Genomic DNA, 115,343 nt, shown 5'->3' with positions numbered 1-115,343 from the left:
ACGCCGACGAATCCGAGTTGTTCCTTGGCGAACTGGAAGGTCAGAGCGACCCCGAGACCAAACGCAAAATCATCGGAAAGCTGTTCATCGACGTGTTCCAGAAACACGCTGATACCATCGACGGCGCCGAATTCCTGGCGCAGGGCACTCTCTATCCCGATGTGATCGAATCGGTGTCGTTCTCGGGCGGGCCTTCCGTAACGATCAAGTCCCACCACAACGTGGGTGGCCTGCCGGAAAAGATGGGCTTGAAACTGGTCGAACCGCTGCGCGAATTGTTCAAGGACGAAGTCCGTGCCTTGGGTCGCGAGCTTGGTCTGCCGCAGAGCTTCATCGGGCGCCACCCCTTCCCCGGGCCGGGTCTGGCCATTCGCTGCCCCGGCGAGATCACCCGCGAAAAGCTGGAGATTCTGCGCGAGGCCGACGCGATCTACATCGATCAGATCCGCAAACACGGGCTTTATGATGACATCTGGCAGGCTTTCGTTGCCATCCTTCCCGTCCGCACCGTCGGCGTGATGGGCGACGGGCGCACCTATGACTATGCCTGTGCGCTGCGGGCCGTCACCTCGGTCGATGGGATGACCGCGGATTATTACCCGTTCAGCCATGAGTTCCTTGGCGAAACGGCAACCCGGATCATCAACGAGGTCAAGGGCATCAACCGATGCACATATGACATCACCTCGAAACCGCCCGGAACCATCGAGTGGGAATGATCCGGCAAACCGCAACGGCGTTCGACGCCAAAACGACCCGATCCCGGGAAATCTGCCCTAGTCGTGCCTGAAAAAGCCGGGCACGGCCTTGAACCTGACGCTTCATAAGCGTTTCAATGATTCAACGAATTCAATCTTATTGATCGCGTAGCGAAAGCCCCGATACCGAGGCCGTGACCGCGCGGCCAGGCCGGGGTGCGGTACGTGAATCAGACACAAAAAAACACATTCAAAGCCGCCTTGTGGATGACCGGAGCCATCGCGTCCTTCTCCTCGATGGCGGTTGCCGGTCGCGAATTGAGCCTCGTGCACGACACCTTCGAGATCATGATGTATCGAAGCCTCGTCGGGTTTCTTGTTGTCGCCCTCGTACTCACGGCCACAGGCGGTTGGATTCAGGTTTCCACGCAACGCCTGGGGTTGCACGCCCTGCGAAACACCCTGCATTTCACAGGGCAGAATCTTTGGTTCTATGCGGTCGCTGTTGCGCCTTTGGCGCAGGTATTCGCGCTGGAATTCACACAGCCGCTTTGGGTGATCCTGCTGTCGCCGCTGCTGCTGAACGAACGTCTGACGCCTCTCAAAGTAACGGCAGCACTTATCGGTTTTGCTGGCGTTCTGATTGTCACGCGCCCAGGCAGTGCGCCTTTGAGCCCTGGCCTTGCTACCGCAGCCGCGTCTGCGATTTTCTTCGCATTTACAACGATTACAACAAAAAACCTCACTCGTTTTGCCAGCATCGGGTGCATCGTTTTCTGGCTTACTTCCATGCAGGCGGTGCTTGGGGCCATCGCAGCCGGTTTTGATGGGCAGATTGCCTTGCCCACGGCGCAAACCGCTCCGTTTTTGGTTCTGGTCGGTCTGGCGGGGCTGCTGGCACATTTCTGCATTACAAACGCGCTGGCGATCGCCCCGGCGACAGTTGTGATCCCATTTGATTTTGCGAGGCTTCCCACCATCGCTGTGGTCGGAATGATCCTGTACCACGAACCCATTGACCATTGGGTTCTGATCGGTGCGGCGATCATCTTTTCAGGAATATTCCTGAATATCTGGTCTGAAAGCCGTAACAGTTTAGCAACAGTTGAAAACAGTAGTCGCAATACGTAACGCACCGTCACCAGTTGACCTTAAAGTAACCAAAAAGAGAGTATCGCTCATCATACACGGGATAGGCGTTCGTAACACTCAGCCAAACGCCATTGAAACCCGCCTGAGATTGTTAGGGAGGACAGAATGAAAAAAACACTACTCGCGACCTGCGCTTTGTGCGTTGGAGCGACGGCAGGATACGCAGGCGGCCTTGATCGAAGCGGTCAGGGCATCAACCTGATCTTCGAAGAAGGGTCAGCAGTCCAGTTTCGGTTGGGATACACCAACCCCAGCGTAACGGGCACCATGCCTGCTTTGGCTGGACCAAACATCGGGCAGCCGGTCGATTCCGGAGAAGTTGCGAACGACTTTTTCACACCGCATCTGGGTTATAAAACGTCACTGACCGAAAAGCTCGATTTCGCGATCATGTATGACCAGCCCTTTGGGGCCGACATTGAATACGCAAACACCTACCCTCTTTCGATCAACCCTATTCCGGGTGGTCGTACCGATGTTTTGAGGGCTACAGCAGACACGGACGCCATTACGGCATTGCTGCGTTACAAATTCGATGGCGGGTTCAGCGCAATCGGCGGTATTCGAGCACAGCGTGTGAAGGCTTCTGTCACCGTCCCGCTTGCAGCAGGGTACCAGGTTGACACCGATGCCGACACTGCATTCGGCTACGTTATCGGGGTCGCATGGGAGAAACCGGAAATCGCAGCACGTGTGTCACTGACATACAACTCCAAGATCAGCCACGATCTATCGCAAACAGAATCTCTGAACCCACCACCGTTCCCTCCGATTCCACCCGGGACCGTGGCCACCTTCAACACAAACAGCGAAATTGAGACGCCCCAGTCGATCAACCTGGACTTCCAGACGGGCGTCGCGCCTAAAACGCTGTTGTTTGGTTCTGTTCGTTGGGTCGACTGGCCACAGCTGGTGTACAACCCGCCAAACTACCCGCCGACCAGCAACCTTGTTGACTACGACGATGCGACCTTCACCTATTCGTTGGGCTTGGGGTATCAATTCTCGGAAGAGTTCAGCGGTGCTGTAACACTAGGCTATGAGTCTTCTCAGGGTACTCCTGTATCCAACCTCGGCCCGACTGACGGGTTCTGGAGCATTGGTCTGGGCGGAACATATTCGTTGGAGAATGCCAAAATTTCCGGTGGCGTACGCTACACTGACATCGGTGATGCAACGGCAGATGGCGCCTTTGGGCAAACAGCCACCTTCAGCGGCAACAGCGCCTGGAGTGTTGGGTTTCAGATCACTTACGCTCTGAACTAAATCCAAGGTGTTTTCATCTTAGGCTCCGCTATTTCAGCGGGGCCTTTTTTATGCGCAGGTTTCGGGTCGTATATCTGTCGAATGAATGAAATTGTGCGGCCATGAACACGCAAAAACACCTTTCTCGGCGCGCCTGGGTCGAGCTTCTTCTTCTGGCCGTCATCTGGGGCGCATCCTTTGTAGCCATCCGGATCGCTCTGGACTCCATTCCCGTTATGACATCGGTTCTGCACCGCACGTTCTGGGCGATGCTGGTGCTGTGGCTGGTGGCATGGGGCAAGGGGCTTTCGCTGCCCCGCTCTCTGCGCATCTGGGGCGCATTTCTGATCATGGGATTGCTGAACAATGTCATCCCGTTCAGCTTGATGGCATGGGGTCAGCTTTACATCGATTCTGGTCTTACGGCCATTCTGAACGCGACCACGGCCGTCTTTGGCGTTCTGGTTGCGGCGCTGTTTTTCAAGGATGAGCGTTTGACACAAGCCCGGGTTATCGGAGTCGTTTTGGGTTTTCTCGGTGTCTCGATCACCATCGGAATACAGACCTTCACGTCTTTCAGCCTGCAAAACACAGCGCAGCTTGCCGTGTTGGCCGGAACGCTGTCGTATGCTTTTGCGGCGGCTTGGGCGCGGTATCATCTGTCTGACCTTCATCCCGTCGTTGCGGCCGCTGGCATGCTGACCGGCTCGACCCTGCTGATCCTGCCGCTGGCGCTGATGACGGACGGGGTGCCAACACTTGCCCTGCCCGCGATCACCTGGGCTGCGATTGGCTATTACGCCATTGTGGCAACAGCGGGGGCATATCTTTTGTACTATCGAGTCCTGGCAATGGCGGGCAGCGGCAACCTGATGCTGGTCACGCTTGTCATCCCTCCTGTCGCCATCGTGCTTGGCGCAATTCTGCGGAACGAAGCGCTGCCGCCGAATGCCTATTTCGGCTTTGTCATACTTGCCATGGGTCTTTTGGTATTGAACCGAGCTGGCCGCCGTGATTGACGCCGTGCGCTGCCCGATTTAGCAAAGGCAAAAAAGGGACAGCACAAGATGATCTATAACTCAGCCGAAGACTGGCGCACGGCAAGCCGCAAGAAGGTGCTGTTCTTTGGTATGTCCGGTCTGGGCAAGACTTATGTCTCGAACATTCTTCGGGACTCAGGCAACTGGTTTCACTACTCGATCGACTATCGCATCGGCACCCGGTACATGGGCGAGTACATCACCGACAATGCGAAGGCCGAGGCGATGAAAGTCCCGTTCTTGCGTGACCTGCTCCTGTCGGATTCCATTTACATCGGCTCGAATATCTCGTTCGCGAACCTGACTCCGGTCGCAGCCTATCTGGGCAAACCGGGCAACCCTGCCCTTGGCGGATTGGAGATGCCGGAATACCGCCGCAGGCAGGAACAGTTTCGGCTGGCCGAAATACACGCCCTGCTGGATACCGAGTATTTCATCGACCGGGCCGAGCGTTTGTACAAATACCCCCATTTCATCTGCGACACCGGTGGATCGATCTGCGAATGGGTAGACCCCGAAGATCCGAACGATCGGGTACTCTCCGAGCTGTCGCAACACACCCTGATGATCTGGCTGAAGGGGGATGAGGAACACACGGCAGAGCTTGTACGCCGTTTTGACAAAGCCCCAAAGCCGATGTCCTATCAGGCGGAATTCCTGACCAAGGCCTGGACAGATTATCTGGACCTGCAAGGCTGTTCGGAAGCGGATGTTGATCCCGATGATTTCGTCCGTTGGACCTATGCACAGGCCTTGGCGCACCGCCAGCCGCGTTACGAGGCCATGGCGACCAACTGGGGCGTGACGATTGCCGCCAACGACATCGGAAAAATCCGCGATGCCGCCGATTTCGATGAGTTGATCGAACACACTCTTGAGACCACGCGCAATAACGCCTAACTACCAGTTTTCACTGATCTCTTAGAAGCCTGACACATGCCCATCAAAATTCCATCGGAACTGCCTGCTTTTGACGTCCTGACCAAAGAGGGCGTCATGGTCATGGACGAAGATCAGGCAATGCGTCAGGACATCCGCCCGCTGCGCATCGGATTGCTGAACCTGATGCCCAAGAAAATCCAGACCGAAAACCAGTTCGCGCGCCTGATCGGGGCAACCCCGTTGCAGATCGATCTGTCTTTGATCCGCATGACCGAACACCGGACCAAGAACACCGCCGCCGAGCATATGTCCGAATTCTATCGCCCGTTTCAGGAGATCAAGGATCAGAAATTCGACGGCCTGATCATCACTGGTGCCCCGATCGAACATCTGGAATTTCGGGATGTCACCTATTGGGACGAGATCAGCGAGATTTTCGACTGGACGCAAACCAACGTACATTCCACCTTTGGTGTGTGCTGGGGCGGGATGGCGATGATCAACCATTTTCACGCTGTCAAAAAGCACATGCTGGACGCAAAAGCCTTTGGGTGTTTCCGGCATCGCAACCTGGACCCGGCGTCTCCGTTTCTGCGCGGTTTCTCGGATGACTGCGTCGTTCCGGTCAGCCGATGGACGGAAATGAAACAGGATGAAATCGATCGCGCACCCGGGCTGAGGACCCTGTTGGGCAGCGACGATGTCGGCCCCTGTCTGGTCGAAGATCCCGGCCATCGTGCGCTGTATATCTTCAATCACTTCGAATACGACAGTGACACGCTGAAACAGGAATATGATCGGGACGTCAGCAACGGCACGCCTATCAACGTGCCGATAAACTACTACCCAGATGATGATCCAACCAAAACGCCGCAGAACCGGTGGCGCAGTCATGCACATCTGCTGTACGGTAACTGGATCAACGAAATCTATCAGACCACGCCTTTCGACATAACGAAAATTGGCCACTAAAGTCCTGATATCACTTGGCTTGGCCGTTCTGGGCCTTGTCATACTGACAACCTGGCGCAGCGCCCGGAACGAAGCGCTGGCCGAGGCGGCTTTCCCCCCCGAGGGTCGGATTCTGGATGTGGGCGGCATCGCCGTGCACGCCGTGGTCATGGGGGACGGCCCTGATGTCGTTCTGATCCACGGTTCCAGCGGGAACACGCGCGACATGACCTTTGCGCTGGCCCCCATTCTGGCCAAGTCATACCGCGTGATCGTTTTTGACCGACCGGGCCTGGGCTATTCCGAAAGCTTCAATCCGGATGGCGAAACCATCATTGAACAGGCGGATATCCTGCAACGGGCGGCGGCTCAGCTTGGTGCGGAAAAACCCATCGTGGCCGGGCAGAGCTATGGCGGATCGGTCTCGCTGGCCTGGGCCGTGACCCGACCCGAGAATATCTCGGCTCTGGTTCTGATCGCCCCGGCCGCCATCCCATGGGAAACGCCCTTGGATGGGTTCAACCGACTTGCGTCAACCACGGCGGGCAATGTGCTGGCCTTGCCCTTGATCAGCTCTTTCGTGCCCGAATGGTACGTCACACAGGCGTTGGACAAAGTTTTTGCACCGCAAACGGCGCCCGAAGGCTATGCGGAACATTTCGGGCCCGGGCTGACGATCCGGCGTGGCTCGATCCATGCAAACGCCAAGCAGCGCGCCAACCTGCTGGACGAAATTACCCGTCTGCAACCCAGATATGGCGAGATCTCCGTTCCGACGGAAATCATCCACGGAACGGCCGACGACACCGTTGGTCTTGAATGGCATTCTGAACGCCTGATCGAACAGATCCCCGGGGCCGAATTGATCGAGCTACCGGGTGTCGGTCACATGCCACAGGTGGTCGCGGCGCCCGAGGTTGCCGCCGCGATTGATCGCGCGGCGCAGCGCGCGGGTTTGCGTTAACCCACGCTCTAATCCATAGTCAGATATGGATTTTATCGCGAGGTGACATATGGCCCGGTCAGGAAAAGGCTCTATCGAGAAGTATTTTCAGAAAGACGCGCCCAAATCTGTACGGGAAGAGATTCAAAACGCGAAAAAGGGCGATATTCTGAACCCGACCTACCCGTATTCCGAAAAAATGAAGACCAAGGATTATGATGAGCAGATGGACCTGCTTCAGATTGAATTGGTCAAAATGCAATCCTGGGTCAAGGAAACCGACCAGCGGGTTGCCATCATTTTCGAAGGCCGCGATGCCGCCGGCAAAGGTGGCACCATCAAACGGTTTCGCGAAAACCTGAACCCGCGCGGCGCGCGCAACGTTGCGCTGGCCAAACCATCAGACGCCGAACGCAGCCAATGGTATTTTCAGCGCTACATCCCGCATCTGCCCGCCGCAGGAGAGATCGTGTTCTTTGATCGCAGCTGGTACAATCGAGGTGTCGTCGAGAACGTCTTTGGCTTCTGCACTCAGGAACAGCGTGAGAGGTTCTTCCGTCAGGTCCTGCCGCTTGAAACGGGCCTGGTGAATGACGGCATCCATTTGTTCAAGTTCTGGCTCAATGTCGGGCGCGCAGAACAACTGAACCGTTTTCTGGCGCGCGAAAACGACCCTTTGAAGCATTGGAAGCTCAGCGCGATCGACGTCGCAGGGCTGAACAAATGGGATGAATACACGCAGTCGATCTCGGAAACCCTGACCCGGTCGCATTCTGATGCCTGCCCGTGGACGATTGTGCGTTCTGACGACAAGAAACGCGCGCGGCTTGCGGCCATCCGAACGGTTCTGCATGCCTTGGACTATGATGAGAAGGACGAGAAGAGTATCGGCGAGATTGATGCCCGTATCTGCGGTGGCCCGGATATGTGGGAGGCGTAAATTGTCTCCCCGCCCTGCCCCGTCGATGCCTTCACGATCATGTATTGGACGACAAAGCGTCGGTGGTCTATGTCCTTGTCTTCCAACACGCAATCAATGCAACTGAGGCCGGGATGACGAAACGCGGTTATCACCACGGAAACCTGAAGCAAGCCCTGATCGAGGCTGCCTTGTCCCTGATCGAAGACAAGGGCCCGACCGGTTTCACGCTGTCCGAGGCGGCCAAAACGGCCGGTGTCACGCCTGCCGCCGTCTACCGTCATTTTCAAGGGCGCGAGGACCTGATTGCCGAAGCCGCACGGCAGGGGTTTGAGATGTTCGCAGACCTGATGCAATACGCCTATGACGAGGGACAGCCTTCAGCCCTTGCCGCTTTTGAAGCAACGGGGCGTGCGTATCTGGCTTTTGCGCGCAAAAATCCCGGGCATTACATCGCCATGTTCGAAAGCGGGATTTCCCTGAACCGGACACCCGAATTGTCCTTGGCCGCCAATCGGGCGAAGGCCGTTCTTGAAAAAGCGGCCGCGGACCTGTCCCAGCATATTCCGCCTGACAAGCGCCCGCCCGCATCGATGTTCAGCGCCCATATCTGGGCGATGAGCCACGGCGTCGTCGAGCTGTACGCCCGAAATACCGGCGCAACTTCGCCTTTTCCTCCCGAAGATTTACTGGAAAGCGGTATCGGCATCTACCTGCGCGGTCTGGGTCTGATCCCTCAGGACGAGTGACGCGGTCAGAACGAACGGCTGCCCTGAGGCATACTCAAGCCCGATGTCACGTTGATCAGATCCATCTCACCCATCCCCTTGATATCAACGCACCCCAGATCCGAGACCTGAAACTCGTCAATCAAGGCATATTTCATCTCTTCCGGGGCCACGATGTTCATGGGGTTGGCAAAGACCTGCAACCGGGACGCGATGTTTACGGCAGGGCCAAACACGTCATAGACATATTTCTGAATGCCCACGACCGATCCAACCGCCGCACCCATCCCCAATCCGATCCGGGCCTGCCACTTATGCGGATGGCTTTCGTTGCGGCGTTCGAGATAGCGCAGGAACCTTACCGCGCAATGCGCCACGGCGGTCGCATGATCCGGTGTTGGATCGGGCATGCCTGACACGGCCAGATAAGCATCACCGATCGTTTTGATCCGTTCACACCCGAATTGTTCCACGATCCGGTCGAAAGCCGTGAAGATGTCGTTCAGTTCACTCAAGGTGACCGTCGGGTCGGTCTTGGCCGCAAAATCCGTGAACCCGACAAAATCCAGCATCACCACCGAAACCTGCTGATACAGCTGCGGTGTGACAACGCCGAACGTCTTGAATTCTTCATACACGGCTCGGGGCATCAGGTTCAGCAACAGGCGTTCCACTCTTTCCTTTTCGCGCTCAAGCTCTCGGGTGTTGCGCTCGACCATGGTGGAATAGCTGTCGATCATGCTTTCCAATTCGCGAATGCGAGTGATGTTCTGACATTCCACAATCAGCACCTGCTCGGACAAGCCATTGGCCAGTGAGACAGCGACTGCAAAGATCAAGGTCCTGCGTTTCGGCTTTATCTGCAATTCGACCGAGTACCGAAGGCCGGACTGCTTTACATCCTCCAGTTCCTTGGGGTCGAGATCCGGCAGAACGTCGCTTAAGGTGCTGCCCTTTTCAGGAGTGCCGAACCATTCTGTGAAAGGCCCGTTGTGAAACACGAATTGCAGGTCGGATGCGCGCACCACGGCGACGCCGACTCCGATCGCGCGTAGCAATTGCTCGTTTATCGCCAGAATGCTCATGCCGCGTTCCGGGTGACTATGATCGAACGTTTGCCTTCGATTGCGGTCAGCGCAGTTTTGATGTCTCCGTCGGACATGCCATGCTGACTTAGCGCGTCGCCAAACAGCTCGGCCATGACGTCAAACTCATTGTGCGAAATGTTCAGATGCCGATGAACTGCTTCGATCCTGTCATCACTGAAAGATGCGGGCCCACCAATCAAGGACGAGACGAACTTGGTTTGATGGTCGATCAAGCGCGGCATATCAATGTCTTCGAAATGATGGCCGATCTCATCCGAATCCAGCGCCATTTCATAGAAGGTCATCACGACCCGGCTGATCGTTTTGAAACCGCCATATTTCTCATAAAGTGTCTGTGCCACACGAATACCCGCGCGTTACCAATCAATAACCCCACAACTTTATATCAAATCGATATTTTTGTTAACGCTTATGATTTTCTGGCCCAGACGGGTCAAAAAACCGTCTTGCTGAAAAGGAAAATCTGCCAGAGCACCGCTGAGGCCGAAGGGGATCTTTCATACGTTCTTTGGGTATGGGAAATGAAGGAAAGGCAACACCATCAGCGGGATTATCTTTTGACTGATCTTGAAGCACTCTGATGGGCTGGGCCGGATCAGCTTTGAACGCAAGCCAGCCCGCCCTTCTGGAAGAAAATTTCCTCTGGTCCCCCAAAATCCGCCGTTCAAAGAGAATTTGGTTTCAAAACAGCGTGTCCTCATGTTCACATGCAGGAAAACGGCACAACAATCGAAAGGACCCAAAGTGCAGGAACATGGATATGCGTCCGGGCGACTGAATCTTCCTTTTGTCGGAATATCGACCTTCGCAAAATCTCCATATGTCGAGAACTGGGACAGAATCGAGGCTGACGTTTGCGTGCTCGGCGCGCCGTTCGACTTTGGAACCCAATGGCGCCCCGGCGCGCGTTTTGGTCCTCGGGCCGTGCGAGAGGCATCGACCCTTTTCAGTTTTGGCCATGCCGGCGCCTATGATCATGAGGATGACGCGACCTATCTGGACAGTTCGGTTCGGATCGTCGACCTGGGCGATGCGGATATTGTCCACACCAAGACCGAGACGAGCCACAAGAACATAGCCTTTGGCGTGCAGAAAATTCTCGAGGCCGGGGCACTTCCGCTGGTGATTGGCGGTGATCACTCGGTCAACATCCCCTGCATTTCCGCATTTGAAAGCCACTGCGCTGAAAACGGCCCGATCCATGTTGTTCAAATCGATGCGCATTTGGACTTTGTGGATGAACGTCACGGCGTCACCAACGGGCACGGAAATCCCATGCGCCGCGCGATCGAGAAAGACTATGTTTCAGGGATGACCCAGCTGGGCATTCGAAACGTATCGTCCACCGCCAAGGAAGGGTATGACGACGCGCGTGCGCGCGGATCGGACATCCTGTCCGTGCGGCAGGTTCGCAGATTGGGAACAGAGGCTGTTCTTGACCGCATTCCCGAAGGCAAACGGTACTATGTAACGATCGATATCGATGCGTTCTGTCCCTCGATCGCGCCAGGAACCGGCACTCCGAGCCACGGAGGGTTCTTGTACTATGACGTTCTGGAAATCCTTCAGGGACTGGCGAAAAGGGGCGACGTGGTGGGCATCGATCTGGTCGAGGTGGCCCCCGCCTACGACCCCACTGAAAGCACTCAGATTCTGGCGGCACAGCTGCTGTTGAATTTTCTGGGTTTCATTTTTCACGAACGTGCCCGACGCGCGTAAAAGCGGGTGGAGCAGAAGCTCCACCCCAAACCTCAGGCGTCGATAATGTTGTGTCCCGGCCCGTAGGGGAAGCCTGTGATGTTTTCGGCTCCGTCTTCGCCCACAACCAGAATATCGTGTTCCCTGTAACCGCCTGCACCGGGCTGGCCTTCGGGGATCCACAGCATCGGCTCGATCGAGACCACCATGCCGGGTTCCAGCACTGTGTCGATGTCTTCACGGAGTTCCAAACCGGCTTCGCGACCATAGTAGTGGCTCAGAACACCAAACGAGTGCCCATAGCCGAAGGAACGATATTGAAGCAGGCCTTCGTCGGCAAAAAACCGGTTGATCTCGGCGGTGATACCGGAACAGGTGGCACCGGGTTTGATCAAGCTCAGGCCAAGTTCATGCGCGGCCACATTGGCCTGCCACAGGCGCAGACTGTCGGCATCCGGCTCGCCCAGGAACAGGGTCCGCTCCAAGGCGGTGTAATAGCCCGAGATCATCGGAAAGGTGTTCAGCGAAAGTATATCGCCTTTTTGCAACGCGCGTTTGGTGACCGGGTTATGCGCGCCGTCGGTGTTCAAACCCGATTGAAACCAAACCCATGTGTCACGGTATTCAGCATCCGGATAGGCTCGCGCGATTTCCACTTCCATCGCGTCTCGACCAGCCATCGCGATTTCGATTTCGGTTGCTCCTTCGCGGATTGCGGCATGGATCGCAGCACCACCCACATCAGCCGTGCGCGCTCCTCCCTTGATCAATTCGATTTCTTCAGCGGATTTGATCATCCGCGCGGCCATGGTGTCGGCCGCGATGTCAACCAATTCTGGCTCGCCCAGCATGTTCAGCGCCGTGTCCCGCGCTGCAAGCGTCATGTGGTCGCCTTCGATGCCGATCCGCTTTGCATTCCCGATCAGGCTCGCAACTGCCCGCCAGTAGTTGTCGCGTTTCCAGTCAGTATAAATCACGTTGTCTTCAACCGACCGGCGCCAGGGTTGCCCGGCATCAATATTGGCCGAAACGGTGGTGCAGTTGTCTTGGGTTACAACACAGCCATAAGGGCGCCCGAACGCACAGTATAGAAAGCCCGAATAATAGGCGATATTCTGCATCGATGTCAGCAGCACCACCGGGATATCCCGCTTGGCCATAATCGCGCGCAGCTTGCCAAGACGGCGGTCATACTCAGATTTGCTGAAAGGCAACGGGGCTTTGTCGCCATTGTGGCAGGTGAAGAACTGAGGGCGGTTAGAAATGTCAGTCATCCTTGGTCTCTCATCTATGCCGGGCGTGCATCTCCCGGCCACATGTCCCGGCGTTCAGGACAGGCGGTCTCGGGGTCCGAGAGCCGATCACCTCCGTAGTCGCCGCGACGCCATCGCGGCAGAGATGAACAGGTGAACCGTTAGATCAGACGGTTTGCTGCGTCAAGCGGGCGAAAGACCTCGCAGACGCTCCGACCGGCGTCGCAACAGTTCGACCGTCGTCAGCAGGGCAATGGACAGGACCACGAGGATTGTCGCAACCGCCAGAATGGTTGGACTGATCTGTTCCCGCAGGCCGGTGAACATCTGCCACGGCAACGTCTTTTGCGATGAGGATCCCACAAACAAGACCACGACCACTTCGTCGAACGATGTGATGAAGGCAAACAGGCCGCCCGAGATTACGCCCGGCAATATCAACGGCATCTGTATCTTGAAGAAGGTCCGCACCGGCCCTGCGCCCATATTGGCTGCCGCCCGCGTCAGAGATCGATCAAAGCCCACCAGTGTTGCCGTCACGGTAATGATCACAAAGGGAATACCCAGCACTGCGTGGGCCAGGATAACTTTCAGATAGCCTACGAAGTTCTTGTTCATGCCCAGTGTTCCTTCGAGGAAACGCCCGATATCACTGTAGAAAAAGAACATACCCGTCGCCGAGATGATCAGCGGAACAATCATCGGCGAAATCAGAATTCCCATGATCGCACGGCGTCCGGGAACGTGAGACTGGCTGAGCCCGATCGCGGCCAGCGTTCCCAACGTTACCGAGATAACCGTCGCAATCGGCGCGATGATCAGCGAGTTCTTGAAGCTGCGCTGCCATTCGTTGTTGGTGAAGAAATCTCGGTAATGCTTCAGCGAATAGCCTTCGGGATCAAGCCGCAGCATTTCGGGCGTGAAGGTAAAGAAATCCTGCGCGTTGAAAGACAACGGCAACACCACCAGAATCGGCGTGATCAGGAACACGAAGATCGCACCACAGATCACGCGAAACAGGTAGTGATAGAAAACCTGCTGTGCCGTGAGATACGGCAGCAGCTTGCGCCGATACCGCCCCTCGTACAACCAATAGATAAACCAGGCGAAAAACCAGCCGCCGAGCAGCCCCAATACACCGCCCATCAGACCGGCCATTATGAAACCTATGACGCCGAACCCGATGATATTGATCCAGCGTGCGAGGTTTTCGTTCTTCACGATATTTATGTAGACCCAGGCCAGCCCCGCGATCAGGACGGCCCCGCCCAGTATGCCCAGAAGGACCGAACCATTTCCGGCCCCGACGAAAATGCCGGCAAATGCCCCGGCAAGTGCGACACTGGGCAAAACCATGGACATGGGTTTGCGGGATATCGGTGTCAGTGCTGCCATCTTGATTATCCCAACTTCACGTTATCGATGCCCACGATCTTGTCGTAGACCCAGTAGAGCAACAGCACGACCGCCAGAAGGATCGTACCCAAGGCCGCGGCCAGCCCCCAGTTCAGTGAGGACGAGATGTGATAGGCAATCCGGTTCGAGATGAAGACACCCTTTGTGCCGCCCACGATCTCGGGCGTGATGTAGTATCCAATCGCCAGAATGAACACGAGGATCGAACCGGCACCGATTCCGGGCACGGATTGCGGGAAGTAGATGCGCCAGAACGTCGTCCAGTTCGTTGCACCCATGGATTTGGCCGCGCGTGTATAAGACGGCGGAATGGTCTGCATCACCGAATACATGGGCAGGATCATGAAGGGCAGCAGGATATGGGTCATCGCGACGATAGTGCCGATCTGGTTGTTGATTATGATAAGGCGAGCATCATCTGCGACCAGCCCCAGCCAAACGAGGGTATCGTTAATAACCCCCTGTTGCTGCAACATGACCTTCCAAGCGGAGGTTCGCACCAGAAGGGACGTCCAGAAGGGCAAAAGGACCAGTATCATCAACAGGTTAGATACCCGCATAGGCAGCGTCGCCAACAGATAACTGACAGGGTAAGCAAGCAGGATACAAGCACCCGTAATCACGAGCGACATGAACAGAGTACGTCCAAAAAGCTTTATCAGGATTTGCTTGTCTTCGGGTTGAGCCTGCGCGCCTTCCGGGGTTCTGCGCATGTCGACGGCATTCAGGAAGTAACCATTAGTAATCACAGGTGAGTGGGTCTTGATCACCCGCCAGGTTTGCGGATCTCCCCATCCGTCATGAATCTCGATCAATGCTTCCTTGAACGGCCCATCCGTTTCAGGATCCAGTTTTTTGATCTGGCGCCCAGACCTGCGGAACATCGAAGACATGCCAGTCTCTTCGTAGTTCAAACGCGAACCGAGCCTTGTGTGTTCTTTGTTGTCAATCGCGACGATCATGTCGCGGACAAAGGCCTCGTAAACATCCTCGCCCGGCAACTCACCCGACTGTTCGTCCCAGTTGTTCAGGGCTTCGACGGTCAAGGGAAGTGTGTCGGACACGATGCTGTTTTCAACGGACCGAAACAACATCGATGCAATGGGAACGATGAATGAAAACAGGACAAAAAGAAGAAGCGGCGCAATCAACATCAACGCCCGGAGCTTCTGCCTGCGTAGAGAGCGCGCCAGCGACTGCTTGAGCGGTGTTCCATCAGCGGCCAGCATGGGGCCCGCGTTTTGGGTGGCGTCAGTCATTGTTGTCCCTTGGCTTTTCCTGGGTCAGGGGCAGTTTCCCGCCCCTGACAGTGTCACCAATTCAAAACCGGCTTATTGCGCCAGCCACGCCTGGAATTTGGCGTCGATGTCGTCACGGTAATCCGCCCAGAACTCGTAATTGTACAGGAACGTGTTCTTGGCGTTTTCCGGATCGGTTGGCATATGGGGCGCCATATCGATACCCAGTTCGGCATGCTCACCCACCAGCGGAGCCGACGATGCACGGGCCGGGCCGTACGAGATGTACTTGGCCTGATCCGCCAGACGCTGGGTGTCGGTCGCAAAGCGGAGGTAATCCAGCGCGCGTTGCTTACGCTCTTCGCTCAGACCGGCGGGAATGATCCAGCCGTCAATATCGAACACCTGCGCATCCCACAGCATGGCGACGGGCTGGTTCTGCTCCTCGATCACGCTGAACAGACGACCGTTATAGGTCGAGCCCATGATGACCTCGCCGTCGGCCAGCAGCTGGGGTGTGTCCGCACCGGCGGACCACCAAACAACACTGTCTTTGATGGTGTCCAACTTGGCCAGAGCCTGATCCTGACCTTCCGGAGTGGCCAGAACGTCATAAACTTCGTCCTTGGGAACGCCGTCGCAGATCAGTGCCCATTCCATGTTGTTGATGGGGCGTTTCTCCAGCGAACGTTTGCCCGGATAGGTTTCCAGATCGAAGACGGCGCAGACGTCCGTCGGCGGCGTGTCACCAACCAAATCGGTGCGGTATCCGAACGTGGTCGAATACACGATGCTCGGGATGTAGCAATCGCTGACGATCAGATCACCGAAGTCTTCAGATGCCGGCGTGCCATCGGGCGCCGGGGCCAGCATCGCGTCATGGTCGATTTCCATCGCCAGACCTTCGTCGCACAAGCGGATCGCGTCAGACGCCACGACATCGACCACATCCCAGGTGATGTTCCCCGCTTCGTTCATCGCGCGCAGCTTGGCCACCGCCTCGTTCGAGCTGTCATCGTTTAGAATGGTGACGCCGGTCTTTTCCGAATAGGGCTCGTGATACGCCTTCAACTGCGATTTGGAATAGGCCCCGCCCCAGGAAACGATGGTCATTTCCTCGGCCGAAACACCACCCGCCGCAATGGCGACGGCGGCCGTTGTCAGAAGGGTTTTGGTTGCTTTCATGTGTAAATAACTCCCAGTTAGTCCCGTTTATATGTGTGGTCAGCTGATGCACGGGCCTTCATCAGCCGGTCCCTCTGATAGAGCTGTGCTTGTTTCGCGCAGCTTGGTCTATGCGTCGAGCGCACGACAATCCTGGGCCAGCCAGCCGATCTCGATCTCCTGACCGGGGGTCAGGCGGACGGCATCTGGCGCGTTCCGGGTCTTGACGATGAACTCATCATTTCCTGCAACGGACATGCGGAAACGGAATACGTCACCCATGTAGATGAATTCTTTGACAGTCGCTTTCAGCGTATGAGCATCGGCGTGCAAGCGATCCTTGTTGAATTCCACCCGCTCAGGCCGGATTGACACCTTTGTCCTTTCGCCCGGATTGTGAACGTTGATCGGAACCGCGTCGATCTCAGACCCATCGTCCAGCTGGACAAGGCACGTGTCGCCATCAATCGATTTAACGACACCTTCCAAAGTGTTGTTTTCCCCGATGAATTGGGCAACAAAGCTGTTTTCGGGTTCTTCATAAAGCTGATCAGGCGGTGCAAGCTGCTGAATGCGGCCGTCGTCGAACACGGCCACACGATCCGACATCGTCAATGCTTCGGTCTGGTCGTGGGTCACATAAACCGTGGTGATTCCCAATTCGTGCGCAAGACGTGTGATTTCGAACTGCATATGCTCGCGCAGCTGCTTGTCCAGTGCGCCCAGTGGTTCATCCATCAACACCAGTTCGGGTTCGAAAACCAAGGCGCGCGCCAAGGCTATTCGTTGTTGCTGACCGCCAGACAACTGAGCCGGGCGCCGGCCTCCAAACGCCCCCATCTGAACCATGTCCAGGGCACGTTGTACCTTTTCATCCCGTTCAGACTTGCCCAACTTGCGGACTTCCAAAGGGAACGAGAGGTTTTCGGCCACTGTCATGTGGGGAAACAGGGCATAGTTCTGGAAGACCATGCCAATCCCACGCTTGTGTGGAGGGATATTGTTGATGGGCTTCCCATCAAGAAGGATTTCGCCATGAGTGGCGGTTTCGAATCCGGCAAGCATCATCAGGCAGGTTGTCTTTCCAGACCCGGACGGCCCGAGCATGGTTAGGAATTCGCCTTTTGGCATTGCAAGGTTGAGATCTTTGACGACGAGATTCTCGCCATCATAAGATTTTTGTACGCGTTGAAATTCAACAAACGCGGCATCGGTATTTGTGTCGGTCACAAGACCCCCTGTTGCGTCAAATGATTATCCGAGTGTTGCGGATTTCATTGATCTGTAGTCAGCAGTTAAGACCATGCAGTGGGCACTTGGCAACAATAGATGACGCTTTTGCGAATTTTCATGTCATTTCTGCTGTTTCAATCAGCAAGATTGAGGCGGCACATATGCCATGCAAGGCTTTGATTACTTGAAAGAACTGGCTTACCGATCCGCTTGCGAATCTCAGGAATCGCTTCAATCGTGCGCAGGTTGGTACAGCTGAGGAAAACGGCCTCGACCGATGGATCAGATCCCAGTTTCGTCGCGGCCTCGATCACCGACTGCACAGAAATCCGAGCAACCTTTGCCTCTTCGGCCTGCCCGAATGTCCCGAAAACATCCATGGTTATCCCGTTTTCCGAAAACGCGGCACGCAGCGGTACGTTGACCTCTTCGATGTAAGGCGACAGCAACGCAAACCTAGACACCCCAAGATCCGCGGCGCAGGCCGTGGCCGCGCGCAAAGGGTTCGTAACCTCTTTTGTATTGCACGACTGTTTGACAAGTTCCTCCACACGTTTTGAACCAATGACGGAACTTGCGGACGTGCAGCCATAACCCACCACCTCGAAAGGACGCGCGCTGGGCAGCAACCCTGCCGCCGCCGGCAGGGCCTCTTCCATCTCGGCCAGACTTTCTGGTGTCACTTCAATGCCGCTGGGTATCCGTGTTACATACAACGGGTTTTTCCGGTCCGAGAAAATCTTGCCGAACTCCGGCTCAATCGTCTCGTCGACCTGAAGAACAATCAATCCAAGCGGCGGGGCTTGCGGGTCGTCCTCGTCAAGCGTGTATGGCACGTAGGTCATAGCTGGATCATCTCCGGCCCGATACGCGGGCTGATAAAGCGCGGAACATCGTCTGTTACGACGATGTTTTCTTCGTGAACCAAGATCTTGCCACCAACGGCAATGCCCGGCTCCAAGGTCAGCACCATGCCCGGCTCAAGAACGGTCTGGTCCGTCGGGATGAGCGACGGCCATTCGGTCAGCGACATTCCCAACCCATGCCCCAACCGACCGGCATCTGTGCCTTCGGACGCCTTGGTCAGCACCGTGTTCATGGCATGAAACAACTCTGCTGCGGTGGCGCCGTGGCGCGCGATTTCGAATGCAGCATCCGACGCCTCAATCAGCCTGGCGTAAGCAGATTTCACGTCCGGACTTGCCGGGCCGACAGACCAATTGCGGTCAAAGTCACTGAAATAGCCATCCCAGACCAAGCCGGTGTCAAGCATCAGTACATCGCCAGCCTTCAAGGGGGACGACGACGCCGGAGAAATCACGTCAGAGTAACCGCCCTGCTCTGCCCCACCTGCGAGATACGGCACCCAGTCCGCGCCCTCTTCCAGACAGAGTATCTGGAAACCGCGAAATACTTCATCCAAAGGCGCGCCGACCCGAGCAACCTCGGGAACCCGTGCGAAGGCCCGACCGGCTATGGCGCATGCGGTTTCGATTTTAGCTATTTCCGCCTCGGATTTGACCATGCGAAGTTGGCGCAAAATACCGTGATCTCCGGTGATGTGGCGCGAACCGAGCCTGTTTCGCAGGCGTTCAATATCCGACATGGGCATACGCGCGTGCGTCTCGTGACCATCGGGCATTCCGATACGGCCTTTGGGGGGTGTCAATTCCGTCAGGGTGTCCGTCAAAAGCGAGACGCCGTCATCCTGAAGATCGGGTGAGCTCCACGTTCGAATGTCATCGATCCAGGTTTGCCCCATCAACGAGGCGCCGATCGAGGGGATGACTGCAACCGGTTTACCAACCGCAGGCAGGATCAGGAACCAAGGACGGGTCGGGCTTTCCCAGAATCTGGTCAGGTATCCGGTAAAGTAACGCACGTCGGTTTCCGTGGTCAGCAGCAGCGCCGACAGGCCAGCGGCATTCATCATCACCTGTGCGCGTTCGGTGCGCGCTGAGAATTCTGCTGGCTCGAACCCTCTCATCCGGCGACCTCAGAAATGGGGCGCCGCATGCAGCCTGAAACGTGGAAATGACACCGCTTGAATGGCCCGATGCTTCGGCCCGTTCGGTGCGGATTGATATCGGTTTTCATGCAGCCCCCCTGAATTTTCGTTCGTTGACGTGAGCGGATCGGTAGGGTTCTGTCAACCAAAGTCTTTTGTTGACCGGAGGCGCCAATGACCCACTCTGATCCAGCCTTCAGCCGGGCGGAATATGATCGCCGTCTTGCCAAGACCCGAAAGGCGATGGCGGCAAAGGGAATTGACTGCCTTTTTGTCGAAGACCCTTCGAACATTGGATGGCTCACCGGGTATGAGGGCTGGTCTTTTTACGTTCACCAAGGTGCCTTGATCTTTCTTGACGCGGACCCGATCTGGTGGGGGCGCCGGCAGGATGCAAACGGTGCGCTGCGCACGGTGTGGATGGGGGACGATCGGGTTTTTGGATACGCGGATCACTTCGTGCAGTCGACCACACGACATCCAATGCAGGATCTGGCCAAACTTATTGCGGACTGCGGACACAGCCAAAGCCGCATTGGGGTGGAACTTGACAATTATTACTATTCGGCCAAAGCCCATATTACTCTGACGACGGAACTGCCCGGGGCAACCCTGATCGATGCAACGGCCTTGGTCAACTGGCAACGGGTCGTGAAATCTGACGAAGAAATCGCCCTGATGCGCAAGGCGGCCCGGATTTCAGAGTTTGTGACTGACGGCGTGCTTGAGCGCGTTGAACCCGGCCTGCGCAAGAACGAGCTGGTCGCACAGATTTACCATGACGCGATAACGGGCGTCGGTGATGACTGGGGGGATTACGCAGCCATCGTCCCACTTTTACCGTCAGGGTCAGACGCCGCCGCGCCGCATCTGACATGGAATGGAGATGTGTTCAAATCGGGCGAATGCACCTTCTTCGAGCTCTCCGGCTGCTACCGCCGATATCATGCTCCGTTCTGCCGGTCGGTATTTCTGGGTCAACCGCCTGATTATCTCAAAAGGGCTGAGGCGGCCTTGGTTGAAGGGTTGGAAGCGGGTCTGGAGGCTGCGCGCCCCGGCAATCGCGCAAAAGATATTGCCAAAGCGCTGGCGGCGCCTCTCGAACGTGCGGGGATCGAACGCGGCGCCCGCTGTGGTTATCCTGTCGGCCTCAGCTATCCTCCGGACTGGGGCGAACGCACGATCTCGCTGCGGGAAGAAGACAATACGATCCTCGAATCTGGCATGACATTTCACTTCATGCCCGGGCTCTGGATGGATGATTGGGGGCTTGCGATCACCGAATCCATCCTGATCACTGAAAACGGCCCCGCAGAGTGTCTGTGCAAACGACCACGCAAAGTATGCGTCAAGCCCTGAGTGGTGCACGAACGATCCTAGGCCCGCGCCTGATCAAACACGTATCTGTTCAAGCAACCAGTCACGAAACAATGCGGCCGCCGGATTGCTGGCGTCAGCTGAAAGATAATACCCTTCGTTGCAGTCGACAGTGCTGTCATGTGCGCTTTCGACAAGACCGGTTATCATCGCATGTTTCGCCAGGAACTCGCTGATCAGGGCCACCCCGCTGCCATGAACCGCCAATTGAAGCGCCATGCCGAAGGTATCGACGAAAACGGCAGGCTGCCGCTGCACGCCCTGCTTGTCGAACCACGTCTTCCATCCGCTTGACGTGCCGACTGCCTCTATCAGGGGAAGGTCAAACGGATCCCCTGCAAGCGTCGGCGCCTTGAGAGCGACAAGCCTGTCAGGCCGCAAACGTTCGCCCCCCCTGCCCACTTGTTTTTCCGATCCGAACCTGACCTGAACGTCAGCTTGCGACGCGTTAAAATCGTCAGGCCAGATTGCGCTGAGCAGCCGCACGCTGATCTCTGGATTGCGGGTGGTGAAGTCCGCGAGGTTTGGGGCGATGACCCATTGCGCGACGCTGACAGATGTGGCCACTGTCAGGACATCTCCTGGTGCGCTAGCGTCGGCCCTTCCGGCGGCGGCGGCAAGCGCCTCAAGCGCACTGCCGACTTCGGGCAGCAGTTTCCGCCCTGCATCCGTCAGGGCCAGACTGCGCGGATGCCTTATGAAAAGCGCTGTCCCCAGACGCATCTCAAGGGATTTCACCTGCTGACTGACTGCCGATTGGGTCAGGCCGATTTCCTCGGCCGCTGCGGTAAAACTCAGGGTCCGGGCCGCCGCCTCGAAGGATCGGAACCAGGTCAGGGGGGGAAGTGATTTTGCCATTGATCAAGTTAGCCATTAATCTTTTTAATGCGAAAGCACATAATTCAATCATTTGTCAAAACCCATACCCGTTTCTACCTTCTCCCAGCGCGACAGGAGAGGTGTGATGAAGCCGGAAATACGCAAGATTGTTACCTACGACGAGGAAGTTCTTGTCGAGGGATTTCGCCCTGCGGAAATCCCATGGCGCATGTTCGCCGTGGCCGCAGTGATTACCAATCCCTGGGCGGGTCGATATGTCGAAGACCTTAAACCGGAAATCCACGCATATGGCCCCATACTGGGAAAGATGATGACGGACCGCATGATCGCGTTGGCCGGCAGTGGCGACGCAATCGAAGCCTATGGAAAGGCAGCCGTCGTCGGATTGAATGGCGAGGTCGAGCACGCCTCGGGCATTATTCATACCCTTCGGTTCGGCAATCACTACCGGCAGGCGGTCAGCGCGAAATCCTATCTGGCTTTCACAAACACGCGCGGCCCCGCAAATGCGCCGATCATGGTGCCATTGATGGACAAAAACGATGCCGGGCGGCGGTCTCACTACTTGACCGTTCAATTCTCGATCCCGGACGCACCGCGCGACGACGAAATTGTGGTGGTACTGGGGGCGGCAACATCGGGCAGACCACATCACCGTATCGGCGACCGGTATCAGGATCTCAAGGATTTGGGTCATGACGTGGACAACCCGGCCGCGGTCTGAAATCGGCGGGCTGGCCGCCATCCAGGCAGGCAAAGGTCCGGACATCCTGTTGCTGCACGGGGTTGGCCTGCGGGCCGAAGCCTGGGGTGCGCAGTTGGACGGTTTGGCGTCTGTAGCTCGACTGACAGCGCCGGACATGCCCGGTCACGGAGAAAGCCCACTGAGTTTTTTCGGCACGGAACTGTCGGAATACAGTGATGCTGCACACAACGTGCTTCGCGATCTGAACGGGCCCGTCCTTGTTGTTGGCCACTCGATGGGCGCAATGATCGCATTAGACCTTGCCACCAAGGCGCCCGACCGGATTTGCGGCGTCGTGGCAATGAATACCGTTTTTGAACGCGGCGCAAAGGCCGCGCTGGCGGTTCAGGAACGAGCGGCGGGGCTGGATGGGGAAACACCGGTTGATCCAACCAGCACGCTGCGCCGGTGGTTTGGTGACATCGGTTCGCCTGAACGTGATGCCTGCCGCGAATGGCTGACGGCAATGGATCCGGCTGCTTACAAGCTGGCCTATTCGGTTTTTGCCCAAAGCCGAACTCCGCGGCGCGACGCGCTGGAGAAACTCGCCTGCCCCGCGCTGTTCATAACCGGCAGTCAGGAGCCGAACTCCACCCCAGACATGTCGCATAAAATGGCCGAAGTCACCCCGAACGGCCGCGCGCTGATCATCGATGGGGCGGCCCATATGATGCCGATGACCCATGCAAATCAGGTCAACGCCGCCATTTCCAGCTTTCAAAGCGAGGTGCAATCATGACCGAACTTGATCCCCGCGACCTTCGGCGGGCATTCGGCAAATTCATGACCGGCGTGACCGTCGTTACCACGCGCAGCGCCTCTGGCATGGCCCTGGGCTTCACGGCAAACTCCTTCACTTCGGTTTCGCTCGACCCGCCGCTGTTGATCGTCTGCCCCGGCAAGAACTTGTCTTCATACGGCGAATTCTCGACCTGCACCCATTTCACGGTGAGTGTTCTGGCCGAGGGGCAAGAGGATGTATCCAATATCTTCGCCGGCTTCAAAGGTGACCGGTTCGCCAAAACCGACCATGATCTCGACGCGCAAGAGATCCCTTTGATCAACGGCGCGGTCGCAACATTTTCCTGCCGGACCCACCAAGTGATCGAGGCAGGAGACCATTGCGTTCTGATCGGACAAGTCGAAGCCTATTCCCACAACGACCACCCGGCGCTGGGCTACGCGAACGGGCAGTACTTCAGCCTTGGCCTGGAACGCGGCGCACTTGAACCGACGGGGCGCAGGATCGTCTGTGGCGCAATCATCGAACACGTAGGCCGCGTGCTGCTTGAGAAAACGGATGCCGGTTTCAGGCCGCCGCAGGTCACATTGTCCGACCGGCGACAGTTGCGCGACAGCCTGTGGCAGGATCTGCATGATCGTGGCATCGACGCACGTCTTGGCGTCGTCTACTCGGTCTATGACGATGCCACAGCGCATCATGTCTACATATTGGGCAATGCGCCGGAACTTCCCAAACACGGCAAGCTTGAGGCCGTCGCGATTGAAGACCTGGCAACCCTTTCCTACACCACGACGCCAATCACCACCATGATTTCCCGTTTCGCGCTGGAAAGCCGGACCCGCGACTTCTCACTGTATCTGGGCAGTGCGCAGCTAGGCGACGTGCACAGCTTTTCTGAAAGGACCTGATGGATGGAGTTTTCCCTTTTTGCACACATGGAACGGCTGAGCCCCGATCAACCCCATGAGAAGCTGTATGAAGAGTTCATCGCGCTGTGTAAAATGGCCGATGAGGCGGGAATGCGTGCCGTCTGGACCGGCGAGCACCACGGGATGGACTTTACGATCGCGCCCAACCCTTTGATGTCTTTGGTGGATATCGCACATCACACCAAGAACGTACGGCTTGGCACGGGTACAGTTGTTGCACCGTTCTGGCATCCGATCAAACTGGCGGGCGAAACGGCTGCGGCAGACCTGATGACAGGCGGCCGTATCGAGCTGGGCATCGCCCGCGGCGCCTATTCGTATGAATATGAACGGATGATGCCGGGAATGGATGCATGGGATGCTGGCCAGCGCATGCGAGAAATCGCGCCACTTTTGCCCCGGCTGTGGGAGGGTGACTGTGCCCATGATGGAGAATATTTCAAATTCCCTGCCACCACCTCGGCCCCCAAACCCGTGCAACCCGGCGGGCCGCCCATCTGGATCGCGGCGCGGGATCCGAACAGTCATGAATTCGGTGTGCAGAACGGCTTTAACATTCAGGTCACACCGCTCTGGCAGGGCATGCATGAGATTGAAACGCTGATGGGCCGCTTTGAAGATGCATGCGCAAACCATGAGGGGCCGCGCCCCAAGATCATGCTGCTGCATCACACTTACGTTGGCAGCGACGATGATGATCTGGGTCAGGCCGCTCGGGAATTGTCGCGCTTCTACAACTACTTCGGGGCCTGGTTTCAAAACAAGCGGCCGGTCCGGCAGGGCTTGATCCAGACGTTGACGGACAAAGAGATGGCGGCCAACACGATGATGGCACCGGAAAACCTGGCGCGCGATCTGACTGTCGGAACCCCGGATGGGGTCACGGAACGTCTGAAACGTTATGAAGATCTGGGCTATGATGAGTATTCGTTCTGGATAGACAGCGGTATGAGTTTCGAACGCAAACGCGCATCGCTGGCCCGTTTCATCGACGACGTCATGCCAAAGTTTCAGTGAGGATCGATGATGCATCAGAAACCACATTTCCAGCTTTACATCGACGGCGCGTGGACCGAAGGGGCGCGCGGGCAAGTGATGCATTCGCAAAACCCGGCGACGGGCCAAGACTGGTCCAGTTTCGCCTGTGCCGCATCCGAAGACGTTGACCGCGCCGTGTCCGCCGCGCGACGGTCACTTGATGATCCCGCGTGGCGCGACATGACGCAAACCGCACGCGGTAAACTGTTGTTCAAACTTGCCCAGCTGATCGAGGAAAACGCCGGACACCTGGGCCAGCTTGAGACCACAGACAGCGGCAAACTGCTTGCCGAAACCGCAAGCCAAACAGCCTATGTCGGTGACTATTATCGATATTATGCGGGGCTTGCGGACAAGATCGAAGGGGCGGTACTTCCGATCGACAAACCGGACATGCACGTCTTTACCAAACGCGAACCGATTGGCGTGGTGGTCGCAATCGTCCCCTGGAACGCTCAGATGTTCCTGACCGCGACCAAGCTTGGCCCCGCGATAGCGGCAGGCTGTTCGGTCGTGCTGAAGGCCTCTGAAATTGCACCCGCTCCGATGCTGGAGTTCGCACGGCTGATCGATGAAGCCGGCTTTCCGCCCGGTGTCGTCTCTGTCATCACGGGGGATGCCGAAAACTGCGCCATCCCGCTTACGCGTCACCCGGACGTGGACCGGATCGCATTCACCGGCGGCCCGGAAACAGCGCGCCATGTCGTGCGCAATTCGGCTGAGAACTTTGCGGTGACTACTTTGGAACTGGGCGGGAAATCCCCGATCATCGTTTTTGATGATGCCAATCTGGATGGCGCGGCCAATGGTTTGATTGCGGGAAACTTCGGCGCCTCGGGTCAAAGCTGCGTGGCCGGCTCGCGCGGGTTGATACATCGCCCGATACTGGATGCGCTTGTTGACAAGATCGAACAGAAGATGAAGGGCGTCGCAATCGGCGACCCATTGGAAGCGGCCACCCATATTGGCCCGCTTTGCACCACAGCTCAGGTGGACAGAATTCAGGCGACTTTGGCGAAAGCCACAGAACAAGGCGCACGCATCCGCTTCGGGGGAAACCCTCTGGACCGGCCGGGCAACTTCATGGCCCCTACGCTGGTGGAATGTTCGAGTCCAGAGACCGAGACGCTGAAGGTCGAAATGTTCGGCCCCGTGATGTCTCTGCTGCCATTCGATACGGAAGAAGAAGCGATCGCATTGGCCAACGACTCGCAGTTCGGGCTTGGATCCGGCGTTTTCACTGAAAATGTCGCCCGCGCCCATCGGGTTTCATCCCGCCTGAAATCGGGAATTTGTTGGATCAACACGTATCGCGCAGTGTCCCCGATCGCTCCGTTTGGAGGCTACAATCAATCCGGCTATGGCAGAGAAGCCGGGATCGAGGCCATTCACGATTACACAAGGACCAAAACCGTCTGGCTGAATACGTCGGAACAGCCAATGTCGAACCCGTTCGTCATGCGGTAGCCAGCACGGGGCGCTTTCGACACCCGAGGAACTGCCGGAGCATCGTTTCATCGCATCGCTGGCGCGGGCCCTGGCATCATCCCCAGTGCGCCAGATATATCGCTCGACGCCGAGGTCTTGCTGTCTGATCAGGCACTCTTCCGTGCTGGTCGGTATCCGGAGCAGGCGCTGCGGATAGGTGTGATACTGAGCGCAAACGGCAGCCAGACGCTCATCCCATTGGAGCAGCACTTCTTCCTTCGCGTCGGAAACATAGCGCAGGACCGTTTCCGCCATCCTCGTCGCGGCGTGCGCCTGTAGGCCCGAGGGCCATTCTCTGAAAGTCGAGTGCCATCGTTAAACCCTTTTGAGACAGAAAGAAAAAGGCCCCGCTAGGGACCTGATATCGGGTTCGCGATTGGTAAGTGGCGGAGAGACAGGGATTCGAACCCTGGAGACGGTTTCCCGCCTACACACTTTCCAGGCGTGCGCCTTCGACCACTCGGCCACCTCTCCGTGCCGGCGATATTTGGACGAATGCTGTCGGATTTGCAAGGCCTCAATTCGACGAATTCAGGGGAATAGCGCAATTTAATCAATGCGCCCACCGAGGGGTGATCAACGGTCAACACGTGCCGCGTTTGGGCCACTCATGTCTCATCACTGGCATCCAGGTCCATATCCGCCTCGGTCAAATCCGCCGGAGCCTCTGCGACTTTGCGTGGCTCATCCTGCACAGAAACAGAAGGCTCCTGCTTGCTCGGGTTAGATGCCCGCAGGGTTTCGGGATTTCGCAACCAGACATCACGTTGTGCGAACGGGATCTCGATCCCTGCTTCCGAGAATCTGCGGTTGATTTCATGGTTCATGTCAGATTTTACCGACAGAGCCCAATTCACATCCCGCAGGATCGCCCGTATTTCGAAGTCCAAGGAATCTGCGCCGAACCCCTGGAACACAACGCTTGGCGCCGGGTTGGCCAAAACCATCGGATGGTTGTTGGCGATTTCGCCCAGAATGGTTTCGACCTGGCGCGTGTCAGTTCCGTATGCAACACCCACCGGAACGATCACCCGCCCGATCGTGTTGCCGCGGGTATAGTTTGTTACAACACCGCTGATCAGGTCAGAGTTCGGAACGATAACATCCGTCCTGTCGAACGTCTCGACCCGGGTCGAACGAACGGAAATGTCCTTAACATATCCCATCATGCCATTCACATCGATCCAATCCCCCTTGGAAATCGGACGCTCGACCAAAAGGATGATGCCAGAAACGAAGTTCGACACGATTGTCTGCAAACCAAAGCCGATGCCAACAGACAGCGCGCCAGCGACGATCGCCAGCGATGACAGATCAAATCCGGCCACCATGATTGCGACCAACGCGGCAAGGAATATGCCAACGTATCCCGAACCCGCGACAATCGCGTTTTGGCCACCCGGATCGATGTTGGTTTTCGGCAGAAGCGAATTGCGCAGCCCGCTTTGCAACAGACGCGTCAGCGTATAACCGATTGCAAACACGGCAACAAAGGTCAGAAAGTTGCTGGGCGAAATTGTGACGCCACCGATATCAAAACCAAGCAGCAGGCGCGACCATGCTTCCAGCAGATCGGTTTCCCGCGCACCCCAATAGATCGCCAGAATGGGAAGCGCCAAGATGGCCAATGCAAACCCGACCAGTACGGAAAAAAGCGAATCCCCCGCGGCTTCGCCCTGCCCGGTGACCCAGCCGTAAATCTGACTGATGAACCGTTGCAGGATGACCAAGGCCCCGATCAGTACCAATGTCTTGACGGCAGGAAACACGATGGCTTCGGCCGCATTGGTGTATCCGAAAATCGCCAGCAAGGGAGACACGATGCCCAAAAGGAACAAAGCCCGGCGCAGGAATTCGACCAATTGGCTGAACCCCGCGGAACGGGTCGAGGCAACCTGATCCGGTGGCCCGTCCGTTGTTCGAATCTGGCGTATCCGCAACAACAACAAAGCCGTTGCGACAATGACCGGGAAACTGACCACGGCGCGAGTCGCGTCGGAGATGTTTTCGATCCGTTCGAACAGCAACGCCAATTCGTGCAGAACCAGCATCAGGGCGAGCAGATCGATATACACGCGCAGTTCGGTGATGCGCGCAGCGGACAGACGTTTGAACCCTTGCGACGCGCCGATCACGTATACCTGGCGACCAATCCAGTCATAGAAAAATACGATCGCTGCCCAATACGGAATATTCTGAAGCAAAAGGCTGCCCCGCAGACCCGGAACCCCGGTGAGACTGATCGCCGTAACCACGGCCACCACACCGATCCATGGCAACAGAATTCGCAGCAGTGAGATTACGAACGACCAGACTCCCGTCCCGGCCCCGCCGAGCAACCTCAGGTAGTCGCCTCCAAGTTCGGACCACCGTTTTCCAAAGATCAGCAGCACGGCTGAAATGATCAGAAGTATGAAGATTGCGAGACCACGAGCGCGAATTTGCTCGCGCACGACATCTGAACGCAAGTTCGTGATCGTTTCATTTGCCAGGCTTTGAACGGCCTCTTTGACATCCACCCATGCCGGTCCCCAATGCGCCGGGTTGATCGGTGACGGGCCCTGTTCGAAGAACTCTTTTTTCTGCCGCGCGCGAATGATCCGATCAATTTCGCTGATCAGCCCGTTCGCACGGCTATACGCCTCTTCGGATATGATGCGCGGCACACGCAGACTGTTGAGCTGATCCTCAAGATGCGTGCGAAGCTTGGCTATGTCTTCAGGCTCGGTCGTGTCCCCTTCGGGTTTGGGGCCCAACGCTTTTAACTGGCTTTCCAGCGTCGTTATGCGGTCGGTATTTGCCCCACGAGCCCGATTGAAGTCTTCCCTGTAACCACTTATTTCCGAGCGCAAATTCTCTAGCGCGGCGTCAGAGGCGCGGTTCGCCTCGATAACGGCTTCGGCGCGGTTCGCGGTTTTCACCCAACCTTGGTAATATTCACTTTGCCGATCCGTCAGCTGCGCGACAGCGCTATTCGAAAAGCCGACTAAGCACAGGAATAGCAGGGTCAGAAACAGGCGGACCCGTCCAAGCATCACACGTCCTCGAAAACGCCGGGAATGCTACGCGGTGCCTCAGTCATCCAATCCGGAACCGGAAGCTCTTTTTCACGCAGGAACTCGGGGTTGAACAGCTTGGATTGATACCTTGTGCCATAATCGCACAGGATAGTCACAATGGTATGACCCGGTCCCATTTCCTTGGCCAGGCGCACCGCCCCTGCCATGTTGATTGCGGTCGACCCGCCCATGACCAGGCCTTCTTCGCGCAGAAGATCAAAGATGTAGGGCAGCGCTTCGTTATCGGTGATCTGATAAGAAAAATCCGGCGTGAACCCTTCCAGGTTTTTGGTGATACGCACCTGCCCGATACCTTCGGCGATCGACCCACCTTCCATCGCGATATCGCCTGTCGTGTAATACGAATACAGGCCAGCCCCCATGGGATCGGCAAGACCGATCTTGACGCCCTTGGGTTGCAAAACCTGGGCAACGCCTGCCAATGTCCCACCCGAACCGACTGCGCTGACGAACCCGTCAACCTTGCCGTCTGTCTGCTCCCAGATCTCGGGCCCCGTGGTTTCCACATGTGCCTGGCGATTCGCCACATTGTCGAACTGGTTGGCCCAGATTGCGCCATTGGGTTCTGTCTGCGCCAGTTCCTCGGCCAGACGGCGGGAATAGTGCACGAAATTGTTGGGGTTGCGATACGGGGCCGCGGGTACCTGAACCAACTGTGCGCCCGCCAGACGCAGCATATCCTTCTTCTCTTCCGATTGGGTCTCGGGGATAACGATAACCGTTTTGAACCCCATCGACGCACCGACCAGGGCCAGGCCAATACCGGTGTTGCCAGCGGTGCCTTCCACGATGGTGCCGCCCGGTTTCAGATCCCCACGCGCGATGGCATCTTTGATGATAAAAAGAGCTGCACGATCCTTTACCGACTGCCCAGGGTTCATGAACTCGGCTTTGCCAAGAATCTCGCATCCAGTTTCTTCGCTGATGCGGCGCAGCCGGATCAACGGTGTTTTTCCTACTGCGTCAGCAAGATCTCGTGCAATGCGCATGGTCGCCTCTTGTCATTTGGTATCTTCGAAGATTTACAGGCGCACTGCCGGGACCACAAGCGCGATAGTCACGCGCGCAAACGATCCCGATGGCGGGCCAGCCAGTAAGCCAGAGACACCAGCTGCAAATCCTTGAAAAGATGACGGTCTGTCATATCGATGAACTCGTCGAACGGCAGTATCCGACTGCGAATATCTTCGCCTTCTATATCAAGACCGCCGGTGATGGTTGTCTGGGTCAAGTTGCCAAGCCCGACATAGAGATACATGAAACCCGTCGACGACCCGCTGGAGGAATACGCCCCGCCCGCATATTCCAGCCTGTCAAATTGAACTCCGGCTTCCTCCATGGCTTCGCGATGTGCCGTCTGTTCCGGCGTTTCGCCGGGGTCGATCATCCCGGCAACCGCTTCCCAAAGCCAGGGCTCTGGATCATCGATCAAAAACACCGGCGGTCTGAACTGCTCGACCAAAAGCACGGTGTCGCGGATCGGGTCATAGGGCAGAACGGACACGGCGCTGCCCTGCATCAAACCGCCCCGGTGCAGCACCGGACCCATGCTGCCGTCATGCTGCCGGTGCTGAAGGTCTATTTCCTCCATCCCGAAATAGTCGACGTAAACGCGTTCGTGCCGGTGCACGATTACGTCTTGGGCTATGTTCCGTGGATCGCCGGTTCGCCGTTGCCTGGCCATGATCTTTGCCCAGGCACGGGTTTGAATGGCACGGACGCTGCGCGCCATGGTTTTGGGATCGACTTTGCCGAAATAGGCCATTTCTTCTTCGGCGGCGAGCGCCGTAACCTCGCCCAATTTGTCCGCCCAGCCCTGCAACGACCACAACTCACCGGGTTGCCACGCGCCCGGGGTCGGGAAAAAGACCTGCGCCTGTGCTTCGCCCCCGTCCTCCAGAATGACCGTCAACGATTTCAGGTCATAGTCGAAGGATCCTTCGTAATAAGCCAGTCTGGCCAGATCATCGGAGGACAGGCCCTGCACCAGCAGACCTTCGACAGCGGCGCCCTTGGCGGACAGGATCATCGGGAAATCCTGCCCCTGAACCGCGTGAACCGCGTGATCGCACAGCTTGGCAGCGTGAAACGTTATTTCGCTCAGCGGACGACCCAGGACACGCTGCAACAGCGGCAGATACCGCAACGTTCCATAGAAAAACAAATCAGACAAATTCAATCTCACTTGTGACGAAACGATTCAGCGCCATTTGCGACTGGCCTGTTCCGTGGCCAGACCGGCGACAACGGCGCCTATTGCAAGCGTAACCAGAATTTCGGGATAGATCAGCTGCTTGCCATAATCGATACCGATCGAAAAAATCGCCATCACAGCTTCGAACGGGCCGCCATATCGATTGCGCATTGCAAGGTCGAACATGCGGTAGCACCCCTGCACGAACAGTGCCCAGAAAATCAGCGAAGCAACGCCGGTCAGGCCGTTGTTTATGCCCGCGGTCCAACCACGCCCAGCGCGCTTGCCCATGATTTTCCAACCACAGATCGCACCAAGAGCCATGTTCACATAGGTGAAGTAGCCATAGTCCTTACCCTCTTCGCCGTTTTCGATAACCATGCCTGAAACAAGAAAGGCCAGCACGACGAGACAAACAGCGGCGACGAGACGCGAGGCAGTGGGCATGTGACGGTCCGTGAGTTAACTTGATTTTGCTATTGTGATCTGTGTCACATCGCAATTGCCCGTGTCAAAGGCCGCGCCGCACGCAGTCAAATAATAATTCCACATGCGGCGGAAACGCTCATCAAACCCCATGTCCGAGATCTGATCCCATTTGTCGTTGAACGTTTCATACCAACGGCGCAGAGTCAGATCATAGCTTTTCCCGAATTCCTTCGAATGCACGACTTTCAACCCGGCCTGATCGATCTGCTGACGCAGGATGGTCGGCGACGGAAGCATCCCGCCGGGAAAGATATATTTCTGAATGAAATCAACGCCGTTCTTGTAAAAATCCCAGCGGTGATCACCCACCGTGATGATTTGCAAGGTTGCCTGGGCACCGGGCTTCAACCTCTCACGAACGGTTTCGAAATAGACCGGCCAGTATTTCTGACCCACGGCCTCGAACATTTCGATCGAAGCGATGCCGTCATAGACCCCGCGTTCGTCCCGATAGTCTTGCAGCTTGAATTCAACCCGATCTGATAGACCAGCTTTTTCAATACGTTCCTTGGCGTACTTGAATTGCTCCTCACTGATGGTCAGGCCGGTGACACGCAAACCTCGTTCCTTTGCGGCATATTCCGCGAAGCCGCCCCAGCCACATCCGATCTCCAGTACATGGTCACCCGGTTTGGCACCCATCTCATCCACAAGACTTGCGTATTTGGCGATCTGGGCCTTCTCGAGGCTTTCCTGCCCAGACTCAAAAATCGCGCTGGAATAGGTCATCGTGTCATCCAGCCAAGAACTGTAAAAGTCGTTACCCAGATCGTAGTGATACGAGATATTCTTCTTGGCTTGGGCCCTGTTGTTTCTGTGCAGCCAGAACCGCAGCCGTTCATAGGCCTGAACAAGAAACTGACCCGTAAACCCGTCATAAACGGTCTCGGTTCCAAGATGCACAAGATCCATGAAAGATCGCAGATCGGGTGTACTCCAATGTCCGTCCAGATACGCATCGGAGAAACCCAGTTCTCCTTCGCGGATCAGGCGCGCAAAGACATCGTCGTCGTGAATATCGACCTGTGCCACCGGCCCGGCCTTTGCGCCTTCTGCGCGAAACGTGCGACCGTCGGGTAGTCTGATATCAAGACGCCCGGTTTCCATCCGGTTCAACATTTTAAAGACCTGGGTGAAATATCTGGGCAGGTCTTTTTGCCCTTCGGTCGTCGTCAGGATCATCCGCTCTCCCCTCTGCGGTACGCCCACAAAGCTAGGCGGCGAAATTGTTTCTGGCAAGTTTTCAGTTCCTTAGTGGGGTTTTCGGCTTTCATATGCGCGTAACGCGCGGGTCCGCCCTTCGGGCAATTCGACTATGGGTTTGGGGTAATCCGCATCCGGACGCAGCCCCCATGAACGCGGGACGGCATCAAAATACGACAAAGCGGATTGACTGGGTTCGGTGTAACCTTCAGCGATCCAGCGACGCGTAAAATTCCCGTCAGGATCGAATTTTTCGGCTTGCGTCTGGGGATTGAAAATCCGAAAAAACGGGGATGCATCGGGCCCAGATCCAGCAACCCACTGCCAGCCCATGGCATTGCAGGCCGGATCCCAGTCGATCAGGCAATCCTCGAACCATGTCATCCCTATTTTCCAATGAGTCATCAGGTGCTTGGTCAGATAGCTTGCGACAATCATCCTCGCCCGGTTGTGCATTCGACCCGTCACATACATTTGCCGCAGCCCGGCATCGACAACAGGTATTCCAGTTCTGGCCTGCCGCCACGCAGTGACTTCGGGATGGTCCGGATCAGTATTCCAGGGAAAACTGTCCCATTCCGGCTTCCAGTTGGAAGCCACCAGTTGGGGCGTGTGATACATCAGGTGATAGGCAAACTCGCGCCAGACGAGTTGACGTAGATAGGCATCGGCACCGGGTGTACCGGTCAATGCGGCCCTTTGGACCATATGCCAGACTGTACGCGGTCCAATTTCACCCAAAGACAGGTATTCCGACAGGTTGGACGTTCCGTCCTGATCCAACCTGTCCCGGTTGTTGGAATAGTGAGAAATTCGCTCAAGAAACGCCTCTAGATGATCCAGAGCGGCCTGTTCGCCGGGTTTTACATGAGGGCGAACGACGGCCGCGCCCCTGTTCATGGCATTCCCCATCTGCCAATCGCTCAATTTGTCAGAAGCGGGCCACGACACCGGGGCCTGCAAATCGGCAACCCGCGCATTGGGAAATTGTACATCCCGCCCCTGAACCGCACGCCACATGGGTGTGTAGACCCTGAATGGATGCCCCGACTTGGTGGCGACGGTCCAGGGTTCGAAAAGAAGATGCCCGGCAAATGACTTTGCCGTCACTCCTCCTTTTGTAAGCACAGACTTGATCTTCCTGTCACGTTCGATTGAGGCCGGATCGTAAGCGCGGGACCAGAAGACGGAGGTTGCGCCGGTCTCGGCCACAACCTGCTGCACCTGTTCAAGCGCGTCGCCGCGTCGAAAAATAAGTCGGCTGCCCATATCGGCCAGTGACGCTTTGAAAGCCTCCAACCCCAAGCCCAACCGCCACTTCGGCCCGGCCCCCATCTGTTCGACCAGATGGTCATGAATAAACAAAGGTATGACCGGACGGCCACTTTCGGCCGCCGCAGTCAACGCGGGGTGGTCCGACAGACGCAAGTCCTGTCGAAACCACAAAATGATCGGAGCCTGCTGTTGCTTCACAATACGCCCTTGAGGTTTTTTGATTTCTACGCACCCTCAAGAGTAGTGGATCACAAAACGCGCTCAAGAGCCTCCAATAGCTGATCAACTTCCTGCTTCGTGGTGTAATGGGTGAAGCTGACCCTCAAAACACCCTGCGCCGGGTCGACGCCCATCGCCTGCAAGGGGCGCACCGCATAGAAGTCTCCGCCACCCGCCATGACACCGTATTGCGCCAGTTCCGCCGCAACCGGTTCAGCCGGACGGTTCAACGAAAGCGCGACGGTGGGCGCGCGCCGGCTGGCATCGGAAGGACCGATCAGGCGCACAGCGTTTCGATCCTTTACCGCATCCAGAACCGGTTGCAGCAACGACACTTCGTGTGATCGCATCAGATCGTGGACAAATACGCCCTGTTCCGCCGCGCCCGTCTCGGGCCCGCCATGGTGGGCGCAAAGCAGCTCAACATAATCCACCATGCCTGCACTGGCCGCAATCTGCGCGTGATCGGGGCCAGCCGGGGTGAACCGCTTGTAAAGGACGTCACCGTTGAAATAATGCGCCTGGTTGGGCAACAGCTCACCCAATGTGCGGCGGATGACCATGCACCCCTGATGCGGGCCATAGGTCTTGTAGGCAGAAAACAAATAGATATCCGGCCCCAGATCACCAACATTCGGAAATCCGTGCGGAGCGTAGGATACGCCGTCAACGCAGACAAACGCACCCGCCGCATGCGCAATAGCAGTGATCTCGGTGACCGGATTGATCTCGCCAACGACATTTGAGCAATGCGGGAAACAGACCAGACGCACTTTTTCGTCCAGCATGTTTTCCAAATCCTGAGGGTTCAGCGACCCGGTTTCGGGGTCGATCTGCCATTCCCTCACCTCTATCCCGGCCTCGACCAGACGACGCCATGGGCCAGAGTTGGCTTCGTGATCCTGATTGGTCACGACGATCGCCTCGCCGGGCTTCATCCATTGCCGGAACGCCTGCGCCACGATATAGGTGTTCTGGGTGGTTGAAGGGCCAAAACTCAACTCATCCGTGTCGACTCCTAGAATTGCAGCCATACGCGCACGCGCCTCGTCCATTTCGGCGCCCGCAAGGCGGCTGGCCTCATATGGGGCGTAAGGCTGAACCTTGCGCTGCGTGTAGAACCGCGTCAGCCGGTCGATTACTGGTTTGCAGGTGTAAGACCCACCTGCATTTTCGAAGAACGCCTGCCCTTGCAGGCTGGGTTCTGAAAAGGCCGGAAACTGCGCCCGAACGAAATCGATATCCAGAGATTTCATGCCTCATTGCTCCTTAGTTGTGCAGTCAGATCAATGAGATGCCCGCGCATGTTTCCGGACATCTCAGAAATCATGGCAGGTCTTCCAGCCCAGCCTGTGCTTGGGCCTTTGGCCGACGAAACACGGGGCAGCCCTTCGTCTTGGAAGGACAGCGATACTTAGACAGGGCCGTTCACAACCGTCAAGCGAAAGCAAAACAAAAAAGCCCCGGCTCGATGCCGGGGCTTTGAAAGCTTGCGGAATTGTCAGGCGACTCCTTTGGCTTCAACCCTGAACCTTGGTATAGGTCCCCTCGCCCGCGAGAATTCCGCGGAAGCCGCCGGGCTCATCAAGCCCAAAGACGATCAGGGGCAGATTGTTGTCGCGTGCCAGCGCGATGGCCGAAGCATCCATGACCCGCAACCGTTTGGCCAGCACGTCATCATAGGTCACGGTATCATAGCGTACGGCGTCAGCGTGTTCCGCTGGGTCTTTGTCATATACGCCATCCACTCCGTTCTTGCCCATGAAGATCGCCTCGCACGCCATTTCGTTGGCGCGCAGGGTGGCTGCGGTGTCTGTCGTGAAATACGGGTTGCCAGTACCGGCGGCGAAGATACAGACCCTCTTCTTCTCGAGGTGTCGAACAGCCCGGCGGCGGATATAGGGTTCGCACACCTCGTCCATGCGAATGGCCGATATCACGCGGGTGAACACTCCGATCTCTTCCAGTGCGGATTGCATCCCCAGCGCGTTCATCACCGTGGCCAACATGCCCATATAATCCGCCGTTGTCCGTTCCATGCCCTGGGCTGAACCGCTCAGGCCGCGAAAAATGTTTCCACCGCCGATGACCATGCAAATCTCAACGCCCAGATCGTGAACCGATTTCACTTCTTGCGCGATGCGTTGAACTGTTGGTGGGTGCAAGCCGAATCCCTGATCCCCCATCAATGCTTCGCCTGAGATTTTCAACATGACCCGATTGTACTTTGTTTTCGGGGTCTCGGCTGTTTCAGAAGAAGGGGAAAGGCTCATGTTGCGCTCCGGGCTGGCACGGGGTTAATTTCCGGCGCAAAATGAAGCAAAAGCTCCGCAGGTTCAATGCGGTTGGTGAGGATAGAGGCAACCGCGCATGACCCGGCGATCAACAGACCTGCTTTTTCGGCAACTGCCGCCTGTTCCGGACGACAAGCCGGTTCTGATCGCGGGGCCCACGGCGTCCGGGAAATCAGCACTGGCGCTGGAGATCGCCGAACGCCATGGCGGGGTTATCGTCAATGCGGATGCGAGCCAGGTTTATGACTGCTGGCGCGTCATCTCGGCCCGGCCGTCCGCCCAGGAAGAAGCCCGCGCGCCGCATCTGTTGTACGGGCACGTCGCCTATGATCAGGATTATTCTACCGGCCATTGGCTGCGAGAGGTCCTGCCTCTGTTAACGGGGCACCAGCGCCCGATCATTGTCGGTGGGACCGGATTGTATTTCTCGGCCCTGACCGAAGGCATGGCCCAAATTCCTGCGACGCCACCCGAAGTTCGGGCCGAGGCCGATCAGATGCCCATGGTAGACCTTCTGGAGGGGGTCGATGCAGACACGCTTGCAAAGCTGGACATACACAACCGTGCCCGCGTGCAACGCGCATGGGAGGTGCAGCGCGCCACAGGTCGCAGCCTGTTGTCGTGGCAAGCCGAAACGCCCCCACCGGCACTTCCGCTGAACGAGACCCTGCCGATCGTTTTTGACGTTGATAAAGCATGGCTGCTGAACAGGATAGAACGCCGCTTTGACCAGATGCTGGAACAGGGCGCGATCGAGGAAGTGCGTGCCATGCAGGACCGGTTCGATCCCACCCTTCCGTCCTGCAAGGCCATAGGCGTGCCGGAACTCAGGGCATATCTGGACGGCGCGATGACTTTGGATCAGGCGCGAGAGCGCGCAACCATAGCGACGCGGCAATTCGCCAAGCGTCAGCGCACCTGGTTTCGCGCCCGAATGAAGGCCTGGAATCACGTCGATCCCACTAGGTGATACCCAGCACGTCTGACATTGCACAAGCAAGATGCCCCGCCAGCTCTCGAAGCTTACGAGAACTTAATGATTTACTGCGGTTTCCCTTAACAAACCGGGAAAACAATGGGGAAACCGGCATCGTTTTGGGCTGCTGGAAGAAATGCGTCTTCACGACTTCAACGGATCGCGAATGTCGTTTTTGTACTACTTATGACGATTTCGAACATTGACCTTATCAGAAATCTGGTGCCGAATAACGACATGGGGATGAACAGAGTCCAAGAAACAAAATCCTTCACTCTGGCGACCGTAAGAAACCGGGTCGCGTAGAGCCATAATCAATCAACAAAATCAGTGTCACAGGGAGACATCCATGACGAATACCGTATCCACCGAAGACAAGGTGCACTGGGCGGCAGCGATGCACGCTCAGGAATACCGCGACGGCAAGCTAAGCCGAAGGGAATTCATGACGCGCGCAACCAGTCTTGGGGTTACTGCCGCAGCGGCCTATGGCATGATCGGATTGCCGACACCTGCTTTGGCCGAAACAGCAAAGCAGGAAGGCGGCACGCTGCGTGTGCAGCAGGAAGTCCGCGCCCTCAAAGATCCCAGAACCTATGACTGGTCGCAGATCGCAAACGTGACGCGCGGCACGCTGGAATATCTGGTCGAGTACAACTCGGACGGATCGTTCCGTGGCATGCTGCTGGAAAGCTGGGAAGTCAACGATGACGCAACCGAATACACTCTGAATGTCCGTCCGGGCGTCAAGTGGAACAACGGCGACGATTTCACGGCTGACGACGTTGCCCGCAACATTGCGCGCTGGTGCGACAAGAGCTCGGAAACCAACTCGATGGCGGGCCGCTTTGCAACCCTGATCGACGCGGATACCGGTCAGGCCGGTGAGGGTGTCATCGAAGTCGTCGACGCAACCACGGTCAAACTGAACCTGCCAAAGCCGGATATCACCCTTATTCCGGGCATGGCCGACTATCCCGGCGCGATTGTTCATAGCTCGTTCAGCGAGACTGACCTGCTGAACAATGTTGGAACCGGCCCCTATCTGATGGACGAACTTGAGGTTGGCGTAAAAGCCGTTCTGGTTCGCAACCCGGATCACACCTGGTGGGGTGAAGAAGTGTACGGCCGCCCTGCTCTGGACCGTATCGAGTACATCGACTACGGAACCGACCCTTCTGCCTGGTTGGCGGCGCTGGAATCCGACGAAGTCGACATGCTGTATGAATCGGTGGGTGAATTCATCGACGTGATGGACGGGCTTGGCTATGTGAAGTCAGAAGTGGTAACCGCCGCGACCATCGTTATTCGTCCCAACCAGCTGGCCGAGATCGACGGGCAAAAGCCTTATGCGGACAAACGTGTCCGGCAGGCCCTTCAGATGGCCGTAGACAATTCTGTTTGTCTGGAACTGGGCTATGGCGGTCGCGGAGCGCCGGCGGAAAACCATCACGTAGCACCGTTGCATCCGGAATATGCCGAGCTTCCACCGCAAAAGGTTGATCCCGCGGCAGCCAAGGCGCTGATGGACGAAGCCGGTTTTGGAGATTTCGAGCACGAGATCATCTCGATCGACGATGACTGGCGCCGCAACACCACAGATGCCGTTGCCGCGCAGCTGCGCGATGCCGGAATCAAGGTCAAGCGGACCGTTCTGCCGGGCAATACCTTCTGGAATGACTGGGCCAAGTACCCGTTCAGCTCGACCAACTGGAACCCGCGTCCGTTGGGTGTTCAGATTTGGGCGCTTGCTTATCGTACGGGCGAAGCCTGGAACGAGTTCGGCTATGCGAGCCCCGAGTTTGACGCCATTCTGGAAGAGGCGCTGGCCATTGCCGACGCGGACAAGCGTCGCGAAGTCATGGCGCGTGGCGAAGCACTGCTTCAGGAAGATGGGGTTACTATTCAGCCCTATTGGCGCTCGCTCTATCGCCACATGAAAGAGGGTCTTGTTGGAACCGACATGCATGTGACCTTCGAACACCATCACTACAAGTGGGGCTGGGCTGCCTAAGCACTGCAATCCACACACGAGGGGCGCCTGACACGGGCGCCCCTTTCCAGCCGCAGACTTGCCGACGCGGGGTCGGACGTCCGAGGCCAGAAAATGGTCCAATGATCTGCGGAATACCTGAACAACAGGGGCCACCATGGGACTATTCATCCTACGACGGTTCGGAGTGATGCTGCTTACGGCATTATGTCTGACATTCGTCGTCTTTTTCCTGACCAACCTATACCCGAACCTTGAAAAGCTGGCGAAAACGCAGGGCAACCAGCGTATGTCCGATGAGCAGGTCGAAGCCTGGTTGGAAAACCGCGGTTACTTGCAACCGACACTCGTTAAATACGGCCAATGGTTGGGCGTGATGCCCGGGTTCCAGAATACACTGGAAGATGGCCAGTTCGTGGGAACCTGCACAAGACCCGGTTCGACTGCAGAGGACACGGCAAGATATTGTGGTGTTCTTCAGGGCGATTGGGGATACTCAACCGTTTTCAAGGAAGAAGTCGGAACCATCGTTGGCAAGCGCTTGGGCAACACAGGTTACCTGATGTTCTGGGTTTTGGTCCTGATGGTGCCATCTGCACTGATCGTTGGTGTACTGGCCGGGATGCGAGAGGGATCAGCCCTGGATCGATCATTGTCGACCTTCTCAATCATCACGACAGCGACACCGGAATACGTATCGGGCGTTATCTTCATCGCGATCTTCACCTCGTCCACCGTGGGGCTGAAATGGTTCAAGGGAACCGCGACGCAAGCGATGGAGAACCCGACATTCGAGAACTTCTTCCTGCCGGTTCTTACCATTGCGCTGTACGGTATGGGCTATATCGCCCGGATGACCCGCGCTTCGATGACCGAAGTGATGACGGCGCAATACATCCGGACTGCACGGCTGAAGGGTGTCTCGTTCCCGAACATCGTCATGAAACACGCCTTGCGCAACGCGTTGATCGCGCCGTTCACGGTTATCATGCTGCAGTTCCCATGGCTGCTGAACGGCGTGGTGATTGTTGAAACCCTGTTCAACTACAAGGGTTTCGGCTGGGCGCTGGTTCAGGCCGCTGGCAACAACGACATTCAGCTTCTGCTGGCGATCTCGGTCGTGTCGGTCTTCGTGGTTCTGATAACGCAGCTGATCTCGGATATCGGCTACGTTTACCTCAACCCGCGCATTCGCATTTCATAAGGAGGGTGAGATTATGGAACCACTAACCTGGACCGGCTCTATCGCCTTCCTGAACCCACTGCTGATGATCGCACTGGCAGCACTTTTCCTGTCGATCCTGGTCTGGATCATCGCCAGTATCTTTTTGCCTGAACAGCAGATTGTCGTGAACCCGGATGGATCCGTCAGTTCTGGCGGCGGTGTCCGTGGATTGATCCAGCTTGCGCTGCACTACAGTTTCCTTGCCAGCGTGGGATTGGCCGTGGCTTATCTGGTGCTGGGCATCCTGATGGGCACTGGCGCAGGGATCATCGGCGCAATTTCTCAGCAATTCCTGCCTGTATGGGTCGCGCTGATCATCATGTTCGCCATGTCCATCGCCTTCAAACGACGGTTGGGGTTGTACGGCAAACTGTATGACAGTCCCATCGGAATGATCGGCTTTGGCCTTGTGATGTTCTGGGTCTTTACTGGCATCTTCGGCGCTCTTGATCTGATCGTGACCCATGACCCGCTGACACAGATCTCTGGCATGAAGAACAAAGTGCCGGGAACGCCTCTGCCAAATCTGGAGGACGGCGAGTATGCCTGGTATCTTCTGGGCGGTGACAATCTGGCGCGTGACGTATTCAGCCGGATGGTCAAGGGGGCCTGGGTTGTGGTGCAAATTGCACCGCTGGCAACGATGTTCGCCTTCATGGTCGGCATTACGCTGGGGCTTCCCGCCGGTTACTATGGGGGCCGTTTTGATACATTCCTGTCCTTCCTCGCCAACCTGATCCTCGCATTCCCGGTGATCCTGCTGTTCTACCTGCTGGTGACACCGGAGATCGTGGCGACCGGGGTGCCGAACTACATGGCGGCCGTGCTGTTCGTGTTCCCGATCCTGTTCATCGGCGTATTGCTGAATTCACGCTATTACACACGCCCGAATTTCCGTACGCCGTTGCTGATCGGTGTTCTGGGTGTTGCGATCTGGCTGTATCTGTCGCTGATTTCGACCGGTGGCTACATCATCAACACCGACGCCTACCGGATCTGGGGCCTGCCGACCTATCTGGACCTGTTCGATATCCCCGGCGGTATTCTGGTGGTGTTCGTCTCGGTGGTCTTCGTCAACTCGCCCACGGTCTTCCGTATCGTGCGCGGCCTGGCGCTGGATATCAAAACCCGAGATTACGTGGCTGCAGCCCAGACACGCGGCGAGGGGCCGTGGTACATCATGCTTTGGGAAATCCTGCCCAACGCACGCGGCCCCCTGATCGTCGATTTCTGTCTGCGCATCGGTTACACCACCATTCTTCTGGGGACTTTGGGCTTCTTCGGACTGGGCCTTCCGCCGGAAAGCCCGGACTGGGGATCCACGATCAACGAGGGGCGCAAGCTGCTGTCGATCTACCTGCACCCTGCCCTTCCTCCTGCCTTTGCACTGCTGTCGCTGGTTCTTGGTCTGAACCTGCTGGCTGACGGTCTTCGCGAGGAAAGCCTGAAGGACTGATGTGATCGAGGCCGGGGGGCCAGCCCCCCGGACCCCCCGGGATATTTTTGGCCAGATGAAGGGGATCCCCGCATTTGGTGAGGAGTAAGCAAAATGAGCAAAATGGCGGATTATGACGGCCCGATCCTGGAGATCGACAAGCTGTCCATCTCATTCTTTACCCGCCTGCGGGAAATCCCCGCCGTTATGGATTTCTCGGTCAGCGTAGAGCCCGGTGAAGCCGTGGGGCTGGTTGGTGAATCCGGTTGTGGCAAATCAACCGTGGCACTGGGCGTTATGCAGGATCTTGGCAAGAACGGTCGCATCGTCGGAGGCACGATAAAGTTCAAGGGCCGCGATCTGGCAGAGATGTCGGCCGAAGAACTGCGCGACATTCGCGGCAATGAAATCGCGATGATCTATCAGGAGCCGATGGCATCGCTGAATCCGGCGATGAAGATCGGCAAACAATTGATGGAAGTGCCGATGATCCACGAGGGGGTAAGTCAGGAAGAGGCTTATTCCCGTGCGCTGGAAGTGGTGACGGACGTTCGCCTGCCAGACCCCGAACGGATGTTGAATTCGTTTCCGCACCAACTGTCGGGTGGTCAGCAGCAGCGGATCGTGATTGCGATGGCGCTGATGTCGAAACCGGCGCTGTTGATCCTGGACGAGCCGACAACGGCTTTGGACGTGACCGTCGAGGCCGCCGTGGTTGAACTGGTCAAGGATCTGGGCAAGAAATACGGCACCTCGATGTTGTTCATCTCGCACAATCTCGGGCTGGTTCTGGAAACCTGCGACCGTCTGTGCGTGATGTATTCGGGTGAAGCGGTCGAGCGTGGCTCGATCAAGGATGTGTTCGACGAGATGCAGCACCCTTATACACAGGCGCTGTTCCGTTCGATCCCGCTGCCGGGGGCTGACAAGAACACGCGTCCGCTGGTGGCTATTCCGGGGAACTTCCCATTGCCCCACGAGCGGCCTCCGGGTTGCAACTTCGGACCGCGCTGCGACTATTTCGAAGAGGGGCGCTGTGACGCGAAGGAAATCCTGATGGAGGCCGTTCCTGGAAATGACCGGCACCACACCCGCTGCCTTAAATTCCAGGAAATCGACTGGAACGCCCCACTTGCGCTGGCCGATCAGAAAGAAAAGGGTGAGATTGGCCGAACGGTTCTGAAAATGGACAACCTCAAGAAATATTACGAGGTTGCGGCAAATGCCTTGTTTGGCGGCGGTGAGAAGAAGGTTGTGAAGGCCAACGAAACGCTCAGCTTCGAGGCGCACGAATCCGAGACACTGGCCATCGTGGGGGAATCCGGCTGCGGCAAGTCCACCTTCGCCAAGGTGCTTATGGGATTGGAGACGGCCACAGACGGGCAGATCCTGCTGGACAACCGCAACATCGAACAGGTGCCCATCGAAGAACGCGATGCCAAGACGATCGGCGAAGTTCAGATGGTTTTCCAGAACCCGTTCGACACGCTGAATCCGTCGATGACCGTTGGCCGTCAGATCATCCGGGCGCTTGAAATCTTTGGTGTCGGAAACTCTGAAGCCGAGCGCAAGAAGCGGATGCTGGAATTGCTTGATCTGGTGAAGCTGCCGCGCGCCTTTGCAGACAGGATGCCGCGGCAGCTGTCCGGTGGTCAGAAACAGCGCGTGGGTATCGCGCGCGCCTTTGCCGGCGATGCACGTATCGTTGTGGCGGACGAACCCGTCTCGGCGCTGGATGTGTCGGTTCAGGCTGCCGTGACGGATCTGTTGATGGAGATACAGCGACAGCACAAGACCACGCTGCTGTTCATCAGCCACGATCTGTCCATCGTGCGTTACCTCAGTGACCGGGTCATGGTGATGTATCTGGGCCATGTTGTGGAATTGGGCACCACGGATCAGGTCTTTGCCCCGCCCTATCACCCCTATACCGAGGCGCTGCTGAGCGCGGTTCCGATTGCGGATACCTCGATCGAAAAGCAGCATATCGTTCTGGAAGGCGATATTCCCTCGGCCATGAACCCGCCACCAGGCTGTCCGTTCCAGACGCGTTGCCGATGGAAATCCGAGGTGCCTGACGGTCGGTGCGAATCCCACGTGCCGCCGGTGCAGACGCTGGCGGATGGGCACCAGATCAAATGCCACCTGGCCGAAGATATTCTGGCCCGGATGGAGCCGGTGATCAAAGTCGCGGCGGAGTAAACCCGTTTCTGAACCATGGAAAGGGCCGGTCAGGACCGGCCCTTTCTATTGGCGCCGCGGTTCGTGGGGAGACAGGCGGCGCTTGGGAGTGGCGTGAGTGGCGACCCCGGTAATTCGTCAGCCGGTCATGACGTTGTTGCCGAAATGCATGAATTCCTGGTTCATTCCTGCAATGCCACCGGCTTCAAGCAGAAGGCTGGCACTGTCGAGCATCTTGTAGCTCTGCTGAGCTTTCACCCAGTCGTCGGCAGATTGTAGAGTGGTCAGCGTGTAGGATGTGACCTCATTCAGGTAATGTGTGGGGATGATCACCTTGGGCTGGAGCTTGGATACGATGTCGTTGCCCTGATCGAAGCTGAGGATATGTTCCGAGCCATCAACCGGCAGCGTCAGAACATCCACCCGACCGATCGCGTCCCAGAACTCCTGTGGCGGGTTGTGGCGGTTGTCGCCCCAGATCAGCGTTCGAATGCCGCCGGTCTCGACCAGATAGACGACCATATCCATGTGGCCCACGTTGTTCGGCGGGCAGGCTTCCACACCGAACTCGGCCAGCGCATTGGTCCAGTCATACCATCCGGGCGCGACACAGGCGTGCTTGTCGGCAAAACCGGTGATCTTGATGTCTGCAAACTCGAACTTGCCCGCCATGCGATCCAGCACCATGGTCGAACTTGGGCGTTCAATCGCATCGTGATCAAAATGGGCATGGGTCGACAGGGTGATATCCACCGGGATTTGCGGGAATTCGTTGCGGAACCAAAGCCCCCAAGCGCCCGACGGATCATCGCGCCAGGGATCAAACAGCACTGTTGCGCCATTGGGCGAGGTGATCTTGATCGCACAATGACCATAATAGTCGATGCCAACCGTCCCGGTGCTGGCCTGACCCGTTGCGCCTTGCAGATCTATCACGTGGTTGTTGTTGCCCGGCTGTAGCCACGCCTGAGACTGCGCCTGAGCCGGTCTTGCGTCCAGTACGGAAGCAGTCGCACCGACACCGGCAGCCCCCGCCGCCATAAAGAACGACCGGCGAGACAGCCCCGGCGCCAGGTCATCCTTGTCCCCGTTCAGGATGGTTGGTTTCAGATCTTTGCGATCCATTTTTGTGTACCTCTCTGTTGGACATATGCAGGTTTTCCGCACGTCCCAACCAAAGGTAACAAGCCAAGGCACCTTGGCTCAGACCGAAAAAATGGGGGCGGATTATGGGGGAAAACCCCATATTCCGTGTTCACGAAATCGAGAGCAAATGACTGCGCAGGTTCTTGCTGCGCCCTTCAAGGCCCAGCTTGCGGCGGATGTTGTTGCGGTGAAAATCGATTGTCGATGTTTCTCGGGACAGGGCCTTGGCGATGTCCTTGGTTGTTTTTCCAAACATGACCATCTGCGCAATCTCGATCTCGGTCGGGGTCATTGCTGCAAACGCATCCGTCAGTTTGTCCGACAATGAAGACGTGATCTCGTTCAGGTTCTTCTCGGCCAACTCTAGATAGACATACTGCGCTTCGTCCCCGGAAAGCTGCATTCGAACCTTTTCCAGATAGGGCAAAACTCGGCCGCGCACCTGTTCGACAATTTCGTGATCGCGGTTTTTGCGTTCGTCATCCAGACTGGACAGCAGGACGCGCAGCGCCGTGTTGGTTTCCTGCAATTCACGGGTGCGATCCGCGACACGGGTTTCAAGCTGCGCCAGTGTTTCGTTGAGCTTCTCTTCCAGCGCGCGGCGCAGGTAAACCTCTTGCAACAAAGCCAAATCCGACTCGACCATGCGTGCGAACTGCGCCAACCCTTCGCGGAACAACAAGGCACGCCGGTTCTGCTTTCGATCCAGAACACAAATCGTTCCGAACACCGATCCATCGGGCCATTTCAGCGGCAGGCCGATGTAAAATGACATTCCATGTTCCAGATCGTCATTGTCGGCCCAATCCGGATCGCAGGCTGCATCCTCAACCACCAGTTCTCCGTCCCGTTGCAATACGCCCTGACAATAAAGTTTGGGATTCAACTGGAAACTCAAACCAACCGGATACGGGTTTTCGGGATGATCCGAGGTGATCAGCACCGCGTGATCCGGTGCGTCGGTTTTCATGATCAGGCTTGCGGGCACATCCGCCAATTCCGCGACCAGATCAACCAGTTGCTGCCAGTTAATTAGCGTTTCTTGCGGGATCTCAGGGTGGTCAACAGGCATCAGGCGGCCTCACCAGTTGCTGGACGATACCCTTTCAGGTTAGTTGGACTGGTTGCGTCGGATCAAGAACCGGACGTTCTGCGTCGCGGCATAGGGTTTAACCGCCCCAGATAACCTTCACGTAGTTCTGGGTTTCCTTGTATGGCGGTATGCCGCCATGCTTTTCTACCGCTTTTGGGCCAGCATTGTAGGCGGCCAAAGCCAGTGGCCAGGATTTGAACTTGCGATACTGCCAGGACAGGTATCTGGCCCCACCTTCGAGATTCTGCTTGGGGTCATGCGGGTTGACCCCCAAAAGCTCGGCGGTCTGAGGCATCAATTGCGCCAATCCCAGAGCACCCTTGTGAGACTTCGCGTGCGGGTTCCATCCGCTTTCCTGCTGAACAAGGCGCAGGAACAAGTCTTCGGGAATGTTGTGAAGGCGGGCAGCCTGTTTCGCCAGATCCAGATACTGGCCGCGATACTTGCCAGTATATCGCTTGCCGGTATGCGTACGGGATGTCTTGGGTTTCAACCGCGCGGAGTCGCGATACTGCGTCGCCGCACGGGAATCCAGAATCTTCGACTGCTTGAGGAAGATATCTTTGCGGCTTTTGGTAGACAGAGTTTGCGCCTGCACAGGCAAAACGGCCAGCACAAGGCAGACAACAGAAAACCCAGCAACCCAAGAACGCATCAATGCCTATCCTGCTCGATAAGAAACCAGTCGGATTATAGGTATTCCCACGAAAAATGAAAGCTTGGTAAAGACCAAAGTAAGACTCTTGCCCAACACTGTTGTATCTACTGTTTTCATCCATGATGCAGGCCGTATAGGGTCTCACGAAACAAGTCGCGCCAGATTCGGCGCACATACGCGAAAACAGAACGAGGAATTACATGGCGGGTTCAGTCAACAAGGTCATTCTGGTCGGAAATCTGGGTCGTGATCCCGAAGTGCGGACATTCCAGAACGGCGGAAAAGTATGCAATCTACGCATTGCCACGTCAGAGACCTGGAAAGACCGCAACACGGGCGAACGCCGCGAACGCACGGAATGGCACTCGGTCGCCATATTCAACGAAGGTCTGGTCCGTGTGGCCGAGCAATACCTGCGCAAGGGCTCTAAAGTCTATGTCGAAGGGCAGCTTCAGACCCGCAAGTGGCAGGACCAGTCTGGCCAGGACCGGTATTCTACTGAAGTTGTCCTGCAGGGCTTTGGCTCAACCCTCGTGATGCTGGATGTGCGCGGCGAAGGCAGCGGCGGCGGCGGCGGTGGTTACGGCGGCGGCCAGGCCGGTGGCAGCGGGTACGGAGACCCTTACGGCGGTCCGTCCAGTTCCCCGGCACCGGCATCGGGTGGCATCGACGACGACGAGATTCCGTTCTAGGAAATTCGGAGACACGACATGACATGGTCCTTTTCTCTCGGCCGATTGCTCGGGTCCGAACTGAGGGTCCATGTCACGTTTTTCCTGCTTCTGACCTGGGTGGGCTTTGCGGCCTATTCTGCCGGTGGCCTGCCGGCCGCCATAGACAACCTGTTGTTTGTTCTGGCCTTGTTTGCCTGTGTGGTCGCGCATGAATTCGGTCATGCCCTCATGGCGCGGCGCTTTGGAATCAAGACCCCAGACATAACACTGTTGCCGATCGGCGGGTTGGCCCGTCTTGAAAGGATACCGGAAAAACCGATGCAAGAAGTGCTTGTGGCACTTGCAGGTCCGGCGGTGAACATCGTGATCTGGGTCATACTGGTCGCCTTCGGAGCAGGAGTGCCGATCGAGACGCTTTCCCAGATCGATTCACCGGGTATCGGGTTTCTGAACAGGCTGGCCTACATCAACCTGCTGCTGGCCGTATTCAACATGATCCCGGCCTTCCCCATGGACGGAGGGCGCGTTTTCCGCGCCCTTCTGTGCCTGCGCATGGATCGCGTCAAAGCAACACGCGTGGCTGCTGTCGGAGGTCAGATCGTTGCGGTGGGTCTGGGGTTTTTGGGGCTGAGTTCAGGCAACCCGTTTCTGGTGCTCATCGCCGTGTTCGTGTTCATCGCCGCCAACGCCGAAAGCCAGGAAGTCGCCCTGCGATCCGCAGCGCGCCGGGTTCTGGCGCGGGACGCGATGATCACGGAATTTCACGCGCTTTCCCCCGAAGATACGCTGAGTACCGCGGCGCAAGCCGTGATCCACACCACTCAACACGAATTCCCTGTATTGGACTCAAGCCAGGCCCTGCTGGGATTCGTCACGCGTGAACGGCTGTTTGCTGCGCTGGCAAGTGACCAACCCAGATCTGCGCCCGCCACGTCGATCATGGACGCGGCGGTCCCCGCAGTTTCGCTTACCACCGGTCTCGAGACCGTTCTGGAGCACTTGCACAACGGCGCTCCGGCCATCGCTGTGGTCACTCGGGGTGGTCGCATGATGGGTTACATCACGCGCGAGAACATCGGTGAACTGATGGTCATTCAGGGGCGCTAGGCTTTTAGGTCAAGCCGTGGCAAGCGCATCCGACAGGACCGAAAGAACCGCATCTTTCGGCACATCTGAGGTCACGAACGCCTCTCCGATCCCACGCGCCAGAATAAACCGAAGCTGGCCATCCACGACTTTCTTGTCCTGTCCCATAAGATCCACCAGCGCCTCGGCGCTTGGCAATTCGCCCGGAATATCGGCCAGATCCGTCTTCATCCCCATCGCACGCAAATGCGCGCGCACCCGGCTTGGGTCCTCTTGCGAACACAAACCCAGCCGAGACGACAACTCAAACGCCAGCGCGCAGCCAATTGCCACACCTTCGCCATGCAGAAGGCGGTCAGAATACCCTGTTGCAGCTTCCAGGGCGTGGCAGAACGTGTGACCCAGATTGAGAAGAGCCCTGTCACCTTGTTCGGTTTCATCCCGCGCGACGATGTCGGCCTTCATTTGCACCGAGCGCGTCACCGCATGCACACGGGCCGCCATGTCACCCGAGGAAACGCTTGGCCCGTGCGCCTCGAGCCAATCAAAGAACTTTGCATCGCCAAGCAATCCGTATTTCACGACCTCGCCATAGCCCGACAAGAAGTCTCTTTGGGTCATGGTCCCCAGAACAGAGGTATCCGCCAGAACCAGCGAGGGTTGATGAAACGCGCCGATCAGGTTTTTGCCCTGTGGTGCGTTGATCCCGGTCTTTCCACCGACCGAACTGTCCACTTGCGCCAGCAATGACGTTGGAATCTGCACAAAGCGAACACCGCGCCGCAAAACCGCCGCTGCAAAGCCTGCCAGATCTCCGATGACGCCGCCCCCCAAGGCTACGACGACATCCCGGCGTTCGACTTTTTCTGCAAGCAGCCACTCGACGGCGCGCTCGAAATGCGGCCAGCTTTTGGTTGCCTCTCCGGCGGGCAGCGCCAGTGCGGTCATCTCGATCCCCGCGGCATTCAGCCCGGCGCGCAGCGCCTCAAGATGCAGACCGGCCACGTTTTCATCCGTCAGAACCGCGACTTTTGGCCGGGCTAGAAGTGGTGATATCCAGCCCCCTGCCCGCGTCAGAAGATCCGGACCGATTTCAACATCATAGGATCGGTCACCCAGGTCCACATGTACTGTTTGGTGCATTTATTTGAGTTCCAAAACATCAGGGCGCGCCAACAGAGCGTCGACAACGCGGCCAACCATATTTTCGATCGAGGTCTCGCCATCCGAATCCACTGTCAAATCGGCCCGAGCATAAACCGGCACGCGGGCCTCGTAGAGGGATTTCAGCGTCGCATAGGGATCGGCGGTGCGCAGCAGAGGACGGGTGTCTTTGTGGCGCACACGGTTCCACAGAACATTCAGATCCGCGCGCAGCCAGACGGCAGCACCCTTTTCGGCGATGATGCGACGATTTTCCGGCTGGAGAAACGCCCCCCCACCCGTTGAAAGAATGCCTTTTTGTTCATCCAGCAAGCGCCCGATGACCTGCGATTCCTTGGTGCGAAAGAAAGGTTCGCCGTCACGCTCAAAGATTTCAGGAATGGTCATGTTGGCGGCTGATTCGATCTCGGCATCGCTGTCCAGAAACGGAACACCCAGACGTGCGGCCAACGCGCGACCCACCGCTGTCTTGCCAGCCCCCATCATACCCACCAGAACCACGGTTTTGTGCAGATCAAAACCACCCTGTGTGTCTGTCGAATGTGTGTTATGCTTAATTTCGCTCATTTAAACGTGAATGACGTGATCTTGGAAAAAATGCCAGTTATAACTTGGCCAAAATCAAAAATTGAGGCAGCGTGGGGCCATGGGCCGACTGATCAAATTCCTGATATATGTTCTTTGCCTGGTGTTCATTGGGCTCGTCGCCTACGCCTATGTTGGCCCATTCTTTGGCGCGGATTTTTCTGCGCCTCAAAGTGAAATCCGCGAACCGGTCGTATTGGATGTCAACTAAACAGGCGTTGTTGGCGGTCTTTCTGGCGGGATCGGCACATGCGCAAACCCCGTTATCAGCGATCGAATGGCTTGCGGATCCGCCAGAAAACCTGCCCGGAACCGTATTGCTGGAACCGCCGGTGGCACAGAACGGCGGATTGCCCGAAATTGAGGTCACGCCGCTTGAAGCGTTGTCGCAACCTTTGGGCTTGGTCGCATCATCCGTCACCGGGTTGCCCGTGGATTTGTGGCAAGGCAGCGATGCGAACCGGCTGGCAGAGCTGATCGCGAAGACGCCCGTTCGCGACAACCCGACCATGCAACGCCTGTTGTTTACATTGCTTCTGTCGGAAACCCGCGCACCGGCGGGCCCTGATGCGCAAGAGATTATGCTGCTGGCGCGGCTGGACCGTCTGATGCAACTGGGTGCGGCTGATCCCGTGCAATCGCTGGTTCAACTGGCTGGGCCGACCGATACACAGGATCGGTTTCAGCGTTGGTTTGACGCAACGCTGCTGACCGGTGATGAGGATCGCAGCTGCACCGCCCTTATCGCCGATCCGCACCTGTCAAAGGACTACGCCGCGCAAGTGTTCTGTAAAGCCCGACGCGGAGATTGGGCATCGGCCGCGTTGACGCTTGAGGCAGCGCATGCCCTGAACATCCTGCCGCCGGCAGAGCTGGCGGTTCTGGATCGTTTTCTAAGCCCTGAACTCTATGAAGGCGCGGCTTATCTGCCCCAACCTGAAAACCCGGATCCATTGAGTTTCCGACTGTTCGAAGCGATCGGAGAACGGCTTCCTTCCGCCTCGTTGCCACGCGCTTTCGCCAACGCGGATCTTCGGGATGTGGCCGGATGGAAAGCGCAGATCGAAGCCGCCGAACGGCTTACACGCATTGGCGCTTTGACGCCCAATCAATTGCTTGGACTTTATACCGAAAGGTCCCCGGCAGCGTCCGGCGCAGTTTGGGACAGGGTCGCGGCCATCCAACGATTTGAAAGCGCGTTGGACACGCGAAACGCTGAAGCCATTGGAAAAACATTGCCGACGGTCTGGCAGCAGATGCGCAGCGTCGGGCTTGAAGTGCCCTTCGCCGAATTGTTCGCCGAGCGTCTGTCAAAGGTTTCGCTGTCGGTGCCGGCGACTGAAAACCTGCGCTGGCGCATTCTGATGCTGTCTGGCCTGTACGAACAGGCTGCACAATCAGCGCCGGACAACTCGATCGATACCCTGTTTCTTGCGGCGCTGGCGCAGGGTGATCCGGGGCGGGCGGTTTCTCCTTCTCCGTTGGCCGACGCTGTTTCTCAGGGGTTTGCATGGGCAGCACCCGTACCCAACGACATCGACGCCTTGCTGGACAATGGTCAACTTGGTGAAGCCATACTGGAAGCCATGCAGTTGTTTGCGCATGGTGCACGGGGCAATCTGGTGGATCTGACCGCAGCAATCGCAACCTTCCGACGCGTGGGCCTGGAAGACACCGCGCGGCGTGCCGCGCTGAGCCTGTTGATCCTGCAAGAGCGCTGAAGATGGCTATTCCGGCGACAAATGAGCTATGGATTTCGACCTTTCTACAGGCCCAGGCAGCGGAACTTGGCGCGGCGACAAATACCTTGCTGGCCTATGGCCGCGATCTGAAAGACTTTGCATCCTGGTTGCAGCACAGGGGATCCGGATTCGATCAGGCAGATCGTGATCAGATCGAGGCCTATCTGATCGACTGCCAGGCACAGGGCTTGTCACGTTCCACCCGCGCGCGGCGATTGTCGGCGATAAAACAGCTGTACCGCTTTGCATTCGAGGAAGGCTGGAGCGAGACGAACCCCGCCATCCAGATCAAAGGTCCGGGGCGGCAGAAGCGACTGCCCAAAACGCTGGACGTGCCCGAAGTCGACCGTCTTCTGGCAGCCGCCCGACAAACCGGGCGCAGCAAGGGCGATCGCATACGCAATACCTGTTTGATGGAAGTTCTGTACGCCACCGGGATGCGTGTGACCGAACTTGTGTCCCTGCCCGTTTCCTCGGCCCGTGGCGATCCCCGTATGTTGCTGGTGATGGGCAAAGGCGGCAAGGAACGCATGGTACCCCTGTCCCCGCCGGCGCGGGATGCTTTGGCTGCCTGGTTGACCGTGCGGGACGAAGCCGAAGACCAGACCGTCGAGAAAGGCGATCAAAGATCCCGTTTTCTGTTTCCGTCGCGCGGCAAATCCGGCCACCTGACGCGGCACAGGTTCTTTCTGCTGGTCAAGGAACTGGCCGTTCAGGGTGGCGTTTCACCCGAGAAAGTCACCCCGCATACCCTGCGCCACGCCTTTGCCACGCATCTGCTGGCCAACGGCGCGGATCTGCGTTCGATCCAGACCTTGTTGGGTCATGCCGACGTTGCAACGACCGAGATTTATACTCATGTTCTGGATGAACGGCTGTCGGAACTGGTGTTGCAACACCACCCGCTGAGCAAAGACCCTGACGAAGACCGGGGCTAAGCCCTTGATCCAGCAGCGCGGCAACCCCATAACGGATGCGTCACCCTAACCCACCAAGGACCAATGGAACCCTCATCTTCTCTGATCGACAGCACATTCTGGATTACGTCAGGCGCGATCCTCTTGTTGCTCGTTTTGTCCGGCTTTTTCTCGGGTTCGGAAACGGCGCTTACAGCTTCGTCTCGCGGAAAACTGCGGGCGCAGGCCGACAAGGGATCACGGGGCGCAAAAAAGGCGCTGGAAATCACCGATGACAATGAACGCCTGATCGGCTCGGTTCTTCTGGGCAACAACCTTGTCAACATCCTGGCGGCCTCGCTGGCGACGGCCTTGTTCACCCGTATATTCGGCGAAAGCGGTGTGGCGTTGGCGACCCTGGTCATGACTTTGCTGGTGCTGATCTTTGCCGAAGTGCTGCCCAAGACCTACGCCATCACCAATTCCGAAAAGGCCGCAGCGGCTGTTGCCCCGATCATCAGCGTCGTCGTGACGGTGTTTTCGCCCATTGTGGCGGCGGTGCGGCTGCTGGTGCGCGGTGTGTTGCGCCTGTTCGGCGTGCAGATCGATCCCGACAGCAACATTCTTGCTGTACGCGAAGAGATTGCCGGCGCCTTGCAACTTGGTCATTCCGAAGGCGTGGTCGAAAAGGAAGACCGCGACCGCATCTTGGGTGCGCTGGATCTGGGCGACCGGACGGTGGAAGAGATCATGCTGCACCGATCGAATATCGAGATGATCGACGCCAATGCCGCCCCAGAGGAAATCCTGAAACAATGTCTGCAAAGCCCCCACACCCGTCTGCCTGTGTTCCGGGACGAGCCGGAAAACATCGTGGGTGTTGTCCACGCCAAGGACCTCTTTCGCGCCATGTATGCGCAGGCAGGCAGCAGCGACGGCGGGACCGACCGTTTGGCAAGCTTTGACATCGGAAAGGTGGCAAACAACCCTTACTTTGTGCCCGAAACCACGACGCTGGACGACCAGATGCGGGAATTCCTGCGCATGCACAGCCATTTTGCATTGGTTGTGGATGAGTATGGGTCACTGCGAGGCCTGATCACGCTTGAAGACATTCTTGAAGAAATCGTGGGCGAGATCGCCGATGAGTTCGACATAGACGAAGAGGTGCCGGTAATGCGCACCGAAGATGGCCAGTATCTGGTTGAAGGATCCATGACGATCCGGGATGCCAACAGGGCGCTGGACTGGTCTCTGCCGGATGACGAGGCGAACACGCTGGCCGGTCTGGTGATTCACGAGGCCCAGATGATCCCTGACGTCGGTCAGGTGTTTTCGTTCCACGGTTTCCGGTTCGAGGTCACGGCGCGTGAAGGCAACCGTATCACGGGACTGAAAGTGCGCCCCCTGTAGCGCCTGCGATTTTTCTGAAATGTTCCGCGCGTTGCCCAAGTGCCTGCCGTCAACTGAACGACCCAATTGCACTGAACCGGGCCCGGATATTCCGATCATCGCACAGTTCGACCCAAGCACGGAGCTGGGCGAGATCGGCCAGTTTGATCACCCCGACTTTGTTTCAGCTGTGCAGTAAAGTGGAAAAGCAGCCTTCAAGGCCGAAAAACCACCGGGCGATGTCGTGCTGAACGAGGCGCAGACCACCTGTTTGTTTGCCCTCGGCTACAGGTTTTGACGACATTGGCTGCGCGAGAAGGCTGTGAAATCCAAAGCTGGTGCAATAGGTGACATGCGACACTTGTTGTCGCTAACAGACGAGTAATATCCCCATCGGCTCTACAGTTTTTTCCAAAGTCATGGGGAGGAACACTGTGAAAACCACCTGTCAGGTTGCCGTCATCGGGGGCGGCGTCGTCGGATGCTCGGTGCTCTATCACCTGACCAAGCTGGGCTGGTCCGACGTGATGCTGCTGGAGAGGTCGGAACTGACCAGCGGATCGACATGGCACGCGGCGGGTGGGTTTCATACGCTCAACGGCGACACCAACATGGCCGCGCTGCAGGGCTATACCATCCGGCTGTATAAAGAGCTGGAAGAGATCACCGGCATGTCCTGCGGGCTGCACCATGTGGGCGGCATCACGCTGGCCGACAATCAGGACCGGTTCGACATGCTGCTGGCCGAACGCGCCAAGCACCGCTTCATGGGGCTGGAAACCGAGATCGTCGGCCCCGACGAGATCAAGAAGATCGCCCCCATCGCCAACACCGACGGCATCATCGGTGCGCTTTATGACCCTCTGGACGGGCACCTCGACCCCTCGGGCACGACCCATGCCTATGCCAAGGCCGCGCGCATGGGCGGCGCCACGATCGAGACCCACTGCATGGTGCGCGAGACCAACCAGCGCCCCGACGGTACATGGGACGTGGTCACCGACAAGGGCACCATCCATGCCGAGCATATCGTCAACGCCGGCGGCCTCTGGGCGCGCGAGGTCGGCGCGATGGCGGGCATCTACTTCCCGCTGCACCCGATGGAGCATCAATACCTCGTCACCGACAACATCCCTCAGATCGAGGCGATCATCGACGCGGGCGGCGAACATCCGCACGTCATGGACCCGGCCGGTGAAAGTTATTTGCGGCAAGAAGGGCGCGGCCTGTGCATCGGGTTCTACGAACAGCCCTGCAAGCCCTGGGCCGTGGACGGCACTCCGTGGGAGTTCGGGCACGAGCTGCTGCCTGATGATTTCGACAAGATCACCGACAGCATCGAGTTCGCCTATCGCCGCTTCCCGGTTCTGGCCGAGGCCGGGGTGAAATCGGTAATCCACGGCCCCTTCACCTTTGCCCCCGACGGCAATCCGCTGGTCGGACCAGTGCCCGGCGTGCGCAACTACTGGTCGGCCTGCGGCGTGATGGCCGGCTTCAGCCAGGGCGGCGGCGTCGGCCTGACGCTGGCGCAATGGATGATCGAGGGCGAGCCCGAGCGCGACGTCTTTGCCATGGACGTCGCCCGCTTCGGCGACTGGATCACCCCCGGCTACACCCGCCCCAAGGTGATCGAGAACTATCAGAAACGCTTCTCTGTCGCCTACCCGAACGAGGAACTGCCCGCCGCCCGCCCCAACCGCACCACGCCGATGTATGACATCTTCACCGATCTGGGCGCGGTCTGGGGCCAGCAATACGGGCTCGAGGTGCCGAACTATTTCGCGCAGGAGGACGAGCCGACCTATGAACCCCCCTCCTTCCGCCGCTCGGACGCCTTCGCGGCAACGGGCCGCGAGGTGCGCGCCGTGCGCGAGGGCGTCGGCATCAACGAGGTGCACAATTTCGGCAAATACCTTGTGACAGGCCCCCGCGCCCGCGACTGGCTGGATCGGATCATGGCCGGGCGCATCCCCAAGCCGGGCCGCCTGTCGCTGACGCCGATGCTGTCGCCCAAGGGCAAGCTGATCGGGGATTTCACCGTGTCGTGCCTGGGCGAGGAGGAATTCCAGCTCACCGCCTCATATGGTGCGCAGAATTTCCACATGCGCTGGTTCCGGCAGCATCAGGAAGACGGCATAACCATCGAGAATATCAGCGACAAACGCAACGGGTTCCAGATTGCAGGCCCCAATGCCCGCGAGGTTCTGGCTGCCTGCACCCGCGCCGATATCAGCGACATTCGCTTCATGGACGTGCGCCGCATGGTCGTCGGCATGACCGACTGCATCGTGCAGCGGGTCAGCTATTCCGGCGACCTGGGGTTCGAGATCTACTGCGATCCGATGGCGCAGCGGCAGCTGTGGTGGACGCTTTGGCAGGCCGGCCAACCGCACGGCATCACCCCCTTCGGCATGCGCGCGATGATGAGCCTGCGGCTGGACAAGTTCTTCGGCTCGTGGATGCGCGAATTCTCACCCGACTATACCCCCGCCGAAACCGGGCTGGATCGCTTCATCGCCTTTGGCAAGAACGCCGATTTCATCGGCCGGGCCGCCGCCGAGGTGGAACGTGCGACAGGCCCCGCGCGCAGGCTGGTGGCCTTCGAGGTCGATGCAGTCGATGCAGACGTGAACGCCTATGAACCGATCTGGCTGGACGGCAAGGTTGTGGGCTTTTGCACCTCGGGCGGTTATTCGCATTATGCCCGCAAGTCCGTCGCCATCGGTTTTCTGCCATCCGAACGCGCAGCAGATGGGCTTGAAACGAAGATCGAAATACTGGGCCAGATGCGCACGGCAAAGGTCATCTCGACACCCTTGTTTGACGCAGATGGCGCCCGAATGAGGGGATGACTCGGGCTCGGGCTGACGGCATTGTGCTGAAATGACTGAAATACCCATTATCCTTCTGGCGGCTGGCCAATCCAGCCGCATGGGCGGCATCGACAAATTGATGCAGCCGATCAACGGCATCCCGTTGATCGCCCGCTCTGCAAGCGTGGCTTGCGCCGTGGGACCTGTGATCGTCGCCCTGCCCCCTAAACCAAATCCAAGATATGGCGCGCTTGATGGCATGGATGTTCAGATCGTTCCGGTCCGGGATGCGGCAGAAGGCATGAACGCCAGTTTGCGCGCCGCGATCCAAAACCTGCCACCTGATGCACCCGCCGCGATGGTTTTTCTGGCTGATCTGCCCGATCTGACAGAAGCTGACCTGGCAGCAATCCTGAAAGCGCGAGAAACCCATCCCGACAACCTGATCTGGCGTGGGACGACCGAGGAAGGAAAGCCCGGTCATCCGGTGGTGTTTGACAGATCCCTTTTTGATCAACTGTCACAATTGCAGGGGGACGACGGTGCCCAGAAGATCGTGCGAAAGCATCAAAACAGTGTTCATCTGCATCCCCTGCCCGGCCGAAACGCAGTGTTGGATCTGGATACCCCGGGTGACTGGAAGGCCTGGAGCAAAAAACATGCCCCCTGAACAAACACGGCCCGGTCTTATCGACCGGGCCGGTGCCCAAAACAGGACTACCACTTTGCTCAATCTCCAAAGCGCGGCCAGTGTGCTTTCAGAAACACCCCGGCTCTCAAACAGCCAAACCTAAACAAGACCCCCTCGTTAACACGCCGTTATCACTTTTGGTGATCGAGTTAGCCGCCAGCGCCCCCTAGCGCTTTTGGCTCCCCTCACTTGGGCACCTTCATCCTCACTTATCCGATCGTTCGAAACAACGTAAAATTGGAAGGAAGGGTTAATTTGGGTCATGTTCAAATGGCTTTTACGCAACATCGCGACAACCAGAAATCAACTTAAAGGCGATAGACTGTTTTCACAAGAGGTAGCGATTCGTGATTAAGCGCAAACTTATTAGCCAATATCCGTAATCATCAACAATTTTATTGTGTCAAGCCATGTCTCAACCAAACCCACCCACAACCATTGGAAGAGCAGTTCTTTTCCCCATCATTTGGAAGGATGATTGTCAACAAAACAAAACAAATTCAATGTTTTTGAAAGTTTGACGCCATTTTTAGCAACAATCCTCCGATTCGCTGCGGTCTTGGTCGGTGAATTTCCGCGAATCCCGATTGACGTCGACCGCAAGCCAACACCGACTTTGTGGCAAAATTAAGATTTATTAATTGATCAGTCAGGAAACGCCAATTCTGAGCATGCATCTGTTGTCTCAACGCGCAGCCGCAACTGCGCGACGATAATCAGGAGACACAAATGAGCATCCGCAAATCCTCGCTTTTACTTCCCCGCACTTCCAACTGGGTCGGTGTCAGTGCGCTCGGCGCGGCCCTACTGGCAACGACGGCTATCCCTTCCATGGCGGACGAGGCATTGGCTGACCTGGTTGAGACCGTTTCACCATCGGTCGTAACCATCATCGCTGAACAAGACGCAGTACCGACCCCAGCCCAGGGGCAGAACTTTGACTTCGAAGGACACCCGTTTGGTGAATTCTTCAAACGCTTCGGCGGCCCCGAAGGGTTCAACATGCCGCAACGCGGCCCGTCTCAGGGCCTGGGTTCGGGATTTGTTCTGGACGAAGCCGGATACATTGTCACCAATCACCATGTCGTCGACAATGCCTCGACCGTGACCGTAAGGCTCAGCGATGATCGTACTTTCGACGCCGAAGTGGTCGGAACGGACCCGCTGACGGATATCGCGGTTCTGAAAATCGACGCGGGAACTGACCTGCAAGCCGTAAAGCTTGGCGACAGTGATGAAATCCGCGTAGGTGAAGACGTGGTCGCCATCGGCAACCCCTTCGGCCTCAGCTCGACCGTGACCACGGGCATCGTTTCGGCAAAAGGCCGCAACATCTCGGAAGGCCCTTATGCCAAGTTCATCCAGACGGATGCAGCGATCAACAAGGGCAACTCGGGAGGTCCCCTGTTCAACATGGATGGCGAAGTGGTCGGTGTGAACTCGGCCATCTATTCGCCCAGCGGTGGTTCTGTAGGGCTTGGATTTGCCGTCACGTCGAACATCGTTGAACACATCGCGGCCGATCTGCGGGATGACGGACAGGTGAGCCGCGGTTGGCTGGGCGTGTCGATCCAGAACGTAAGCCCACAACTTGCGGCGGCGTTGGGAATCGAGGCTTCCTCGGGCGCGCTGGTGTCTGACGTGGTTGCGGGCAGCCCGGCAGACGGCGCCCTGAAGCAGGGAGACGTTATCCTGACCTTCAACGACGATGCCGTGGAGTCCAGCGGTGACCTTCCCATCCTTGTGGGTACGACCAAGGTCGGCACCGACAGCACTCTGACAGTTTTGCGTGACGGCAAGATGGAAACGGTGACCTTGACGGTTGGCCAGCATCAGGCCGCATCGGCCGAGGCCGACAAACCGGTCGAGGCGGAAATTGCGGGAACAACGCTGGGTGTGACCGTGGCCCCCCTGACCGAAGCGGTTCGGGCAGAAACCGGTGTTGCTGAAACCGTCCAGGGCGTCGTCGTCACCGACCTGAAGCCCGACAGCCCAGCGGCAAAGGCCGGCCTGCAACGCGGCGATGTGATCGTCAAGCTCGGCAATCAGGACACTGTCTCTCCGGACGCGCTGAAATCTGCGCTGGACAGTGAGAAAACCGATCCTGCGCTGGTGCTGATCAACCGTGGCGGCAGCCAGATTTTTGTCGCGGTCGAACTGGCCTGACCTTGAACATGCGTGCGCCGCTTGATGGGGATTTTCGGCGCACGCCTCACCCGGCGGATCAGAGTTGTCCACTATCCGCCGGGCTTGCCGGGTGCCGGCCCAGCACCCGGCAAGAACTTCTTCTAACCATATGCTTTAGTTAAAATTTGTGTTTAAATATCAAAAGAAAGGATCCCGACCATGAGCCGCCGTCTGTTGATCGTCGAAGATGATGCTGACACCAGGGACTTCATCGCCAAAGGTTTTGGCGAAGAAGGGTATGTGGTCGAAACCGCTGCTGACGGTCGTGAGGGGTTGTACCATGCCACGGACGGTGGGTTTGACGCCATTGTTCTTGACAGGATGCTGCCCGGTCTGGACGGGCTGTCGCTGATCAAGTCGATGCGGGCCGCCGGTTTGAAAACCCCGGTTTTGATGCTGACGGCGATGAGCGCCGTGGACGAAAGGGTAAAAGGGCTGCGCTCGGGCGCTGACGATTACCTGGTCAAGCCTTTTTCGTTTCAGGAGTTGCACGCCAGGATCGAAGCCCTGTTGCGTCGCCCTCAGGAATCCGAAGAGACGCCGACATTGACTTGCAAAGACCTTCAGATGGATTTGCTGACCCGCAAGGTCACACGCGACGGGCACGAGATCACCCTGACACCGCGCGAGTTTCAGATTCTCGAATTTTTCCTACGCCGCAAAAACCGTGTGGTGTCGCGCACCATGTTGCTTGAAGGGGTTTGGGATTATCATTTTGACCCGAACACCAACGTCGTGGACGTGCATATTTCGAAGTTGCGACGCCAGTTGGACGAAGGCGGTGACGCGCCGTTGATTGAAACCGTCCGCGGAGCGGGTTACATGATGTCCGATGGATAACCTTCGGCTTTCCCTGAACAATTCCCGCACAAGGCTGGTTGCAACCAGCATGTTTCTGAGCACGATTTTGACGGCGTCTGTGCTCGCCATCGTCTATGTGACCGCCAATCGAAGTATCGAGGCCGAAACCCGCTCGGTCGTATCAGCCGAGTTGACAGGGCTTGCGGATGAATACGAAAGGCGTGGGCTGATAGGTTTGATCACTGCAATTGAGCGCCGTTTGCCAAGTGCCGCCGAGCGGGACGCGCTTTACCTTTTGACAGACAGGTTGGGGGTCAAACTTGTCGGCAATCTCAAGTCCTGGCCGGTGAACATTGCTGCTGGAAGCGGTTGGGTAGACTTGGAATTGCGCCGGGCCGACAATGATCAGCTTGTGCCGGTTTCAGCTGCATCCATCCGCCTGCCGGGCGGCGAGCGCCTGCTGGTCGGGCGGGATGCAGCGTCGCGCCAGCAATTCGACAGGGTTTTGTTTCGCTCGGTTGCGTTGGCGCTTGGGATTGCTTTGGTTCTGAGCGTCATCACCGGCTGGTTGTTCACGCGTTTGGTGTTTTCACGCCTTTCGGACATCGCCAGTACGGCCGAGAATATCGTTTCAGGCGACCTTTCAAAACGGATGCCGCTGCGCGGAACCGGGGACGAATTCGATCAGGTTTCAGGCACATTGAACAACATGCTTGACCGGATCGAGGAGTTGATAAGCAACCTTCGGACCACATCTAATTCAATTGCTCATGATCTCCGCTCACCTTTGTCTCGTCTGCGGCAAAGGGTCGAGGCCCTCTCTGAACCCGACAAAAGCGACTTGGAACGCGAGATCGACGTTGCGCGGGCGACGGGTGAAATCGATCACGTCCTGCGGGTTCTGGGGCAGCTCACTGAAATCTCTCGGGCCGAGGCCGGCCTGGGGCGCGAGCAATTCGAAACCATCGATTTGCAGCAACTTGTTGGTGATGTTGTCGAGCTTTATGACCCGGTGGCCGCCGATCAAGGCGTGCAGCTTGAAGTCAAAGGTTCCGCCCCTGCCATTCAGGGGCACCGGCCCCTTCTGTCGCAAGCTCTTTCCAATCTGTTGGAAAACGCAATGCGTTACGCGCCGGAACATACTGCAATCACGATTTCGATCGGTACTCGCGACGGTTTCACCCAACTGAGCGTCAGGGATCGTGGCCCCGGCGTACCGCCTAAAGAACTGGATCGCCTTCAGCTTCCCTTTGTGACACTTGACCCCGCGCGGACGGAACGGAATGCGGGTTTGGGCCTGGCTCTGGTGGCCGCAATCTCACATATGCACGGCGGAAAATTTGCCGCCCGGAACTGCGACCCCGGGCTGGAAACCACGATCAATCTGGCGCAACTGCGTTAATCCGGAACACCGTATATCGCCATGGTCTTGTTCTTGTATCGCGTGTCGGCGGTGACATCCGCACCGAACCAATCCGGTGGCACGTATGCTTTGGCCTGCTCCTCCGAAGTGAATTCTACCTCGACCAAGCGTAGCGGCGCCAGATCGCCTGAAAAGACGTCCAGCTCGAACAGCAAACCATCCGGCAAATGGCCGGTGTAGCGCTCTTTTTCCACCCTGCGCCCTTCTGTTTCCGGCCAGAAGGTTTCGAACTGATCCGCAGTTATCTCAGCCTCTCGCTCTAACCGGACCAGGCCACCAACCCCTTTCAAGGTCAGGAAATACGCATCGTTCTTTTGCCTCAGCCGCAGCTCGGTGGAATCGTCGGGGGCCGTCAGATAACCCTGTCTTACGACGGCCTTTTTCGCTTTGCTCAGGTCCGGCAGGCTTGAAACCAGAAACTTGCGCTCGATTTCCTTGCTCATTGGTTCGAAATCACTCCGTTTTCCAGCTCTTCAAACAGCGCCCTGTAAGACGCACAGGCCGCACTGCGCCCGGCATAAGTACAGACCGGGGCACGATTCTGACCCATCTTTTCAATATCCGCAGCGAAAGGAACCACCGTCCGCAAAAAGCGTTTCGGATACAGCTTGCGCATCGCCTTCATGGTTTCCTGATGCAAAACCTTCCGGTGTTGCACCATCGAAAAAAAGGCGCGCAGCTTTTTCTTGCGCAGCTTGTGTTGTTCAAAAAAGCCTACCAACTGATCGAAACTCCGCTCGGACAGGGTTGTCGGCATGACCGGCACAACGATTTCATCGGCAGCTTTGAAGACATTTTCAGACAAAGTCGAAAAGTTGGGCGGGCAATCCAGAACGATCACGTCATAGTCGCTGCCCGCGGCCATCAAAGCTTTTTTCAGCCGCGAGCGTTTGTTTCGCATCCGCGACAGGAACACGTCGAAGTCGCGGAAGGTCAGGTTCGCCGGCAGAACGTCCAGCCCTTCGAAATCGCTGGCCCGGATCGCCTTGATGAACCGCTCCACATCCTCGAAAAACCGCGCATCCGTCAGCTTTTTTGATGGCTTCACCCGAAAGTAGAACCCTGAAGCGCCCTGGGGGTCGAGATCGCACAACAGCACCTGTTGCCCCGCCTGCGCATAGGAATAAGCCAGATTCACCGAAGTAGCGGTTTTGCCGACACCGCCCTTGTTGCTGTAACAGGCAATGATCTTCATTCCTCACTCCTTTTTTCGGTGAAACAAGGTCCGAAACAGGCGCCGGGTATCTGGCCCGTCAAACTTCTGAAAGCTGGCAATCACGCGGCTCCGCTCGGCCTTTTGGCGCTGATCCAGAACGGCAATCAATCCCCCGATGGCCAGGCCCATCCGCGCATCCACACGGCCCCGCGTGTCGCTGTGCTGCGCGACAAAAGCCGTCAAGGACTTTTGCTGAACAGCACAGTCGTTGAACACGCCCAGATTGTCCTGTAGCTTTTTCAACGGTTTGATGATTGTCTTGAAGCTCTTTTCATCGAACAGAGGCCCAAAAATCTCCATCAGATAGCGCAGTTTCTTGCAATCGATACGAAGGTCATGCACGGTTTCGTCCCGAGTTTCGTCAGTGACACCGCGTGCGATTTTGCAGACCGTGCGATACCGTTTCCAGATCAATGCGCACGCGTATTCATGTGCTGCCCGTTTCGCGTTTGATCCGGGCGTCAGGCTGTCTGTTCCGTTGAACATCGCCGTCAGATCGGACATACGGGCGTTGTATTCGTCACTGCGCAACCGGCGGGACAAGCGTGACAGTTCCTTGGCACGCTCCTTCTCGAAAAGGTCGAACATCTCTTGCAGGCCCGCGTGAAGACTGGGCGGTACAAGACTGAAGTATTTATCTTTTTCCAGAAGATAGACATCCAGATCACGCATACGCCCGGTGGCGGCCATGAGATCGGAAAAGACACGTTTCAATTGCACTGTCTGCGTGTCTGAAAAAACGCCTTTGAACAGGCTGATCACCGAGCGGACCTTTCGCAATGACACCCGGTAATCATGCAGAAACTCTGTGTCGATATCGGCTATCACCCCATATTCGTTTTGCCGGGCAACTTTCTGATATGTTTGAATAATATCTGCCGCGACCTGAATAGACGGCTCAGCTTCCCCCAACTTGATCTCTGGCTTGGCCCGATAGGCGGCCATGCCAGGGAAAAGTCCGGCACAAAGCGCTTCGACACCCGGCCCGCCCCCGGACAAGGCGGAAATCGCGGTGTTCACTTTTTGAAATTCTTTCTCATACCCCCGCAGCCGCTGAAGCTGAACGATTGCTGCCTGACCCTTCTGCGAAGACAGGCACCAAGCCGTTCCCCTGACCAGCGTTTTCTCCAGCTCATCCAATACGGCGAGGGGTTTCGTCTGAATCTCTCCGGTTCCGATCTGCATCAGCGCACGCAGTTTGGGGAAACCCTTCAAAGCGGCTGTCACCGGACCCTGCGGCAGGTCTTGAACAAACCGCCCCTGCCCCTTGCAGCGTTGAGACAGCGGCGCACGGCCATTTCGGAAAAGCCACAGTGTTTCTCCGACCTCAAGCAGAACACGACCTGAATTCCGCAACGATTGATCGTGGCAATCCAAAAGCACGAAAGATCTCGATTCCGTCGGTGGGCCGATCCTGATCGCAAACCCGGGAATGAGCTTTTCAACAAGCGACTGGTCAATGGATTGGGACAGAATGCACTGAATACCTGAAGGTTCGGTCATGATCCACCAATCCGGGGCGTTTTCAGGTATTCATTGACGCTGGTCTCAACGATCTTCGGCACGTTGGTTCCTTCTTCGACGGTTCTGATCCTTCATCACGTTCAGCCTATTCGGCTGTTACCTTGGCCAGCAGACTGTCTGGCCCTGGACCGACCCGCTTTTTGGTGTCTTTCGGCTATTGAAACCCGGACCGCCGAGGCAGCATGACCTCATGAGAGCGGAAACACCACAAGACAGCAAGACATTATGTTTCGACAATGCGCAAACATGGGTGACAGACCCCGGAGGTGCAATTAAGACAGGCTCATGAGCGATCCGGTTTCTTCGATCCGCAACCTTGGCCCGGCTTTCGAGCAGGCCTGCGCGCGTGCCGGCATCCACTCGGCTGATGAACTGCGAGAGCTGGGAGCGGATGAGGCCTATGCCCGGCTTTTGCGGGCTGGCACCAAAGCACATTTCATCGGCTACTATGTTTTGGTGATGGGGCTTCAGGGACGCCCCTGGAATGATTGCAAGGGTGAAGAGAAAAAGAAGCTGCGACAGCGTTTCGACGCGATCAAGGCCGGCAACAGCGCCGCGCCGGAAAACCGGATGGTTGCTGATCTGGATGCCATCGGGGTCCGCGTTGCACCCAAAGATCTAAAGCAGGTCTGAACAAAAAAGGCCGCCCCTGACGGAGCGGCCCGATCTTTCGGCATAAAACCGGCTTAGCCGACCAGTTCGATGCCCGAGAAGAAATATGCGATCTCAACAGCCGCGGTTTCCGGTGCATCCGAACCATGGACCGAGTTTTCGCCAACCGATTCAGCAAATTCCGCACGGATGGTGCCGGGTGCTGCGTCCGCCGGGTTGGTTGCGCCCATGACTTCGCGGTTCTTGGCAATGGCACCTTCGCCTTCCAGAACCTGAACAACGACCGGAGCCGACGACATGAACTCGCACAGTTCGTCGTAGAACGGACGCTCGGCATGAACTTCGTAGAACTTGCCGGCTTGTTCCTTGGTCATGTGGATGCGCTTCTGCGCAACGATACGCAGCCCGGCTTCTTCGAACTTGGCGTTGATCTTTCCAGTCAGATTGCGGCGCGTTGCGTCGGGTTTGATGATCGAGAATGTACGTTCCAGTGCCATGTCGGCCTCTCCTTACAATGTGGCGCGGGTCCGCGCCGAAATCCATCGCGCGCCGCGTATCACGGTCTTTCGCTCATGAAAAGTGTTATGATGGTTTGCCTGCCGCTTTGGCGCTCAGAATGTATCCGGCAAAGGGTCTGTCCGGTCCAGACGCCGAACGTAAAGCACTGCAAGCAGACCTGCAAAACTGCTGGCCCACATCATGCCCAGAACCAGAAACGGCCCGTTTTCAGGGCTGACAAACGCACCCGTCATCGAGGTCAAGATCGCGCCAAGCCCGACCACCATCGCCCCGGACAACCCTGCCGCGCTGCCTGCCAGTTTGGGTCGCACGGACATGACCCCTGCCGAAGCGTTTGCATTGGTCAGTCCATTGCCGAACCCAACGCAGATGGCCGAACCGAAGAATACCCAGACTGACCCCAGCCCGGCGATGAACAGAAGCAATCCGCAGAATGGCCCGGTCGAAGCCACAACGCGGCCGATCAGGATCATTGTGGTCAGACGTGTCCGTGCCGCGATCCGACCAGTAACGAAGTTACCGACCATGAACCCGCCTGTTATGATACCAATCCCAAGGCCCAACATGGCAGGGCTCAGATCAAACCACGCGGCGGCGACCAATGGCGCACCGGTGATGAAGCTGTAGAACCCACCAATCGAAAACGAAGCGCATAAGGCATAACCCCAGAATCGGCGGGCGCGAAACAGATCCGGATACTCGCGCAATTGGGCGGTAAAGGTTGAAGAGCGGTTTGTATTGGTCTCGCCCATGTCGAACCAAAGCAAAACCAGCAGCCCTGCCCCCAGCACAGTGTAAAGAGCAAATCCCGAGCGCCAGCCAAAGAGCATGTCGAGTGTCCCACCCAGCATAGGGCCAAGCATTGGGGCCAAAGCCATGGCCATCGCCACATACCCCAGTTTGCTTGCAGCCTCGTTCGGCGGATACCGATCTCTGATCGATGCGCTTGAAAGAACTGACCCAGCCACCACCGCGGCCTGCAAAAGACGAAAGCCCAGAAAGGTCCAAATGGCCTCGGCCAGAGAGCAACCGATTGAGGCGATGACGAAGATGGTGATGCACATCAAAAGTATCGGTCTGCGCCCGTAACGATCGGAAAGCGGACCCATGATCAGTTGCAACACGGCTGAGACCGCCAGATACCCGGCAACCGACAGGTTAACCAAGCCATAATCCACACCGAAATCCGTACTCATGTGGGCCAGAGACGGCAGGAACATGTTCAATGACAAAACCGACAGTGCCGTGGCAAAGATCAGAGTGACCAAGTGCGGAGGTGTCCGGGCCGCGCGCATGTGAAAACCGTTCTGAATAGCAAACGACACAGCGCTATCACATTGCTGAAAGCTTGAACATGCCGAGCCGCTGGCGGTGGCAACACAGCTCTGCTAAGAGCGCCCCATGTTACGGATCGAAGACATCACCTATGCCGTTGAAGGTCGCCCGTTGTTTGACGGCGCAACCGCGACAATTCCCGATGGTCACAAGGTTGGCCTTGTCGGTCGGAACGGAACCGGAAAGACCACGCTGTTCCGCCTGATCCGGGGCGAGTTGGCTTTGGAATCGGGAAATATCTCGGTCCCGAAACGCGCTCGGATTGGTGGCGTGGCGCAAGAGGTGCCCTCCTCCGACGTCTCGCTGATCAATACAGTTCTGGCCGCCGATACCGAACGCAGTGCGTTGATGGCCGAGGCCGAAAGCGCCGAAGACCCGATACGCATTGCCGAGATTCAGACACGTCTGGCCGATATCGACGCCTGGTCCGCCGAGGCCCGCGCCGCTTCGATCCTCAAGGGGTTGGGCTTTGACGACGAAGACCAGCAGCGCCACTGTTCAGATTTCTCGGGCGGCTGGCGGATGCGCGTTGCGCTGGCGGCGGTGCTGTTTTCTCAGCCCGATCTGCTGCTGCTGGACGAACCGACCAACTATCTGGACCTCGAAGGCGCGCTTTGGCTGGAAAGCTACCTGGCCAAATATCCGCACACTGTGATCATCATCAGCCACGACCGCGGCCTTCTGAACCGCGCCGTGGGGTCGATCCTGCATCTGGAAGACCGCAAGCTGACCTATTACGCGGTGCCCTACGACAAGTTCGCGGAACGCCGTGCGGAACGGCTGGCACAGGCGGAATCGGAAAACGCCAAGGCCAAGGCCCGCATCGCACATCTGCAAAGCTTTGTGGATCGGTTCCGTTATAAGGCGTCGAAGGCCGTTCAGGCCCAGTCGCGCCTGAAGATGATCGAACGCATCCAACTGGTCTCGACCCCGCAAGAGGCCGCCCTGCGCGCCTTCAGCTTTCCGGAACCCGAGGAACTGTCGCCGCCGATCATCCAGATCGAAGGCGGCGTCACCGGCTATGGCGAAACCGAAGTGCTGCGCCGCCTGAACCTGCGTATCGATCAGGATGACCGTATCGCGCTGTTGGGCAAGAACGGACAGGGCAAGTCGACCTTGTCCAAGCTGCTGTCGGACCGGCTGCCCCTCATGGCGGGCAAGATGACCCGCAGCAACAAGCTGCGCATCGGGTATTTCGCACAGCATCAGGTGGATGAGCTTTACGTGGACGAAACGCCGCTGGACCACCTGCGCCGTCTGCGCCCTGACGAAGCGCCGGGCAAGTGGCGCTCGCGTCTGGCCGGGTTCGGGTTGAATGCGGATCAGGCGGAAACCGAGGTCGGGCGCCTGTCGGGCGGACAGAAAGCGCGGCTTTCACTGCTGCTCGCCACGATCGACGCGCCCCATATGCTGATCCTTGATGAGCCGACCAACCACCTTGACATCGAAAGCCGCGAGGCGCTGGTCGAGGCGCTGACGGCCTATTCCGGCGCGGTGGTTCTGGTCAGTCACGACATGCACCTGCTGAGCCTTGTCGCGGATCGTCTCTGGCTGGTTTCGGACGGTACCGTCAAACCTTTCGACGGCGACCTTGAAGCCTATCGGTCCCTGCTGCTGGCGCGCGACAGACCTGTCAGGGAAAAGCCCCGCGCGGTCAAATCGAAACGCCCCCCACGCGAGACGATACTGGCCTTGCGTGCGGATCTGCGCAAATGCGAGGACCGAATCGAAAAGCTGACGGAAATGCACGACAGGCTTTCGACCAAACTGGCCGATCCGGCGCTGTACGAGGACGAAAGGATCAACGATCTGGAAACCTGGAACCGCAAGTTCACCGAAGTCACCGAGGCCATGCAAAAAGCCGAGGCATTGTGGGTCGCGGCCGCCGAACGGCTTGAACAGGCAGAAACCGCATGAGCACGCCCATCACGGACACCGACGCCATGATCGCAGGTATGCAGCCCGACTTGCAGCCCGGTGAATTTGCCTTTGTCGTCTGGCCTGACAACAAACCCTGGCCTGACGGAACACGTGCAAGCTGCGTCGAGGCGGAGGGGTTGTCCCTGATCGTCCCGATTGACAGCGCGCCACAAGACACGGTCGCCATGCACTGCATCACATTGCAGGTTCATTCCTCTCTGGAGGGCGTGGGCCTTACCGCTGCCGTATCTGGTGCTTTGGCGCGGCAGGGAATACCTGCAAACATGGTCGCGGGATATCACCACGACCACATCTATGTCCCCGCAGCGCAGTCGCAAGACGCCTTGCGGGTCCTACAAGACCTGCAACGGAGCAGCAAACAGTGATAGACAGCGCATTCCTGATTACTGCGTTCACGACGCTATTCGTGGTGCTCGACCCGCCTGCGCAAACACCGATCTTTGTGGCACTGACCCAGGGCATGGATTGGAACACGCGCCGCTCGATCGCAATCCGCGCGTGTCTGACGGCGGGCGTCATTCTGGCCATGTTTGCCGCCTTTGGCGAAGCCCTGCTGGGGTTTGTCGGTATCTCGATGGAGGCATTCCGGGTCGCAGGTGGCGTCCTGCTGTTCCTGACAGCGCTCGACATGCTGTTTGAACGCCGAACAAAACGGCGTGAAACCAGCGCCGAGGAAGAAGAGCACCCGGATCCATCGGTCTTTCCGCTGGGCATCCCGCTGATTGCAGGCCCCGGATCGATTGCAACGATGATTCTGCTTGCGGGTCAGCAGCCCGGTATACAGGGGTTGGCCATCGTCATCGGTGTGATGCTGGTCGTGCTGGCGATGGTGTTCGTGATGTATCTGACATCCGGCGCTGTGGCCCGTATTCTGGGCAAGACCGGGCTGAACGTACTGACCCGCCTGCTGGGCATGTTGCTGGCAGCTTTGTCGGTTCAGTTCATCTTGGATGGCCTCAAGGCCTTTGGATTTGCGTCCTGAATTCCCATGTATCACTCAGATAGTCTTGTTGGGATAACGGTATGGATGGCGACAGCATTGCACGTTTGGCGTATCTGAGCTTGCTCGGCGCAGCGGTGGTGGCCTGGTTCATCTCTCAGAACCGGCAATCGCTGAACAAGACCCTGCAACAGATGATGGCCTGGGTGTTCATCTTTATTGGCGTGATAGCCGTCATCGGCTTGTGGGAAGACATACGGTCTTCGGTTGGCCCTGCCCCGCAGATGACCGTCACCGGCAACGCGATCGAGGTGCCTCGTGCCTATGATGGTCACTATTACCTTCCGGTTTTGGTGAATGGTGAGCCGATCAACTTTCTTGTCGACACCGGCGCCAGCCAGATCGTTCTCAGTGCCCGGGACGCAGAACGTGTAGGCATCGATCCCGATCAACTGAACTATTTCGGCCGCGCCCTGACCGCCAACGGCGAGGTGCGCACGGCGCCGGTGCGGCTTGACACCCTGACCGCAGGGCCCATTACCGACCAGAACGTATCGGCCTGGGTCAATGAGGGCGAGCTGGACAAGTCGCTTCTGGGGATGGAATATCTGCATCGTTTTTCGAGCGTCCAATTTGCAAATGGTAAGTTGATCTTGTCTCGTTGACGGCCCGGGCAGCTTGAGAACAAAAATAGAACATGCTAGTGTTCCGGCATGTCCACTCAGCTTCTTGGCCACAAAACTGCGCGTCAGGCACCGGGGGTAAAGCTCCATCCGCAGATCACCCTGGAACTGGGCCGCGTGCACGAGGCATGCGGCCCCGCCCGGCGCAGCTTTGCCATGTGGCTGGCCAGTCAGACGCAGGGGCCGGTCTTGTGGATTTCCCCCGCCTGGGAACCCGGCCAGCTGAACCCCGATGGGATGATGGCCTTTGCCGATCCGGCCCGGTTCATATTTGTTCATCCCACCCGTGCCGAAGATCTGCTGTGGTGCCTGGAGGAGGCGCTGCGCAGCGGGGCCATTCCGCTGATAATCGGCGACCTGCCCGGCGCACCGGGGCTCACGCCGATACGCCGGATGCATCTGGCTGCCGAACAGGGGGGTGCGATGGGGCGGGCTCCGCTTGGTTTGCTGCTGACACCCGGAGATGGCGGCGCGCAAGGGGTTGAAACGCGCTGGCACATGGCGGCCACCCATCGGGATGAGGCTCGGATCTGGGCTCTGACACGCCGCCGCGCCCGTGCCCTGCCCCCGGTCACATGGCAGGCCACCATGACCGCCGCTCGTGCCGGGTTGCATCTGGAACGGATCGAAACCGAAGACACACCGGCATAAAGCCACACGGATCACGCAAGAAGTGACTGGTCAAAACCCGGGCCGCGCCCTAGCGTCACGACATGAGCCATCCGATCCATGACAGCCGCTATTCCTGGCTTCGCCTTCTGATCACGCTCGCCATTGCAACAGTGGCGAATGTCGGCATGTGGGCCGTGATCGTGGTCATGCCCGCAGTTGAAACCGAATTCGGGGCCGGTCGTGCCGAAGCCTCGATGCCGTACACTCTGGCAATGATCGGTTTTGCCCTGGGCAACATGTGGCTGGGGCAGGTAGTGGACCGGCTGGGCGTCACCAGCGCCCTGATCGGAGCAGCCGTCTTAAGTGCGCTGAGCTACGTGCTGGCAACGCTGGCACCAAGCATAATGTTGCTATCCGCGGCACATCTCCTGCTGGGGCTGGGCACATCGATCGGGTTTGGCCCGCTGATCGCAGATATCTCACATTGGTTCATGAAACGGCGCGGCATTGCCGTCGCGTTGGTCGCCAGTGGGAATTACCTGTCCGGCGCCATCTGGCCCACCATGCTGTCCGGAATTCTGGCGCGGGATGGATGGCAACAGGTCTATCTGACGCTCGCCGTGCTGACGCTTGTCGTCGTCATTCCCCTGTCGCTGCTGCTACGCCGCAGGGTTCCGGTCGAGGCACACAGCACCGCCGCAGCATCCGCCAAAATCAATGCACGAAGTGTCGGTGTATCACCGCGCGCGCTGCAATATATTCTGGGCCTGGCCGGGATCGGTTGTTGTGTCGCCATGTCGATGCCACAGGTTCATATCGTCTCCTATTGCGTCGGGCTGGGATATGGGCCCGCGGTCGGGGCCGAGATGCTGTCACTGATGTTATTGGGTGGTGTTGTCAGCCGGATCATCTCGGGTTTGTTGGCAGATCGGCTTGGCGGGGTCCTGACGCTTTTGATCGGTTCGCTCCTGCAATGTATCGCCTTGTTCCTGTTCCTGCCCTACGATGGAATGGTGTCGCTTTATGCCATCAGTCTGCTCTTTGGTCTGGCACAGGGCGGCATCGTGCCCAGCTATGCGTTGATTGTCCGCGAATACATGCCGCCGCAAGAAGCTGGTGCGCGCGTCGGGTTCGTCATGATGATGACCATTCTTGGCATGGCACTCGGTGGCTGGATGTCAGGATGGATCTACGACCTCACCGGAAGCTACCAACTGGCGTTCGTGAATGGTATCCTTTGGAATGGTCTGAACATTGCGATCGTTCTGATGCTGCTCAGAAGATCCCGCCCCACACGGGAAAGCGTCATGGCATGACCCCTCTGACCCGTCGCAACCTGCTTGCCGGGCTGGCAACCCTGCCCCTGACCCGGGCGGCACAAGCCGCATTGCGGCCATACATCCTGTCGGATGAAGGCACCCGGGTCGGGTTCACCTTTGATCTTGCGGGGGTGACACAGTCAGGGACGATGCCGATCCGGACCGCCGATGTTCAGATTGACACAGGTCGGCTACAGAACAGCCAGGTCACGGTGACACTGGACGTCAGCAAAGCCAGAACACGGCTGCCCTTTGCCCGTATGCCCATGCTCAGCCCCAGCGTTTTGGACGCGAAACAGCACCCAACGATCCGGTTTGTGTCAACGGACATACAACTGGGCGCGGAAGGGCGGATATCAGATGGCGCTCGGATCACGGGTGATCTGACGGTCCGCGGCGTGACCCGCCCGATCACGTTGGAGGCCAATCTGTACCGGCAGGTAGGAAGTGCAGTGAACGATCTGAGCCGCCTGACCATTGGCCTGAAGGGCGCTCTGAACCGGCACGACTTCGGAGCTTCGGGCTATCCTGACCTGGTTGACGACACCGTCGGCCTGGACATCCGCGCCGAGATCATACGCGCGACCTGATCGCCGAACGGCAAAAAACGACTCGCTAAAGTCGAATTGATGCGCGCATTGTGCGGCGACCCTGCCAATCTGAGACCACCATGCGCACGATCATTTCATTTGCCGCTCTGTTTCTTTCGGTCATTCTGCTTCAGCTTTCCACAGGAGGCGTCGGGCCACTCGATGCCATTTCCGGCATCACTCTGGATTTCACGACCGAACAGATCGGTCTTTTGGGGTCTTCGCACTTTCTGGGGTTTTTCATCGGCTGCTGGTGGGCACCACGTCTGATGGGCAATGTCGGTCATTCGCGCGCATTTGCAGTTTGCACCGCGTTGGGCGCGATGGGCCTCATCGGACATACGCTGACCGAAAACCCATATATCTGGGCCGCCCTTCGTGTGGCCTCGGGCACCTGCGTCGCAGGCGCATACACGGTGATCGAGGCCTGGCTGAACGCGAAGGTCACCAATGAAACCCGAGGGCGTGCAATGGGAACGTACCGGATCGCGGATATGGGCGCGTCCCTGTGCGCCCAGTTGATTATCGCCGTTCTGCCCCCGGCCTCTTACGTCTCGTATAACCTGCTGGCGATCCTTTGCTGTGCGTCACTGCTGCCGCTGACGCTGACCAAAGCAAGCCAACCCAAAACACCTGACGCGCCCCGCCTGAAACCCGGGCTGGCTTGGCGCAGCTCACCCTTGGCCGTGGCTGGCGTGATCGTGGCCGCGCTCAGCTCGGCCTCGTTCCGAATGGTGGGTCCGGTTTACGGGCAAGAGGTCGGACTGGGCGTCGATCAGATCGCATTCTTCCTGGCCTCTTTCGTACTGGGTGGAGCGCTTGCTCAATACCCTGTCGGCTGGCTGGCTGATAAATATGACCGGCGCTGGGTGCTGATCTGGCTGTCAGCTGCCGCGGTATTCAGCTGCGGCGTCACCATGGCGGCCAGCGGCACCGGAACGATCGGAGTCATGTCGGCGGCCGTGTTCTTTGGTCTGACGACCTTCCCGATCTTCTCGGTCTCTTCCGCCCACGCAAACGACTTTGCCACGTCCGAGGAACGGGTGGAACTCTCGGCTGCCCTGATGTTCTGGTTTGCCTTGGGGGCAATTGCATCGCCCTACATAACCTCGACCCTGATCCAGCAATTTGGCCCCGGTGCCCTTTTTGCCTTCGTGGCGTTCGGGCATGTCTTCCTGATCGTGTTTGGTCTGGCGCGGATGCGGTCTCGCCCCACCCCCGAGGAGCGCACGAATTATGTTTACGCCCCGCGCACCTCATTCACGATTGGTCGCCTTCTGAAACGATCACGGGAAGACTGAACAACCCAACGCCCCCGTTTTTTGAATATCTTTTGTGATCGCCCCCGCCTTTTCGGTCGGTTCGGTATGGAACAAGGAGAAGGCGCTGCCACTCGGTGTCAAAGCGTTGAGATCCCTCTGTTCACTTCAGTGGCATTTTACGTCTCCGGAACGCGATCCAGACCGTCGCGGCAGCACGATTTTCGATCCCTTCGGGATCTAAATCGACAAGCAAGTCAATGCCGGGCTTTTGCTGGGCGATCACATCATGTAGACGGGCGCGCAGACAGTTACGCGGAAACGGATCATGGCTCGGATTCTCATCACCTCGGCGATCCCCTACATCAACGGGATCAAACACCTCGGCAATCTGATCGGCTCGCAATTACCGGCTGATTTGTACGCACGTTACCAGCGTGGCCGGGGGAACGAGGTCATGTTCCTGTGCGCCACGGATGAACACGGTACACCCGCCGAGCTGGCCGCCGCCAAGGCTGGCAAGCCGGTGGCGGAATATTGCGCCGAGATGTATGCGATTCAGGCCGATATCGCCAACCGGTTTGGTCTCAGCTTCGATCACTTCGGCCGCTCGTCCAGCGACCAGAACAAGCGCCTGACCCAGCATTTTGCGGGCAAGCTGGATGACGCGGGCCTGATCCGCGAAGTCAGCGAGAAACAGGTGTATTCCAACGCCGATGGCCGCTTTCTGCCTGACCGGTATATCGAAGGCACCTGCCCTAATTGCGGCTATGATCGCGCACGCGGCGACCAGTGCGAAAACTGCACCAAACAATTGGATCCGACCGACCTGATCGAGCCGCGCTCGGCCATTTCCGGATCCACCGATCTGGAAGTGCGCGAGACCAAGCACCTGTATCTGCGTCAATCCGCGATGAAGGACAAGCTGGATGCGTGGATCGACAGCAAGACGGACTGGCCGATCCTAACCACTTCGATTGCCAAGAAGTGGCTGCATGACGGTGACGGCTTGCAGGACCGTGGCATTACCCGCGATCTGGACTGGGGTGTACCGGTCAAGAAAGGCGATCAGGATTGGCCGGGGATGGAAGGCAAGGTCTTTTACGTCTGGTTCGACGCCCCCATCGAATACATCGCCTGCGCCAAGGAATGGGCCGATGCCAACGGCAGGACCGATGCGGATTGGGAACGCTGGTGGCGCACCGACAAGGGCGCGGACGACGTGCGCTATGTCCAGTTCATGGGCAAGGACAACGTGCCGTTCCATACATTGTCCTTCCCGGCCACCATACTGGGCACCAACGCGCATAATGAAGAGGCCGGATCACCCGAAAGCTGGAAGCTGGTGGATTACATCAAGTCGTTCAACTACCTGAATTATGACGGCGGCCAGTTTTCGACCAGCCAGGGCCGTGGCGTGTTCATGGATCAGGCGCTGGACATTCTGCCTGCCGATTACTGGCGCTGGTGGCTGCTGAGCCATGCACCCGAAAGCAGCGACAGCGAATTTACCTGGGAGAATTTCCAGCAATCGGTGAATAAGGACCTTGCAGACGTTCTGGGCAACTTTGTCAGCCGCATCACCAAATTCTGCCGCTCGAAATTTGGTGAGACCGTGCCCGAAGGTGGACAGTTCGGCCCCCGCGAACAGGCCTTGATCGAAGAGCTCACCAAACGTGTCCGCGCCTATGAAGGCCATATGGAGGCGATGGAGGTTCGCAAATCCGCGCAGGAGCTGCGGGCAATCTGGGTCGCAGGAAATGAATATCTACAGGCCGCAGCTCCGTGGTCGACATTCAAGGAAGACCCCGAGCAGGCCGCCGCGCAGGTACGTCTTGGCCTGAACCTGATCCGGCTTTACGCCGTTCTCAGCGCACCGTTCATCCCCGACACCTCGGCCCGCATGCTGAGCGCAATGAACACTTTGGATACCAACTGGCCCGATGATGTTGCCACCGCGTTGAACGCCTTGCCGTCCGGCCACGACTTTGCCGTGCCAGACGTTCTGTTCGCCAAGATAACGGATGAACAGCGCGAAGAATGGCAGGACAGGTTCGCGGGAACCCGCGACTGATCGGTCCGGCACAATAGACCCGGGGGGCCCATTTCGGGCCCCTTTTGTTTGGGCCACGCGGCCGCGTCAGGGCCTAAGCCAGCATAAGTGCTTGAACTTTTGACCTCCGCCCTGACCAGCGCGGGACTCATCACGCTTGAGATATCGGCACAAAAAAGTCATCCTGAGACAAGGTTCCTCCGACTCGCGTCGCCGTGGCGACTGGGTCGGTATCTTTTGTTTCTGCATCGATCGAGGCTTTCGCCATGTCCCCAGCATTCCTTTCACCCAACAAGACCAGCAGGCATTTGGCCGCCGCATTCATGCTGATGTCCTTGGGTTTGGCGCATCCGGCGACCGCGCAGGAAGAAGGGGCACCGCCAAAGGTTTCGATAGCGGCGGCCTATACCGAGGAAATCACCGACGAAGCCACGTTCATCGGACGCGCCGAGGCAATCAACAAGGTCGATATCGTGGCGCGGGTGAACGGATTTCTCAACAGCCGCGAGGTCGAGGATGGGGCGACCGTCAAAGAAGGCGATCTGCTGTTCACCATCGAACCCGACCTGTACGAGGCGACGCTTGAGGCCCGAAAGGCCGATCTGAACCGGGCCGAAGCAAATCTTGAACTGGCAAAGGTCGATCTGGCGCGTAAAGAAGAACTTTACAAACGCGACGCGACACCAGAGTCAGAACGCGACATTGCCCGCGCCAACGAACTGGTCGCCGAGGCAGAGGTGAAGGCGGCCAATGCTGCGATCCAGCAGGCCGAGCTTGACCTGAGCTACACGCAGATACATGCGCCATTCGACGGCCGTATCGGCAGGATCACGACCAGCGTCGGAGATGTGGTCGGCCCAAACAACCCTCCTCTGGTCAATATCGTCAGCGAGACGCCCATATATGTGAATTTCTCGTTGAACGAAAAGCTCTTCACCTCAGTCTTGCAGACTTATGGTGAAAACTCGGCATCGCTGGCGGAAAGCCCGCAAAGCCCGAATGTGCACGTCATCCTGCCCAACGGCACCAAGATGGATGAAGTCGGCAGAATTGTATTCGTTGACAACCGTATCGACCCATTGACCGGCGCAATTACCATTCGCGCCCAGTTCGACAACGCGGACCGGCTGATTCTGGATGGCGCCTTTGTGAATGTGCAGATCGAAGCGCTGGAACCAACCTTGCAGGTTCTGGTGCCTCAAGCCGCCTTGCAGCGCGATCAGCGGGGTGAGTTTGTCTTGGTGGTCAACGACAAGCAGATGGTTGAACAGCGTTACATCACCACCGGTGACACGGTCGGAACCGCGATTATCGTGCTGGACGGGCTGCGCGAAGGCGAAAGCGTCATTGTCGAGGGCCTGCAACGGGTTCGCCCCGGCGTCGCTGTTGACGCAGTCGTCGCCTCTGAGCAACCGGGAGAGTAACAGATGTTCTCAGCCCTGTTCATCAGCCGGCCCAAGCTGGCGCTCGTCATTTCGCTGGTGCTGACCATCATGGGCGGTATCGGATACCTTGTGCTGCCGGTCGCGCAGTTTCCCGATATCACCCCGCCCGTGGTCAACGTCTCGACCACCTATACCGGCGCAAACGCCGAGACCGTTGAAAACACCGTTGCCGCGCCGATCGAGGCGCAGGTCAACGGTGTGGACGACATGATCTACATGACATCCAGATCATCGGACAACGGGTCCTATTCGCTGGATGTGACCTTTGAGGTCGGCACCGATCCTGACATCGCATCGGTCAACGTTCAAAACCGGGTGGCGCAGGCCATGTCGTCGCTGCCAGCCGAAGTGACTTCGTCCGGCGTGGTGACACAGAAATCTTCGACCAACATGCTGATGCTGGTCACTCTGACCTCACCAAATGGGACCTATGACAGTGTGTTCCTGTCGAACTATGCCTCGATCAATCTGCGCGATGCGCTGGCCCGCGTGCAGGGCGTCGGCAAGGCCGATGTTCTGACCAACCTTGAATACGCCATGCGGATCTGGATGGACCCGGACAAGATGGCGGCGCTGTCCATCACACCGGGGGATGTCATCAATGCGATCCGGGAACAGAATATCGAAGTATCCGCCGGTTCGATCGGTGCGCCACCCGTTCCCGAAGGGCAGACGTTTCAATACACGATTAAATCCAAAGGCCGTCTGACCTCCGCAGAGGAATTCGGTGACATTGTCATCCGGACAGGTGACGCCGGTGCCATCGTCCGCGTCAAAGACATCGCCCGGGTAGAGCTTGGCGCGGAATATTATGCGGCTTCCGGCTATTTTCAGGCGGTTCCAGCCACGGTTATCGGCATCTATCAGGCCCCCGGTGCAAACGCTTTGGCGGTTTCGGAACGCGTGCAGGCGGAATTGGAGCGGCTGTCCCGCGCCTTTCCGACAGATGTCGAATATGATGTCCCCTTCAACACGACCGACTTTGTCGAGGCGTCTTTGAACGATGTGGTCTCGACCCTGATCCTGACCTTCATTCTGGTTATTTCGGTTGTGTTCGTGTTCCTTGGAAGTTGGCGCGCAACGATCATTCCGGCGGTGGCAATCCCGGTATCCCTGATCGGTACTTTTGCCTTCCTGCTGGCGTTTGGGATGTCGCTGAACACCATCTCGCTGTTCGCCTTGGTGCTGGCCATCGGTATCGTGGTGGATGACGCCATCGTCGTCGTCGAAAACGTGGAGCGCATCATTGCCGATGAAGGGTTGCCCCCTGCTGAAGCCACCCGTAAAGCCATGGGCCAGATCACGGGGCCGGTCATCGCGACCACACTGGTTCTTTTGGCGGTGTTCGTGCCGGTCACGTTCATGCCCGGCATCTCGGGGCGGCTGTATTCCCAATTTGCCATAACGATCTCGACCGCTGTCGTAATCTCTTCCATCAACGCTCTGACCCTTTCGCCCGCCCTGTGCGGCTTAGTTCTTCGTCCCCGGTCCGGCCCTCCCAAAGGGGTGCTTGCGATGTTCGAAAACTTCATCGGCACCGTGCGCAACGGCTATGTGGCCATTGTACGAAAGCTGTTGGTTTTTCCGGCCATTGCGCTGGCCATCGTGGTTGGGCTTGGCATGGGAACCGGAACAATCATGTCCAACACCTCGGCCGGGTTTATTCCGCTTGAAGACAACGGGTATCTGTTCGTTGATGTTCAGTTGCCTGATGCCGCAACGTTGGAACGGACCGAGGCAGTAACTGCTCGTCTTGACGAACAGATAAGTGAAATCCCGGGCGTCGCGAGCACGGTTCTGGTCAACGGCTTTTCGATGCTGAACGGCACGATCACCAACGGCGCTGCAATTTTCGTCAACCTCGAAAACTGGAGCGAACGGCAGGAAGAGGATCTGAGCGCGGACGCCATTCTGGCCAAAGTGCTGGCGATCGCGAACGGTGAATCAGCAGCTTCGGTCCTTGCTTTCAACCCACCGCCCATCCAGGGCCTTGGTATGTCCGCCGGTGTCGAGATGGAAGTTCAGCAAACCGGTGGTGGCACTCCGCAGGATCTGGCCTCGGCCGTGGGTTCGTTCGTGTATTCGGCCAATCAGAGGCCCGAGATTGGGCAGGCCTATACGACCTTCCGCGCCAACGTCCCACAGCTGTTCGTTGATCTGGACCGCGAAAAAGCCAAAACGCTGAATGTCTCGGTCGCCGAGATATTTCAGACCATGCAGGCGCAGCTGGGATCTTACTATGTCAATGACTTCAACCTGTTCGGCCGTGTCTATCGCGTGATGATTCAGGCCGATGGGACCTATCGGGACAATGTCGAAGATATCGCGAACCTCTATGTCCGTTCTCAAAACGGAGACATGGTGCCGCTGGGGACACTGATCGACGTTGAAAACGTGCTGGGTCCGGTTCTGCTGAAGCGCCACAACCTGTTCCGGTCGGCCACGGTGACGGCGGTCCCTGCACCCGGCTTGTCCAGCGGCGATGCAATCAACGTGATGACCGAAGAATCCGCGACCGCCCTGCCCCCGGGCTATGCGTTCGAATGGACAGGGACAGCGCAGCAGCAGCTGGCCTCGGGAAGTCTGGTGATCATCATCCTCGGGCTTGCCATCCTGTTCGGTTACTTGTTCCTGGTGGGTCAGTATGAAAGTTGGACGCTACCTGTTTCAATCCTGCTTTCCGTTGTCGTTGCCTTGTTTGGGGCCGTGGCGGCGGTGGCCATCGTGGGCAGTGACATCAACCTCTATACGCAGATCGGTATGATCATGCTTGTCGGGCTGGCCTCGAAGAACGGTATTCTGATCGTCGAGTTCGCCATGGAGCAACGCGCCAAGGGGCTGTCCATCAAAGAGGCCGCAGCAGAGGCGGCATATCAGCGTTTCCGCGCTGTGATGATGACTGCGCTGTCCTTCCTACTTGGCGTTGTCCCCCTGCTGGCCGCCAACGGAGCCGGTGCCGCCAGCCAGAAAGCGATTGGTGTCGCGGTATTTGGCGGGATGCTGGCCGCAACGCTGGTTGGTGTGATCGTGGTGCCCGTGCTCTATGCCCTGATGCAAGGCATGCGGGAATGGTTGAAGGGCAACAAGAGCGACCCCGACCCTACGGAAAAAGCCGCCTGAACACCGAAAGCCCCATCTGAACTGATGGGGCTTTTTTGCAATTCCGCTACTAGGATTCAGGCGTTTTCAGGCTATCCCTTATCCTCGGACCGTTCAGACATCCATTGATCGATCCGCGCAATCTGCTCGGCACTCAGCCGCAAGCCCAGCTTGTTGCGGCGCCAAACCACATCTTCGGCTGAGCGGGCATATTCCTTGTTCATCAGCCACGCGACCTCTTTCGCTGTCAGGGTTGCGCCAAACTCCTCTCCCAGATCGGATACCTGTTTTGCATCATCCAAAACATCCCTTGCTTCAGTCCCGTAAGCTCTGATCAGGCGGGCAGCCCAGCTTTCGGTCAAAAAAGGATAGGCCGCCATAAGATCGCTTTTCAGGGTTTCGACAGCATCCACCGGAAAATCACCCCCCGGCAGTGCGACACCTGCGGTCCAGGGGCCGGGCAGGTGCGGAAAATACTCACCGACCTTCTCAAGCGCGCTTTCTGCAAGCCTGCGATAGGTCGTGATCTTGCCGCCGAATACATTCAAAACAGGCGCCCCGCCCTGCGCATCGACTTTCAACGTGTAATCCCGCGTTGCCGCAGTGGCACTGCTTGCTCCGTCATCATAAAGAGGCCGCACGCCGGAATAGGTCCACACGACATCGTCGCGCGTTATGCTTTTTTTGAAGTACTTTGATGCAAAGGCGCACAGGTAATCCTGCTCGGCCTCTGTGCAGACCGGTTTGGTCGACGGGTCCGGATGATCCTGATCCGTTGTCCCAATCAAGGTAAAGTCCTGCTCGTATGGTATGGCGAAAATGATGCGGCCATCTTCGCCCTGGAAAAAATAGCATTTGTCGTGATCGTAAAGCCTGGGCGTCACGATATGACTGCCCCGCACAAGCCGCACGCCCTCGCGAGAGTTCACGCGGATCTTGGATTGAATAATGTCGCCCACCCAGGGCCCACCTGCATTGATCAGCATCTTGGCCCGGACCAAACGGGTCTCACCGCTGATCCGATCCCGAACGGACACTTCCCAAAGATCGCCGACCCGCTCGGCCGAGGTCACTTCGGTTCGGACCATGATCTGCGCGCCGCGCGACTCGGCGTCACGCGCATTCAGGACCACCAATCGCGAGTCTTCGATCCAGCAGTCGGAATACTCATAAGCGGTTTCGAACTTGTCCTGCAACGGGGCCCCCTCGGGCGCTGACCGCAGGTTCAATGACGTCGTGCCCGGCAGGATTTTGCGCCCGCCCAGATTGTCATACATGAACAGGCCCAACCGGATCAGCCAGGCCGGACGCCGCCCGCGCATCCACGGCATGACCGTGCTGAGCAACCGCGAGGTCGGCGTTTCGGAATCAAACCGCATATCCTTGTGGTAGGGCAGCACAAAACGCATGGGCCAGCTGATATGCGGCATCGCGCGCAGCAGGGTTTCACGCTCGATCAGGGCCTCACGCACCAGGCGAAATTCAAAATACTCAAGATACCGCAATCCGCCGTGAAACAACTTGGTCGAGGCAGAGGACGTGGCAGAAGCGAGATCGTTCATCTCGACCAGCGTCACCGAAAGACCCCGCCCGGCGGCGTCCCGCGCTATTCCACAGCCATTGATCCCGCCGCCGATGATGAAAAGGTCTGTGATCTGGTTGTCCGTTGACTGCATATCCATTGATTCCCTGCCTGACACGGTTGCGGGCATTAGCCAGAATGACCTTCGCTTCGTCAATGTTTATGTTCGTTTTTTTTCTTTTTGCAACACTGGTATGAATTTCCAGCAAGTTGGCTTGCCAAAATCGACAAAAAGAACAAAAACGAAAATCAATCCTCTACACCGGAACTGCCCATGTCCTTGTCCTTTCGCCAATCCGACATTCTGGAAATCGCCAGCACCGATGGGCGCGTTACCGTCGAGGGGCTGGCTGAACGCTTTGGCGTCACCGTTCAGACGATCCGGCGCGACCTGACCGAGCTTGCAGATGCGGGCAAGCTGGACCGGGTTCACGGGGGCGCTGTTCTCCGCTCGGGTGTTTCAAATATTGGATACGAGGACCGCCGCGCGCTGAACGCGGACGCCAAGACCCGCATCGCTCAAACCTGCGCGGCTGATATCCCGGATGGCGCATCAATTTTCATGAACATCGGAACCTCGACCGAGGCCGTGGCAAGGCAGTTGCTGAACCACAAGAACCTGCTGGTGGTGACCAACAACATGAACGTTGCAAACATTCTTGTCGAAAACCCGGACTGCGAAATCATCATGGCCGGCGGCGTTTTGCGTCGGACAGACGGGGGGCTGATCGGCAACCTGACCGTATCAGCCATCCGGCAGTTCAAATTCGACATCGCCGTCATAGGATGTTCGGCGCTGGACGCGGATGGCGATCTTTTGGACTTCGACTTTCAGGAGGTTCAGGTCAGCCAGGCCATCATCGAGAAGGCGCGCCGAACTTTTCTGGTTGCCGATCATTCAAAGTTTCAACGCTCGGCCCCGGCGCGGATAGGATCAATTGCCGAACTTGACACGGTGTATAGCGACCTGCCCCTGCCCGGCAAGCTGCCAGAGCATTGTCGCGAGTGGCAGACTGATGTCGTCATCTGCGACTAGAGGCGGGCAAATAACAACGTCCGGGCGAGTTGCGCGGCTTGCCAGATCGAACTTGGCCTGACACTATCCTTCATACAAGAATTTGTGCACGGGAGGGGAGGACCGGGCCATGATTGCGCTTTTATTTTCGTTGTTTATCGCCACGATGGGGCTGAACTATTTCAAGTTGACCAAAGCTGGCAACGCCTTGTTTTTCGTCACATTGGCCATGTGTATCTACTGGTTGAAATTCCACGCCACCACACCGCTTACAATTCAACTCTGAGGGGCTTGCCATGACACCTGAACTGTCCCGCACCCTCAACGCGATCGGTATGCTTGCCGTCTGCCTTGTACTGGCGTTGGCGTTTTTCTATCAGCTTGTCCTCTATGAACTGCCCTGCCCGCTTTGCCTGCTGCAACGTGTTGGGTTCGTTGCCGTCGGTGTGGGGCTTGGATTAAACCTGCTCTACGGTCCACGGCCGCAACACTATGCCATCGTGCTGATTGCCGCCTTGTATGGCGGCACTGTATCGATCCGCCAAATTCTTCTGCATATCGTACCCGGCACCGGGCATTACGGCTCTCCTGTTTTGGGTCTGCACTACTATACCTGGGCCGGGATCGCCTTTTTCCTTGTGTTGCTGGGCACGTCGATCATGCTGTTATTTGATCGCCAATACGCCGACCCTTCTGGTCAGGAACCAAGGTTCGGAGGAAATGCTCTGGCAAAGATCGCGTTTTTCGTCATGCTGGCTTTGGCGTTGCTGAACGCGGGTTCGACCTTGCTGGAATGCGGGCCGGGTATCTGCGCTGACCCGCCGACAAGCTACAAGTTGATTGACGAATTGGACGCCGGCAACTGAAGATACCGTAACCTTCCCGAAAAGGAGGAGCGAGCATGGGACTACTGGGACAGCCGCTTGGCTATTATGACTATCTGACTTTCGTGGCATTGATCCTGCTTCTGGCGGCTGTGATGGCGTTGTTTCTTTTTCTCATGGGTCTTCCGGGTCGGATCGCCATCAAGCGCAACCATCCCCATGCCGAGGCCGTAAAGATCATGGGCTGGATGGGATTTCTGGCCGTGGTGCCCTGGGTCCATGCCTTTATGTGGGCGTTCCATGATGGCGTTACGGTCGACATTCGCCGTGGCCCTGACGAGGAAAAAGACGCCATTCGTGATGAAATCAAACGTCTGGGTGGCAATGTCCGACCTGAATATCAAGGTCGTCTGGACACAGACGATCCGCAGCAAAGCTAAGGCCAGAGGAAGTCACAAAACATGTTCGTCGCCCTTGGCATCACGTTATTTTACATCATTTTCGTCTGGCTTATTTTCTTCAAGCTGGAACTGCTGAAATTCAACATCGCCTGGGGCATCGTATCCTTTTGGGTTGGCGCGCACCTGTTGCTGATTTTTCTGGTCGCATTGCGGTTCTTTCAACCCTTCTCGGCCGACAGCCACGTGGTGCGTTCGACCATACAGATCATTCCCAAACTGACACAGCCGACGATCCTGACCGAAGTTCTTGTGGAACCGAACACACCTGTCACCAAGGGCGATCCACTCTACCGCTTTGATGACACGGTGTTTTCACTGGCGGTGGACAATGCGCAGGCGCAATTGGTCGCCGCTGAACAGAATTCCAAGATTCTGGAACAGGATGTGATCGCGTCGACCGAAGCTGTTGAACGCGCAAACGCGCAGCTGGCCTATGCGCAGACTCAGCAAGCCCGGTATGAAACTCTTGTGCCCGCCGGTGGAGCGCGGCAAGACGAACTGGACCGCTGGAACGAGCAGGTGACCGAAGACCTTGCTGCCGTCAAACAGGCCGAAGCAAATCTGGAAAAGGCGCAACTGGCTGTGGAGTCCCAGATAGACGGTGTTAACACGGGTATTCTCCAGGCAAGGGCGCAATTGGCCGAGGCTGAGTATTTTCTTGAAAACACAACGATCTACGCGCCTGAAAACGGCATGATCGTATCGCAGCAAGCCCGCCCCGGGCTGGTCGTCGGCGATGTTCGACTGGGCGCGATAGCCAGTTTCGTGACCGAGGACAGCCCATATCTTCTTGCCACCTTTCGCCAGCAGAATCTGAAATTCGTGGAACCGGGGCAAGAGGTCGAAGTGGCGCTGGATCTTTACCCGGGCGAAATCCTGACGGGCAAGGTCGAGGCGATCTGGTGGGCCACACGCCAAGGGCAACTGATCCCTTCAGGCCGCCTGCCCGGCTTTGAACTGCCGAAACTGCCCGGTCGAATTGCCGTGCAGATCACCGTCGATATCCCGGAAGGGCACACTTTCCCGGCTGGCGGCCACGCCGCAGTGGCGATCTACACCGGCATGGGCAAAAGCTTTGAGTTCCTGAGACGCATCAACATCCGTCTCTATTCCTTCGCCAACTTCATTCGACCGCTGGATATCTGAGGATGCGCGCCATGACACTTAGCCGGTTGATGGGAACTGCACTTTGCGCCGCCACTTTCGCGGCCTGCACGCCCGTGGGGCCCGATTTCGTGCGCCCGAACTCTCCGGTCGTCAAGCAGTGGATCGAGGTAAACAGCCCCAGCGTCGGTCAAAGCGGCCTGACATCGCGCAGCGCACCTGTGGTCAAATGGTGGGAGACATTCAATGACCCGACCCTCAACCGGCTGATTGCCGAAGCTTATGCTCAGAACCTGACGCTTCAGGTCGCGGGCGCGCGGGTGCTGCAAGCGCGGGCACAGCTGGGGATCGCTTTCGGCGAATTGTACCCGCAATCCCAGGCCATAGGCGCGTCTTTGCAGCGGCGGCAAATCAGCGACAACCTTGGGCCTGTTGCCGATATCAACCGGATCATCCCCCTGGATACCGAATTCTCGACGTCTCAGGTTGGGTTCGACGCCCAGTGGGAGCTGGATGTCTGGGGCGCACAACGGCGCGGTGTGCAGGCGGCGCGGTCGAATCTGGCTTTGCAGGTCGCGAACTATGATGACGCATTGGTGACACTGACCGGCGACGTGGCCGCGCTGTACGTCAATATCCGCGCGCTGCAGGAATCGTTGGCGGTCGCCCGGGAAAACATCAAATTGCAGCAGGAATCGGCGGACCTGACCCAGCTGCGGTTCAACAACGGGGTCACGACCGAACTGGACGTTCAGGAATCCACTGCCCTGCTTAACAATACCAAAGCCTTGGTACCCGAGTTGGAAAGCGACCTGCAACAGACCAAGAATGCGCTGGCCGTGCTGCTAGGGGCCACGCCGTCCCGGATGACCAACCTGCTGGGGAGTTCCGGCCGTATCCCGTCAGCGCGAACAAATGTGGCCGTTGGGGTGCCAGCAGAATTGCTGCGCCGCCGCCCGGATGTCCGCGCGGCGGAACTGGCCGCTGCGACTCAATCCGCGCAGGTGGGTATCGCAATGGCTGACCTGTATCCTCAGTTCGTGCTGTCAGGCGCGATCGGTTTACAGGCTTCGGGCGGGCGCGATCTGTTCAGCGGCAACAGCACCACCGGTCTGGCCAGTGCCGGCGTGGTTTGGAACGTGCTCAACTATGGCCGCATCAAAAACAATGTCCGTGCGCAGGATGCGGCATATCAAGCGCTGATTGCCAATTATCAGAACACCGTTCTGACCGCGTATTCCGAGGTGGAAAGTGCGATGGTCGCCTATGCGCAAGCACGCAAACAAGTTGGGTTCTATCAGAAAAGCGTCGACGCTTCGCGCAAGGCCGCAGATATCGCCGTAAGCCAGTACAGGGATGGAATCGCCAGCTATTCTCGCATTCTGAACACGCAGACCGCGCTTTTGCGGTCGCAGGCAAACCTGATCGAAGCGCGGCAGCAGGTGTCCAGCAATCTGGTTGCCGTTTACAAGGGTCTGGGCGGCGGATGGCAGATCCGGCAAAACCAGGAATTCCTGCCTGAAACCGTGCTGGCGGAAATGGCCTATCGAACCGATTGGGGCGATCTGCTTGAAAAAACCCCAACCCGGGCCAGCCTGAACTAGGCGCTAATTGGTCAACCCGCGCAGCCCACCCGAGATCAATATATTGACCTCGTAAAGGATGCGGGGGGCGGCCAGCCCGCCGGGGCTGGCCAGATAGTTGGGGCTCCATTCCGGATCGAATTTCTGTTTGAAGGCGCGCAAACCTTCGAAATGATAGAATTGCTCGCCATGCTCATAGACAAAGCCGCCGATGCGGTTCCAAAGTGATGCAAGCTGACGGTTTTCGATGCCTGAGAACGGCGCCGCACCCAATGAGAACCAGTGGAACCCCTGTTGCGATCCCCAGTTCATCATCTCGGCAAAAAGCGCATCCATGACAAAGCTCGGGCTGTCAGGCTCATAGCGCATCAAATCCAGTGACAGCTCGGATTTGTTGCTGCCCTGAAACAGGTTGGCGAAGGCCATGATCTTGCCGGTCTTACCGTCACGCAGAACCGCATGATCGAAATATGACAGGTACTGATCGTCAAAGCCCCCCAACGCAAAGCCCTTTTCGGCACCCGCCTTTTGCGCCAGCCAATGGTCTGAAATCGCGCGCAGTTCCGGCAATACCGGGGCCAGGTTCTCTTTCGGGATGATCTCGAATACATAGCCCTCCCTCTCGGCCCGGTTTCTGGCCTGTCTGAACCGCTTGCGCGACTTTCCGTCCAGCGAGAAATCCCTGAGTGGCACCCGCGCGACCTCGCCGATCTTCAGGATCGACAGGCCCAGATCCAGAAATGTCGGCAGGTACTTGGTTGAAACACTGTAGAAGGCACACAGTTTTCCTTCTCGGTCCGCCAATTCCCTGAGTTGCCAGATCAATTGCCGCCCCGCCGTTTCATCGCCAACCGGCTCTCCCTTCGAGATCAGAGCGTTGCCCGTGTCTGCATAGGCAATAAATGCGGTCTCATCCGGTGAGACGAGGAACTGCTTGTCACCGGTAAGCGAGATTTGGGATTCGGTGTCCTCGCACTCCATCACAAGCCGTTCAACGACCTCGGGGATTTCAGTGCGCACAGGCGTCGGAATATCTCGCCCGAACAGAGAGTTCACGGCCACGACGCCCACGATCACCGCCACGATGAGGCTGGAGCGCAAAAAGCGCGAAGCGTCACCGTTCCAGGCAAATTCCCACCACAGGGCGTTCTGGTACTCGACATGGGAATAGGCGAACAATCCGATCCAGAATATCACCGCCAGCAGCGCCACGACACTGACCAACCAAGGAATATTCAGCCTGAAGATCGACGCGCCACTGACCCGGTAAAACGCCCCGCGGAACATCGCCAGAAGGCCAATCGTGCCCAGCATCGACAGCGCTTCGTGAGTGTCCAGCCCCTTTGCCAGCGAGGCAAAGAACCCGGCCACCATCAACAGCATGGCCACCACCCATGCGCGGTAGAGCTTTCGAAACAAACCGCGGGACACCAGCAAAAGCAGCACGCCGACAGCACTGCCGGCAAGGTGCGATGCCTCGACAAACGACAGCGGCAAGACCTCTCTCAGAACGCCAAGGTTCTGCGTGCCCGCTGGCAATGCGCCGGATATCAGCAGGACCACCCCTGCCACGGCCGCAACCCCGGCTGCCACCATCGGAACAATGGGGCGGATAACCCGATAGACCCATGTTGCGGCGCCGCCAATCCTGTGCCTTTGCGTCAGTGCGGACGCGATCGCAATGGACACGCTGGCGATACCGAACGGCAAGAAGGTGTAAACGACGCGATACAGCAACAAGGCTGCGATCACATCCGAACGTCCCGACGCTCCAAGCCCCGCGATCAGCGTGGCTTCGAACACCCCAAGCCCGCCCGGCGCGTGGCTGAGGATTCCAACGGCGATGGCGGCGATGTAGATCGTGAAGAAATAGGGATAGCCAACGCCCAGATCGTCCGGCATCAGGACATAGAGCGCCATGGACGCGCCAACCAGATCTCCGATGGCGGCCAGTGTCAGAAGGCTGGCCAGTTTGCCACCCGGCAAGTCGAACCCGATACCGGCGACGGCCAACCGCCTGCCGCCGCTGGACAACCATATGAACATCGCGACCAATGCCCCCAAAAGGCTCAGCCCGATGGCGGTTTCCACCGTTTCGCTGACAGGCATCACTTTCGAGATCCCATCCGGATGCACGGTCAGCAACACACCCAGAACCAGAACAAGCCCCATCCAGAACGCGACCCAGGACGTTGCGATAACCCCGGCCACCCGCCCCAGATCCAAGCCCAGCGACGCATATATCCGATACCGGATCGCCGTTCCGGTAATGTAGGAAAAACCCAGACAGTTCGACACGGCATAGCCGCTGGCTCCTGCCATTCCGGCAACAGGCAATGGCACTTTGCCGCCCGCCACGCTTTGCACGGCAAACACATCATAGAGCGACAGCGACAGGAAACTGAACGCGGTCCAGCACAATGCGAAAAACATCAGTTTCCACGACGTCGTTGCGATATCGGTCTGGACATCTGACCATTTCACATGCGCCGACAAATCATGCAGAACCGTCAGCGCGATCCCGGTCACGAGAACCGGTATTGCAATCCGCAGCCACGGTTTTTCCAACATGGCCGTGAGCTTTTCGGCCCAGTGTACGGCCAGAGGTTCACCGTCACTTTCCGAATTGGTCATGCTGCACGTCCCCGCCAGTTTCTGATCGCAGATACCACGCGCGGCTCACCCGCCCGTCGACGATTCAGACATCATCTGCCAACGGACTCTGGCACATTTTGGTTTTATCTCAAAGCGCTAGAGCCGCCCCTTGCGTGTTGACAGCAAAAGGTTCGTTTCCGAACGCGTCACGCCGTCGATCCGTCGGATCTGAAACAGAACCTCATCCAGTTCGGCCAGGGTTTCCGCGCTGATCTCGGCGATCAGATCCCAACTGCCATTTGTCGAATGAACTGCCGTCACCTGACGCATGGCACCGATCCGGGCCATGACGCGTTCCGTCCCGCGCCCCTCAATCTCGAGCATCATCAACCCGCGCACCGGGCTTTGCGCCAGGTCGCGACGCGTCAGGACGGTGAAGCCGACGATTTCACCGGACTGTTTCAGCCGCTGCAACCTGCTGCGGACCGTGGTGCGTGTCACGCCCAGTGTTTCCGACAGCTCTGACAGGCTTGCCCGTGCATCCCGTTGCAACGCATTGAGCAGCCGATTGTCCAATTCGTCCATGGCATCTTCTCATAAAGGAACTTCCGAGACCATTTTGAGCATTTTGCCGACTTCACGCAAGACAGTCCGACGGCCTAAATGAACACATGGAAATCAAGGATATCATACTGGTCGGCGCCCCAATGGACGCCGGGAAACGTCGTCAGGGATGCCGGATGGGACCTGATGCGTATCGCGTGGCAGGGTTGGATGAGGCGCTGTCTGATCTTGGTCACACCGTCCAAGATTGGGGCGACGTGCAGGCCGAAAACGTCGACATTCCCCGACACCCGCACCTATTCGCCCTGCCCGAATGCGTGGGGTGGACGCACGCTCTCAGCAAAGCTGCGCAAGACGCGGCGGGTCAGGGCATTCCGATTTTCATGGGGGGTGATCACGCCCTGTCCATGGGTACGGTGGCCGGGATGGCCGTCCATGCTGCTCGGATCGACCGCCCTCTTTTTGTGCTATGGCTTGACGCCCACAGCGACTTTCACACTCCGGACAGTACCGGCAGCGGCAACCTGCACGGAACGCCGGTGGCGTATTTCACCGGCAGACCCGGATTTGAGGATTTCCCCCCTTTGCCGGCCGTCATACCGACGGATCGCGTCGGCATGATCGGATTGCGTTCTGTTGACCCGGCGGAACGGGCGGCGCTGGAGCAAGACCGCGCCATGCTGGCGGATATGCGCAGCATCGATGAAAATGGAATCAAAGCCCCCCTTTTGGCCTTTCTTGATCGCGTGAAGGCAGAAAACGCTCTGCTACATGTATCTTTGGATGTCGATTTCCTCGACCCGGCAGTGGCGCCCGCAGTCGGCACGACCGTGCCCGGCGGTGCAACCGAGCGCGAAGCCCACCTAGTAATGGAACTGCTGCATGAAAGCGGGCTTGTCTGCTCGCTGGACCTGGTCGAACTGAACCCGTTTCTGGATGAGAGGGGCCGAACCGCAAAACTGATGGTCGATCTGGCCGCCTCGTTGATGGGTCGCCGTATCTTCGACCGTCCCACCCGGAGTTTTTGATGCTGTCTCTGCAAGCGCCATCTGCCGCCGTCATGATCCGGCCGCACGCTTTTGCGTCCAACCCGGAAACACGCGATGACAATGCCTTTCAAACGCTGAGCACCGCATCCGCCCAGGCCACGTCGGAAGCGGCCAGGGATGAACATGATCGGGCGGTACAGCAATTGCGCGACGCCGGTGTCACTGTTCATGTGTTTGACGATTTCGGGGACCTCAACACACCTGACAGCGTTTTTCCAAACAACTGGTTCTCGACGCATCCCGGCGGCCATGTGGCGATCTACCCGATGTACGTGCCATCGCGCAGACGCGAACGCCGGACCGATGTAATCGAACTGCTCAAACAGGAATACCGTGTGCAGGATGTCATCGACTATTCCGGGCTGGAACAAGACAACCTGGCCCTGGAAGGAACCGGCGCGATGGTGTTGGATCATGTGGCCCGTATCGCTTACACGGTGACGTCCAATCGCGCCGATCCGGTCCTGTTGGAACGGTTCTGCACACATTTCAACTATGAACCAATCGCCTTCGAAGCCCGCGATGCCAAGGGCCGAGACGTTTATCACACCAACGTTTTGATGGGTATCGGAACGCATTACGCCCTGATTTGCCTCGACATGATTTCGGACCCGGCCCGCCGCATGACCGTTCGCAATCGGCTGGAAGAATCCGGTCGAACGGTCATTGACCTGACGCACGACCAAATTGCCGAGTTCGCAGGTAACGCCATTGAACTGACCGGACGGGATGGGTTGGTTCTTGCCCTGTCCAGCAGGGCACTTGCCGCCCTCACACCAGACCAAATCGCAACAATCCAGGACAGTGCAACACCGTTGCCGCTGTCCGTTCCTACAATTGAAACCGCCGGTGGGTCCGTGCGCTGCATGATTGCAGGCGTTCACCTTGCCCGCCGATAGGAGAGCACCATGCAACCTTCAGACAAGGCCCTGGTACCATTCGTTTCCGTCGACAACATGATGCGACTGGTACACCACATTGGCGTCGAACAGATGATCACGCAGATTGCCGCTCAGATCGAAGCCGATTTCAAACGATGGGAAAGCTTCGACAAGACACCTCGCATTCCGGCACATTCTCCTCATGGCGTAATTGAGTTGATGCCAACTTCGGATGGTGAAGCGTACGGGTTCAAATACGTAAACGGCCATCCCAAGAACACCTCCGAGGGGCTGCAAACCGTAACTGCATTCGGTCTGTTGGCAGATGTCTATACAGGATATCCGACGCTGTTGACCGAAATGACAATGCTGACCGCGCTGCGCACGGCTGCAACTTCGGCATTGGTCGGGCGCTATCTGGCCCCAAAAAACGCCAGGACAATGGCCATGATCGGCAATGGCGCACAGTCCGAATTCCAATGCCTTGCCTTCAAGGCAATGTGCGGAATCGACACCGTTCGGCTTTATGACATCGACCCGAATGCCACGTCGAAATGCGCTGCGAACTTGCAGGGCAAGGGCCTGACAGTCATCCTTTGCAAGACGCCGGAAGACGCCATTGAAGGTGCCCAGATCATCACTACCTGCACGGCAGACAAGAAATACGCAACGATCCTGACCGACAACATGGTCGGGCCCGGCGTGCACATCAACGCCATCGGAGGCGATTGCCCCGGCAAGACCGAGCTGCATCGCGACATCCTGTTACGTTCGGACATCTTCGTCGAGTACCCTGAACAAACCCGGATCGAAGGCGAAATTCAGGCGCTGGACGCGGATCACCCTGTGACCGAGATGTGGCAGGTCATCACCGGCGCCGCCAAGGGGCGCATCGATGAGCGGCAGATCACTTTATTCGACAGTGTCGGCTTTGCCATCGAGGATTTCTCGGCCCTGCGCTATGTGAAACAGGCGATTGAAGGCACAACCTTCTTTGAACCTCTGGACATGTTGGCCGACCCGGACGATCCGCGCGATCTGTTCGGAATGTTGATGCGAGCTGGATAACACGCGATCTTGGGGGCTCTGCCCCCGCCGCGCTGCGCGCGCCTCCCCCGGGATATTTTCAGCCAGATGAAGCAGGGGATCCGAACTTCATCTGGCCACAAATATCCCGGAGCGCGAGGCAGAGCCTCGCTTCCGAGCTATCCCGCAAGCGATGGCAGGTAGAGGACAATACCCGGGAATGCCACAAGCATTGCGATGGTCAGGGCGTCCGCGATGAAAAAGGGCGTGACGCCTTTGAACACATCTTGAACACTCAGGTCCGGGCGCACACCGGCAACGACAAAGCAGTTCAGCCCGATGGGCGGTGTAATCAGGCAAAACTCGGCCATTTTGACGACCAGAATGCCAAACCAGATCGCGCACATCGGGCCGGACATTCCAAACGCGCTGTCGGCGGCACTGACGGTTTCACCACCATTCAAGGCCATTACCGCCGGATAGACGACGGGCAAAGTCAAAAGCAGCATGCCGATCGCGTCCATGAACATGCCCAACACCGCATATGCCAGAAGAATGCAGATCAGGATCATCATGGGCGACATCTCGAGCCCCGTGATCCAATCCGAGAAGGCGCCCGGCAGGTCGGCGAACCCAAGAAAGCGCACATAGATCAGAACGCCCCAGATGATTGAAAAGATCATCGCCGTCAGTTTGGCGGTTTCCAAAAGCGCAGATTTGAACTCGGCCCAGCGCATTCCGTGGAACAAGGCGAAACAGAATACGATGAAGGCGCCAATGGCACCGCCTTCCGTCGGAGTGCCCCATGCTTTTTCTCCAAACGGATTGTAGACAAAGCAAATGATGATCAGGATGACGGCGACAATCGGAATAGCACCGGGAAGAGCGGCAAAGCGCTGTTTCCAGGAAAACCCCGTGACAGGCGGACCAACGGATTTGAAGATCACTGCAATCCCGACGATCAGAAGGCCGTATACAATTGCGGAAAACGCACCCGGAATGAACCCCGCCAACAGCAGCTTCCCGACATCCTGCTCGACGATGATCGCGTAGATCACCAAAATGGCCGAAGGCGGGATAAGGGAGGCCAGCGTCCCGCCCGCGGCAACCACACCTGCTGCAAAGCGTTTGTTATAACCCACCTTCAGCATTTCCGGAATCGCGATACGGGCGAAGACGGCCGAAGTCGCAACCGAAGCTCCGGACACCGCGGCGAACCCGGCTGTGGCGAAAACGGTCGAAACCGCCAACCCTCCGGGCACCCATGCGACCCAACGTTTTGCGGCCTCGAACAAAGCACGGGTAAGCCCCGCGTAATAAGCCAGATACCCGATCAGGATAAAGGTCGGAATCAGGCTAAGAGTGTGGGACGCGACCTTGGAATGTGGCACCTGCCCCGCGGTCTTGACTGCCACTGTCAGCGCCTTGCCAAACCGTTCCGGATCGTAACCGAACTTGGCCCAGAAAATCCAAACCAGTCCGACAAGCCCTGCCAAACCCGCTGCGAAGGCGACCCGCATGCCCGCCACGACAAGGACCAGAAGGCCGCCAGTGACCCAAAGGCCAATCTCAATCGTGTCCATGTATCAGTCCTGCCCTTCGAACTGTTCGGCCTCGGCCGCCGCCTGCGCCGCTGCATCCTGTATCAGCGGAACGGCCGCCGGAGCGTCCAGCCCCAGCCAGAACGCCCGACCATACCCCCAGACTTGCAGCGCAAGGCGCAGGCAGAGAACGGAAAATGCAACGGGTGCCAGCAGCTTGGCCGGCCACAAGGGTATGCCGATGTCGATCGAACTGTCCCGGCTCCACATTGGGGCGCCAAAATCAAAGGACCGGTCGAAATGAGACCAACTGCCCCAAACCAGAGCCAGCATCAGGATCAGGATCAGAACCACCGAGAGCAATTCGAACAGCCACAAAGCCCGACCGTGCAAGCGGGATATGACTATGTCCATCCGGATATGCCCCCCATCACGCTGAACATATGAAATGCCCAGAAAAGCGATGAGAGGCATCGCCTGTTCGATCCAGTCCACATAGCCCGGCAAAGGAGCATTCAGTGCATTTCGACCACTGACCGATACAACGGCCAATACCATCAGTGAAAAAACCGCCAATCCGCTGATCAGTGCCAGAAACCGTTCGAGCACGAGCAAACGCTGATCCAACTGGCTCAGACGGCTGCCGTCTACCAGAACCGTGGCTTGTCCTGCCATTCCGGTGTTTCCTTGTTGTTTGTTGCCGGGCGCCTTGAAAGCACCCGGCCTTGTGGATCAGTTGCCGCCGCGCTGTTGCTTCAGCGTCGTCTGGACAAGATCGTAAAGGTCCTGCGCCGGCAGGCCCTGTGCGGTCATGTCCGCAATCCATTTTTCACGGATCGGATCAGCGGCCTTCGTGCGGAACTCTTCGATTACCGCGTCGTCGATCATGACCTTCTGGACACCCTTTTCTTCCAGGACACTGTCCCATTGTTCGAGCAAGCCGCCGTAATTCGCAAGGTAGTGATCGATCGCCTCGTCAATCGAGCTGTCCAGAGCCTCACGATGTTCGGCTGGCAGGGCCTCGTAGGCATCGATGTTGACGACAACCGGGCAGTTCACCGTTCCTGGATTCAGGTTCGCGGTCCACCAGTCCGCTTCGTTGATCGTTCCGAATGACAGGTGCGCGTGCTGGGCAAAGGCCACGGTGTCGACGACGCCCGATTCCATCGCATTGAAGGCTTCGGTCGCCGGAACCGATGTCGGCACCCCTCCGACCGCCTCGAAGGCCTGACCAAGGCCACCGGTCGCCCGGACCCGCATTCCGTCAAATTCAGCAAGTTCATCCCGCGGCTCGCCCGTGCCGACAAGGTTATACTGCGGCATTGGCGAGGTCATGATGATGCGGGCGTTCCATTGCGCCATCTCTTCCTTGACCGCTGGATGGTCGTATACTGCATGGCTTACCGCAACTTCTTCCTGCAGGTTGTTCACACCCAGAAATGGCAGTTCCAAAACGGTAATCGCCCGGTTCTTGTCGCGGTGATAGCCGGCACAGAACTGCGCCATCTCAAAGGCGCCGATTTCGATCCCGTCCAGGTTTTCCTTGGGTTTGGACAACCCGCCATAGCTGACATTGATGGTGAATTCGCCACCGGTTTTCTCGCTGACCAGTTCGGCCAGCTTTTCAACATGTTCCGTAAAGGCGCGGCGCTTGCCCCAGACGGATGCGTTCCATTCCGTCGCTGCAGCTTCAGTCACAAAAGCAACGCCAAGGGCGGCGACTGCGGCACCGCTCAACATCTTTTTCATAGTTTTGTCTCCCATAGGTGCGCCCCCTACCGAGGCGCTTGCCGATCAAGCTAGCGCCAACAATCGGTTGTGCCAACCCTAACCGGGATTTGCGTATTTTGCAGAATAAGCCCCAGAAATGACTCAAAACGACAGAAGCCTTGAGGTCACCTGTCGTTGCAACCACAATTGACACACAGCGCCCTCAATTCTCGTTACCTTTAAGTAACTGTTTTTGTTTTATTTTAGCGATTCTTTTGCCAATTTTTTTACTAATATGGCCGTGTTGTTAAAATTTCTTTACAAAGAAATCCAAGGATTACACCAATTTATTTATTTATTTTCAGAACGCGGTAATATTCAAACTTGGGGAGGAACAGGATCGACATTGCCTGAATGACAGGCAAAAAATCCACAAGTAATCCAGTCCAGAGGGAGGAGCCTCAAAGATGACCACCGCTGCCCAGGCAGATGCCAAGACTTATCCGCCATCCGCAGAAACCGTCGCTCGTGCGCATGTCGATGCGGCAAAGTATGCTGACATGTACGCAGCCTCAATCAGCGACCCCGACGCGTTCTGGGGCGAGCAAGGCAAGCGCATCGACTGGATCAAGCCCTTCACCCAGGTCAAGGACGTCAGTTACGAGTTTGGCTCGGTCAAGATCAACTGGTATGCCGATGGCACGTTGAATGTGTCGGCCAACTGCCTGGATCGTCATCTGAAAACCCGCGGCGACCAGACCGCGATCATCTGGGAGCCGGATGATCCGAATGACCCGGCCCAGCATATCTCTTACGCAGAATTGCACCGCCGCACCTGCCGGATGGCCAACATTCTGGAATCCCTGGGCGTGCGCAAGGGCGATCGCGTGGTCATCTATCTGCCGATGATCCCCGAAGCTGCTTACGCCATGCTGGCCTGTGCGCGGATCGGCGCAATTCATTCGATCGTTTTCGCGGGCTTCTCGCCCGACGCTCTGGCAGCGCGGATCAATGGGTGCGAAGCCAAGGTCGTGATTACGGCAGATGAGGCCCCGCGTGGCGGCCGCAAAACGCCGCTGAAATCCAACGCAGACGCCGCCCTGCTGCACTGCAAAGACACGGTAAAATGCCTTGTGGTCAAGCGCACCGGCGGTCAGACCACCTGGATCGACGGTCGCGACTTTGACTACAACGAAATGGCGCTTGAGGCGGACGACTACTGCGCCCCTGCCGAAATGAACGCCGAAGATCCTCTGTTCATTCTTTACACGTCGGGTTCGACCGGTCAGCCCAAGGGCGTTGTGCACACCACAGGGGGGTATCTTGTTTACGCCTCGATGACGCACGAGATCACATTCGATTATCACGAAGGTGACGTGTATTGGTGCACCGCTGACGTGGGCTGGGTCACCGGGCACAGCTATATCGTCTATGGCCCGCTGGCCAATGGCGCAACCACGCTGATGTTCGAAGGCGTGCCCACTTATCCCGACGCCTCGCGCTTCTGGCAGGTCTGCGAAAAGCACAAGGTCAACCAGTTCTACACCGCACCGACCGCGATCCGCGCGCTGATGGGTCAGGGCAATGAGTTTGTCGAAAAATGCGACCTCAGCGATCTGCGCATTCTGGGCACCGTGGGTGAACCGATCAACCCCGAGGCCTGGACCTGGTACAACGACGTTGTCGGCAAAGGCAAATGCCCCATCGTCGACACTTGGTGGCAGACAGAAACCGGCGGCCACCTGATGACGCCGCTGCCCGGTGCACATGCGATGAAGCCCGGATCGGCGATGAAGCCGTTTTTTGGCATCGAACCGGTGGTTCTGGACCCGCAATCCGGTGTTGAAATCGAAGGCAACGGTGTCGAGGGCGTTCTGTGTATCAAAGACAGCTGGCCCGGCCAGATGCGCACCGTCTGGGGCGATCATGAGCGGTTCGAGAAAACCTATTTCTCGGATTACAAAGGCTATTACTTCACGGGTGACGGCTGCCGTCGCGACGAAGATGGCGACTATTGGATCACCGGTCGTGTAGACGACGTGATTAACGTGTCCGGTCACCGCATGGGCACGGCCGAGGTGGAAAGCGCGCTGGTTGCGCATGCTGCTGTGGCCGAGGCTGCCGTGGTTGGATACCCTCATGAAATCAAAGGGCAAGGCATCTATTGCTACGTCACGTTGATGAATGATCGCGAGCCGTCGGACGAGTTGATGAAAGAGCTGCGCACATGGGTCCGCACCGAAATCGGCCCGATTGCATCTCCGGATGTGATACAGTGGGCACCTGGCCTGCCGAAAACGCGCTCGGGCAAGATCATGCGCCGTATCCTGCGCAAGATCGCCGAGAACGATTTCGGATCGTTGGGCGATACTTCGACACTGGCCGATCCGTCGGTGGTCGAAGACTTGATCGAAAACCGTGCGAATAAGTGAGGGTGTGATGGACGCTGCCACGATCACCACGCCCGCCGTTCTCATCCTTCTCGGCCCTCCGGGTGCCGGGAAGGGCACGCAAGCCCGGATGTTGGAAGAGAAATTCGGACTTGTACAACTCAGCACCGGTGACCTGCTGCGCGAAGCCGTCGCGGCCGGAACCGACGCCGGCAAAGCGGCAAAAGCCGTTATGGAAGCCGGCGATCTGGTCAGCGACGAGATCGTCATCGCCATCCTGCGCGACCGCATGGCACAGCCGGATTGCGCCAAGGGCGTCATTCTGGACGGTTTCCCGCGCACGACGGTTCAGGCCGAAGCGCTGGACAGTCTGCTGGCATCGAACAACCAGAAGATCAACGCCGCGATAAGCCTTGAAGTGGAAGACGCGGAAATGGTGACCCGTATTTCGGGCCGCTACACCTGCGCCGGCTGTGGTGAAGGGTACCACGACCAGTTCAAGAAACCTGCCGAAGAAGGCAAATGCGACAAGTGTGGCCATACCGAATTCAAGCGCCGCGCGGATGACAATGCCGAAACGGTGGCCTCGCGCCTTGCGGCGTACCACGCGCAGACGGCACCACTGATCGCCTACTATGACAGTCAGGGCGTGCTGCAGCGCACAAACGCCATGGGCAGGATCGAAGACATTGCCAATGACCTTGAAGGAATCGTTGGCGAAGTCATGAATTAGGGGGTGGATTTAGGGCCGCAAGGCTCTGATCCCAAACAGAATACTTCAAAAGACCGCTTTGGCGGACTGGAGGAGTTTTGCCTGACGTCACATGGCGTCCGGCACAAGTGAGAAGCGGCCCGACGCACTGGAGGATGTGGGCATCGGGCCGTCCAACGAGGAAGCGAAGGAGGAACCCGCGATGGCGGATCATTCAACAAACTCCGCGCAGACTGCCGAGTCCGACAAGGGCTATTGGCAGGCCAACCTGCGCCTCATCTACATCAGCCTCGCGATTTGGGCGCTGGTGTCGTTTGGATTCGGCATTCTGCTGCGTCCGATGTTGTCGGGGATCGCCGTCGGCGGAACCGATCTGGGCTTTTGGTTCGCACAACAGGGATCGATCCTGGTCTTTTTGGTGCTGATCTTCAACTACGCCTGGCGCATGAACAAGCTAGACGCCGAATACGGTGTTGAGGAGTAAACCCCATGGATCAGTTTACCATCAACCTGCTGTTTGTTGGCGCGTCCTTTGCGCTATACATTGGCATCGCGATCTGGGCCCGGGCTGGGTCCACATCTGAATTCTACGCCGCTGGTCGCGGCATCCATCCGGTCACCAACGGCATGGCAACGGCGGCGGACTGGATGTCTGCGGCTTCGTTCATCTCGATGGCGGGTCTGATTGCCTTCACCGGCTACGACAACAGCTCGTTCCTGATGGGTTGGACTGGCGGCTATGTGCTGTTGGCACTGCTGCTTGCGCCTTACCTGCGCAAGTTTGGTAAATACACCGTGTCGGAATTCATCGGCGACCGCTTCTACAGCCAGACTGCGCGTATCGTTGCCGTGATCTGCCTGATCGTGGCCTCGGTGACCTACGTAATCGGTCAGATGACCGGCGTCGGCGTGGCCTTTGGCCGCTTCCTCGAAGTGTCCAACACCTCGGGCCTGTTGATCGGTGCAGCGGTTGTATTTGCCTATGCGGTGTTTGGTGGGATGAAAGGCGTGACCTATACTCAGGTCGCTCAGTACTGCGTGCTGATCACTGCCTACACCATCCCGGCTATCTTCATCTCGCTGCAGCTGACCGGTACGCCGGTTCCGGCGCTGGGTCTGTTTGGTGACACCGCCAGCGGTGAACCCCTGCTGACCAAGCTGGACGCCATCGTGACCGAGCTGGGCTTCAATGAATACACGGCCCACCACTCGAACACGCTGAACATGGTACTGTTCACCCTGTCGCTGATGATCGGTACTGCGGGTCTGCCGCACGTCATCATGCGCTTCTTCACCGTTCCCAAAGTGGCTGACGCACGTTGGTCGGCTGGCTGGGCGCTGGTCTTCATCGCTCTGCTGTATCTGACCGCGCCTGCGGTTGGTGCCATGGCGCGTCTGAACATCAGTGACATGATGTGGCCCAATGGCGGCATCGAAGGCGGTGCTGTGACTGTTGAACAAATCGACAATGACGCACGCTATGACTGGATGGCCACGTGGCAAAAAACCGGTCTGCTGGATTGGGAAGACAAAAACGGCGACGGCAAGATCCAGTACTACAACGACAAGAATGCCGACATGCAGGCACTTGCCGAAGAAAAAGGCTGGGTTGGAAACGAGCTGACCAAGTTCAACCGTGACATCCTGGTTCTGGCCAACCCCGAGATTGCCAACCTGCCGGGTTGGGTGATCGGTCTGGTCGCAGCCGGCGGTCTTGCGGCTGCTCTGTCCACCGCTGCGGGCCTGCTGCTTGCAATCTCGTCGGCTGTGTCCCACGACCTGATCAAGGGTGCCATCAACCCGCAAATCTCGGAAAAGGGCGAGCTTCTGTCAGCGCGTATCGCAATGGCCGTGGCGATTGTGGTTGCGACCTATCTAGGTCTGAACCCACCGGGCTTTGCGGCACAAACCGTGGCGCTTGCGTTCGGTCTGGCGGCAGCTTCGATCTTCCCGGCGCTGATGATGGGGATCTTCTCGACCCGCATCAACAACACCGGCGCGGTCGCAGGCATGCTGGCTGGTCTGGTCGTCACTCTGGTCTACATTTTCCTGCACAAGGGCTGGCTGTTCATTCCGGGCACCAACTCGTTCACTGATGCAGATCCGCTGCTGGGTCCGATCAAGTCGACCTCGTTCGGTGCGATCGGTGCCATGGTCAACTTTGCAACGGCCTACATCGTTGCCGGTATGACCAAGGAGACTCCGCAGGAGATCAAGGATCTGGTCGAAAGCGTACGCATTCCCCGTGGTGCGGGCGCAGCTCAGGATCACTGAGTATGATGCGGTTGTCGGCACTTGCCTTCGGCCGCGTCTTTCGATCCACTGTTCCCGCCCGGCACACCACCGGGCGGGATTTTTTCACCAGAATACCGGAGACATCAGATGCCCCTATCCCACGATGAAATTACCCGGTTTCTGAAATCCGTTCATCCCTATGACGCGCTGCCGTCGGACACCCTCGATCAGATCGTAAAGCAGATCGAGGTCTGGGAGGTTGAGGAAGACGCCTCGGTCTATGAGCTCGGCCATTCCCTGCCCGGGGTCTTTGTGATTTATGAAGGACAGGTTGAGATCACCGACGAGAACGGCGCAGTCGTTTCTCATCTGGGGTTGCGCAATTCCTTCGGTGAACGCGGCCTGTTGAAGGACGGCAAGGCTGCGACCAAGGCCCGCGCTCATACACCATCCGTCCTGATGGTTCTGCCTCCGGATTTGGTCCGGACTTTGATCGACAACCACGACGTCGTCGCCAAATTCTTCAATCGAACCCGCGGTAATCGCAGCGGCCCTCAAAGCCTTGCGACCAGTTCGATTGACGTTCTGATGGCGCGCGATCCCGCCACCTGCCCTGCGGACACGACAGTTCAGGAAGCGGCACGGATCATGCGTGACAAACACATCTCGTCACTATGCGTGACAGATGGAGAGACGTTGCAGGGTATCGCCACCCTGCGGGACATTTCGGGCAAATTTGTTGCCGACGGGTTGCCCGTAACAACACGGATATCCGAAATCATGACTGCAAATCCCGTAACCCTCTCGCCCAGCGATATCGGCTCGGACGTTCTGCATATCATGATGGAGCGCGGCATTGGCCACATCCCGGTTTCCGAAGGCGGTCGTCTGGTCGGGATCGTGACGCAGACCGATCTGACCCACTATCAGGCCGTCAACTCGGCCGAGTTGGTTGGTCGGATCGCAAAGGCCGACAGCGCAGAAGAGATGGCGAGGGTGACGGCGGAAATTCCGCAGTTGCTGGTTCAGTTGGTTGCCGGCGGGAACCGGCACGAGATCGTCACGCGGCTGATCACCGATATTGCCGACACGGTTACCCGTCGCCTGCTGAAATTGGCCGAAACTGAACTAGGCCCGCCGCCTGTACCCTACTTGTGGCTGGCCTGCGGTTCACAGGGCCGGCAAGAACAAACCGGCGTATCGGATCAGGACAATTGCCTGATGCTGGATGACAGCGCCACCGACGCCGATATGTCCTATTTTACCAAACTGGCCATATTCGTCTCTGACGGGCTGGATGTCTGCGGGTACTTTTACTGCCCCGGCGACATGATGGCGACCAATCCGCGCTGGTGTCAGCCGGTTCGTGTCTGGCGCGACTATTTCAAGGGCTGGATTGCCAAGCCAAACCCCGAGGCGCAAATGCTGGCTTCGGTCATGTTCGACCTGCGCCCCATCGGCGGCGCATTTGAGTTGTTTGCCGACCTGCAAGCCCACACTCTGGCAGCGGCCAGGGCAAACTCGATCTTCGTCGCACACATGATTTCGAACTCGCTGAAGCATACGCCCCCACTGGGCCTGCTGCGCGGTTTCGCGACGATCCGCTCGGGTGAGCATCGCAATACACTGGACCTGAAACACAACGGAGTTGTGCCCGTCGTCGATCTGGCGCGCATCTACGCGCTGCAAGGCGAGCTGACCGAGGCCAACACCCGCGCCCGCCTGAAAGCCGCCGAGGCCAGCGGTGTGCTCAGCCCTTCTGGTGCGCGTGACCTGCTGGACGCCTATGATCTGATCGCGGAAACCCGGCTCGAACATCAGGTTCGGCTGGTTAAGTCCGGAGCGATGCCCGACAACTATCTGCCACCGTCTGAATTGTCGGACTTTGAGCGAAGTCATCTGCGTGATGCTTTTGTGGTGGTAAAAACGATGCAATCGGCAGTTGGCCACGGCAAGGGAATGCTGGGCTGACATGCGACTGACCAACGGAGAGACCACATGTTTCTGGAACTGATCGGCACGGTTTTTGCGGGGATCGCATTTGCCGGAATCGTTCTTCTGCTGAACAAGCTGACCGGAGGGCGCCTGCCGAAATGGACAACGCCGGTTGCGGCCGGTCTTGGAATGATCGCGATGACCATCACCAGCGAATATTCCTGGTACGATCGCACGCGCGACCAACTGCCTGAAGAGATGACCATCGTGCAAGAGGTCGAAAGCCGCGCGTTTTATCGCCCCTGGACCTACGCGGTGCCGTTCGTTGACCGGTTTGCCGCAATCGACACCGTATCGGTGCGCACAAACGAAAACGTTCCGGAACAACGGCTTGTCGATCTTTACTTCTTCGGCCGCTGGGCTCCGGTTTCGAAACTGCCGGTGGCCGTGAATTGTGCAGAAGGCCGCCGCGCCAACCTGGCGGATGGTGCCGAATTTGCCGAGGACGGGCGTCTGGTGAACGCTGACTGGATTGCAGCCGGAACCAATGACCCCGTCATCGCAGCCACTTGCGGGGTTTGATCATGCTGACCGGATTGAGTTTGAGGCTCAGGATTTTTCTGTTTTTCTGCCTCCTCGCCCTGGGCGGGGTTGCCATCAGCGCCACCGCTCTCTGGATCACCTATTCCCGTGCGGGAAACCCCGGTCTGCTGAATGATTTCGTCTTCGCCGAAATCCTGATCGGATTTGGATTTCTGGCACTGGTCGCGGGTGTTTGGCTGCTGTTCGACGACAACGTCGCCAAACCGATCGAACGGCTTTCCGCCCAGTTGCGTGCCCGTGCACATGCCGGTGTAAGCACCGACCTGGACATGCAGGCCGCGCGGTATCTGGGCGATCTTGCCCCGGCTGCGGCGGGATTGGCGGAACAACTGGCCTCGAACGCCATGCGCACAGCCGAGGCCGTGGCCGCCGAAACCGCGCATCTGGCCGCAGAAAAACAGCGCCTGACCGCGCTGCTGACGGAAATTCCGGTGGCCATGCTGCTGGCCAGTCCGAAACATCAGATCGTTCTGTACGACGGGCAGGCCGCCGAGGTTCTTGCCCAGATCGCGCATCCTCGTCTGAACGCATCTCTTTTCGAATACCTCGAAGCCACCGGCCTGACAGACGCATATGCCAAGATGTGCAAAACCGGAAAGGACGTCTATTGCACCCTGTCCAGCGTGGACGGGCGGCAGACATATTCCGCCCGGATGAAACCCTTGGGCGATGCACCCGGATATATGCTTGTCTTCGAAGACAGCGCGACACATATGTCGCCGGACGATGCCCGCCCGCTGGTCTATGATTTCGAACTTCTCAATAAACCGGGGGATGATGCGTTCGAGAACCGCCCCCTGACGGATCTGTGTTTCGTGGTTTTCGACACGGAAACAACCGGTTTGCTGCCTCACAAGGATGAGATCGTACAGATCGGCGCAGTGCGCGTTCTGAATGGTAAAATCGTTCAGGGTGAGCATCTGGACATGCTGGTTGATCCCGGCATTCCGATTCCCCCGGCCTCGACCAAGGTACACAAGATCAGCGATCGTATGGTTCAGGGGGCGCCCGATATCGCCGAAGCCGGACGCGTATTCCATCAGTTTTCGCGCGACGCCGTGATCGTGGCGCATAATGCCCCGTTCGACATGGCGTTTCTGCGCCGCCATGCCAAACGGATGGGTGTCGAGTGGGATCATCCGATACTCGACACGGTCTTGCTGTCTGCGGTGCTGTTCGGGGCAAGCGACACGCACACACTGGACGCCTTGTGTGAACGGTTGGAAATCACGATCCCCGAAGCGTTGCGCCATACCGCACTTGGCGATGCGATTGCCACGGCCGAGGCATTGATCAAGGTGCTGCCGATCCTGCAAGCACGCGGTCTGACGACTTTTGGCGAGGTGATTATGGAAACCCGCAAACACGGTCGTTTGCTAGAAGATCTGAACTGACAGTATAAATTGCACCCGGCAGTCAGCTTTTCATGGACAATCCGGGCCACGCATGGCACCTGATGCGCGGCCAAGGATTAAGCGCGCAATGACCGAAAAGACCTTTAGACCGACCCCGGATCAAAGCCCCGCCTTTCGGGAAGCGCTGGGATGCTTTGGCACCGGTGTCACGGTGATTACCGCGCAATCCGACAATGGCCCGCGTGCCATTACGGTGAATTCATTTGCCTCAGTCTCATTGGACCCGCCACTGGTCCTGTGGTGTCTGGCCAAGGAATCATTTCGATTCGATACGTTCAGTACCTGTGATCTCTATTCGATCCACGTCATGGCACAGGATCAGCAGGATCAGGCGTTGCGGTTTGCACGCGATGGGGCGGATTTCTCACATGCAGACTGGACCGAGGATGAGGCCGGGCGCCCACATCTGGCCCAGTGTCTGGCCCGGTTCGATTGCCGCCTTCATGCCCGTCATGACGCCGGGGATCATCTGATCATCGTGGGTCAGGTAGATCAGGTCATGTATCGCACCGGCAAAGGGCTGATCTTCAAACGCGGGCAGTTCGGCGGGTTTGTCGACCTGATCTAATCGTCCAGCGACCCGTGAACCGCCAACGCCTCCAACTCCGCGTCCTGCGGAGTGATCACGCGAAAGGCTTCGTGCACGCCTGTCTCTGTCAATTCCCTTGCGACGGTCAACAGCGTGTTGGCCGGATGGTCTTCACACAACTCTGACATGTGGTCGATTTCAGCTTGCGCAACGCCCAATGCGGCCTCGACCGAGGGTGCGCCATAGAACTGCACAAAATGTTCGGCCAGATTACGCGTAATCTGATCTTTCTCTGCGGCTTCGATCTGCGTCACGGCGACAAAAGTCACCCGGCCAAAGGTTTCCAACCCCAGCCAGCCATTCGCAAATGCCTGTCGTGCCTTGCCTTCAAGATCGCCCTGCCCCCAGTTGGAAAACTCAAACCCACCCGAAACGCACCACTCTCCGGTGCGCGCCGGGGAGTGAAACACGTTCATGTCGCTTTCGTCGAAATGGATCGCTCGGGCCAGTTTCATTCTCGGTTCTCCAACAAGGCAGTTAGTGGGCGCAGATACGTATCGACCCCATCGCGGATCAGCATCCCGAAACGTTCATCCGTTCCAAGGAATACGCCACCGTCGATCAGCGGTTCGCCTACGCCGCGCAGCAGGCCCATCCATTCGGCGTGCAAGGACGCGTTGCCATCCTCCTGCCAACGGTTTAGCCAGGTCAACATGTGTCGTGACCAGCTTTCCACCAACTGCGTTGCAGAAACCTCGGCACAGCCTTCATCGTACAGCGCGGTGATATCAGGGGTTTCACCCGGCGCATCACTGGTTTGCAACAGCGTCAGCTCCCAACCGACGACCAGCCAGTCCGGCTCTTCCTCGGGCATTGATGTTGACGCAGCCGCGCGGAACCGGCCGCACCGCGCCCCGTTCACGCAAATCAGACCATCCCAACCCAGATGCACCGCAACCTCTGGTGGGGCCAAAGCGCCCAGCGCGTTCTGGAACCCCACAGCACAAAGCGGCAGCATCGCCACGGCATCCTGCAACGGTACCTCGGGGGCAAAAACAATTGCCACGCGCAGGAAATCCGCCTGAATATTGTAGACAACCGTCCCCGCATCACAGCCTAGCGCAGCCATGGCCTGCGCGCGCTCGAACGGGTCTTCCCCACCCTGAACCGGGTGGCCCGTCAGCAAGGGTGGGAAAACCGGCTGGCTCATGCGTTGCCTTTGGCGATCATGTCGCGGGCGATCTTGCGGAATGCCTCGGCTTGCGGGCTGTCAGGTTTGCTGACAACGATGGGCGCGCCCCCGTCAGCGGCGACGCGGATGTCCAGATGCAACGGGATTTCACCCAGCAGCGGCACGCCCAGCGCCTCTGCCTCAGACTTGACACCACCATGACCGAAAACATGTTCTTCGTATCCACAGTTCGAACAGATATGCGTGGACATGTTTTCGATCATCCCGACAATGGGTGTCTTGAGCTGGTTGAACATGTCGATCCCTTTGCGGGCATCAATCAGGGCCACGTCCTGCGGCGTTGAAACGACAATGGCACCATCCACCTGGAACTTCTGGCTCAGCGTCAGTTGCACGTCACCGGTGCCGGGCGGCAGATCGACGATCAGAACATCCAGCGCGCCCCATTGCACCTGGCTCATCATTTGTTGCAGCGCACCCATCAGCATCGGCCCGCGCCAGACAACCGCCTGACCTTCGTTGGTCATCAAACCCATCGACATCATGGTGACCCCGTGGTTGCGCAGCGGCAGGATTGTCTTGCCGTCAGGGCTGGCCGGACGGCCCGAGACACCCAACATCCGGGGTTGCGACGGCCCGTAAACATCCGCATCCAGCAGACCTACACGCCGGCCTTCCGCAGCCAATGCGCAGGCAAGGTTGGCCGAAACGGTGGATTTGCCAACCCCACCCTTGCCGGAGGCAACGGCGATGATCCGATCCACACCCGGCACTGCCTGCGGCCCGGTTTGCGATGGCTTGGGTTTCGGTTTCAGATCCGGCGGTGCCTTGTCGGAATGCGCGGTCATCAAGGCCGAAACATTTGCCACGCCTTCCACCATCTGAGCGGCCTTTTCAGCCGTGGCGCGGACGGGTTCCATCTTTTCCGCATATTTCGGGTCGACCTCAAGCACGAAGCGTACCGTGTCGCCTTCCACATTCAAGGCGCGCACGATGCCTGCGCTTACGATGTCCTGCCCGGATACCGGGTCGGTGATCTTTTTCAGGTTCGCCAGAACCGCGTCACGAACACTCATGCTTGTTCCCCTTGATCCGCCCTGCTGACAGGGGCGTGCGTATCGACTCGCCGCTCATTGCACGTGTCTCCGTCTTTGTCTGTACATTTGACGCATCCCGCCCCGCGAAGTTACGTTGAGCCATGCGCTTTGTCCTCTTGTGCCTGAGCCTGACGCTCTCTGCCACCCCCTCTTGGTCACAAGAGGCGATTGGCCTTGCGGCCCCGGCAGAGGTTAAAGACTCTGGTCTGTTGCAACATATCCTTCCTCGCTTCTCTCTCAAGACCGGGATCCGTGTTATTGCAGACGACGCCGGGGTTATGGTGCTGGAAACCGCGCCGCCCGGTGATCCGGTCTTTGCCCGCGGCGAGGTGATCTATCACCTGCGTATCGAAGACAGTGACCGCCAGGCCCGTTTTCTGGAATGGCTGAAGTCGGACATCGGCAAGCGCACGGTGGAAAGCTTTGCCCCGACAGACGGAGGGCCCTACTCTGCCAATTTTGATATTGTCGAGGTTGAGTCCGGTGACATCGTCGAAGGCGACACCCAACTCGGCGAGGAATTGTCGATGACCCATTGCGGGCGCTGTCATGTCATCGGGCCAAGGAACCGTATGAATGGCCTGGGGTCGACGCCCTCTTTCGCCGTTCTGCGCGCAATGCCTGACTGGTCGCGGCGGTTCGAGGCGTTTTTCGCCCTGAACCCCCACCCTGCATTCACGCAGATCGACGGGCTGACGCCCCCTTTTGATCCCGAACGCCCTTCCCCAATTCACCCGGTTGAGATGACATTGGATGATCTTGACGCGATTCTGGCGTTCGTATCGCGCATCGACGCTGCGGATCTGGGCGCCCCCCTTAAGCTTCAGTGATCCTTTCTGTCCGAATAGTAATCCTCAGTCGTGACGACCCGAGGCCTGGGTTTTGACTGGAACGGATTGTCTTGCTGTTGGAACTGCACGTTCACCCGGCAATCGTCACACATCTGGATCATCCGCGCCTGATCCGAAGTCGCGAACATCGGGTGCGTGCCCGACAGCTTCTCCATGATCCGCTCGACCGTGGATTTCACGCCAAACAGCGCCCCGCATTCCACGCAGGCAAAAGGTTCTTCTTCGTTCAGAACCTGCTGTGACAGGGCCGCGTCGCTGAGATCAAGTTGTGGAACAAGCGTGATCGCATCCTCGGGGCAAATGGTCTTGCACATCCCGCATTGCAGACAGGCGTCTTGCTGGAAGTTCAGTTGCGGCTTGTCCGGGTTGTCGATCAAGGCACCGGATGGGCATAGCGACACGCAGCTGAGGCACAGGGTGCAGCTGTCGGTATTCACTGCAACCGCCCCGTAAGGCGCATTCTCGGGCAATGGCAAAGGCGCGTCGGCCTGCGGGTTCAGCGCCTGCGCTGCCAGCCGTGCAATTTGCCGGCGATTGCCCATAGGCAAGACCGGATCGGACAAAGGCCGGGGCACCGCTTGCCCGTACAGCAGATCGGACATCGCATCGGGGTCAGCCTCATCAATCACGCCGGTGCCCTCTGGGCCTGCAAGGGCATGTGCCAATTCAAGTTCCCGGTTCAGCGCTTCGCGTTCGGTTGACGGTGCCAAAAGAACATCCACCCGTGCAAACCCATGCGCCAGAGCCGCCAGCATCTCGGCATGGCCAAAGCCGGATATCACGTTCAGTTCCAAAGGGATGACGTCCGAAGGCAATCCACGCCCGAAACGCGCGGCCAACCTAATCATCTCGGCCCCGTGGGCGTCATGGACAAGCAGCCGAGGCGCGGTGCCACCAGCCCGTCGATAGGTGCGGGCCAGAATATGCATCCGCGACAACAGCGCCGAAACAGGTGGGTCTTCATAGGTTATGGCCGTTGAAGGGCATAGCGCAGCGCATGCACCACAGCCTGCACATACCATCGGATCGACGGCAACATACTCGCCCGCCGGGGAAATCGCTCCGGTTGGGCAGATATCCAGACAGTTGGAACAGCCCACCTGCCCGGCCCGGGAATGGGCACACAGGGTTTCTTCCACCCGCACATAAAGTGGCTTTTCGAATGTTCCCACCAATTGTGCAGCTTCAAAGGCCAGACGTTCCACGGAAACCGCATCTTTGGGATCAGCTCGCAGGTAGCCCTCGCGCTTGGCCGGGGCCTGCACGAAAGGCGTTTCTCCTGCCAGGTCAATGACAATGTCGCACGCGGAATGCGCGCCGTCCTTTGGATCGGTCCATGCAAACGCGCCGCGCCCACCGGGCACGACTTGCTGAAGCGCGTCCAGACGCAGCGAAAACCCACCGAGCGCACCGGAAACCGAACGCAACCGCCCCCGCACCACGTCATAGTCCCGCGAGAGAGGTTCCGTTAGATCAGTCGTCATAACGGTCACTGCCAACGAATCCGCCAGACGCTCAGCCAGATCAAAGGCCACCGCACCGGGCCCGATGATGAAACAAGTGCCTTCACTGAAGACATCCACGCTGGGTGTGACCGGTTGCGCCAGAACGGCCTCGGCCGCCAATGCCGCCATCTTGGGGGTCGCATCCGCACCTTGGTCAGACCACCCGGCCCGATCGCGCAGATCGACAAATCCGGGCACGTCGTTATTCAGATCTTCGGCCAGTGACCTGAAAACGTCATCCTCTTGCGCACAAGCGATGACGGTATCACCTTCTTTCATCAAGGCAGCGGCGGACTGCAACTCATCGGTACAAAGCGCGGTATGCAACCTGGAACAGGCAACGCCGCAGGCGCTTTCGATCTTGTCCGGATCGATTGCCTGTGTTCCGGCGCAATCACATAGCAGTAGTTTCGTGGCCATATCCTCTCCTCGGGCAACCGCCCCGGTTCCATGCACACTAGGCTGTACCCCTGGGAAAGCAACTTCAACCCCTTGCCGCGTTTCCTGCACAGGGTTGAATTTCGGCAATAAATGCCACGAAACACAAGCATTCGCAGGACCTGCTCACGCAGTTGCTACCCTGGACTACGACCAAAGTCGTAGAGCTTAGGCTTGGCACACAGCTAGTTTGTGTACCATAGTGGACTTGGAAAGGCAGGGGAGAGCCTTTCGGGGAGGAGCCAGTGGCGAAGGCCGCAAGCCAGACTGAAATGCCGGTTGGCGTCATCGTGCGCAAGACACCCGGGGTCACACGGTGGGCCCGGTGGAACTGGCGCGCTGTGGCCCTTTTACCCGGCGCAGGGCCGGCCGACTGGCAGGAACTGCGCCGCGAAGGCGATGCCGTCGAGTATCACGCGGCCACCCTGCCCCTGACGCTCTGGGCAGATGAAACCGAAGCCTACATGGTTAACTTGTCGGATGGGCAGCCTTCGCTGTACCTTGTGCTGCGGGACGAACTGAAAGGCGAAACTCCCCTGAATGCAGTTTTGATCACCGCCTCTCCGTTCGAGGGGCAGGATTACGCGGATACCGGTGAAGAAATTGTCGAGAAGATCCCGATGACCGAAGGGCTGATTGCCTGGGTTCGCGATTTTACTCTGAAACATCATCAGCACGAAGTGTTCGTCAAGCGCCGCCGCGACAAGAAGCGGACAGATCTGGTTGAAGACGGCAAGGGTGATGCTCGTATCCGGCAGACGTCGGACGTGTATCGCGCCCCGAGAAAGGCGCTGCAATGAACCGGCCCGATGATTTCTGGTCTCGCCGAAAGGCCGCCGTTCAGGCCGAAGCCAAGGCCGAGGCACTGGCCCTTGAAGAACAGGTGATCGCAGAACGGCAAGCGGAGCTGGAAGAAAAGGATGACGCCGAGATCCTCGCCGAGTTCAACCTTCCTGACCCAGAGACCCTGCAACCCGGCGACGATGTTTCGGGCTTCATGGCCAAGGCCGTGCCTGATCGCCTGCGTCGTCGTGCTTTGCGTCGGCTGTGGCGGCTGAACCCGGTTCTGGCCAATGTCGACGGGCTGGTTGATTACGGCGAGGACTACACCGATGCGGCCTGCGTGATCGAAAACATGCAAACCGCCTATCAGGTTGGGAAAGGTATGCTGGCACATATCGAAGCACTGGCGGCCGACGCGGAAGAGGCCAAAGACGATGCTGCTGAAAGCGAAGCCGATACGCGCGCTGAACCCGAGGCCGCGCCGGTCGAACCCGATACCGAGCCCGAACCGGTTTCCGTCGCCCGCGCGGACGAGCCGGAAGAAATCGACCTTCCTCCGGCGCCACGTCGAATGACATTTGAATTTGAAGGATGACCGAATGACCGCAAGTGACGCGCACACTCTGGACGTTTCAGCCGAGGATCGCCTGCGCGCGGATTTCTACAACTTTCTGGGCTTGCTGCTGGCCGGTCCACCCGACCAGATGCTGCTGGATCAAATGGCGGGCCTCAGCGGTGATGACACTGATCTTGGTCAGGCCATCCAAGCCATGGCGCGGGTTGCAAAGGTCACCAAGCCCGCCGCCGCTGAACGGGAATTCA

The 115,343-nt window shown here is 57.8% G+C and carries 102 protein-coding genes and 1 tRNA gene (2 of these 103 only partly in view); 64 read left to right on the top strand and 39 right to left on the bottom strand.

Annotated elements, in window-relative coordinates:
- From guaA to I9185_RS02475, 9 genes are all read left to right on the top strand, one after another.
- A protein-coding gene (guaA, locus tag I9185_RS02515) for a glutamine-hydrolyzing GMP synthase (protein ID WP_210092279.1) crosses the window boundary here: on the top strand, positions 1-719 show its 3' portion. It extends 841 nt beyond the left edge of the window; 719 of the gene's 1,560 nt are visible here — the last part of the coding sequence; its start codon lies off the left edge, out of view; it ends in the stop codon at positions 717-719.
- Between the two features lie 204 nt (positions 720-923).
- Positions 924-1,829 carry a DMT family transporter gene (locus I9185_RS02510; RefSeq protein ID WP_348539708.1) on the top strand — a complete coding sequence of 302 codons (906 nt, stop codon included), beginning with the start codon at positions 924-926 and terminating at the stop codon, positions 1,827-1,829.
- A 126-nt stretch (positions 1,830-1,955) separates the two neighbouring features.
- Positions 1,956-3,116 (top strand): outer membrane protein transport protein, encoded by a 1,161-nt coding sequence (locus I9185_RS02505; protein ID WP_152457810.1) that lies wholly within the window; start codon positions 1,956-1,958, stop codon positions 3,114-3,116.
- Between the two features lie 101 nt (positions 3,117-3,217).
- Positions 3,218-4,114: a DMT family transporter gene (locus tag I9185_RS02500; RefSeq protein WP_210092278.1), complete on the top strand. Its 897-nt coding sequence runs from the start codon at positions 3,218-3,220 to the stop codon at positions 4,112-4,114.
- Positions 4,115-4,162: 48 nt separating this feature from the next.
- Positions 4,163-5,035 (top strand): ATPase, encoded by an 873-nt coding sequence (locus tag I9185_RS02495; RefSeq protein WP_210092277.1) that lies wholly within the window; start codon positions 4,163-4,165, stop codon positions 5,033-5,035.
- Between the two features lie 36 nt (positions 5,036-5,071).
- The gene (gene metA / locus I9185_RS02490) at positions 5,072-5,989 is read left to right on the top strand and encodes a homoserine O-succinyltransferase (RefSeq protein WP_171231736.1); all 918 of its coding nucleotides are present in this window, start codon (positions 5,072-5,074) and stop codon (positions 5,987-5,989) included.
- Complete coding sequence (locus I9185_RS02485; RefSeq protein ID WP_210092276.1) at positions 5,979-6,932, top strand: alpha/beta hydrolase; 954 nt, start codon at positions 5,979-5,981, stop codon at positions 6,930-6,932. Before metA ends, I9185_RS02485 begins: the two co-directional genes overlap by 11 nt.
- A 49-nt stretch (positions 6,933-6,981) precedes the next feature.
- The gene (gene ppk2 / locus I9185_RS02480; protein ID WP_210092275.1) at positions 6,982-7,851 is read left to right on the top strand and encodes a polyphosphate kinase 2; all 870 of its coding nucleotides are present in this window, start codon (positions 6,982-6,984) and stop codon (positions 7,849-7,851) included.
- A 113-nt stretch (positions 7,852-7,964) separates the two neighbouring features.
- Entirely contained in the window at positions 7,965-8,579 is a 615-nt protein-coding gene (locus I9185_RS02475; RefSeq protein WP_152457804.1) for a TetR/AcrR family transcriptional regulator, read from the top strand.
- Positions 8,580-8,584: 5 nt separating this feature from the next.
- On the opposite strand, the gene I9185_RS02470 is transcribed toward I9185_RS02475, so the two are convergent.
- Positions 8,585-9,643: an adenylate/guanylate cyclase domain-containing protein gene (locus I9185_RS02470; RefSeq protein WP_171632863.1), complete on the bottom strand. Its 1,059-nt coding sequence runs from the start codon at positions 9,641-9,643 to the stop codon at positions 8,585-8,587.
- A complete protein-coding gene (locus I9185_RS02465) occupies positions 9,640-10,008 on the bottom strand; it encodes a group 1 truncated hemoglobin (protein ID WP_152457802.1) in 369 nt (122 codons plus the stop codon). The genes I9185_RS02470 and I9185_RS02465 overlap by 4 nt, the downstream gene beginning before the upstream one ends.
- A 403-nt stretch (positions 10,009-10,411) precedes the next feature.
- Between I9185_RS02465 and speB the strand changes: the two genes are divergently transcribed.
- Positions 10,412-11,386: an agmatinase gene (gene speB / locus I9185_RS02460; RefSeq protein WP_210092274.1), complete on the top strand. Its 975-nt coding sequence runs from the start codon at positions 10,412-10,414 to the stop codon at positions 11,384-11,386.
- Between the two features lie 32 nt (positions 11,387-11,418).
- Here speB and I9185_RS02455 read toward each other — a convergent pair whose 3' ends face one another.
- From I9185_RS02455 to I9185_RS02425, 7 genes are all read right to left on the bottom strand, one after another.
- Positions 11,419-12,639 carry an aminopeptidase P family protein gene (locus tag I9185_RS02455; protein WP_210092273.1) on the bottom strand — a complete coding sequence of 407 codons (1,221 nt, stop codon included), beginning with the start codon at positions 12,637-12,639 and terminating at the stop codon, positions 11,419-11,421.
- 162 nt (positions 12,640-12,801) lie between these two features.
- Positions 12,802-14,013, bottom strand: a complete 1,212-nt coding sequence (locus I9185_RS02450; RefSeq protein ID WP_171723384.1) for an ABC transporter permease — start codon at positions 14,011-14,013, stop codon at positions 12,802-12,804.
- A 5-nt stretch (positions 14,014-14,018) separates the two neighbouring features.
- Entirely contained in the window at positions 14,019-15,293 is a 1,275-nt protein-coding gene (locus tag I9185_RS02445; RefSeq protein ID WP_210092272.1) for an ABC transporter permease, read from the bottom strand.
- 72 nt (positions 15,294-15,365) lie between these two features.
- Positions 15,366-16,457: an extracellular solute-binding protein gene (locus tag I9185_RS02440; RefSeq protein WP_171632876.1), complete on the bottom strand. Its 1,092-nt coding sequence runs from the start codon at positions 16,455-16,457 to the stop codon at positions 15,366-15,368.
- Between the two features lie 108 nt (positions 16,458-16,565).
- Positions 16,566-17,666 carry an ABC transporter ATP-binding protein gene (locus tag I9185_RS02435; protein WP_171632879.1) on the bottom strand — a complete coding sequence of 367 codons (1,101 nt, stop codon included), beginning with the start codon at positions 17,664-17,666 and terminating at the stop codon, positions 16,566-16,568.
- Positions 17,667-17,803: 137 nt separating this feature from the next.
- Complete coding sequence (locus tag I9185_RS02430; RefSeq protein ID WP_210092271.1) at positions 17,804-18,514, bottom strand: aspartate/glutamate racemase family protein; 711 nt, start codon at positions 18,512-18,514, stop codon at positions 17,804-17,806.
- A complete protein-coding gene (locus tag I9185_RS02425; protein WP_210092270.1) occupies positions 18,511-19,656 on the bottom strand; it encodes a Xaa-Pro peptidase family protein in 1,146 nt (381 codons plus the stop codon). The genes I9185_RS02430 and I9185_RS02425 overlap by 4 nt, the downstream gene beginning before the upstream one ends.
- A 195-nt stretch (positions 19,657-19,851) precedes the next feature.
- Here I9185_RS02425 and I9185_RS02420 point away from each other — a divergent pair, with 195 nt between their 5' ends.
- Positions 19,852-21,036 carry a M24 family metallopeptidase gene (locus I9185_RS02420; RefSeq protein ID WP_210092269.1) on the top strand — a complete coding sequence of 395 codons (1,185 nt, stop codon included), beginning with the start codon at positions 19,852-19,854 and terminating at the stop codon, positions 21,034-21,036.
- Positions 21,037-21,069: 33 nt separating this feature from the next.
- On the opposite strand, the gene I9185_RS02415 is transcribed toward I9185_RS02420, so the two are convergent.
- A complete protein-coding gene (locus tag I9185_RS02415; protein WP_171723389.1) occupies positions 21,070-21,912 on the bottom strand; it encodes a LysR family transcriptional regulator in 843 nt (280 codons plus the stop codon).
- Positions 21,913-22,018: 106 nt separating this feature from the next.
- On the opposite strand from I9185_RS02415, the gene I9185_RS02410 reads away from it, so the two are divergent.
- From I9185_RS02410 to I9185_RS02390, 5 genes are read left to right on the top strand one after another with little or no spacing between them, the layout of a single operon-like run.
- Positions 22,019-22,618: an amino acid synthesis family protein gene (locus I9185_RS02410; RefSeq protein WP_171723390.1), complete on the top strand. Its 600-nt coding sequence runs from the start codon at positions 22,019-22,021 to the stop codon at positions 22,616-22,618.
- Entirely contained in the window at positions 22,590-23,378 is a 789-nt protein-coding gene (locus I9185_RS02405) for an alpha/beta hydrolase (protein ID WP_171723391.1), read from the top strand. The genes I9185_RS02410 and I9185_RS02405 overlap by 29 nt, the downstream gene beginning before the upstream one ends.
- Complete coding sequence (locus tag I9185_RS02400; protein WP_210092268.1) at positions 23,375-24,292, top strand: flavin reductase family protein; 918 nt, start codon at positions 23,375-23,377, stop codon at positions 24,290-24,292. The genes I9185_RS02405 and I9185_RS02400 overlap by 4 nt, the downstream gene beginning before the upstream one ends.
- Before the next feature lie 3 nt (positions 24,293-24,295).
- Positions 24,296-25,330 carry an LLM class flavin-dependent oxidoreductase gene (locus I9185_RS02395; protein WP_209833292.1) on the top strand — a complete coding sequence of 345 codons (1,035 nt, stop codon included), beginning with the start codon at positions 24,296-24,298 and terminating at the stop codon, positions 25,328-25,330.
- A gap of 9 nt (positions 25,331-25,339) precedes the next feature.
- The gene (locus I9185_RS02390) at positions 25,340-26,818 is read left to right on the top strand and encodes an aldehyde dehydrogenase (protein ID WP_209833722.1); all 1,479 of its coding nucleotides are present in this window, start codon (positions 25,340-25,342) and stop codon (positions 26,816-26,818) included.
- 405 nt (positions 26,819-27,223) lie between these two features.
- Here I9185_RS02390 and I9185_RS02385 read toward each other — a convergent pair.
- From I9185_RS02385 to pyrH, 9 genes are all read right to left on the bottom strand, one after another.
- Positions 27,224-27,313: transfer RNA gene (locus tag I9185_RS02385), tRNA-Ser, on the bottom strand.
- 134 nt (positions 27,314-27,447) lie between these two features.
- Positions 27,448-29,874, bottom strand: a complete 2,427-nt coding sequence (locus I9185_RS02380; protein WP_210092267.1) for a DUF3772 domain-containing protein — start codon at positions 29,872-29,874, stop codon at positions 27,448-27,450.
- Positions 29,874-30,908: a cysteine synthase A gene (locus I9185_RS02375; protein WP_210092266.1), complete on the bottom strand. Its 1,035-nt coding sequence runs from the start codon at positions 30,906-30,908 to the stop codon at positions 29,874-29,876. The genes I9185_RS02380 and I9185_RS02375 overlap by 1 nt, the downstream gene beginning before the upstream one ends.
- Before the next feature lie 68 nt (positions 30,909-30,976).
- Positions 30,977-32,092 carry an NUDIX domain-containing protein gene (locus I9185_RS02370; RefSeq protein ID WP_210092265.1) on the bottom strand — a complete coding sequence of 372 codons (1,116 nt, stop codon included), beginning with the start codon at positions 32,090-32,092 and terminating at the stop codon, positions 30,977-30,979.
- 27 nt (positions 32,093-32,119) lie between these two features.
- Positions 32,120-32,560: a TrgA family protein gene (locus I9185_RS02365; RefSeq protein ID WP_171632910.1), complete on the bottom strand. Its 441-nt coding sequence runs from the start codon at positions 32,558-32,560 to the stop codon at positions 32,120-32,122.
- A gap of 15 nt (positions 32,561-32,575) precedes the next feature.
- Positions 32,576-33,784 (bottom strand): cyclopropane-fatty-acyl-phospholipid synthase family protein, encoded by a 1,209-nt coding sequence (locus I9185_RS02360; RefSeq protein ID WP_171632913.1) that lies wholly within the window; start codon positions 33,782-33,784, stop codon positions 32,576-32,578.
- A 69-nt stretch (positions 33,785-33,853) separates the two neighbouring features.
- Complete coding sequence (locus I9185_RS02355; protein ID WP_210092264.1) at positions 33,854-35,278, bottom strand: deoxyribodipyrimidine photo-lyase; 1,425 nt, start codon at positions 35,276-35,278, stop codon at positions 33,854-33,856.
- A gap of 50 nt (positions 35,279-35,328) precedes the next feature.
- On the bottom strand, positions 35,329-36,555 hold the full coding sequence (locus tag I9185_RS02350) for an aminotransferase class V-fold PLP-dependent enzyme (RefSeq protein ID WP_210092263.1): 1,227 nt from the start codon (positions 36,553-36,555) through the stop codon (positions 35,329-35,331).
- Between the two features lie 264 nt (positions 36,556-36,819).
- Positions 36,820-37,572 carry a UMP kinase gene (gene pyrH, locus I9185_RS02345; RefSeq protein WP_152457773.1) on the bottom strand — a complete coding sequence of 251 codons (753 nt, stop codon included), beginning with the start codon at positions 37,570-37,572 and terminating at the stop codon, positions 36,820-36,822.
- Between the two features lie 97 nt (positions 37,573-37,669).
- On the opposite strand from pyrH, the gene miaA reads away from it, so the two are divergent.
- The 5 genes from miaA to I9185_RS02320 all read left to right on the top strand — a co-directional run bounded on the left by miaA (position 37,670) and on the right by I9185_RS02320 (position 45,424).
- A complete protein-coding gene (gene miaA / locus I9185_RS02340; protein WP_210092262.1) occupies positions 37,670-38,563 on the top strand; it encodes a tRNA (adenosine(37)-N6)-dimethylallyltransferase MiaA in 894 nt (297 codons plus the stop codon).
- Positions 38,564-38,918: 355 nt separating this feature from the next.
- Positions 38,919-40,583 carry an ABC transporter substrate-binding protein gene (locus I9185_RS02335; protein ID WP_171723401.1) on the top strand — a complete coding sequence of 555 codons (1,665 nt, stop codon included), beginning with the start codon at positions 38,919-38,921 and terminating at the stop codon, positions 40,581-40,583.
- Positions 40,584-40,719: 136 nt separating this feature from the next.
- Entirely contained in the window at positions 40,720-41,766 is a 1,047-nt protein-coding gene (locus I9185_RS02330) for an ABC transporter permease (protein WP_152457770.1), read from the top strand.
- Positions 41,767-41,779: 13 nt separating this feature from the next.
- Positions 41,780-43,243 (top strand): ABC transporter permease, encoded by a 1,464-nt coding sequence (locus I9185_RS02325; RefSeq protein ID WP_171723402.1) that lies wholly within the window; start codon positions 41,780-41,782, stop codon positions 43,241-43,243.
- A gap of 93 nt (positions 43,244-43,336) precedes the next feature.
- Positions 43,337-45,424 carry an ABC transporter ATP-binding protein gene (locus I9185_RS02320; protein WP_152457768.1) on the top strand — a complete coding sequence of 696 codons (2,088 nt, stop codon included), beginning with the start codon at positions 43,337-43,339 and terminating at the stop codon, positions 45,422-45,424.
- A 117-nt stretch (positions 45,425-45,541) separates the two neighbouring features.
- Here I9185_RS02320 and I9185_RS02315 read toward each other — a convergent pair whose 3' ends face one another.
- From I9185_RS02315 to I9185_RS02305, 3 genes are all read right to left on the bottom strand, one after another.
- Positions 45,542-46,528: an MBL fold metallo-hydrolase gene (locus I9185_RS02315; protein ID WP_210092261.1), complete on the bottom strand. Its 987-nt coding sequence runs from the start codon at positions 46,526-46,528 to the stop codon at positions 45,542-45,544.
- A gap of 130 nt (positions 46,529-46,658) precedes the next feature.
- Positions 46,659-47,621, bottom strand: coding sequence for a LuxR C-terminal-related transcriptional regulator (locus I9185_RS02310; RefSeq protein ID WP_210092260.1), 963 nt, complete (start codon positions 47,619-47,621; stop codon positions 46,659-46,661).
- Between the two features lie 97 nt (positions 47,622-47,718).
- Entirely contained in the window at positions 47,719-48,297 is a 579-nt protein-coding gene (locus tag I9185_RS02305; protein ID WP_171632935.1) for a lytic transglycosylase domain-containing protein, read from the bottom strand.
- A 203-nt stretch (positions 48,298-48,500) separates the two neighbouring features.
- On the opposite strand from I9185_RS02305, the gene ssb reads away from it, so the two are divergent.
- A complete protein-coding gene (gene ssb / locus I9185_RS02300) occupies positions 48,501-48,992 on the top strand; it encodes a single-stranded DNA-binding protein (protein ID WP_210092259.1) in 492 nt (163 codons plus the stop codon).
- An 18-nt stretch (positions 48,993-49,010) separates the two neighbouring features.
- Positions 49,011-50,081, top strand: a complete 1,071-nt coding sequence (locus I9185_RS02295) for a site-2 protease family protein (protein WP_210092258.1) — start codon at positions 49,011-49,013, stop codon at positions 50,079-50,081.
- A 9-nt stretch (positions 50,082-50,090) separates the two neighbouring features.
- On the opposite strand, the gene aroB is transcribed toward I9185_RS02295, so the two are convergent.
- Both aroB and I9185_RS02285 read right to left on the bottom strand, forming a co-directional pair.
- Positions 50,091-51,203, bottom strand: coding sequence for a 3-dehydroquinate synthase (gene aroB, locus I9185_RS02290; RefSeq protein ID WP_171231767.1), 1,113 nt, complete (start codon positions 51,201-51,203; stop codon positions 50,091-50,093).
- On the bottom strand, positions 51,204-51,791 hold the full coding sequence (locus I9185_RS02285; protein ID WP_210092257.1) for a shikimate kinase: 588 nt from the start codon (positions 51,789-51,791) through the stop codon (positions 51,204-51,206).
- A gap of 218 nt (positions 51,792-52,009) precedes the next feature.
- On the opposite strand from I9185_RS02285, the gene I9185_RS02280 reads away from it, so the two are divergent.
- From I9185_RS02280 to I9185_RS02245, 8 genes are all read left to right on the top strand, one after another.
- Positions 52,010-53,530, top strand: coding sequence for a hypothetical protein (locus I9185_RS02280; protein ID WP_210092256.1), 1,521 nt, complete (start codon positions 52,010-52,012; stop codon positions 53,528-53,530).
- Between the two features lie 2 nt (positions 53,531-53,532).
- Positions 53,533-54,489 (top strand): site-specific tyrosine recombinase XerD, encoded by a 957-nt coding sequence (locus I9185_RS02275; RefSeq protein WP_210092255.1) that lies wholly within the window; start codon positions 53,533-53,535, stop codon positions 54,487-54,489.
- A gap of 63 nt (positions 54,490-54,552) precedes the next feature.
- Entirely contained in the window at positions 54,553-55,860 is a 1,308-nt protein-coding gene (locus I9185_RS02270) for an HlyC/CorC family transporter (protein ID WP_210092254.1), read from the top strand.
- 413 nt (positions 55,861-56,273) lie between these two features.
- Entirely contained in the window at positions 56,274-58,691 is a 2,418-nt protein-coding gene (locus tag I9185_RS02265; RefSeq protein ID WP_210092253.1) for an FAD-dependent oxidoreductase, read from the top strand.
- 31 nt (positions 58,692-58,722) lie between these two features.
- Positions 58,723-59,322 (top strand): nucleotidyltransferase family protein, encoded by a 600-nt coding sequence (locus I9185_RS02260; protein ID WP_210092252.1) that lies wholly within the window; start codon positions 58,723-58,725, stop codon positions 59,320-59,322.
- Positions 59,323-60,072: 750 nt separating this feature from the next.
- Entirely contained in the window at positions 60,073-61,509 is a 1,437-nt protein-coding gene (locus I9185_RS02255) for a DegQ family serine endoprotease (protein ID WP_210092251.1), read from the top strand.
- A 180-nt stretch (positions 61,510-61,689) separates the two neighbouring features.
- Positions 61,690-62,370, top strand: a complete 681-nt coding sequence (locus I9185_RS02250; RefSeq protein WP_152457754.1) for a response regulator transcription factor — start codon at positions 61,690-61,692, stop codon at positions 62,368-62,370.
- Complete coding sequence (locus I9185_RS02245) at positions 62,363-63,733, top strand: ATP-binding protein (protein ID WP_210092250.1); 1,371 nt, start codon at positions 62,363-62,365, stop codon at positions 63,731-63,733. Before I9185_RS02250 ends, I9185_RS02245 begins: the two co-directional genes overlap by 8 nt.
- On the opposite strand, the gene I9185_RS02240 is transcribed toward I9185_RS02245, so the two are convergent.
- From I9185_RS02240 to I9185_RS02230, 3 genes are read right to left on the bottom strand one after another with little or no spacing between them, the layout of a single operon-like run.
- On the bottom strand, positions 63,730-64,197 hold the full coding sequence (locus tag I9185_RS02240) for a CYTH domain-containing protein (protein ID WP_171723413.1): 468 nt from the start codon (positions 64,195-64,197) through the stop codon (positions 63,730-63,732). The genes I9185_RS02245 and I9185_RS02240 overlap by 4 nt on opposite strands.
- A complete protein-coding gene (locus I9185_RS02235; protein WP_210092249.1) occupies positions 64,194-64,949 on the bottom strand; it encodes an AAA family ATPase in 756 nt (251 codons plus the stop codon). Before I9185_RS02235 ends, I9185_RS02240 begins: the two co-directional genes overlap by 4 nt.
- Before the next feature lie 3 nt (positions 64,950-64,952).
- Complete coding sequence (locus I9185_RS02230; protein ID WP_210092248.1) at positions 64,953-66,473, bottom strand: CHAD domain-containing protein; 1,521 nt, start codon at positions 66,471-66,473, stop codon at positions 64,953-64,955.
- A 306-nt stretch (positions 66,474-66,779) separates the two neighbouring features.
- Between I9185_RS02230 and I9185_RS02225 the strand changes: the two genes are divergently transcribed.
- Positions 66,780-67,127 (top strand): TfoX/Sxy family protein, encoded by a 348-nt coding sequence (locus I9185_RS02225; protein WP_210092247.1) that lies wholly within the window; start codon positions 66,780-66,782, stop codon positions 67,125-67,127.
- 53 nt (positions 67,128-67,180) lie between these two features.
- Here I9185_RS02225 and ndk read toward each other — a convergent pair whose 3' ends face one another.
- The gene (ndk, locus tag I9185_RS02220; RefSeq protein WP_068334875.1) at positions 67,181-67,603 is read right to left on the bottom strand and encodes a nucleoside-diphosphate kinase; all 423 of its coding nucleotides are present in this window, start codon (positions 67,601-67,603) and stop codon (positions 67,181-67,183) included.
- A gap of 114 nt (positions 67,604-67,717) precedes the next feature.
- Complete coding sequence (locus tag I9185_RS02215) at positions 67,718-68,920, bottom strand: multidrug effflux MFS transporter (protein ID WP_210092795.1); 1,203 nt, start codon at positions 68,918-68,920, stop codon at positions 67,718-67,720.
- 106 nt (positions 68,921-69,026) lie between these two features.
- Between I9185_RS02215 and I9185_RS02210 the strand changes: the two genes are divergently transcribed.
- From I9185_RS02210 to I9185_RS02160, 11 genes are all read left to right on the top strand, one after another.
- Entirely contained in the window at positions 69,027-70,877 is a 1,851-nt protein-coding gene (locus tag I9185_RS02210) for an ABC-F family ATP-binding cassette domain-containing protein (RefSeq protein ID WP_210092246.1), read from the top strand.
- Entirely contained in the window at positions 70,874-71,266 is a 393-nt protein-coding gene (locus I9185_RS02205) for an ACT domain-containing protein (RefSeq protein WP_171723418.1), read from the top strand. The genes I9185_RS02210 and I9185_RS02205 overlap by 4 nt, the downstream gene beginning before the upstream one ends.
- Positions 71,263-71,883: a MarC family protein gene (locus I9185_RS02200; protein WP_171632979.1), complete on the top strand. Its 621-nt coding sequence runs from the start codon at positions 71,263-71,265 to the stop codon at positions 71,881-71,883. Before I9185_RS02205 ends, I9185_RS02200 begins: the two co-directional genes overlap by 4 nt.
- Before the next feature lie 41 nt (positions 71,884-71,924).
- Positions 71,925-72,506: a TIGR02281 family clan AA aspartic protease gene (locus I9185_RS02195; protein ID WP_171632981.1), complete on the top strand. Its 582-nt coding sequence runs from the start codon at positions 71,925-71,927 to the stop codon at positions 72,504-72,506.
- Positions 72,507-72,554: 48 nt separating this feature from the next.
- Positions 72,555-73,175 carry a hypothetical protein gene (locus I9185_RS02190; RefSeq protein ID WP_152457744.1) on the top strand — a complete coding sequence of 207 codons (621 nt, stop codon included), beginning with the start codon at positions 72,555-72,557 and terminating at the stop codon, positions 73,173-73,175.
- Between the two features lie 62 nt (positions 73,176-73,237).
- Positions 73,238-74,452: an MFS transporter gene (locus tag I9185_RS02185; protein ID WP_210092245.1), complete on the top strand. Its 1,215-nt coding sequence runs from the start codon at positions 73,238-73,240 to the stop codon at positions 74,450-74,452.
- On the top strand, positions 74,449-75,045 hold the full coding sequence (locus I9185_RS02180; RefSeq protein ID WP_210092244.1) for a YceI family protein: 597 nt from the start codon (positions 74,449-74,451) through the stop codon (positions 75,043-75,045). The genes I9185_RS02185 and I9185_RS02180 overlap by 4 nt, the downstream gene beginning before the upstream one ends.
- Positions 75,046-75,125: 80 nt before the next feature.
- Positions 75,126-76,346 (top strand): MFS transporter, encoded by a 1,221-nt coding sequence (locus I9185_RS02175; protein WP_210092243.1) that lies wholly within the window; start codon positions 75,126-75,128, stop codon positions 76,344-76,346.
- Positions 76,347-76,632: 286 nt separating this feature from the next.
- On the top strand, positions 76,633-78,378 hold the full coding sequence (gene metG, locus I9185_RS02170) for a methionine--tRNA ligase (RefSeq protein ID WP_210092242.1): 1,746 nt from the start codon (positions 76,633-76,635) through the stop codon (positions 78,376-78,378).
- A 245-nt stretch (positions 78,379-78,623) separates the two neighbouring features.
- Entirely contained in the window at positions 78,624-79,781 is a 1,158-nt protein-coding gene (locus I9185_RS02165) for an efflux RND transporter periplasmic adaptor subunit (RefSeq protein WP_171632994.1), read from the top strand.
- Positions 79,782-79,784: 3 nt separating this feature from the next.
- Positions 79,785-82,922, top strand: a complete 3,138-nt coding sequence (locus I9185_RS02160) for a multidrug efflux RND transporter permease subunit (RefSeq protein ID WP_171632997.1) — start codon at positions 79,785-79,787, stop codon at positions 82,920-82,922.
- A gap of 71 nt (positions 82,923-82,993) precedes the next feature.
- On the opposite strand, the gene glpD is transcribed toward I9185_RS02160, so the two are convergent.
- Positions 82,994-84,577 carry a glycerol-3-phosphate dehydrogenase gene (gene glpD / locus I9185_RS02155; protein ID WP_210092794.1) on the bottom strand — a complete coding sequence of 528 codons (1,584 nt, stop codon included), beginning with the start codon at positions 84,575-84,577 and terminating at the stop codon, positions 82,994-82,996.
- Between the two features lie 180 nt (positions 84,578-84,757).
- On the opposite strand from glpD, the gene I9185_RS02150 reads away from it, so the two are divergent.
- The 6 genes from I9185_RS02150 to I9185_RS02125 all read left to right on the top strand — a co-directional run bounded on the left by I9185_RS02150 (position 84,758) and on the right by I9185_RS02125 (position 89,491).
- Positions 84,758-85,519, top strand: a complete 762-nt coding sequence (locus tag I9185_RS02150) for a DeoR/GlpR family DNA-binding transcription regulator (RefSeq protein WP_171633000.1) — start codon at positions 84,758-84,760, stop codon at positions 85,517-85,519.
- A 109-nt stretch (positions 85,520-85,628) separates the two neighbouring features.
- A complete protein-coding gene (locus I9185_RS02145) occupies positions 85,629-85,784 on the top strand; it encodes a DUF5993 family protein (protein ID WP_171116330.1) in 156 nt (51 codons plus the stop codon).
- Positions 85,785-85,794: 10 nt separating this feature from the next.
- Positions 85,795-86,364, top strand: a complete 570-nt coding sequence (locus I9185_RS02140) for a disulfide bond formation protein B (RefSeq protein ID WP_210092241.1) — start codon at positions 85,795-85,797, stop codon at positions 86,362-86,364.
- Between the two features lie 35 nt (positions 86,365-86,399).
- A complete protein-coding gene (locus I9185_RS02135) occupies positions 86,400-86,762 on the top strand; it encodes a DUF3302 domain-containing protein (protein ID WP_210092240.1) in 363 nt (120 codons plus the stop codon).
- 21 nt (positions 86,763-86,783) lie between these two features.
- Entirely contained in the window at positions 86,784-87,929 is a 1,146-nt protein-coding gene (locus I9185_RS02130; RefSeq protein ID WP_171633005.1) for an HlyD family secretion protein, read from the top strand.
- Between the two features lie 11 nt (positions 87,930-87,940).
- Positions 87,941-89,491 (top strand): efflux transporter outer membrane subunit, encoded by a 1,551-nt coding sequence (locus I9185_RS02125; RefSeq protein WP_245223388.1) that lies wholly within the window; start codon positions 87,941-87,943, stop codon positions 89,489-89,491.
- 3 nt (positions 89,492-89,494) lie between these two features.
- Here I9185_RS02125 and mprF read toward each other — a convergent pair whose 3' ends face one another.
- A complete protein-coding gene (gene mprF / locus I9185_RS02120) occupies positions 89,495-92,104 on the bottom strand; it encodes a bifunctional lysylphosphatidylglycerol flippase/synthetase MprF (RefSeq protein ID WP_348539707.1) in 2,610 nt (869 codons plus the stop codon).
- 117 nt (positions 92,105-92,221) lie between these two features.
- Entirely contained in the window at positions 92,222-92,650 is a 429-nt protein-coding gene (locus tag I9185_RS02115; RefSeq protein ID WP_171633011.1) for an Lrp/AsnC family transcriptional regulator, read from the bottom strand.
- 86 nt (positions 92,651-92,736) lie between these two features.
- On the opposite strand from I9185_RS02115, the gene rocF reads away from it, so the two are divergent.
- Genes rocF through I9185_RS02100 form a run of 3 tightly spaced genes read left to right on the top strand, consistent with a single transcriptional unit; the run spans position 92,737 to position 95,627 of the window.
- The gene (gene rocF / locus I9185_RS02110) at positions 92,737-93,657 is read left to right on the top strand and encodes an arginase (RefSeq protein WP_210092238.1); all 921 of its coding nucleotides are present in this window, start codon (positions 92,737-92,739) and stop codon (positions 93,655-93,657) included.
- Positions 93,657-94,577, top strand: coding sequence for an arginine deiminase-related protein (locus I9185_RS02105; protein ID WP_210092237.1), 921 nt, complete (start codon positions 93,657-93,659; stop codon positions 94,575-94,577). Before rocF ends, I9185_RS02105 begins: the two co-directional genes overlap by 1 nt.
- Before the next feature lie 9 nt (positions 94,578-94,586).
- On the top strand, positions 94,587-95,627 hold the full coding sequence (locus I9185_RS02100) for an ornithine cyclodeaminase (RefSeq protein WP_209833341.1): 1,041 nt from the start codon (positions 94,587-94,589) through the stop codon (positions 95,625-95,627).
- Positions 95,628-95,764: 137 nt separating this feature from the next.
- On the opposite strand, the gene I9185_RS02095 is transcribed toward I9185_RS02100, so the two are convergent.
- From I9185_RS02095 to I9185_RS02085, 3 genes are read right to left on the bottom strand one after another with little or no spacing between them, the layout of a single operon-like run.
- Complete coding sequence (locus I9185_RS02095) at positions 95,765-97,168, bottom strand: TRAP transporter large permease (RefSeq protein WP_210092236.1); 1,404 nt, start codon at positions 97,166-97,168, stop codon at positions 95,765-95,767.
- A gap of 3 nt (positions 97,169-97,171) precedes the next feature.
- Complete coding sequence (locus I9185_RS02090; protein ID WP_152457727.1) at positions 97,172-97,801, bottom strand: TRAP transporter small permease; 630 nt, start codon at positions 97,799-97,801, stop codon at positions 97,172-97,174.
- 57 nt (positions 97,802-97,858) lie between these two features.
- The gene (locus I9185_RS02085) at positions 97,859-98,875 is read right to left on the bottom strand and encodes a C4-dicarboxylate TRAP transporter substrate-binding protein (protein ID WP_171723430.1); all 1,017 of its coding nucleotides are present in this window, start codon (positions 98,873-98,875) and stop codon (positions 97,859-97,861) included.
- Positions 98,876-99,303: 428 nt separating this feature from the next.
- Between I9185_RS02085 and acs the strand changes: the two genes are divergently transcribed.
- From acs to I9185_RS02045, 8 genes are all read left to right on the top strand, one after another.
- Positions 99,304-101,268 (top strand): acetate--CoA ligase, encoded by a 1,965-nt coding sequence (gene acs, locus I9185_RS02080; RefSeq protein ID WP_210092235.1) that lies wholly within the window; start codon positions 99,304-99,306, stop codon positions 101,266-101,268.
- Positions 101,269-101,275: 7 nt separating this feature from the next.
- Entirely contained in the window at positions 101,276-101,959 is a 684-nt protein-coding gene (locus I9185_RS02075) for an adenylate kinase (RefSeq protein WP_210092234.1), read from the top strand.
- Positions 101,960-102,140: 181 nt separating this feature from the next.
- Positions 102,141-102,422 (top strand): DUF4212 domain-containing protein, encoded by a 282-nt coding sequence (locus I9185_RS02070; protein ID WP_170344753.1) that lies wholly within the window; start codon positions 102,141-102,143, stop codon positions 102,420-102,422.
- A 5-nt stretch (positions 102,423-102,427) separates the two neighbouring features.
- The gene (locus tag I9185_RS02065; protein ID WP_171633032.1) at positions 102,428-104,212 is read left to right on the top strand and encodes a sodium:solute symporter family protein; all 1,785 of its coding nucleotides are present in this window, start codon (positions 102,428-102,430) and stop codon (positions 104,210-104,212) included.
- 108 nt (positions 104,213-104,320) lie between these two features.
- Positions 104,321-106,144, top strand: coding sequence for a DUF294 nucleotidyltransferase-like domain-containing protein (locus I9185_RS02060; protein ID WP_209833344.1), 1,824 nt, complete (start codon positions 104,321-104,323; stop codon positions 106,142-106,144).
- A 27-nt stretch (positions 106,145-106,171) separates the two neighbouring features.
- Positions 106,172-106,690, top strand: a complete 519-nt coding sequence (locus I9185_RS02055) for a hypothetical protein (RefSeq protein ID WP_171633037.1) — start codon at positions 106,172-106,174, stop codon at positions 106,688-106,690.
- Positions 106,691-106,692: 2 nt separating this feature from the next.
- The gene (locus I9185_RS02050) at positions 106,693-108,105 is read left to right on the top strand and encodes a 3'-5' exonuclease (RefSeq protein WP_171633039.1); all 1,413 of its coding nucleotides are present in this window, start codon (positions 106,693-106,695) and stop codon (positions 108,103-108,105) included.
- An 88-nt stretch (positions 108,106-108,193) separates the two neighbouring features.
- A complete protein-coding gene (locus I9185_RS02045; protein ID WP_152457720.1) occupies positions 108,194-108,694 on the top strand; it encodes a flavin reductase family protein in 501 nt (166 codons plus the stop codon).
- Here I9185_RS02045 and I9185_RS02040 read toward each other — a convergent pair.
- Genes I9185_RS02040 through I9185_RS02030 form a run of 3 tightly spaced genes read right to left on the bottom strand, consistent with a single transcriptional unit; the run spans position 108,691 to position 110,923 of the window.
- On the bottom strand, positions 108,691-109,170 hold the full coding sequence (locus tag I9185_RS02040; protein ID WP_171633041.1) for a DUF6505 family protein: 480 nt from the start codon (positions 109,168-109,170) through the stop codon (positions 108,691-108,693). The two genes, I9185_RS02045 and I9185_RS02040, sit on opposite strands and share 4 nt — an antisense overlap.
- Positions 109,167-109,865, bottom strand: a complete 699-nt coding sequence (locus I9185_RS02035) for a biotin/lipoate--protein ligase family protein (RefSeq protein ID WP_210092233.1) — start codon at positions 109,863-109,865, stop codon at positions 109,167-109,169. Before I9185_RS02035 ends, I9185_RS02040 begins: the two co-directional genes overlap by 4 nt.
- Positions 109,862-110,923 carry an Mrp/NBP35 family ATP-binding protein gene (locus I9185_RS02030; protein WP_171116367.1) on the bottom strand — a complete coding sequence of 354 codons (1,062 nt, stop codon included), beginning with the start codon at positions 110,921-110,923 and terminating at the stop codon, positions 109,862-109,864. Before I9185_RS02030 ends, I9185_RS02035 begins: the two co-directional genes overlap by 4 nt.
- Positions 110,924-111,045: 122 nt before the next feature.
- On the opposite strand from I9185_RS02030, the gene I9185_RS02025 reads away from it, so the two are divergent.
- Positions 111,046-111,774, top strand: a complete 729-nt coding sequence (locus I9185_RS02025; protein WP_210092232.1) for a cytochrome c — start codon at positions 111,046-111,048, stop codon at positions 111,772-111,774.
- On the opposite strand, the gene I9185_RS02020 is transcribed toward I9185_RS02025, so the two are convergent.
- Positions 111,768-113,720 carry a 4Fe-4S binding protein gene (locus tag I9185_RS02020; RefSeq protein ID WP_210092231.1) on the bottom strand — a complete coding sequence of 651 codons (1,953 nt, stop codon included), beginning with the start codon at positions 113,718-113,720 and terminating at the stop codon, positions 111,768-111,770. The two genes, I9185_RS02025 and I9185_RS02020, sit on opposite strands and share 7 nt — an antisense overlap.
- A gap of 263 nt (positions 113,721-113,983) precedes the next feature.
- Between I9185_RS02020 and I9185_RS02015 the strand changes: the two genes are divergently transcribed.
- The 3 genes in view from I9185_RS02015 to I9185_RS02005 are tightly spaced (at most 4 nt apart) and all read left to right on the top strand, a layout consistent with a single transcriptional unit that may run on beyond the window.
- On the top strand, positions 113,984-114,538 hold the full coding sequence (locus tag I9185_RS02015) for a DUF3305 domain-containing protein (protein ID WP_152457714.1): 555 nt from the start codon (positions 113,984-113,986) through the stop codon (positions 114,536-114,538).
- Entirely contained in the window at positions 114,535-115,116 is a 582-nt protein-coding gene (locus I9185_RS02010; RefSeq protein ID WP_209833351.1) for a DUF3306 domain-containing protein, read from the top strand. Before I9185_RS02015 ends, I9185_RS02010 begins: the two co-directional genes overlap by 4 nt.
- 4 nt (positions 115,117-115,120) lie before the next feature.
- Positions 115,121-115,343 carry the 5' portion of a molecular chaperone TorD family protein gene (locus I9185_RS02005; RefSeq protein ID WP_171231802.1) on the top strand. It continues 389 nt past the right edge of the window, so only the first 223 of its 612 coding nucleotides appear in the window; the start codon lies at positions 115,121-115,123; the stop codon falls past the right edge of the window.

This window comes from Ruegeria sp. HKCCSP346 (assembly GCF_017872595.1).
Lineage (GTDB): Bacteria > Pseudomonadota > Alphaproteobacteria > Rhodobacterales > Rhodobacteraceae > Ruegeria.
Note: the sequence above shows the minus strand (reverse complement) of the source record. Positions and strands in the feature narration are given on the sequence as shown.

Bases quoted from the DNA above. Each gene is read 5' to 3' on its own strand.
- I9185_RS02105 (WP_210092237.1), top strand. From the start codon at position 93,657: ATGCTGTCTCTGCAAGCGCCATCTGCCGCCGTCATGATCCGGCCGCAC.
- I9185_RS02150 (WP_171633000.1), top strand. From the start codon at position 84,758: ATGTCCTTGTCCTTTCGCCAATCCGACATTCTGGAAATCGCCAGCACC.
- I9185_RS02475 (WP_152457804.1), top strand. From the start codon at position 7,965: ATGACGAAACGCGGTTATCACCACGGAAACCTGAAGCAAGCCCTGATC.
- I9185_RS02365 (WP_171632910.1), bottom strand. From the start codon at position 32,560: ATGCCCACTGCCTCGCGTCTCGTCGCCGCTGTTTGTCTCGTCGTGCTG.
- I9185_RS02215 (WP_210092795.1), bottom strand. From the start codon at position 68,920: ATGCGCGCGGCCCGGACACCTCCGCACTTGGTCACTCTGATCTTTGCC.
- I9185_RS02130 (WP_171633005.1), top strand. From the start codon at position 86,784: ATGTTCGTCGCCCTTGGCATCACGTTATTTTACATCATTTTCGTCTGG.
- I9185_RS02380 (WP_210092267.1), bottom strand. From the start codon at position 29,874: ATGCTTGGACGGGTCCGCCTGTTTCTGACCCTGCTATTCCTGTGCTTA.
- I9185_RS02350 (WP_210092263.1), bottom strand. From the start codon at position 36,555: ATGAAATCTCTGGATATCGATTTCGTTCGGGCGCAGTTTCCGGCCTTT.
- I9185_RS02275 (WP_210092255.1), top strand. From the start codon at position 53,533: ATGGCTATTCCGGCGACAAATGAGCTATGGATTTCGACCTTTCTACAG.
- I9185_RS02030 (WP_171116367.1), bottom strand. From the start codon at position 110,923: ATGAGTGTTCGTGACGCGGTTCTGGCGAACCTGAAAAAGATCACCGAC.
- I9185_RS02495 (WP_210092277.1), top strand. From the start codon at position 4,163: ATGATCTATAACTCAGCCGAAGACTGGCGCACGGCAAGCCGCAAGAAG.
- metG (WP_210092242.1), top strand. From the start codon at position 76,633: ATGGCTCGGATTCTCATCACCTCGGCGATCCCCTACATCAACGGGATC.
- I9185_RS02245 (WP_210092250.1), top strand. From the start codon at position 62,363: ATGGATAACCTTCGGCTTTCCCTGAACAATTCCCGCACAAGGCTGGTT.
- I9185_RS02090 (WP_152457727.1), bottom strand. From the start codon at position 97,801: ATGGCAGGACAAGCCACGGTTCTGGTAGACGGCAGCCGTCTGAGCCAG.
- I9185_RS02195 (WP_171632981.1), top strand. From the start codon at position 71,925: ATGGATGGCGACAGCATTGCACGTTTGGCGTATCTGAGCTTGCTCGGC.
- I9185_RS02455 (WP_210092273.1), bottom strand. From the start codon at position 12,639: ATGACTGACATTTCTAACCGCCCTCAGTTCTTCACCTGCCACAATGGC.
- I9185_RS02470 (WP_171632863.1), bottom strand. From the start codon at position 9,643: ATGAGCATTCTGGCGATAAACGAGCAATTGCTACGCGCGATCGGAGTC.
- I9185_RS02440 (WP_171632876.1), bottom strand. From the start codon at position 16,457: ATGAAAGCAACCAAAACCCTTCTGACAACGGCCGCCGTCGCCATTGCG.
- I9185_RS02235 (WP_210092249.1), bottom strand. From the start codon at position 64,949: ATGAAGATCATTGCCTGTTACAGCAACAAGGGCGGTGTCGGCAAAACC.
- I9185_RS02285 (WP_210092257.1), bottom strand. From the start codon at position 51,791: ATGAGCGAAATTAAGCATAACACACATTCGACAGACACACAGGGTGGT.
- I9185_RS02125 (WP_245223388.1), top strand. From the start codon at position 87,941: ATGACACTTAGCCGGTTGATGGGAACTGCACTTTGCGCCGCCACTTTC.
- glpD (WP_210092794.1), bottom strand. From the start codon at position 84,577: ATGCAGTCAACGGACAACCAGATCACAGACCTTTTCATCATCGGCGGC.
- I9185_RS02115 (WP_171633011.1), bottom strand. From the start codon at position 92,650: ATGGACGAATTGGACAATCGGCTGCTCAATGCGTTGCAACGGGATGCA.
- I9185_RS02205 (WP_171723418.1), top strand. From the start codon at position 70,874: ATGAGCACGCCCATCACGGACACCGACGCCATGATCGCAGGTATGCAG.
- metA (WP_171231736.1), top strand. From the start codon at position 5,072: ATGCCCATCAAAATTCCATCGGAACTGCCTGCTTTTGACGTCCTGACC.
- ndk (WP_068334875.1), bottom strand. From the start codon at position 67,603: ATGGCACTGGAACGTACATTCTCGATCATCAAACCCGACGCAACGCGC.
- I9185_RS02270 (WP_210092254.1), top strand. From the start codon at position 54,553: ATGGAACCCTCATCTTCTCTGATCGACAGCACATTCTGGATTACGTCA.
- I9185_RS02140 (WP_210092241.1), top strand. From the start codon at position 85,795: ATGACACCTGAACTGTCCCGCACCCTCAACGCGATCGGTATGCTTGCC.
- pyrH (WP_152457773.1), bottom strand. From the start codon at position 37,572: ATGAGCCTTTCCCCTTCTTCTGAAACAGCCGAGACCCCGAAAACAAAG.
- I9185_RS02100 (WP_209833341.1), top strand. From the start codon at position 94,587: ATGCAACCTTCAGACAAGGCCCTGGTACCATTCGTTTCCGTCGACAAC.
- I9185_RS02075 (WP_210092234.1), top strand. From the start codon at position 101,276: ATGGACGCTGCCACGATCACCACGCCCGCCGTTCTCATCCTTCTCGGC.
- I9185_RS02445 (WP_210092272.1), bottom strand. From the start codon at position 15,293: ATGACTGACGCCACCCAAAACGCGGGCCCCATGCTGGCCGCTGATGGA.
- I9185_RS02210 (WP_210092246.1), top strand. From the start codon at position 69,027: ATGTTACGGATCGAAGACATCACCTATGCCGTTGAAGGTCGCCCGTTG.
- I9185_RS02400 (WP_210092268.1), top strand. From the start codon at position 23,375: ATGACCGAACTTGATCCCCGCGACCTTCGGCGGGCATTCGGCAAATTC.
- I9185_RS02230 (WP_210092248.1), bottom strand. From the start codon at position 66,473: ATGACCGAACCTTCAGGTATTCAGTGCATTCTGTCCCAATCCATTGAC.
- I9185_RS02305 (WP_171632935.1), bottom strand. From the start codon at position 48,297: ATGCGTTCTTGGGTTGCTGGGTTTTCTGTTGTCTGCCTTGTGCTGGCC.
- I9185_RS02225 (WP_210092247.1), top strand. From the start codon at position 66,780: ATGAGCGATCCGGTTTCTTCGATCCGCAACCTTGGCCCGGCTTTCGAG.
- I9185_RS02135 (WP_210092240.1), top strand. From the start codon at position 86,400: ATGGGACTACTGGGACAGCCGCTTGGCTATTATGACTATCTGACTTTC.
- I9185_RS02040 (WP_171633041.1), bottom strand. From the start codon at position 109,170: ATGAAACTGGCCCGAGCGATCCATTTCGACGAAAGCGACATGAACGTG.
- I9185_RS02145 (WP_171116330.1), top strand. From the start codon at position 85,629: ATGATTGCGCTTTTATTTTCGTTGTTTATCGCCACGATGGGGCTGAAC.
- I9185_RS02095 (WP_210092236.1), bottom strand. From the start codon at position 97,168: ATGGACACGATTGAGATTGGCCTTTGGGTCACTGGCGGCCTTCTGGTC.
- I9185_RS02255 (WP_210092251.1), top strand. From the start codon at position 60,073: ATGAGCATCCGCAAATCCTCGCTTTTACTTCCCCGCACTTCCAACTGG.
- I9185_RS02180 (WP_210092244.1), top strand. From the start codon at position 74,449: ATGACCCCTCTGACCCGTCGCAACCTGCTTGCCGGGCTGGCAACCCTG.
- acs (WP_210092235.1), top strand. From the start codon at position 99,304: ATGACCACCGCTGCCCAGGCAGATGCCAAGACTTATCCGCCATCCGCA.
- I9185_RS02325 (WP_171723402.1), top strand. From the start codon at position 41,780: ATGGAACCACTAACCTGGACCGGCTCTATCGCCTTCCTGAACCCACTG.
- I9185_RS02430 (WP_210092271.1), bottom strand. From the start codon at position 18,514: ATGACCTACGTGCCATACACGCTTGACGAGGACGACCCGCAAGCCCCG.
- I9185_RS02250 (WP_152457754.1), top strand. From the start codon at position 61,690: ATGAGCCGCCGTCTGTTGATCGTCGAAGATGATGCTGACACCAGGGAC.
- I9185_RS02390 (WP_209833722.1), top strand. From the start codon at position 25,340: ATGCATCAGAAACCACATTTCCAGCTTTACATCGACGGCGCGTGGACC.
- I9185_RS02060 (WP_209833344.1), top strand. From the start codon at position 104,321: ATGCCCCTATCCCACGATGAAATTACCCGGTTTCTGAAATCCGTTCAT.
- ppk2 (WP_210092275.1), top strand. From the start codon at position 6,982: ATGGCCCGGTCAGGAAAAGGCTCTATCGAGAAGTATTTTCAGAAAGAC.
- mprF (WP_348539707.1), bottom strand. From the start codon at position 92,104: ATGACCAATTCGGAAAGTGACGGTGAACCTCTGGCCGTACACTGGGCC.
- I9185_RS02425 (WP_210092270.1), bottom strand. From the start codon at position 19,656: ATGAGAGGGTTCGAGCCAGCAGAATTCTCAGCGCGCACCGAACGCGCA.
- ssb (WP_210092259.1), top strand. From the start codon at position 48,501: ATGGCGGGTTCAGTCAACAAGGTCATTCTGGTCGGAAATCTGGGTCGT.
- I9185_RS02315 (WP_210092261.1), bottom strand. From the start codon at position 46,528: ATGGATCGCAAAGATCTGAAACCAACCATCCTGAACGGGGACAAGGAT.
- rocF (WP_210092238.1), top strand. From the start codon at position 92,737: ATGGAAATCAAGGATATCATACTGGTCGGCGCCCCAATGGACGCCGGG.
- I9185_RS02395 (WP_209833292.1), top strand. From the start codon at position 24,296: ATGGAGTTTTCCCTTTTTGCACACATGGAACGGCTGAGCCCCGATCAA.
- miaA (WP_210092262.1), top strand. From the start codon at position 37,670: ATGACCCGGCGATCAACAGACCTGCTTTTTCGGCAACTGCCGCCTGTT.
- I9185_RS02010 (WP_209833351.1), top strand. From the start codon at position 114,535: ATGAACCGGCCCGATGATTTCTGGTCTCGCCGAAAGGCCGCCGTTCAG.
- I9185_RS02035 (WP_210092233.1), bottom strand. From the start codon at position 109,865: ATGAGCCAGCCGGTTTTCCCACCCTTGCTGACGGGCCACCCGGTTCAG.
- I9185_RS02335 (WP_171723401.1), top strand. From the start codon at position 38,919: ATGACGAATACCGTATCCACCGAAGACAAGGTGCACTGGGCGGCAGCG.
- I9185_RS02185 (WP_210092245.1), top strand. From the start codon at position 73,238: ATGAGCCATCCGATCCATGACAGCCGCTATTCCTGGCTTCGCCTTCTG.
- I9185_RS02240 (WP_171723413.1), bottom strand. From the start codon at position 64,197: ATGAGCAAGGAAATCGAGCGCAAGTTTCTGGTTTCAAGCCTGCCGGAC.
- I9185_RS02070 (WP_170344753.1), top strand. From the start codon at position 102,141: ATGGCGGATCATTCAACAAACTCCGCGCAGACTGCCGAGTCCGACAAG.
- I9185_RS02420 (WP_210092269.1), top strand. From the start codon at position 19,852: ATGACCCACTCTGATCCAGCCTTCAGCCGGGCGGAATATGATCGCCGT.
- I9185_RS02065 (WP_171633032.1), top strand. From the start codon at position 102,428: ATGGATCAGTTTACCATCAACCTGCTGTTTGTTGGCGCGTCCTTTGCG.
- I9185_RS02260 (WP_210092252.1), top strand. From the start codon at position 58,723: ATGACTGAAATACCCATTATCCTTCTGGCGGCTGGCCAATCCAGCCGC.
- I9185_RS02175 (WP_210092243.1), top strand. From the start codon at position 75,126: ATGCGCACGATCATTTCATTTGCCGCTCTGTTTCTTTCGGTCATTCTG.
- I9185_RS02050 (WP_171633039.1), top strand. From the start codon at position 106,693: ATGCTGACCGGATTGAGTTTGAGGCTCAGGATTTTTCTGTTTTTCTGC.
- I9185_RS02360 (WP_171632913.1), bottom strand. From the start codon at position 33,784: ATGATCCTGACGACGACCGAAGGGCAAAAAGACCTGCCCAGATATTTC.
- I9185_RS02280 (WP_210092256.1), top strand. From the start codon at position 52,010: ATGTCAACTAAACAGGCGTTGTTGGCGGTCTTTCTGGCGGGATCGGCA.
- I9185_RS02320 (WP_152457768.1), top strand. From the start codon at position 43,337: ATGAGCAAAATGGCGGATTATGACGGCCCGATCCTGGAGATCGACAAG.
- I9185_RS02295 (WP_210092258.1), top strand. From the start codon at position 49,011: ATGACATGGTCCTTTTCTCTCGGCCGATTGCTCGGGTCCGAACTGAGG.
- I9185_RS02025 (WP_210092232.1), top strand. From the start codon at position 111,046: ATGCGCTTTGTCCTCTTGTGCCTGAGCCTGACGCTCTCTGCCACCCCC.
- I9185_RS02405 (WP_171723391.1), top strand. From the start codon at position 22,590: ATGACGTGGACAACCCGGCCGCGGTCTGAAATCGGCGGGCTGGCCGCC.
- I9185_RS02415 (WP_171723389.1), bottom strand. From the start codon at position 21,912: ATGGCAAAATCACTTCCCCCCCTGACCTGGTTCCGATCCTTCGAGGCG.
- aroB (WP_171231767.1), bottom strand. From the start codon at position 51,203: ATGCACCAAACAGTACATGTGGACCTGGGTGACCGATCCTATGATGTT.
- I9185_RS02160 (WP_171632997.1), top strand. From the start codon at position 79,785: ATGTTCTCAGCCCTGTTCATCAGCCGGCCCAAGCTGGCGCTCGTCATT.
- I9185_RS02190 (WP_152457744.1), top strand. From the start codon at position 72,555: ATGTCCACTCAGCTTCTTGGCCACAAAACTGCGCGTCAGGCACCGGGG.
- I9185_RS02055 (WP_171633037.1), top strand. From the start codon at position 106,172: ATGTTTCTGGAACTGATCGGCACGGTTTTTGCGGGGATCGCATTTGCC.
- I9185_RS02045 (WP_152457720.1), top strand. From the start codon at position 108,194: ATGACCGAAAAGACCTTTAGACCGACCCCGGATCAAAGCCCCGCCTTT.
- I9185_RS02310 (WP_210092260.1), bottom strand. From the start codon at position 47,621: ATGCCTGTTGACCACCCTGAGATCCCGCAAGAAACGCTAATTAACTGG.
- I9185_RS02450 (WP_171723384.1), bottom strand. From the start codon at position 14,013: ATGGCAGCACTGACACCGATATCCCGCAAACCCATGTCCATGGTTTTG.
- I9185_RS02505 (WP_152457810.1), top strand. From the start codon at position 1,956: ATGAAAAAAACACTACTCGCGACCTGCGCTTTGTGCGTTGGAGCGACG.
- I9185_RS02330 (WP_152457770.1), top strand. From the start codon at position 40,720: ATGGGACTATTCATCCTACGACGGTTCGGAGTGATGCTGCTTACGGCA.
- I9185_RS02085 (WP_171723430.1), bottom strand. From the start codon at position 98,875: ATGAAAAAGATGTTGAGCGGTGCCGCAGTCGCCGCCCTTGGCGTTGCT.
- I9185_RS02375 (WP_210092266.1), bottom strand. From the start codon at position 30,908: ATGCGCATTGCACGAGATCTTGCTGACGCAGTAGGAAAAACACCGTTG.
- I9185_RS02500 (WP_210092278.1), top strand. From the start codon at position 3,218: ATGAACACGCAAAAACACCTTTCTCGGCGCGCCTGGGTCGAGCTTCTT.
- I9185_RS02410 (WP_171723390.1), top strand. From the start codon at position 22,019: ATGAAGCCGGAAATACGCAAGATTGTTACCTACGACGAGGAAGTTCTT.
- I9185_RS02165 (WP_171632994.1), top strand. From the start codon at position 78,624: ATGTCCCCAGCATTCCTTTCACCCAACAAGACCAGCAGGCATTTGGCC.
- I9185_RS02020 (WP_210092231.1), bottom strand. From the start codon at position 113,720: ATGGCCACGAAACTACTGCTATGTGATTGCGCCGGAACACAGGCAATC.